This window comes from Streptomyces sp. NPDC031100 (genome assembly GCF_055570785.1).
Map to the genome: position 1 here is coordinate 111,298 of NZ_JBVIGN010000009.1, position 112,064 is coordinate 223,361.

The 112,064-nt window shown below is 69.6% G+C and carries 105 protein-coding genes, 1 tRNA gene and 6 pseudogenes (2 of these 112 only partly in view); 45 read left to right on the plus strand and 67 right to left on the minus strand.

Annotation, left to right across the window (positions count from 1 at the left end; genetic code table 11):
* The 7 genes from topA to bldG all read right to left on the minus strand — a co-directional run.
* Positions 1 to 218, minus strand: the 5' portion of a protein-coding gene (gene topA / locus ACZ5DS_RS25115) for a type I DNA topoisomerase (RefSeq protein ID WP_468242413.1). It extends 2,620 nt beyond the left edge of the window; 218 of the gene's 2,838 nt are visible here — the first part of the coding sequence; it begins with the start codon at positions 216 to 218; the stop codon falls past the left edge of the window.
* 257 nt (positions 219 to 475) lie between these two features.
* A complete protein-coding gene (locus tag ACZ5DS_RS25120; protein ID WP_468242416.1) occupies positions 476 to 673 on the minus strand; it encodes a hypothetical protein in 198 nt (65 codons plus the stop codon).
* Positions 674 to 1,174: 501 nt separating this feature from the next.
* A complete protein-coding gene (locus ACZ5DS_RS25125; protein WP_468242419.1) occupies positions 1,175 to 2,704 on the minus strand; it encodes a DUF7059 domain-containing protein in 1,530 nt (509 codons plus the stop codon).
* 116 nt (positions 2,705 to 2,820) lie between these two features.
* The gene (locus ACZ5DS_RS25130) at positions 2,821 to 3,444 is read right to left on the minus strand and encodes a small secreted protein (RefSeq protein WP_468242421.1); all 624 of its coding nucleotides are present in this window, start codon (positions 3,442 to 3,444) and stop codon (positions 2,821 to 2,823) included.
* A 231-nt stretch (positions 3,445 to 3,675) separates the two neighbouring features.
* On the minus strand, positions 3,676 to 6,081 hold the full coding sequence (locus ACZ5DS_RS25135) for a sodium-translocating pyrophosphatase (protein ID WP_468242424.1): 2,406 nt from the start codon (positions 6,079 to 6,081) through the stop codon (positions 3,676 to 3,678).
* 296 nt (positions 6,082 to 6,377) lie between these two features.
* Positions 6,378 to 6,815 carry an ATP-binding protein gene (locus tag ACZ5DS_RS25140; RefSeq protein WP_468242426.1) on the minus strand — a complete coding sequence of 146 codons (438 nt, stop codon included), beginning with the start codon at positions 6,813 to 6,815 and terminating at the stop codon, positions 6,378 to 6,380.
* Between the two features lie 157 nt (positions 6,816 to 6,972).
* On the minus strand, positions 6,973 to 7,314 hold the full coding sequence (gene bldG, locus ACZ5DS_RS25145; protein WP_010986038.1) for an anti-sigma factor antagonist BldG: 342 nt from the start codon (positions 7,312 to 7,314) through the stop codon (positions 6,973 to 6,975).
* Positions 7,315 to 7,396: 82 nt separating this feature from the next.
* On the opposite strand from bldG, the gene ACZ5DS_RS25150 reads away from it, so the two are divergent.
* Entirely contained in the window at positions 7,397 to 9,865 is a 2,469-nt protein-coding gene (locus ACZ5DS_RS25150) for a DEAD/DEAH box helicase (RefSeq protein WP_468242430.1), read from the plus strand.
* Positions 9,866 to 9,939: 74 nt separating this feature from the next.
* Here ACZ5DS_RS25150 and ACZ5DS_RS25155 read toward each other — a convergent pair whose 3' ends face one another.
* The 7 genes from ACZ5DS_RS25155 to ssd all read right to left on the minus strand — a co-directional run bounded on the left by ACZ5DS_RS25155 (position 9,940) and on the right by ssd (position 14,924).
* Complete coding sequence (locus tag ACZ5DS_RS25155) at positions 9,940 to 10,317, minus strand: Rv3654c family TadE-like protein (protein ID WP_468242432.1); 378 nt, start codon at positions 10,315 to 10,317, stop codon at positions 9,940 to 9,942.
* On the minus strand, positions 10,314 to 10,676 hold the full coding sequence (locus tag ACZ5DS_RS25160) for a TadE family type IV pilus minor pilin (protein WP_468242435.1): 363 nt from the start codon (positions 10,674 to 10,676) through the stop codon (positions 10,314 to 10,316). Before ACZ5DS_RS25160 ends, ACZ5DS_RS25155 begins: the two co-directional genes overlap by 4 nt.
* Before the next feature lie 22 nt (positions 10,677 to 10,698).
* A complete protein-coding gene (locus ACZ5DS_RS25165; protein ID WP_468242985.1) occupies positions 10,699 to 10,899 on the minus strand; it encodes a DUF4244 domain-containing protein in 201 nt (66 codons plus the stop codon).
* A gap of 81 nt (positions 10,900 to 10,980) precedes the next feature.
* On the minus strand, positions 10,981 to 11,766 hold the full coding sequence (locus tag ACZ5DS_RS25170; protein WP_468242437.1) for a type II secretion system F family protein: 786 nt from the start codon (positions 11,764 to 11,766) through the stop codon (positions 10,981 to 10,983).
* A complete protein-coding gene (locus ACZ5DS_RS25175) occupies positions 11,763 to 12,608 on the minus strand; it encodes a type II secretion system F family protein (protein WP_468242987.1) in 846 nt (281 codons plus the stop codon). Before ACZ5DS_RS25175 ends, ACZ5DS_RS25170 begins: the two co-directional genes overlap by 4 nt.
* 7 nt (positions 12,609 to 12,615) lie before the next feature.
* A complete protein-coding gene (locus ACZ5DS_RS25180; RefSeq protein WP_468242439.1) occupies positions 12,616 to 13,821 on the minus strand; it encodes a TadA family conjugal transfer-associated ATPase in 1,206 nt (401 codons plus the stop codon).
* A complete protein-coding gene (gene ssd / locus ACZ5DS_RS25185; protein ID WP_468242443.1) occupies positions 13,818 to 14,924 on the minus strand; it encodes a septum site-determining protein Ssd in 1,107 nt (368 codons plus the stop codon). Before ssd ends, ACZ5DS_RS25180 begins: the two co-directional genes overlap by 4 nt.
* Positions 14,925 to 15,508: 584 nt before the next feature.
* Here ssd and ACZ5DS_RS25190 point away from each other — a divergent pair.
* Complete coding sequence (locus ACZ5DS_RS25190; protein ID WP_468242445.1) at positions 15,509 to 16,342, plus strand: HAD family hydrolase; 834 nt, start codon at positions 15,509 to 15,511, stop codon at positions 16,340 to 16,342.
* Positions 16,343 to 16,671: 329 nt separating this feature from the next.
* On the opposite strand, the gene ACZ5DS_RS25195 is transcribed toward ACZ5DS_RS25190, so the two are convergent.
* Entirely contained in the window at positions 16,672 to 17,496 is an 825-nt protein-coding gene (locus ACZ5DS_RS25195) for a Fic family protein (protein ID WP_468242448.1), read from the minus strand.
* Positions 17,497 to 17,642: 146 nt separating this feature from the next.
* On the opposite strand from ACZ5DS_RS25195, the gene ACZ5DS_RS25200 reads away from it, so the two are divergent.
* Entirely contained in the window at positions 17,643 to 18,623 is a 981-nt protein-coding gene (locus ACZ5DS_RS25200; RefSeq protein WP_468242450.1) for an ATP-binding protein, read from the plus strand.
* A gap of 3 nt (positions 18,624 to 18,626) precedes the next feature.
* Here ACZ5DS_RS25200 and ACZ5DS_RS25205 read toward each other — a convergent pair whose 3' ends face one another.
* On the minus strand, positions 18,627 to 19,892 hold the full coding sequence (locus ACZ5DS_RS25205) for a polysaccharide deacetylase family protein (RefSeq protein WP_468242990.1): 1,266 nt from the start codon (positions 19,890 to 19,892) through the stop codon (positions 18,627 to 18,629).
* A 343-nt stretch (positions 19,893 to 20,235) separates the two neighbouring features.
* Between ACZ5DS_RS25205 and ACZ5DS_RS25210 the strand changes: the two genes are divergently transcribed.
* From ACZ5DS_RS25210 to ACZ5DS_RS25235, 6 genes are all read left to right on the plus strand, one after another.
* Positions 20,236 to 22,545 carry a SulP family inorganic anion transporter gene (locus tag ACZ5DS_RS25210; RefSeq protein WP_468242453.1) on the plus strand — a complete coding sequence of 770 codons (2,310 nt, stop codon included), beginning with the start codon at positions 20,236 to 20,238 and terminating at the stop codon, positions 22,543 to 22,545.
* A 117-nt stretch (positions 22,546 to 22,662) separates the two neighbouring features.
* Positions 22,663 to 24,618: an acetate--CoA ligase gene (acs, locus tag ACZ5DS_RS25215; RefSeq protein ID WP_468242455.1), complete on the plus strand. Its 1,956-nt coding sequence runs from the start codon at positions 22,663 to 22,665 to the stop codon at positions 24,616 to 24,618.
* 198 nt (positions 24,619 to 24,816) lie between these two features.
* Positions 24,817 to 26,259 (plus strand): Na+/H+ antiporter NhaA, encoded by a 1,443-nt coding sequence (gene nhaA / locus ACZ5DS_RS25220; RefSeq protein ID WP_468242993.1) that lies wholly within the window; start codon positions 24,817 to 24,819, stop codon positions 26,257 to 26,259.
* A gap of 67 nt (positions 26,260 to 26,326) precedes the next feature.
* On the plus strand, positions 26,327 to 26,815 hold the full coding sequence (locus ACZ5DS_RS25225; protein ID WP_468242457.1) for a phage holin family protein: 489 nt from the start codon (positions 26,327 to 26,329) through the stop codon (positions 26,813 to 26,815).
* Positions 26,812 to 27,747 (plus strand): alpha/beta fold hydrolase, encoded by a 936-nt coding sequence (locus tag ACZ5DS_RS25230; RefSeq protein ID WP_468242459.1) that lies wholly within the window; start codon positions 26,812 to 26,814, stop codon positions 27,745 to 27,747. The genes ACZ5DS_RS25225 and ACZ5DS_RS25230 overlap by 4 nt, the downstream gene beginning before the upstream one ends.
* A 176-nt stretch (positions 27,748 to 27,923) precedes the next feature.
* Positions 27,924 to 28,103: a hypothetical protein gene (locus tag ACZ5DS_RS25235; RefSeq protein WP_468242462.1), complete on the plus strand. Its 180-nt coding sequence runs from the start codon at positions 27,924 to 27,926 to the stop codon at positions 28,101 to 28,103.
* 27 nt (positions 28,104 to 28,130) lie between these two features.
* Here ACZ5DS_RS25235 and ACZ5DS_RS25240 read toward each other — a convergent pair whose 3' ends face one another.
* From ACZ5DS_RS25240 to nth, 3 genes are all read right to left on the minus strand, one after another.
* Positions 28,131 to 29,330, minus strand: coding sequence for a MarP family serine protease (locus ACZ5DS_RS25240; protein WP_468242464.1), 1,200 nt, complete (start codon positions 29,328 to 29,330; stop codon positions 28,131 to 28,133).
* A gap of 117 nt (positions 29,331 to 29,447) precedes the next feature.
* The gene (locus ACZ5DS_RS25245; protein WP_468242466.1) at positions 29,448 to 30,143 is read right to left on the minus strand and encodes an NUDIX hydrolase; all 696 of its coding nucleotides are present in this window, start codon (positions 30,141 to 30,143) and stop codon (positions 29,448 to 29,450) included.
* A 52-nt stretch (positions 30,144 to 30,195) separates the two neighbouring features.
* Positions 30,196 to 31,047: an endonuclease III gene (nth, locus tag ACZ5DS_RS25250; RefSeq protein WP_468242468.1), complete on the minus strand. Its 852-nt coding sequence runs from the start codon at positions 31,045 to 31,047 to the stop codon at positions 30,196 to 30,198.
* A 275-nt stretch (positions 31,048 to 31,322) separates the two neighbouring features.
* Here nth and ACZ5DS_RS25255 point away from each other — a divergent pair, with 275 nt between their 5' ends.
* Both ACZ5DS_RS25255 and ACZ5DS_RS25260 read left to right on the plus strand, forming a co-directional pair.
* Entirely contained in the window at positions 31,323 to 31,997 is a 675-nt protein-coding gene (locus ACZ5DS_RS25255) for a Crp/Fnr family transcriptional regulator (RefSeq protein WP_018547939.1), read from the plus strand.
* 115 nt (positions 31,998 to 32,112) lie between these two features.
* Entirely contained in the window at positions 32,113 to 32,934 is an 822-nt protein-coding gene (locus ACZ5DS_RS25260; protein WP_468242470.1) for a nucleotidyltransferase domain-containing protein, read from the plus strand.
* Between the two features lie 15 nt (positions 32,935 to 32,949).
* Here ACZ5DS_RS25260 and ACZ5DS_RS25265 read toward each other — a convergent pair whose 3' ends face one another.
* From ACZ5DS_RS25265 to ACZ5DS_RS25280, 4 genes are all read right to left on the minus strand, one after another.
* Positions 32,950 to 33,780 (minus strand): MBL fold metallo-hydrolase, encoded by an 831-nt coding sequence (locus tag ACZ5DS_RS25265; RefSeq protein WP_468242472.1) that lies wholly within the window; start codon positions 33,778 to 33,780, stop codon positions 32,950 to 32,952.
* The gene (locus ACZ5DS_RS25270) at positions 33,777 to 34,658 is read right to left on the minus strand and encodes an NUDIX hydrolase (protein ID WP_468242474.1); all 882 of its coding nucleotides are present in this window, start codon (positions 34,656 to 34,658) and stop codon (positions 33,777 to 33,779) included. The genes ACZ5DS_RS25265 and ACZ5DS_RS25270 overlap by 4 nt, the downstream gene beginning before the upstream one ends.
* A 67-nt stretch (positions 34,659 to 34,725) precedes the next feature.
* A complete protein-coding gene (locus ACZ5DS_RS25275) occupies positions 34,726 to 35,190 on the minus strand; it encodes a RidA family protein (protein WP_468242477.1) in 465 nt (154 codons plus the stop codon).
* A complete protein-coding gene (locus tag ACZ5DS_RS25280; protein ID WP_009189813.1) occupies positions 35,187 to 35,345 on the minus strand; it encodes a DUF4177 domain-containing protein in 159 nt (52 codons plus the stop codon). Before ACZ5DS_RS25280 ends, ACZ5DS_RS25275 begins: the two co-directional genes overlap by 4 nt.
* 106 nt (positions 35,346 to 35,451) lie before the next feature.
* Here ACZ5DS_RS25280 and bagA point away from each other — a divergent pair, with 106 nt between their 5' ends.
* Both bagA and bagB read left to right on the plus strand, forming a co-directional pair.
* Positions 35,452 to 36,429, plus strand: coding sequence for an ATPase BagA (gene bagA / locus ACZ5DS_RS25285; RefSeq protein ID WP_468242480.1), 978 nt, complete (start codon positions 35,452 to 35,454; stop codon positions 36,427 to 36,429).
* On the plus strand, positions 36,426 to 37,904 hold the full coding sequence (gene bagB / locus ACZ5DS_RS25290; protein ID WP_468242482.1) for an ATPase BagB: 1,479 nt from the start codon (positions 36,426 to 36,428) through the stop codon (positions 37,902 to 37,904). Before bagA ends, bagB begins: the two co-directional genes overlap by 4 nt.
* 198 nt (positions 37,905 to 38,102) lie before the next feature.
* On the opposite strand, the gene wblA is transcribed toward bagB, so the two are convergent.
* Entirely contained in the window at positions 38,103 to 38,441 is a 339-nt protein-coding gene (wblA, locus tag ACZ5DS_RS25295; protein ID WP_468242995.1) for a transcriptional regulator WblA, read from the minus strand.
* Between the two features lie 554 nt (positions 38,442 to 38,995).
* Between wblA and ACZ5DS_RS25300 the strand changes: the two genes are divergently transcribed.
* Positions 38,996 to 41,323: a transglycosylase domain-containing protein gene (locus tag ACZ5DS_RS25300; protein WP_468242485.1), complete on the plus strand. Its 2,328-nt coding sequence runs from the start codon at positions 38,996 to 38,998 to the stop codon at positions 41,321 to 41,323.
* A 202-nt stretch (positions 41,324 to 41,525) separates the two neighbouring features.
* Here ACZ5DS_RS25300 and ACZ5DS_RS25305 read toward each other — a convergent pair whose 3' ends face one another.
* Positions 41,526 to 41,993 (minus strand): GatB/YqeY domain-containing protein, encoded by a 468-nt coding sequence (locus ACZ5DS_RS25305; RefSeq protein WP_468242488.1) that lies wholly within the window; start codon positions 41,991 to 41,993, stop codon positions 41,526 to 41,528.
* 95 nt (positions 41,994 to 42,088) lie between these two features.
* Here ACZ5DS_RS25305 and ACZ5DS_RS25310 point away from each other — a divergent pair, with 95 nt between their 5' ends.
* The 3 genes from ACZ5DS_RS25310 to ACZ5DS_RS25320 all read left to right on the plus strand — a co-directional run bounded on the left by ACZ5DS_RS25310 (position 42,089) and on the right by ACZ5DS_RS25320 (position 44,072).
* Positions 42,089 to 43,015 carry a metallophosphoesterase gene (locus ACZ5DS_RS25310; RefSeq protein ID WP_468242490.1) on the plus strand — a complete coding sequence of 309 codons (927 nt, stop codon included), beginning with the start codon at positions 42,089 to 42,091 and terminating at the stop codon, positions 43,013 to 43,015.
* A 158-nt stretch (positions 43,016 to 43,173) separates the two neighbouring features.
* Entirely contained in the window at positions 43,174 to 43,932 is a 759-nt protein-coding gene (locus ACZ5DS_RS25315) for a Pr6Pr family membrane protein (RefSeq protein WP_468242493.1), read from the plus strand.
* Between the two features lie 66 nt (positions 43,933 to 43,998).
* Positions 43,999 to 44,072 (plus strand) — tRNA-Pro (locus ACZ5DS_RS25320).
* A 107-nt stretch (positions 44,073 to 44,179) separates the two neighbouring features.
* Here ACZ5DS_RS25320 and ACZ5DS_RS25325 read toward each other — a convergent pair.
* The 12 genes from ACZ5DS_RS25325 to ACZ5DS_RS25380 form a co-directional block, all read right to left on the minus strand.
* Positions 44,180 to 45,349 carry a site-specific integrase gene (locus ACZ5DS_RS25325; RefSeq protein WP_468242495.1) on the minus strand — a complete coding sequence of 390 codons (1,170 nt, stop codon included), beginning with the start codon at positions 45,347 to 45,349 and terminating at the stop codon, positions 44,180 to 44,182.
* Positions 45,349 to 45,537 carry a helix-turn-helix domain-containing protein gene (locus tag ACZ5DS_RS25330; RefSeq protein WP_468242498.1) on the minus strand — a complete coding sequence of 63 codons (189 nt, stop codon included), beginning with the start codon at positions 45,535 to 45,537 and terminating at the stop codon, positions 45,349 to 45,351. The genes ACZ5DS_RS25325 and ACZ5DS_RS25330 overlap by 1 nt, the downstream gene beginning before the upstream one ends.
* Entirely contained in the window at positions 45,534 to 46,913 is a 1,380-nt protein-coding gene (repSA, locus tag ACZ5DS_RS25335) for a replication initiator protein RepSA (protein WP_468242500.1), read from the minus strand. The genes ACZ5DS_RS25330 and repSA overlap by 4 nt, the downstream gene beginning before the upstream one ends.
* Positions 46,906 to 47,091, minus strand: a complete 186-nt coding sequence (locus ACZ5DS_RS25340) for a hypothetical protein (protein ID WP_468242502.1) — start codon at positions 47,089 to 47,091, stop codon at positions 46,906 to 46,908. The genes repSA and ACZ5DS_RS25340 overlap by 8 nt, the downstream gene beginning before the upstream one ends.
* An 85-nt stretch (positions 47,092 to 47,176) precedes the next feature.
* Complete coding sequence (locus ACZ5DS_RS25345; protein WP_468242505.1) at positions 47,177 to 47,494, minus strand: SpdD-like protein; 318 nt, start codon at positions 47,492 to 47,494, stop codon at positions 47,177 to 47,179.
* Between the two features lie 23 nt (positions 47,495 to 47,517).
* Positions 47,518 to 47,673, minus strand: coding sequence for a hypothetical protein (locus tag ACZ5DS_RS25350; protein ID WP_468242507.1), 156 nt, complete (start codon positions 47,671 to 47,673; stop codon positions 47,518 to 47,520).
* An 11-nt stretch (positions 47,674 to 47,684) separates the two neighbouring features.
* Positions 47,685 to 47,876: a mobile element transfer protein gene (locus ACZ5DS_RS25355; RefSeq protein WP_468242509.1), complete on the minus strand. Its 192-nt coding sequence runs from the start codon at positions 47,874 to 47,876 to the stop codon at positions 47,685 to 47,687.
* Positions 47,877 to 47,896: 20 nt separating this feature from the next.
* Positions 47,897 to 48,556, minus strand: a complete 660-nt coding sequence (locus ACZ5DS_RS25360) for a DUF2637 domain-containing protein (protein ID WP_468242511.1) — start codon at positions 48,554 to 48,556, stop codon at positions 47,897 to 47,899.
* Complete coding sequence (locus tag ACZ5DS_RS25365) at positions 48,556 to 48,720, minus strand: hypothetical protein (RefSeq protein ID WP_468242514.1); 165 nt, start codon at positions 48,718 to 48,720, stop codon at positions 48,556 to 48,558. The genes ACZ5DS_RS25360 and ACZ5DS_RS25365 overlap by 1 nt, the downstream gene beginning before the upstream one ends.
* 82 nt (positions 48,721 to 48,802) lie before the next feature.
* Positions 48,803 to 50,158, minus strand: coding sequence for an FtsK/SpoIIIE domain-containing protein (locus ACZ5DS_RS25370; RefSeq protein WP_468242516.1), 1,356 nt, complete (start codon positions 50,156 to 50,158; stop codon positions 48,803 to 48,805).
* A gap of 2 nt (positions 50,159 to 50,160) precedes the next feature.
* Positions 50,161 to 50,517, minus strand: a complete 357-nt coding sequence (locus tag ACZ5DS_RS25375; RefSeq protein WP_468242519.1) for an SCO3933 family regulatory protein — start codon at positions 50,515 to 50,517, stop codon at positions 50,161 to 50,163.
* A 139-nt stretch (positions 50,518 to 50,656) separates the two neighbouring features.
* Positions 50,657 to 51,436, minus strand: coding sequence for a GntR family transcriptional regulator (locus tag ACZ5DS_RS25380; RefSeq protein ID WP_468242521.1), 780 nt, complete (start codon positions 51,434 to 51,436; stop codon positions 50,657 to 50,659).
* 18 nt (positions 51,437 to 51,454) lie between these two features.
* Between ACZ5DS_RS25380 and ACZ5DS_RS25385 the strand changes: the two genes are divergently transcribed.
* The 5 genes and pseudogenes from ACZ5DS_RS25385 to ACZ5DS_RS25405 all read left to right on the plus strand — a co-directional run.
* Positions 51,455 to 51,922: an NUDIX hydrolase gene (locus ACZ5DS_RS25385; protein ID WP_468242523.1), complete on the plus strand. Its 468-nt coding sequence runs from the start codon at positions 51,455 to 51,457 to the stop codon at positions 51,920 to 51,922.
* 427 nt (positions 51,923 to 52,349) lie between these two features.
* Complete coding sequence (locus tag ACZ5DS_RS25390) at positions 52,350 to 53,204, plus strand: DUF4365 domain-containing protein (protein ID WP_468242525.1); 855 nt, start codon at positions 52,350 to 52,352, stop codon at positions 53,202 to 53,204.
* A gap of 144 nt (positions 53,205 to 53,348) precedes the next feature.
* Complete coding sequence (locus tag ACZ5DS_RS25395; protein ID WP_468242528.1) at positions 53,349 to 54,224, plus strand: HNH endonuclease; 876 nt, start codon at positions 53,349 to 53,351, stop codon at positions 54,222 to 54,224.
* Positions 54,225 to 54,531: 307 nt separating this feature from the next.
* Positions 54,532 to 55,278, plus strand: coding sequence for a hypothetical protein (locus tag ACZ5DS_RS25400; protein ID WP_468242531.1), 747 nt, complete (start codon positions 54,532 to 54,534; stop codon positions 55,276 to 55,278).
* 22 nt (positions 55,279 to 55,300) lie between these two features.
* Positions 55,301 to 55,433: pseudogene (locus ACZ5DS_RS25405) on the plus strand (UTRA domain-containing protein); the annotation flags it as partial.
* Here ACZ5DS_RS25405 and ACZ5DS_RS25410 read toward each other — a convergent pair.
* The 4 genes from ACZ5DS_RS25410 to ACZ5DS_RS25425 form a co-directional block, all read right to left on the minus strand.
* Positions 55,399 to 55,992 carry a haloacid dehalogenase-like hydrolase gene (locus tag ACZ5DS_RS25410; protein WP_468242533.1) on the minus strand — a complete coding sequence of 198 codons (594 nt, stop codon included), beginning with the start codon at positions 55,990 to 55,992 and terminating at the stop codon, positions 55,399 to 55,401. The pseudogene ACZ5DS_RS25405 and the gene ACZ5DS_RS25410 sit on opposite strands and share 35 nt — an antisense overlap.
* Before the next feature lie 977 nt (positions 55,993 to 56,969).
* Positions 56,970 to 57,272 carry a hypothetical protein gene (locus tag ACZ5DS_RS25415; RefSeq protein ID WP_468242535.1) on the minus strand — a complete coding sequence of 101 codons (303 nt, stop codon included), beginning with the start codon at positions 57,270 to 57,272 and terminating at the stop codon, positions 56,970 to 56,972.
* The gene (locus ACZ5DS_RS25420; protein ID WP_468242537.1) at positions 57,269 to 58,012 is read right to left on the minus strand and encodes a GntR family transcriptional regulator; all 744 of its coding nucleotides are present in this window, start codon (positions 58,010 to 58,012) and stop codon (positions 57,269 to 57,271) included. Before ACZ5DS_RS25420 ends, ACZ5DS_RS25415 begins: the two co-directional genes overlap by 4 nt.
* 161 nt (positions 58,013 to 58,173) lie before the next feature.
* Complete coding sequence (locus ACZ5DS_RS25425; protein ID WP_468242998.1) at positions 58,174 to 58,452, minus strand: hypothetical protein; 279 nt, start codon at positions 58,450 to 58,452, stop codon at positions 58,174 to 58,176.
* A gap of 78 nt (positions 58,453 to 58,530) precedes the next feature.
* On the opposite strand from ACZ5DS_RS25425, the gene ACZ5DS_RS25430 reads away from it, so the two are divergent.
* Positions 58,531 to 59,286 carry a GntR family transcriptional regulator gene (locus ACZ5DS_RS25430; RefSeq protein WP_468242539.1) on the plus strand — a complete coding sequence of 252 codons (756 nt, stop codon included), beginning with the start codon at positions 58,531 to 58,533 and terminating at the stop codon, positions 59,284 to 59,286.
* Between the two features lie 1,031 nt (positions 59,287 to 60,317).
* Complete coding sequence (locus ACZ5DS_RS25435; RefSeq protein WP_468243022.1) at positions 60,318 to 61,334, plus strand: hypothetical protein; 1,017 nt, start codon at positions 60,318 to 60,320, stop codon at positions 61,332 to 61,334.
* Here the strand turns inward: ACZ5DS_RS25435 and ACZ5DS_RS25440 are convergent.
* A pseudogene (locus ACZ5DS_RS25440) lies at positions 61,310 to 61,513 on the minus strand (hypothetical protein); the annotation flags it as partial. The gene ACZ5DS_RS25435 and the pseudogene ACZ5DS_RS25440 overlap by 25 nt on opposite strands.
* A gap of 1,032 nt (positions 61,514 to 62,545) precedes the next feature.
* Here ACZ5DS_RS25440 and ACZ5DS_RS25445 point away from each other — a divergent pair.
* The 3 genes from ACZ5DS_RS25445 (at position 62,546) to ACZ5DS_RS25455 (ending at position 65,877) form a co-directional block, all read left to right on the plus strand.
* Entirely contained in the window at positions 62,546 to 62,764 is a 219-nt protein-coding gene (locus tag ACZ5DS_RS25445; RefSeq protein WP_468242541.1) for a hypothetical protein, read from the plus strand.
* An 814-nt stretch (positions 62,765 to 63,578) separates the two neighbouring features.
* Entirely contained in the window at positions 63,579 to 64,952 is a 1,374-nt protein-coding gene (locus ACZ5DS_RS25450) for an SNIPE associated domain-containing protein (RefSeq protein ID WP_468242543.1), read from the plus strand.
* Positions 64,953 to 64,983: 31 nt separating this feature from the next.
* Positions 64,984 to 65,877 (plus strand): phosphorothioated DNA-binding restriction endonuclease, encoded by an 894-nt coding sequence (locus ACZ5DS_RS25455; RefSeq protein ID WP_468242545.1) that lies wholly within the window; start codon positions 64,984 to 64,986, stop codon positions 65,875 to 65,877.
* A 110-nt stretch (positions 65,878 to 65,987) separates the two neighbouring features.
* Here ACZ5DS_RS25455 and ACZ5DS_RS25460 read toward each other — a convergent pair.
* Together ACZ5DS_RS25460 and ACZ5DS_RS25465 are read right to left on the minus strand one after the other, a co-directional pair.
* Positions 65,988 to 66,095, minus strand: a pseudogene (locus ACZ5DS_RS25460) (IS5/IS1182 family transposase); the annotation flags it as partial.
* Entirely contained in the window at positions 66,086 to 66,721 is a 636-nt protein-coding gene (locus tag ACZ5DS_RS25465; protein WP_468242547.1) for an SDR family NAD(P)-dependent oxidoreductase, read from the minus strand. The gene ACZ5DS_RS25465 and the pseudogene ACZ5DS_RS25460, both read right to left, overlap by 10 nt.
* A 192-nt stretch (positions 66,722 to 66,913) precedes the next feature.
* Between ACZ5DS_RS25465 and ACZ5DS_RS25470 the strand changes: the two genes are divergently transcribed.
* From ACZ5DS_RS25470 to ACZ5DS_RS25485, 4 genes are all read left to right on the plus strand, one after another.
* Positions 66,914 to 68,098, plus strand: coding sequence for an amidase domain-containing protein (locus ACZ5DS_RS25470; RefSeq protein ID WP_468242549.1), 1,185 nt, complete (start codon positions 66,914 to 66,916; stop codon positions 68,096 to 68,098).
* Between the two features lie 37 nt (positions 68,099 to 68,135).
* A complete protein-coding gene (locus ACZ5DS_RS25475) occupies positions 68,136 to 68,585 on the plus strand; it encodes a hypothetical protein (protein ID WP_468242552.1) in 450 nt (149 codons plus the stop codon).
* Between the two features lie 22 nt (positions 68,586 to 68,607).
* Positions 68,608 to 69,111, plus strand: a complete 504-nt coding sequence (locus ACZ5DS_RS25480; protein WP_468242554.1) for a hypothetical protein — start codon at positions 68,608 to 68,610, stop codon at positions 69,109 to 69,111.
* Positions 69,112 to 69,647: 536 nt separating this feature from the next.
* Complete coding sequence (locus tag ACZ5DS_RS25485; RefSeq protein WP_468242556.1) at positions 69,648 to 71,729, plus strand: hypothetical protein; 2,082 nt, start codon at positions 69,648 to 69,650, stop codon at positions 71,727 to 71,729.
* A gap of 577 nt (positions 71,730 to 72,306) precedes the next feature.
* Here the strand turns inward: ACZ5DS_RS25485 and ACZ5DS_RS25490 are convergent.
* The 4 genes and pseudogenes from ACZ5DS_RS25490 to ACZ5DS_RS25505 all read right to left on the minus strand — a co-directional run.
* Positions 72,307 to 72,705 (minus strand): hypothetical protein, encoded by a 399-nt coding sequence (locus ACZ5DS_RS25490; RefSeq protein ID WP_468242559.1) that lies wholly within the window; start codon positions 72,703 to 72,705, stop codon positions 72,307 to 72,309.
* Entirely contained in the window at positions 72,705 to 74,336 is a 1,632-nt protein-coding gene (locus ACZ5DS_RS25495) for a hypothetical protein (RefSeq protein ID WP_468242562.1), read from the minus strand. Before ACZ5DS_RS25495 ends, ACZ5DS_RS25490 begins: the two co-directional genes overlap by 1 nt.
* A 503-nt stretch (positions 74,337 to 74,839) precedes the next feature.
* Complete coding sequence (locus ACZ5DS_RS25500) at positions 74,840 to 74,971, minus strand: hypothetical protein (RefSeq protein ID WP_468242565.1); 132 nt, start codon at positions 74,969 to 74,971, stop codon at positions 74,840 to 74,842.
* Positions 74,972 to 75,305: 334 nt separating this feature from the next.
* Positions 75,306 to 75,597, minus strand: a pseudogene (locus tag ACZ5DS_RS25505) (tyrosine-type recombinase/integrase); the annotation flags it as partial.
* Positions 75,598 to 75,631: 34 nt separating this feature from the next.
* On the opposite strand from ACZ5DS_RS25505, the pseudogene ACZ5DS_RS25510 reads away from it, so the two are divergent.
* Positions 75,632 to 75,807 (plus strand): annotated as a pseudogene (locus tag ACZ5DS_RS25510) (IS110 family transposase); the annotation flags it as partial.
* A 250-nt stretch (positions 75,808 to 76,057) separates the two neighbouring features.
* Here ACZ5DS_RS25510 and ACZ5DS_RS25515 read toward each other — a convergent pair.
* Positions 76,058 to 76,606, minus strand: a complete 549-nt coding sequence (locus ACZ5DS_RS25515; RefSeq protein ID WP_468242567.1) for a TetR/AcrR family transcriptional regulator — start codon at positions 76,604 to 76,606, stop codon at positions 76,058 to 76,060.
* Between the two features lie 103 nt (positions 76,607 to 76,709).
* Between ACZ5DS_RS25515 and ACZ5DS_RS25520 the strand changes: the two genes are divergently transcribed.
* Together ACZ5DS_RS25520 and ACZ5DS_RS25525 are read left to right on the plus strand one after the other, a co-directional pair.
* Complete coding sequence (locus ACZ5DS_RS25520; RefSeq protein WP_468242570.1) at positions 76,710 to 77,222, plus strand: carboxymuconolactone decarboxylase family protein; 513 nt, start codon at positions 76,710 to 76,712, stop codon at positions 77,220 to 77,222.
* Positions 77,219 to 77,419, plus strand: coding sequence for a hypothetical protein (locus ACZ5DS_RS25525; protein WP_468242572.1), 201 nt, complete (start codon positions 77,219 to 77,221; stop codon positions 77,417 to 77,419). The genes ACZ5DS_RS25520 and ACZ5DS_RS25525 overlap by 4 nt, the downstream gene beginning before the upstream one ends.
* Before the next feature lie 157 nt (positions 77,420 to 77,576).
* Here ACZ5DS_RS25525 and ACZ5DS_RS25530 read toward each other — a convergent pair.
* The 3 genes and pseudogenes from ACZ5DS_RS25530 to ACZ5DS_RS25540 all read right to left on the minus strand — a co-directional run.
* Positions 77,577 to 78,253, minus strand: a pseudogene (locus tag ACZ5DS_RS25530) (winged helix-turn-helix domain-containing protein); the annotation flags it as partial.
* 78 nt (positions 78,254 to 78,331) lie between these two features.
* A complete protein-coding gene (gene aroB / locus ACZ5DS_RS25535) occupies positions 78,332 to 79,432 on the minus strand; it encodes a 3-dehydroquinate synthase (RefSeq protein ID WP_468242575.1) in 1,101 nt (366 codons plus the stop codon).
* A 54-nt stretch (positions 79,433 to 79,486) separates the two neighbouring features.
* On the minus strand, positions 79,487 to 80,953 hold the full coding sequence (locus ACZ5DS_RS25540; RefSeq protein WP_468242578.1) for an MFS transporter: 1,467 nt from the start codon (positions 80,951 to 80,953) through the stop codon (positions 79,487 to 79,489).
* Between the two features lie 103 nt (positions 80,954 to 81,056).
* On the opposite strand from ACZ5DS_RS25540, the gene ACZ5DS_RS25545 reads away from it, so the two are divergent.
* Positions 81,057 to 82,019: a helix-turn-helix transcriptional regulator gene (locus ACZ5DS_RS25545; protein WP_468242580.1), complete on the plus strand. Its 963-nt coding sequence runs from the start codon at positions 81,057 to 81,059 to the stop codon at positions 82,017 to 82,019.
* 18 nt (positions 82,020 to 82,037) lie between these two features.
* On the opposite strand, the gene pabB is transcribed toward ACZ5DS_RS25545, so the two are convergent.
* Entirely contained in the window at positions 82,038 to 84,134 is a 2,097-nt protein-coding gene (gene pabB, locus ACZ5DS_RS25550) for an aminodeoxychorismate synthase component I (protein WP_468242583.1), read from the minus strand.
* A gap of 60 nt (positions 84,135 to 84,194) precedes the next feature.
* Entirely contained in the window at positions 84,195 to 84,959 is a 765-nt protein-coding gene (locus tag ACZ5DS_RS25555) for a 50S ribosomal protein L11 methyltransferase (protein ID WP_468242585.1), read from the minus strand.
* A gap of 231 nt (positions 84,960 to 85,190) precedes the next feature.
* On the opposite strand from ACZ5DS_RS25555, the gene ACZ5DS_RS25560 reads away from it, so the two are divergent.
* Positions 85,191 to 87,122 carry a helix-turn-helix domain-containing protein gene (locus tag ACZ5DS_RS25560; RefSeq protein ID WP_468242588.1) on the plus strand — a complete coding sequence of 644 codons (1,932 nt, stop codon included), beginning with the start codon at positions 85,191 to 85,193 and terminating at the stop codon, positions 87,120 to 87,122.
* Between the two features lie 455 nt (positions 87,123 to 87,577).
* Here ACZ5DS_RS25560 and ACZ5DS_RS25565 read toward each other — a convergent pair whose 3' ends face one another.
* The 7 genes from ACZ5DS_RS25565 to ACZ5DS_RS25595 all read right to left on the minus strand — a co-directional run bounded on the left by ACZ5DS_RS25565 (position 87,578) and on the right by ACZ5DS_RS25595 (position 93,090).
* A complete protein-coding gene (locus ACZ5DS_RS25565) occupies positions 87,578 to 88,744 on the minus strand; it encodes an IS701 family transposase (protein ID WP_468242590.1) in 1,167 nt (388 codons plus the stop codon).
* A gap of 256 nt (positions 88,745 to 89,000) precedes the next feature.
* Positions 89,001 to 89,345, minus strand: a complete 345-nt coding sequence (locus ACZ5DS_RS25570; RefSeq protein WP_468242593.1) for a nuclear transport factor 2 family protein — start codon at positions 89,343 to 89,345, stop codon at positions 89,001 to 89,003.
* Positions 89,342 to 90,601: a flavin-dependent oxidoreductase gene (locus ACZ5DS_RS25575; RefSeq protein WP_468243000.1), complete on the minus strand. Its 1,260-nt coding sequence runs from the start codon at positions 90,599 to 90,601 to the stop codon at positions 89,342 to 89,344. The genes ACZ5DS_RS25570 and ACZ5DS_RS25575 overlap by 4 nt, the downstream gene beginning before the upstream one ends.
* A 38-nt stretch (positions 90,602 to 90,639) precedes the next feature.
* Complete coding sequence (gene phzG / locus ACZ5DS_RS25580; RefSeq protein WP_468242596.1) at positions 90,640 to 91,317, minus strand: phenazine biosynthesis FMN-dependent oxidase PhzG; 678 nt, start codon at positions 91,315 to 91,317, stop codon at positions 90,640 to 90,642.
* Positions 91,318 to 91,332: 15 nt separating this feature from the next.
* Positions 91,333 to 92,166: a PhzF family phenazine biosynthesis protein gene (locus tag ACZ5DS_RS25585; RefSeq protein ID WP_468242598.1), complete on the minus strand. Its 834-nt coding sequence runs from the start codon at positions 92,164 to 92,166 to the stop codon at positions 91,333 to 91,335.
* A gap of 65 nt (positions 92,167 to 92,231) precedes the next feature.
* Positions 92,232 to 92,567 (minus strand): hypothetical protein, encoded by a 336-nt coding sequence (locus ACZ5DS_RS25590; protein WP_468242601.1) that lies wholly within the window; start codon positions 92,565 to 92,567, stop codon positions 92,232 to 92,234.
* A 34-nt stretch (positions 92,568 to 92,601) separates the two neighbouring features.
* Positions 92,602 to 93,090 (minus strand): PhzA/PhzB family protein, encoded by a 489-nt coding sequence (locus tag ACZ5DS_RS25595; RefSeq protein WP_468242603.1) that lies wholly within the window; start codon positions 93,088 to 93,090, stop codon positions 92,602 to 92,604.
* A gap of 256 nt (positions 93,091 to 93,346) precedes the next feature.
* Here ACZ5DS_RS25595 and ACZ5DS_RS25600 point away from each other — a divergent pair, with 256 nt between their 5' ends.
* The 9 genes from ACZ5DS_RS25600 (at position 93,347) to ACZ5DS_RS25640 (ending at position 106,769) form a co-directional block, all read left to right on the plus strand.
* Positions 93,347 to 94,519 carry a 3-deoxy-7-phosphoheptulonate synthase gene (locus tag ACZ5DS_RS25600; RefSeq protein ID WP_468242606.1) on the plus strand — a complete coding sequence of 391 codons (1,173 nt, stop codon included), beginning with the start codon at positions 93,347 to 93,349 and terminating at the stop codon, positions 94,517 to 94,519.
* A 41-nt stretch (positions 94,520 to 94,560) separates the two neighbouring features.
* Complete coding sequence (locus ACZ5DS_RS25605) at positions 94,561 to 95,220, plus strand: isochorismatase family protein (RefSeq protein ID WP_468242608.1); 660 nt, start codon at positions 94,561 to 94,563, stop codon at positions 95,218 to 95,220.
* Complete coding sequence (locus ACZ5DS_RS25610; RefSeq protein ID WP_468242610.1) at positions 95,217 to 97,142, plus strand: anthranilate synthase family protein; 1,926 nt, start codon at positions 95,217 to 95,219, stop codon at positions 97,140 to 97,142. Before ACZ5DS_RS25605 ends, ACZ5DS_RS25610 begins: the two co-directional genes overlap by 4 nt.
* On the plus strand, positions 97,121 to 97,630 hold the full coding sequence (locus tag ACZ5DS_RS25615) for a shikimate kinase (RefSeq protein WP_468242613.1): 510 nt from the start codon (positions 97,121 to 97,123) through the stop codon (positions 97,628 to 97,630). The genes ACZ5DS_RS25610 and ACZ5DS_RS25615 overlap by 22 nt, the downstream gene beginning before the upstream one ends.
* Before the next feature lie 79 nt (positions 97,631 to 97,709).
* A complete protein-coding gene (gene tkt / locus ACZ5DS_RS25620; protein WP_468242615.1) occupies positions 97,710 to 99,815 on the plus strand; it encodes a transketolase in 2,106 nt (701 codons plus the stop codon).
* 11 nt (positions 99,816 to 99,826) lie between these two features.
* On the plus strand, positions 99,827 to 101,074 hold the full coding sequence (gene aroA, locus ACZ5DS_RS25625; RefSeq protein ID WP_468242618.1) for a 3-phosphoshikimate 1-carboxyvinyltransferase: 1,248 nt from the start codon (positions 99,827 to 99,829) through the stop codon (positions 101,072 to 101,074).
* Positions 101,014 to 102,312: an FAD-dependent oxidoreductase gene (locus ACZ5DS_RS25630; RefSeq protein WP_468243002.1), complete on the plus strand. Its 1,299-nt coding sequence runs from the start codon at positions 101,014 to 101,016 to the stop codon at positions 102,310 to 102,312. The genes aroA and ACZ5DS_RS25630 overlap by 61 nt, the downstream gene beginning before the upstream one ends.
* Positions 102,309 to 103,493 (plus strand): chorismate synthase, encoded by a 1,185-nt coding sequence (gene aroC / locus ACZ5DS_RS25635; protein WP_468242620.1) that lies wholly within the window; start codon positions 102,309 to 102,311, stop codon positions 103,491 to 103,493. The genes ACZ5DS_RS25630 and aroC overlap by 4 nt, the downstream gene beginning before the upstream one ends.
* An 87-nt stretch (positions 103,494 to 103,580) precedes the next feature.
* Positions 103,581 to 106,769, plus strand: a complete 3,189-nt coding sequence (locus ACZ5DS_RS25640) for an ATP-binding protein (protein ID WP_468242623.1) — start codon at positions 103,581 to 103,583, stop codon at positions 106,767 to 106,769.
* Here the strand turns inward: ACZ5DS_RS25640 and ACZ5DS_RS25645 are convergent.
* The 6 genes from ACZ5DS_RS25645 to ACZ5DS_RS25670 all read right to left on the minus strand — a co-directional run.
* Positions 106,747 to 107,541, minus strand: coding sequence for an ABC transporter permease (locus tag ACZ5DS_RS25645; RefSeq protein ID WP_468242625.1), 795 nt, complete (start codon positions 107,539 to 107,541; stop codon positions 106,747 to 106,749). The genes ACZ5DS_RS25640 and ACZ5DS_RS25645 overlap by 23 nt on opposite strands.
* On the minus strand, positions 107,538 to 108,509 hold the full coding sequence (locus ACZ5DS_RS25650; protein ID WP_468242628.1) for an ATP-binding cassette domain-containing protein: 972 nt from the start codon (positions 108,507 to 108,509) through the stop codon (positions 107,538 to 107,540). The genes ACZ5DS_RS25645 and ACZ5DS_RS25650 overlap by 4 nt, the downstream gene beginning before the upstream one ends.
* A gap of 124 nt (positions 108,510 to 108,633) precedes the next feature.
* The gene (locus ACZ5DS_RS25655; protein WP_468242630.1) at positions 108,634 to 109,173 is read right to left on the minus strand and encodes a Pycsar system effector family protein; all 540 of its coding nucleotides are present in this window, start codon (positions 109,171 to 109,173) and stop codon (positions 108,634 to 108,636) included.
* Between the two features lie 87 nt (positions 109,174 to 109,260).
* Entirely contained in the window at positions 109,261 to 110,694 is a 1,434-nt protein-coding gene (locus ACZ5DS_RS25660) for a DUF4407 domain-containing protein (protein ID WP_468242633.1), read from the minus strand.
* Between the two features lie 4 nt (positions 110,695 to 110,698).
* Complete coding sequence (locus ACZ5DS_RS25665; RefSeq protein WP_468242635.1) at positions 110,699 to 111,772, minus strand: hypothetical protein; 1,074 nt, start codon at positions 111,770 to 111,772, stop codon at positions 110,699 to 110,701.
* Positions 111,769 to 112,064, minus strand: the 3' portion of a protein-coding gene (locus ACZ5DS_RS25670) for a hypothetical protein (protein ID WP_468242637.1). The gene runs 1,984 nt beyond the window's last position; the window shows 296 of its 2,280 coding nt (coding positions 1,985-2,280); the start codon falls outside the window, past its right edge — the gene reads right to left on this strand; its stop codon occupies positions 111,769 to 111,771. Before ACZ5DS_RS25670 ends, ACZ5DS_RS25665 begins: the two co-directional genes overlap by 4 nt.

The following is a 112,064-nucleotide window of genomic DNA, read 5'->3' on the forward strand; positions in this document are numbered from 1 at the left end:
TCGAAGTCGTGTTCGACGTCCACACCGAGGCGGCGGACCTCGCCGGTGTACTTCTCGGGCACCTCCGCGGCGCCGTTGGGAAGGTCACGGATGTGCCCGACGCTCGCTTCGACTACGTAGCCGGGGCCGAGGTAGCCCTTGATCGTCTTCGCCTTGGCAGGCGACTCGACGATGACGAGTCGGCGGCCGCCCTGTGCGGTCTCGCTGGTCGGGGACAACTTCGCTCTTCTCTCCGGTCGACGCTGGGGCCTCCCCAGGCCTTGGTCCCGGGGTCGCGGCGTGCTTCTGGCTCGTGTGACGCTGCGGAGTGTGACGGTACATCCCGCCCCGTTGTCAAACGGGAAAAGCCCACAACGGCCACTCGAACGGTAACCCGACTACCGGCATTCCTGCCGCCCGGAGTGTTCCGCGACTCTTCGGCCCCTGTCCGGAGCGTGATGCTCCAGTTACTCGTACGACCGTACGCCCGCCGACGTCAGAGGCGGGTGAGGCAGTAGGCGCCGAGGCCCAGCGCGATGACGCCGGCGGCGCCGGCAAGGGTGGCCGATGCGACCTGGCTCACACCCTGGGCGACCGGCTCGTGGCGGCGCAGCCGGGTGCCGGCCCACACCAGCAGGGCGCCTCCGAACAGGGCGAACACCACTCCCGCGAAGATCGCCGGCCCGCTCTCCATGATCCCGCCCGCCCCTCTGTGGCGTCTGCCCGTACCCAGCGCGGGGAGGGTGGCACGCGCGGGAGACGGGCGGGCGACATCGGGGTGAACGGAAGGTCGACACACCATCGAACGCAGCCTCGAACATGGCTCGACGCGGCCCGGCGCCCGTAATTTTCCGGCCGTTTTACCCGCACCGGCGCGTCTCGCCCGCGCCGCCGGATTTCCGGGGCTCGTGCAGACCCGCCGTGCCGCCGCCTTTCCGATCACAGATGCGGCCCGCCGTGCCGCCGTCTCTCCGCTCACAGGTGCGGCCCACCGTGCCGCCGCCCGTCCGACGCGGGTGCGGCCCGCCGTCCCGCCGACTCTCCGACACGGGTGCGGCCCCGGCATGCCGCCGTCCTTCCGACGCAGGGCGCGGCCCGCCCACGCCAGCGGCGCACGGCAACGATCCGGACGCGGGTACGGCGGCCCCGGGCAGCCGGGCTACGGCACCCGGCGGCCCGGCCGTCGTACCCCGCCTCACACCACCGGTTCCAGGAAGCCCTGCTCCACCAGCAGCCGGATCTGCGCGGGCGTGCGGTCGCGCAGCACCACCGGGTCCTCGCCGACGAGTTGGGCGATGGCATCCAGGATGCGGCCGGCGCTCAGCGTGCCGTCGCACACGCCCGCGAAACCCGCACCGACCGTGTCCACCTTCGTCGCACGGCGCATACCGCGGTGCTGACGCAGCACCACATGCTCCGGGTCCTCGGCGCCGGGCAGCCCGACCTGCTCCTGAACCACCTCGGCGGCGAGCTTGAAGTGGCCTTCGAGCAGAGCCGCGTCGTCGTACTCCCGCAGGAAGTCGAGGCGCTCGAAGTGCGCCCGGATCGCCTCGCCGAGCGGCTGTTCGACCGGGTGCGGCCACTCCTCCACGGTGACCGAGGGCTCGGCGGCCCCGGTCCTGCGCAGGGTGATCCAACCGAAGCCGACGGCCCTGACCTTGCGCGCCTCGAACTCGTCGAGCCAGGCGTCGTACCGCGCCTGGTACTCCGCCGGATCGCCGCGGTGGTCGCCGGAGTCCCTGAGCCACAACTCGGCGTACTGCGTGATGTCCTGCACCTCGCGCTGCACGATCCAGGCATCGCACCCGCGCGGCACCCATGACCTGAGCCTGTCCTGCCAGTCCTCCCCTGCGACGTGCTGCCAGTTGGCGAGGAACTGCGCGAACCCGCCCTCGTTCAGGCGGTCGCCCGCTCCTTGAACGAGCGAGCGGCACAGATCGTCCCCGCCCATGCCACCGTCGCGGTACGTCAGCCGGGCGCCCGGCGAGATCACGAAGGGCGGGTTGGACACGATCAGATCGAACGTCTCGTCGTCCCGGACCGGCTCGAACAGCGAGCCCTCGCGGAGGTCGGCGGCCCGCACGCCGGAGAGCGCGAGCGTGAGCGCGGTGATGTGCAGCGCGCGCGGGTTGAGGTCGGTGGCAACCACGCGCGTGGCGTGCTGGGAGGCGTGCAGCGCCTGGATGCCGGAGCCGGTGCCGAGGTCGAGCGCCGAGGCGACGGGCGTACGGACGGTGATGCCGGCAAGGGTCGTGGAGGCGCCGCCGACGCCCAGCACCACCGCCTCGTCGCGCCGGCCGATGCCTCCCGCGCCACCGACCGCGCAGCCCAGGTCGGACACGATGAACCAGTCCTCGCCGCCGGGACCGCCGTAGGGCCGTACGTCCACGGTCGCGGCCACCTCGTCGCCACCCACGCGCGCGAGCCACCCGGCTTCGAGGGCCTCCTCGACGGGCAGAACGGCCGCCACGCGCGCGTGGGGCACCGGTTGCTGGAGCAGGAAGAGCCGTACGAGCGTCTCCAGCGGCGCGTCGCCGCGCGTGGCCCGGAGGGCGGGCACGGTCTCGCTGCGGGCCAGCGCCGCGTAGGCGGGGGCGCCGAGCAGGTCGAGCAGCCCGTCGGCGGTGAAGGAAGCCGCGAGCAGGGCGTCGCGCAGGCGTGCGGCGACGTCGGGCCGGTCGGTGGCGGGCAGGGGGGCGAGGCCGGTGTCAGTCACGCCCCCCATTGTGGCCCGCGGAGGCTGCCGGAGGCTGCCTGATACGGCCCGCGGAGGCTGCTTCATGCAGCCACAAGGGGCTGAATGGGCCGCCTCGGCACGGGCCGGCCGGCGGCCTCACGGCGTCAGCTGTTCGTCGCCGAGGCCGAGGCCGCCGCCGACGCGGCCACCTGGCAGCTGGGCTGCTTGGCGATCGCCGCCTTGACGTCGCCCTGCTCCAGCCGCTTCAGCGCCTCGGTGCCGCTGTTGCTCTGCTGGCCGATCTCCTTCGTCTGCGTGGCGACATCGTGCAGACCGCCGGCGAACTTGCCCTGGTCCTTGGTGTCGAGCGCGTCGACCTTCTTCTTCAGGTCGGCGTACGCCGTGGAGAGGCCGGCGAGGTTCTTGGCGGCGTCCTGCTGCCGCTTGGCGCCGTCGTCGACCCCGGGGGGCGCCCCGGCGCTGCTGAGAGCGGCGGCGATCGCCTTGTACCCGTCGGCCATGTCCTGGAAGGCCTGCGAGTACGTTGCCTTGGCGGTCTTGGGCGGGAGGTTGCTGTCCGTGGCGATCTTGGCGATCGACGCGTTCGCCGCCCGGATCTTCGTGTCCTGCGCGGGCACCGCGTCGCACACGGTCTTGGCCCAGGCAACCAGCTTGGGGTCGGGTCCGCTGTCCTTCTTGCTGCTGCATCCCGTCAGCGCCACTACCAGTACCGCACCGCCGGACAGTGCGGCCGCGAGCTTCTTGTTCACCGGATCGGTCCCTTCCATGGCTCTCGGCCCCCGGAATCTACACGGCGGACCGACGCCCCCCCATGACGGACGCCTCATAAGTCAGCTTTTGTGACGTTTTGCCCCATGGGAGAGAAGGCTCACGACGTGGGCGAGCCCACACAGGGAAGGCCCAGGCGAGCCCGTGCAGGGAAGACATACGGAAGCGGGCGGGCGGCACGTCAGCACGCGCCTCCCGCCCGCCCGTTGTGCAGGCCCTCGTAAGACGGCCTACGAAACCACCGCCGGATCGGCCGAGTTGGAGACCCGCCCGGCACTCTCGTCGTCACCGACCGCGATGCCGCGTCGCTTGGAGATGTACACGGACACGACGATCACCACGAGCGCGAGGATCGCGATCCCGATGCGCACGCCGATGTTCTTGTCCGCGCCGTAAGAAAACTTGATCACTGCGGGCGCGATGAGCAGCGAGACCAGGTTCATGACCTTCAGCAGTGGGTTGATCGCCGGCCCCGCGGTGTCCTTGAAGGGGTCGCCGACCGTGTCACCGATGACCGTGGCCGCGTGGGCCTCGCTGCCCTTGCCGCCGTGATGGCCGTCCTCCACCAGCTTCTTGGCGTTGTCCCAGGCACCGCCGGAGTTGGCGAGGAACACCGCCATCAGCGTGCCCGCGCCGATCGCGCCCGCGAGGTACGAACCGAGCGCGCCGACGCCGAGGGTGAACCCGATGAAGATCGGCGCCATGACGGCCAGCAGACCGGGCGTGGCCAGCTCCCGCAGGGCGTCCCTGGTGCAGATGTCGACGACCTTGCCGTACTCGGGCTTCTCCGTGAAGTCCATGATCCCGGGCTTCTCGCGGAACTGCCGCCGCACCTCGAAGACCACCGAACCGGCCGAGCGCGACACGGCGTTGATGGCGAGTCCGGAGAAGAGGAAGACGACCGCGGCGCCCGCGATGAGGCCGACCAGGTTGTTGGGCTGCGAGATGTCCAGCGACAGGCTCATCGGTGAGCCGGGCCCGGTGAGCTTCGCCCCGACGTCCCGCACGTTGGTGGTGATCGCGTCCCGGTACGACCCGAAGAGCGCCGAGGCCGCGAGGACGGCGGTGGCGATGGCGATGCCCTTGGTGATGGCCTTGGTGGTGTTGCCGACCGCGTCCAGGTTGGTGAGCACCTGCGCGCCCGCGCCCTCGACGTCGCCGGACATCTCGGCGATGCCCTGGGCGTTGTCGGAGACCGGCCCGAAGGTGTCCATGGCGACGATCACGCCGACCGTGGTGAGCAGACCGGTGCCGGCCAGCGCGACCGCGAACAGCGCCAGCATGATCGACGTACCGCCGAGCAGGAACGCGCCGTACACGCCGAGACCGATGAGCAGGGCGGTGTAGACGGCCGATTCAAGGCCCAGCGAGATGCCGGACAGGACGACCGTGGCCGGGCCCGTGAGGGAGGTCTTGCCGACGTCCCGGACCGGGCGGCGGTTGGTCTCGGTGAAGTAGCCGGTCAGCTGCTGGATCACGGCGGCGAGCAGGATGCCGATGGCCACCGCGACCAGCGCGAGGAGCCGCGGATCGCCGTCCTTGCCCCGGATCGCCGCGTCGGTGACGCCGTCGAGGTCGGAGTACTTCCCGGGCAGGTAGACGAAGACCGCGATCGCGACCAGTGCGAGGGAGATCACCGCGGAGATGAAGAAGCCGCGGTTGATCGCCGTCATGCCGCTGCGGTCGGCGCGTCGCGGGGCGACCGCGAAGATGCCGATCATGGCGGTGAGCACACCGATGCCGGGCACCAGCAGCGGGAAGGCGAGCCCGGAGTCGCCGAAGGCGGCCTTGCCGAGGATCAGCGCGGCCACCAGAGTGACGGCGTACGACTCGAACAGGTCGGCCGCCATGCCGGCGCAGTCGCCGACGTTGTCGCCCACGTTGTCGGCGATGGTCGCGGCATTGCGCGGGTCGTCCTCCGGAATGCCCTGTTCGACCTTGCCGACCAGGTCGGCGCCGACGTCGGCGGCCTTGGTGAAGATGCCGCCGCCCACACGCATGAACATGGCGATCAGGGCGGCGCCGAGGCCGAAGCCCTCGAGCACCTTCGGCGCGTCGGCCGCGTACACCAGCACCACACAAGAGGCGCCCAGCAGGCCGAGCCCGACCGTGAACATGCCGACGACGCCGCCCGTGCGAAATGCGATCTTCATCGCGGTGTGTGAAACGGTGGTGAGATCCTTTGCCGGTTCGCCCGGGCCGGGGGTGGCTTCCCGTGCCGCCGCCGCGACCCGCACGTTGCTGCGCACGGCAAGCCACATGCCGATATAACCGGTGGCCGCCGAGAACACCGCTCCGATCAGGAAGAACACCGATCGTCCGGCCCGCTGATTCCAGTCGTCCGCGGGTAGCAGCATGAGCAGGAAGAAGACGACGACGGCGAATACGCCGAGCGTGCGCAGCTGCCGGGCGAGATACGCCTTGGCTCCCTCCTGGACCGCCTCGGCGATCCGCTTCATGCTGTCGGTGCCCTCGCCCGCTGCCAGCACCTGACGCACCAGGACGCCCGCGACCACGAGCGCGGCCAGGGCGACGGCCGCGATCACCGCCACGATGATCCGGTTGTCGTCGGTCAGGACTGCGGCTGCGAAGGTTGTGGGTTGGCCCAACTGATGAGGGGTAGAAAGCCCCGCCATTCGTCCTCCTTGACGCTTGGGCTGAGCTCAAGATGTGGACGGATTGTAGGTACCCGACGGTGATCTAAACAGGGCACGGTAAACGGATTTGGCCTCGTTGTGCTCTTCAGCAAATGATCGAGGTCACGCCAGGGAACCCGAAAAGGGTAATGCCCCAAAGGCATTGACGGCCACATTGACGCTTGATCGAATTATCAGCCTATCGATCGTGAATTCCTTCACGAATTCGGGGACGGCCGGAAACAGCAGGAAGGGCCCTGCTCAGCAGGGCCCTTCGATGCGCTGTGCGCGGGGGTTCAGGCGAGTGCCGCGGCCGGCGGGGCGGTGGGCCAGCTCATGCGGATCAGCCCGCCGCTCTCGCCCGTGGTGACCTCCACGTCGTCCACGAGGCCGCTGATGACCGCGAGGCCCATCTCGTCCTCCTCGGCCTCCACGTCCGCGTCCGCGGCGGCACCGCCGGCCACCCGCTCGGCGGGGGTGGCGTGCGGGGCCTCGTCGCCGACCTCGATGGAGAACTGTTTCTCCTCCTCGATCAGCGCCACCTTCACGGGTGCCGTGATGGCGTTGCTCTGGTGCAGTCCGACAGCACGCGAGCAGGCCTCGCCCACGGCGAGCCGGACCTCGTCCAGGACGGCCTCGTCCACTCCGGCCCTGCGCGCCACCGCTGCCGCCACCAGCCGGGCGGTCCGGACGTGCTCGGGCAGCGCGCTGAAGCGGAGTTCGACGGTGGCCATGCATCCCCCTCGCGACTACGGGCGTGCGGTTCGGGGGCGGCGGGCGCCGAGAGCCCGCACCCCTGATGAACTTCTGGGCCCCGGACGAACCCGCCCGGGGCTGAGCCGACCGGTGTCCGGACCGATGGGCGGTCCGGACCCGGCGACCGGCCCGGGGTCAGTCGGTGGCCGCCACCGCTTCCTCGACCGAGGTGTGGATCGGGAACACCTTGGTGAGGCCGGTGATGCGGAAGATCTTCAGAATGCGCTCCTGGTTGCAGACCAGGCGCAGCGAGCCCTCGTGGGCACGCACCCGCTTCAGGCCTCCGACCAGCACGCCGAGCCCGGTGGAGTCGAGGAAGTCCACGCCCTCCATGTCGACGACGAGGTGGAAATTCCCGTCGTTCACCAGCTCGACCAGCTGCTCGCGCAGCTTGGGCGCGGTGTATACATCGATTTCGCCACCGACCTCGACGACCGTACGATCGCCGACGGTACGGGTCGACAGGGACAGGTCCACGGATCCTCCAGCACCTTGCTATCGAGCGGTCGCCCCTCGGGACACCTCGGCTTGCGGCCCCCAAGACGCATCGCCAGCCGCGATGGCATTCAATCACTTACCGGCAGGCGTGCACGACGCCTTGGCCCCATTGTCCGTCACGCCGGTGACAGACTCAGTGCCGATGGCCAAGAATCACCGATCCGATCGACCCCTGGCGGGCCCGGCGTCCCGCCCGTCTCCGGGCACCGTCCTGGACCGGCTCGCCTCGGGACCGAGCCGCTCCGCGCGCATCACTCATACGGAGCACTTGCCCCCGCGCGAGGGTCGGCATGCCGTCTGGCCTGACCGGATTCGCCCGGAGGTGATCGCGGCCGTGCAGGGGGCCGGCATCGAGCACCCCTGGGCCCACCAGGCGCTGGCCGCCGAGCACGCCCTGGACGGCGACTCGGTGGTCGTCGCCACCGGCACCGCCTCGGGCAAGTCCCTCGCCTACCTCGTGCCGGTCCTGTCGACCCTCCTGGACGGCTCCGAGGCTCCCAACGGCCGTGGCGCCACCGCCCTCTACCTCGCCCCCACCAAGGCCCTCGCCGCGGACCAGTGCCGTTCGGTGAAGGAACTTTCACAACCTCTCGGCTCGGCGGTACGCCCGGCCGTCTACGACGGCGACACCCCGTTCGAGGAACGCGAGTGGATCCGCCAGTACGCGAACTACGTCCTCACCAACCCCGACATGCTGCACCGCGGCATACTGCCCTCACACGCCCGCTGGTCCTCCTTCCTGAAGACGCTCAAGTACGTCGTCATCGACGAGTGCCACACCTACCGGGGTGTCTTCGGCTCGCACGTCGCCCAGGTGCTGCGCCGGCTGCGCCGCCTGTGCGCCCGCTACGGCGCCTCCCCCGTGTTCCTGCTGGCCTCCGCGACCGCCGCCGAGCCCGCCGTCGCCGCCCGTCGGCTGACCGGCCTGCCGGTGGTCGAGGTCGCCGACGACGCCTCCCCGCGCGGAGAACTCGTCTTCGCCCTCTGGGAGCCCCCGCTCACCGAGCTGCACGGCGAGAAGGGTGCACCCGTACGGCGTACCGCCACCGCCGAGACCGCCGACCTGCTGACCGACCTCACCGTGCAGGGCGTCCGCTCGGTCGCCTTCGTCCGCTCCCGGCGCGGCGCCGAGCTGATCTCGGTGATCGCCCAGGAGCGGCTGGCCGAGGTAGACCGCTCCCTGGTCCGGCGTGTCGCGGCCTACCGCGGCGGCTACCTGCCCGAGGAACGCCGGGCCCTGGAGCGCGCCCTGCACTCCGGCGAACTTCTCGGCCTCGCCGCCACGACGGCCCTGGAGCTGGGCGTGGACGTCTCCGGCCTGGACGCGGTGGTGATCGCCGGGTATCCGGGCACACGCGCCTCCCTGTGGCAGCAGGCGGGCCGCGCCGGCCGCTCCGGGCAGGGCGCACTCGCGGTGCTGGTGGCCCGCGACGACCCACTGGACACCTTCCTCGTCCACCACCCCGAAGCCCTGTTCGACCAACCGGTCGAGTCCACCGTCCTCGACCCCGACAACCCCTACGTCCTCGCCCCGCATCTGTGCGCCGCCGCCGCCGAGATCCCGCTGACCGAGGAGGACCTGGACCTCTTCGGCCCCGCCTGCGCGGAGCTGCTGCCGCAGCTGGAGGCCGCGAAGCTGCTGCGCCGCCGGACGAAGGCGTGGCACTGGACGCGCCGGGAGCGGGCCGCCGACCTGACCGACATCCGCGGCGCCGGCGGACGGCCGGTGCAGGTCGTCGAAGAGGGCACGGGCCGCCTGCTCGGTACGGTCGACGCGGGCGCCGCGCACTCCACGGTCCACGAGGGCGCGGTGCACCTGCACCAGGGCCGCACCTACCTGGTGCGCTCCCTCGACCTGGAGGACTCGGTCGCCCTGGTCGAGCAGGCCGACCCCCCGTACTCGACGGTCGCCCGCGACACCACGTCCATCTCCGTCCTGGAGACGGACATCGAGGTGCCCTGGGGCACGGGCCGCCTCTGCTACGGCTCCGTCGAGGTCACCAACCAAGTGGTCTCCTTCCTGCGCAGACGACTCATCACGGGCGAAGTGCTGGGCGAGACGAAACTCGACCTCCCTCCTCGAACGCTGCGCACGCGCGCGGTGTGGTGGACGGTCACCGAGGACCAGCTGGACGAGGCACGGATCACCCCGGAGATCCTCGGCGGCTCCCTGCACGCCGCCGAGCACGCCTCGATCGGCATGCTGCCCCTCTTCGCCACCTGCGACCGCTGGGACATCGGCGGCGTGTCGGTCCCGCTCCACCCCGACACGCTCCTGCCCACGGTCTTCGTCTACGACGGCCACCCCGGCGGAGCGGGCTTCGCCGAGCGCGCCTTCCACACCGCACGCGCCTGGCTGGCCGCCACCCGGGAGGCCATCGCCTCCTGCGAGTGCGAGTCCGGCTGTCCTTCCTGCATCCAGTCCCCCAAGTGCGGCAACGGCAACGATCCGTTGCACAAGAGGGGGGCGGTACGGCTCCTCACGGTGCTGTTGCGGGAGGCGCCGCAGCAGGAGCCGGACCAGGGCTGAGCTGTGCGGCAACCGGGGCAGGGTCCCGGGCGGAGAGGGCCTGCCCAACCCGTGGCACATCCCGGTACAGGGGCCTAGCCCGGAAGGGCGGACGGCACCGGTCCCGCCGGCCCCGCTCTGGCCCTGACCTCCGCCGCGAACGGCCCCCGCCCCGCGGCCGCCGTCACATCCGAGGTCTCGCCCACGATCACGCACCGCACCAGCCGAGCCCCCTGGGCGGCCGCCACCCGCTCCGCCCGGGCGCAGGCCTGCGCACCGCCCTCGGCCCAGTGGTCCGCCGCCGCGAGCGCCGCCAGATCGGCGCCCCCGGCCGCCCGGTGCCGGACGACGACGGCCTGCCCCAGGGCGAGCACGGCACCGAAGACGACACAGAGCACGGCGATCGCCCCGAGGCTCCAGATGGTGGCCGACCCGCGGTCCGAGCCCCGAAAGTCCCGCCGACGGCACTTCACGGCCCCACCTCCCCAGTCCCCGCAGCCGTACCCGGGCCCGCCCCGACTGCGTCCTCCGCAGCCGCCACGGCCTCCTCCCGCACCTCGAACGGCAACCCGGTCAGCACCGGCGGCTCGGCCACCACCGTCACCCGGACCTGGTCACCCTCCCGGCCGACCGTCACCCGCGCCCCGCGCGGGGCCGCCTCCCGGGTCACCTCCACCACCGCGTCGGCCGGGTCCTGCCGGGCGGCGGCCCGGGCGCCCGTGCGGGCGGCGTCCACGCACTGGATCTGCGCCGCCACGACGAGCAGTCCCCAGACCAGCGCCATGGTGAACGCCACCAGCACGGACAGCACCACGGCCGACTCCGCGGTCACGAACCCATGGTCCGCCCCTCGCTCACATCCGCGCACTGAGGGCTCGCTTCACGATGGCCTGCAGCTCCGCCTTGACCTGGCCGCTGGTGACAACCTCGTAGAGCAGCAACGCGAACCCGACCGCCGCGACGATCCCCATCGCGTATTCCGAGGTCACCATTCCCGCGTCCCCGCGGCACCGCTCCCGCAGGCGCACCCACAGCTTCGCGGCCTTGTCCCGCATCTTGATGTTCCGCACCTCAAACTCCGTTCGTTCCAGCTCTGTTGGCCGATGTCCGCTTCAGTTGCGCCCTGCGTCGCCCCGTCAGTCCCCACCCCCTCCCACCACGCCGCTCGCCAGTCCGATCACCACGGGCAGCACGCCGATCGCGATGAACGCGGGCAGGAAGCACAGCCCCACCGGCGCGGAGACCAGCACGGCCGCCCGGCGCGCCCGGGACGTGGCGTTGCGTGCCCACTCCGCGCGCGCGTCCGAGGCGAGACGGGCGACGGGCCCCGCCGCGGGCAACCCCGACGCGTCGGCCCGCTCCAGCAGCCGGGCCAGGGCCCCGGCGCCGGGCAGTGCGGCCAACCCTCGCCAGGCGTCCGCCGGTTCACCGCCGAGCCGCACCTCGGCCGCGCCCCGTGCCAGCGCGTCCCCGACGGGTCCGCCGAGGGCCTCCCCGACCGCCTGCGCCGCGATCACCGGCCCGGCGCCAGCCGCGATGCAGGCCGCCAGCAGATCGGCGGCGAGCGGGAATTGGCGGACGGCCAGTCCCCTGTCGATCTCCTGGGACAGGCGGGCCTGTGCCTGTCGGCGCCGCCATCGCCACAGCCCCGCGGCGACACCGAGCCCGACGACCGCGCCGGCCACCCCGCCGACCAGCACCCACACACCGCAGACCGCTCCGGCCAGGGGCCCCCACCGCCGTACCGCGCCCGCGAGGTCGAAGGACGGCGCGGAGCCGGTCGTCTCCAGGGCCAGCAGTTCGGCCACCCGGCGTCGCGCCCGGCGCCGCCGCCGGACCAGGTCCAGACGCCAGACCGTCCAGCCGAGGGCCGGCACGACGGCCACGGACATCCCCAACCTGTGGACGACGTCCCCGCTCATACCGCCTCAGCTCCCCGTACGATCCGGGCGACCCACCACATCCCGGCTGCCTCGAACACCGCTCCGGCCACCAGGCAGCCCAGCCCCGCTCCGCTGTGCAGCAGCACTCGCAGCGGGTCGGCGCCCATGGCCGAGCCGAGCAGCAGCCCGAGAGCGGGCAGTGCGGCGAGCAGCAGTGCCGTCGCCCGGGCGCCCGCCAACTGGGCGCGCAGATCGGCACGCTGGTCCCGTTCGGCCCGCAGGGCCGCGTCCAGGCGGTCGAGGCCTGCGGCCAGCCCGGCGCCCTGGTCCACGGCCACGCGCCAGCAGGCGGCGAGCCCCAGCAACCCCTCGGCGCCCGACTGCCGGGCCGCGACGGCCAGCGCGCCCGGCACGTCCCCGCCGAACCGCGCGGCCGCGACCACCGCCGGCTGTGCGTCCCCCAGCCCGCCGGAGTCCTGCGCGGCCCGCAGCAGCGCCTCACCGGGCTGCCGTCCCGCTCGCACCTCCCCGGCGAGCGCCCCGCACAGGACGATCACCGCGTCCGCGCGCCTCTCCCGGGCCCGCCCGGCCTGCCGGGCCAGCCGCATCCGGCGCAGCACCGGCACCCCGGCCGCCCCCGCGACGGCCGGAATCACCGAGGCACCCAGCAGGGCGAGCAGCAGCCCGGCCGCGAGGGACCACCATTCGGCACCCAACCGGCCGCGCAGCCGCCGCAGTTCGTCGACGGCCTGCTCCCAGGAGGGCGGCCCGGTCGTCACCACTCCGCCGCCGGCCAGCAGCAGACGCGCGCGCCGCATCCCGTAGTGCCGTCCGCCCAGCAGCCAGGCCGCGGCTCCGGCACAGGCCACCGCCGCACCCATGGACGTCTCAGTGCTCACTTCCGTCGCTCCTCTCGCTCTCGAACTCACCGCGCAGCAGCTCCCGCAGCCGCTCCCAGCCGCGCTCCCGGGCAAAGACCCGCGCGCCCCACCGCAGTGCCGGCACCGTCCGCACCAGCCCCGAGGTATCCCGCTCCAGCACGTGCACCTCGGCGATCCGGCGCCGCCCGGACCGGTCCCGTACGAGGTGGAGGACCACCGACAGCGCGGCCGCCAACTGGCTGTGCAGCGCGGCCCGGTCGAGCCCGGCCGCCGTGCCGAGCGCTTCCAGACGGGCCGGTACGTCGGCGGCCGTGTTGGCGTGCACGGTGCCGCAGCCGCCCTCGTGGCCGGTGTTGAGCGCGGCCAGCAGATGCACCACCTCGGGGCCGCGCACCTCGCCCACGACCAGCCGGTCGGGCCGCATCCGCAGCGCCTGCCGGACGAGGTCCTCCAGGGTGACCAGGCCGGCGCCCTCCTGGTTCGCGGGCCGCGTCTCCAGCCGTACGACGTGGGGGTGTTCCGGTCTCAGCTCTGCCGAGTCCTCGGCGAGCACGATCCGCTCGCCGGGCCCGACGAGGCCGAGCAGGGCGCTCAGCAGGGTCGTCTTGCCGCTGCCGGTGCCGCCGCTGACGAGGAAGGAGAGCCGGGCCGCCAGCAGCGCCCGCAGGATCCGGTCCCCGCCCGGCGGCACGGTGCCCGCGTCGACCAGTTCCTCCAGGGTGAACGCCCGGGGTCGTACCACCCGCAGGGACAGACAGGTGCAGCCGACGGCCACCGGGGGCAGCACGGCGTGCAGCCGGGTCCCGTCGGGCAGCCGCGCGTCCGCCCAGGGCCGCGCGTCGTCCAGCCGGCGTCCGGCCACGGCGGCCAGCCGCTGTGCGAGGCGTCGTACGGCTGCCGCGTCGGGGAAGGTCACCCGGGTCGGTTCCAGGCCGCCGCCGCGGTCCACCCACACCCGGTCCGGGGCGGACACGAGGACGTCGGTGATGCTCGGGTCGGCGAGCAGCGGCTCCAGGGGGCCGGCGCCGACGAGTTCGGACCGCAACTGCTCGGCCGCGCCGAGGACTTCGGCATCACCCAGCACCCGGCCCTGTTCGCGCAGTGCCTGGGCCACGCGCGCGGGTGTGGGTTCGGCGCCGCTCTCGGCCAGTCGGCGGCGGACTCCGTCGAGCAGGGCCGCGCCGTCGGCCCGGTCCAGTCCGGGGAGCGTCATCGCGCGCCTCCCGCCTCGACCAGGGCCTGCTCCCAGAACGTGGTGCAGAAGCGGGCCAGGGGGCCGCGTCCCGTCGCGCCGGGCGGTTTCGTGCTCCCCTGCGGGCGCAGCAGCGCCGGCTCGACGGGCACCGCTCCGGCCAGAGGGAGGCCGAGCAGCCGGGCCACCTCGCGGTCGTCGAGGCCGGGCGCGTACGGCCCCCGGACCGCCACGCGCAGGTCCCGTACGACCATGCCGACCGCCGAGGCCACCCGGCCTGCTGCCGCGACCGCGCGCAGTTCGGCCGGGACGACCAGGAGTGCCAGGTCGAGCTGGGCGAGGGCTTCGGCAACCCCGTCGTCCAGGCGGCGCGGGAGATCGACCACGACCGTGCCGCCGCGCCGCCTGGCGGCGGCGAGCACCGCGCGCACGGCCTGGGGCGGGATCGCGACGCAGTCGCCGCGGTCCCAGCTGAGCACCCGCAGCGAGTGCAGCTCGGGAAGCGACTCCTCCAGGGCGCCGCCGCCGACCCTGCCGCGCGAGGCGGCGAAGGCGGGCCAGCGCAGCCCCTCGGCGCTCTCGCCGCCGAGGAGTACGTCGAGTCCGCCGCCCAGCGGATCGGCGTCCACGAGGAGGGTGCGCAGGCCCTCGCGCGCGGAGGTGACAGCGAGCGCGCAGGCCAACGTGGACGAGCCGGCCCCGCCCCGGCCGCCGATCACCCCCACGGTGAGGGCGGGCCGGCCCACGCCCTCGGCGACGTCCGCGATCCGGTCGACCAGCCACTGCTCGCCGTCGGGCAGCATCAGGACGTGGTCGGCGCCGATCTGGACGGCTCTTTTCCACACCCCGGAGTCGTCCTGGTCGCGGCCGACCAGCACCACTCCGCGCCGTCGCGCGGCCCCGCGCACCCGGCGGGCGGCGTCGTCGCCGACCAGGACGAGCGGGGCCGCTTCCCAGCCACCTCCGTGCTCCGGCAGGCCGTGATGGACCTCCGGTGTGGCGCCCGCGGCCGCGCACAGGCGCAGCAGATCGTCGAGGAGTTCGGCGTCCTCGGTGACGATGAGCGGCCGTCCCGGCCGGCCTCCGGTGGCGGGCGGCGGGTCATGGGTGACGGTTCCGGTCACGTGTGGTCCCCCTTCGCTGTGTGTTCCGCGCAGCCTCGGCGGCCACGCGATTCCCAAAGGTGTGAAGAACCGGCAAAGCGGCCTCCATATGAACGGCCGATAGGAACCGGCCATACACGCCCCGGCAATGGGAACCGGCCATGAACTCGCCGCGGTCGGAGCGCGCAGGAATCACGGTGCAGCGAACCGGGAAATCGTGTGGATCTTGGTCGAAAACCGTGGACAACTCAGCGGTTGTGAATATCGCTGTCACCCATACCGGTGACGTCTGTACCTGCCCCTGTGCGACTTCCACAGAGCAGTCCAGCGATTACCGCGAGTAACCAATCATGCACATGCCGAAGGTGCGGGCCAGAGCCGCCCAAGTTCGGCCCCGCGGCCGGCGAAGAAGGAAGAAAACCCACCCGGACATGCGACGACCCCCGCCGGGGGGGAGAGCGGGGGTCGTCCCCACGGCCGACTCGGGGGGGGAGGAGTCGGACCGGGTTAGCACGGTCGCGAACGATCCGTGACTTCCATGGTGTACCCGAGAGCCCTCTCAGGCAAACCCACGCGCCCCACCTTACGCCGAATGGTGGGCGCCTATGCTCAGGGGCGTGGAAAACCACTCCTTGCCCCGCGCAGCAGCCTTCTTTGATCTGGACAAGACGGTCATTGCGAAGTCGAGCACGCTCACCTTCAGCAAGTCCTTCTACCAGGGCGGTCTGATCAACCGCAGGGCCGCACTGCGTACCGCATATGCCCAGTTCGTCTTACTGGTCGGCGGCCTGGACCACGATCAGATGGAGCGCATGCGCGAGTACATGGCCGCGCTCTGCCGCGGCTGGAACGTCCAGCAGGTGAAGGAGATCGTCGCCGAGACCCTGCACGACCTGATCGACCCGATCATCTACGACGAGGCCGCCTCCCTGATCGAGGAGCACCAGACGGCCGGCCGTGACGTCGTGATCGTGTCCACCTCGGGCGCCGAGGTGGTCGAGCCGATCGGCGAGATGCTCGGCGCCGACCGGGTGGTGGCCACGCGCATGGTCGTCGGCGAGGACGGCTGCTTCACCGGGGAGGTGGAGTACTACGCCTACGGTCCGACGAAGGCCGAGGCGATCCGGGAGCTGGCCGCGTCCGAGGGATACGACCTCGAGCGCTGCTACGCCTACAGCGACTCGGCGACCGACCTTCCCATGCTCCAGACGGTCGGGCACCCGCACGCCGTGAATCCGGACCGTGCTCTGCGCCGCGAGGCCCTCGCGCGCGGGTGGCCGATCCTGGCCTTCCGCCGTCCGGTCCGGCTCAAGCAGCGGCTGCCCGCGTTCTCCGTACCGCCGCGCCCGGCCCTCGTCGCGGCGGCGGCCATAGGGGCGGCGGCGGCCACGGCCGGCCTCGTCTGGTACGCCAGCCGGCGCCGCGGCCTTGCCTCCTGACCGATCCGCCCATGTTTGAACCTGCAAGTAAAGAAGTGCAGGCCAGGGTTCCGCTTGCTCTGGGCTTGCAGTACAAAGGATTCAAGGCCCGCGAGACCAAAGGACATCCGAGAGGATCCCCTACCACTACGCAGTTGGCCCCACGGACCATGCATGAACACTGGGCACCCACGCGACGTCGACCCGTCGATTACGGGCCAGCCGCACCAGGTGACGGGCAAAGATCCCGACCTGATGGGCGACATATCGAGGACGCTTGGTAACCCGGTGAACATGCCAGCGGCGGTACGAGGACTCGTACCGCCGCAACCCGTGTCCGGGGAGTTTGCTCAGGCCGCCCCGCGCTGCAGCGCCTCGCACACCGCGGTGGACTCGCGCACGCCCAGCTCGACCGCCCGGCCGCAGTGGGCGATCCAGGCCGCCACGCCCTCGGGGGTGCCGGAGAGGTACCCGTCCAGGGCGGCGAGGTAGGCGGCGCGGCCCAGTTCGGCGTGACCCACCTCGGCCGGGCAGATCGCCTTCGGGTCGAGACCGCTGCCGATCAGGACGATCCGCTGGGTCGCGCGCGCGACCAGGCCGTTGTGCGAGGTGAACGGCCGCAGCGCGAGCAGCTCGCCGTGCACGACGGCGGCCGTCACCAGCGCGGGCGCGGAGGTCCCGGCGATGATCAGGTCCGCCAGCCCCTCCAGCCGGCCGGACATCTCCCGGGCGTCCGGCAGGGGCAGCTCGATCAGCGGCTCGTCGACCGCCTCGCCCTCCTGACGCGGCCGGCCGACCTGCTCGCCCTGGTCCGCGGCGGCCACCAGATGCAGCCGGGCCAGCACCCTGAGGGGCGACTGCCGCCAGATGGACAGCAGCTGACCCGCCTCGGCCGTCAGCCGCAGCGCCGCACCCATGACGCGCGCCTCGGCGTCTGCGCTGAAGTCGGTGCGCCGCCGTACCTCCTCCAGGGCCCAGTCGGCGCCGGACAGCGCCGCGGAGCCGCGGGCGCCGCGCAGCGCGGCCTCGGAGGTGATCTCGTTGCTGCGGCGCCGCATGACCCGGTGCCCGTAGACCCGGTCCACGGCCTTGCGCACGGACTCCACGGACTCGGCCACGCCGGGCAGCGAGCCCAGGGCCGCGAGCGGATCGGCGGTCGCACCTTTCGTACTCATGAGTACGACACTACGCGCCCACCCGTCACCCGACCGCCGCCCCCCAACGAGCTTCGCGCCACTTGTGACCGCCCGACCCCACGAAGGAGTGGTCTTCCGCCCTCCAACTGACACATACAGCTATCACATGACTACCCTTGGTGAACATGAAAATTGCTTTCGTCGGGAAGGGCGGCAGCGGCAAGACCACGCTCTCCTCCCTCTTCATCCGTCACCTCGTGGCCGCCGGCGCGCCGGTGGTCGCCATCGACGCGGACATCAACCAGCACCTCGGCCCCGCGCTCGGCCTCGAGGAGGCGGAGGCGGCCGCACTGCCCGCCCTGGGCGAACGGCTCTCGCTGATCAAGGACCACCTCCGCGGCTCCAATCCGCGCATCGCCTCCGCCGCGACGATGATCAAGACGACCCCGCCCGGCGAGGGCTCGCGGCTGGTCCGGGTGCGGGAGCCCAACCCGGTGTACGACGCCTGTGCGCGCCCGGTGGAACTCGACGGCGGCGCCGCCCGTTTGATGGTCACCGGCCCCTTCACGGACGCCGACCTGGGGGTCGCCTGCTACCACTCCAAGACGGGAGCGGTGGAGCTGTTCCTGAACCACCTCGTCGACGGCCCCGACGAGTACGTCGTGGTCGACATGACGGCGGGTTCGGACTCCTTCGCCTCCGGCATGTTCACCCGTTTCGACATGACGTTCCTCGTCGCCGAGCCGACCCGGAAGGGAGTCTCCGTCTACCGCCAGTACAAGGAGTACGCCCGCGACTTCGGCGTCGCCCTGAAGGTCGTCGGCAACAAGGTCCAGGCGCAGGACGACATCGACTTCCTCCGCGCGGAGGTCGGGGACGACCTGCTCGTGACGGTCGGGCACTCGGACTGGGTACGCGCCATGGAGAAGGGCCGCCCGCCCCGGTTCGACCTCCTGGAGGAGGCCAACTCCCGCGCCCTGCGCACCCTCCGGGCCACCGTCGACGCCACGTACGAGCTGCGCGACTGGGAGCGCTACACGCGCCACATGGTGCACTTCCACCTGAAGAACGCCGAGGCGTGGGGCAACGTGCGCACCGGGGTCGACCTGGCGGCGCAGGTCGACCCCGGGTTCGTGCTCGGCGAGAGCGTGGCGACTCCCGTCTGACGTCTACTGCTTGACGGCCGGCGCCCCGGGGACTCCCTTCGGCGCCGGAGCCCGGTGACCGGAGAGGAAGGACGCCCAGCCCTGCCGGGGCGCCTCGCCCACCTCCAGGGTGCGCAGCTTCGCCAGCACCTGCGGATCCTGGGCGTCCAGCCAGTCGACGAGCTGGCGGAAGGAGACACAGCGCACTTCGGGCTTGTTGCACACCTCCTTCACCACCTCGTCGACGGCACGCATGTAGGTGCCGCCGTTCCAGGACTCGAAGTGGTTGCCGATGATCAGGGGTGCGCGGTTGCCGTCGTAGGCCCGGTAGAACCCCTTGATCAGGCCGTCACGCATCTGGTCGCCCCAGTAGTCGTACTTGTCGGGGTCGCCCTGGGTCTGCGTGCCGGACTGGTTGACCATGAAGTTGTAGTCCATGGTCAGCTGCTCGTAGCTGTGCCCAGGGAAGGGGACCAGCTGCATCGAGACGTCCCACAGACCCTCCCTCTTCTTGGGCCAGACCTGGTCGTTGACGCCGCTCGAGTCGTACCGGAACCCCAGCTGGCGGGCCGCCTTCATGAAGTTCTTCTGCCCCTCCAGGCAGGGGGTTCGGGCGCCGATCAGCTCCCTGTCGTAGTCGAAGGGCAGCGGGGCGGCGTTCTTCGAGCCGGTGTTGGTCTTCCAGGTCTTCACGAACTGCTTGGCCTGGGCGATCTCACTCTTCCACTCGTTGACCGACCATTCGCCGACCCCGCCGTCGGGGCCGCAGAAGTGGCCGTTGAAGTGGGTGCCGATCTCGTTGCCCTCCAGCCAGGCCAGTCGCACCTGCTTGAGGGTGTCGGCGATGCCCTGCTCGTCGTTGAAGCCGATCTCCGAGCTGCCGGGCGAGTGTTGGGGTGGGTGGTAGAGGTCGCGCTTCTCCTCCGGCAGCATGTACACGCCGCTGAGGAAGTACGTCATCGTCGCATGGTTCTCCTTGGAGACCTTGCGGAAGTGGGAGAACAGCTTCTGGCTGTCCTCGCCCGCGCCGTCCCAGGAGAACACCACGAACTGCGGGGGCTTTTCACCGGGCTTGAGCCGCTCGGGGCTGGGCAGGTGCGGCTGCGCACCGGTGAACGCGGTGGATCCGTCGCCGATCAGGCGGAGCATGCTGTTGGGCGCCGGCACCCCCTTCTGCGGGCCGGACGTTGCTTGCTTCGAGCCGTTGGAGCCGTTCGCACAGCCGGCGAGCGACGCGGCACAGGCCGCGGCGACCACGGCGCCGAAGGCGATCCTCGGGGTGGCGGCGATCCTTGGGGAGGCGGCCATCCGCCCACCTTCTTCCTTCTCTCGGACACACGCCGGTAAGGGCGTTTTCTGGTGGTGTGCCGGTTATGTGCCGCCAAGGTCGCATAGGGCCGAGTGGGGAATTAATACGACAAGCCGATGAAATGCTCGCTTCACTCGCTGGAGTGAATGGGTGCGCCATTTGCCCGGTAAAGCTATATATGACCTTTACTCTGCATTACGGTTCATTTACTCAACGTTGATTTCATCCCGCCGCTGCACGCCGTGACCCCATGGCCGCGACCGAGGCCCCGCCCCGACGGGAACCACCCGGTCCGCGGCCGCGCCGCCCGGAGGAGACGGGACCATGTCATCCTGCGCACCCCCTCGCCCCCAGCACCCCCACCCGCCGCACAGCCCCCCACCGGCCCGAAACCGCCGCTTGCGCCTCGCGGGTGCCGATCTGTCCGCGTCCGTCGCGGTCTTCCTGATCGCCCTGCCGCTGTCCCTCGGCATCGCTCTCGCCACCGGCGCACCGATCCAGGCAGGCCTGGTCGCGGCCGCCGTCGGTGGACTCGTCGCCGGACGGCTCGGCGGCTGCCCGCTGCTGGTCAGCGGCCCCGCGGCCGGGCTCACGGTGGTCACCGCCGACCTGATCCACCGCTACGGCTGGCAGGTCACCTGCGGCATCACCATCCTCGCCGGACTCGCCCAACTGGGCCTCGGCTGCCTGCGCGTGGCCCGCGGCGCGCTCGCCATCAGCCCCGCCGTGGTGCACGGCATGCTCGCCGGCATCGGCGTCACCATCGCCGTCGCCCAGCTGCACATCGTCCTCGGCGGCAGCCCGGACAGTTCCGTCCTCACCAATCTGCGCGAGCTGCCCGCCCAGTTGGCCGCCCTGCATCCGGCCGCGGTGTCGATGAGCGCCCTGACCCTGACCCTGCTGTTCGCCTGGCCGCGCATCCCCGGCCGCACGGGCCGCCTGCTGCGCCGGGTCCCGGCCGCCCTGGTGGCCGTCGCCGGGGCCACCGCCACCGCCGGGCTGACCGGGCTCACCATGCCCCGGGTCGACCTGCCGTCCTGGTCCGGGCACGCCCTTCCCGAGCCGCCCGACGGTCCGGTGCCGGGCATCGCCGCCGCCGTCCTCACCATCACCCTGGTCGGCAGCGTCGAGTCACTGCTGTCCGCCGTGGCCGTCGACAAGCTGGCCGCCGTCCGCGGCGGACCGCACGTCGCCCGCTCGGACCTGGACCGGGAACTGCGCGGTCAGGGCGTCGCCAACATCGTGTCCGGAACGCTCGGCGGCCTGCCCGTCACCGGGGTCGCCGTACGCAGCGCGGCGAATGTGAATTCCGGTGCCGTGAGCCGGAACTCCACGATGCTGCACGGCGTTTTCGTAGTAGTCGCCGCACTGCTGATGGTCCCGCTCCTGGAGCAGATCCCGCTCGCCTCGCTCGCCGCCCTGGTGATGGCCGTCGGCATCCAGATGGTGTCCCTGCACCACATCCGTACGGTGACCCGCCACCGTGAAGTGCTGGTGTACGCCGCCACCGCGCTCGGCGTGGTGTTCCTCGGCGTCCTGGAGGGCGTGGCCCTCGGGGTCGCCGTGGCGGTCGCCCTCGCCCTGCACCGCCTCGCCCGCACCCGTATCACGCACGAAGAGAAGGAAGGAGTCCATCACGTACAGGTACGAGGACAGCTGACGTTCCTCGCGGTGCCCCGGCTCAGCAGAGCCCTGCATCTCGTACCCCAAGGCGTCCACGCCGTCGTGGAGTTGAACGGCTCGTTCATGGACCACGCGGCGTACGAGTCACTGCAGGACTGGCAGAGCGCCCACACCGCGCGGGGCGGCTCCGCCGAGCTGACGGGCCGGCGCACCGGCGTCCGGACCACCGGCCCGGCTCCGTCCGCCGTGTGCCGGTGCCGGCCCTGGACCCCCTGGCGCAACCACCGGGCCTGCTTCGCAGGGGCTCCCTCGGCCCCCGCCGCCCCGGCAGCCCATGAACTGGCCCGTGGTGTCAGCTCGTTCCAGCGCAACACCGCCCCGCTGGTGCGGGCGGAGCTGGCGCGGCTCGCGCGGGAGGGGCAGCGGCCCTCGCAGCTCTTCCTCACCTGCGCCGACTCCCGGCTCGTCACGTCGATGATCACCTCCAGTGGTCCCGGCGACCTGTTCGTCGTCCGCAACGTGGGCAACCTGGTGCCGCCGCCGGGCGAGGAGCACGGCGACGACTCGGTGGCGGCCGCCATCGAGTACGCGGTGGAGGTGCTCGGGGTGCGGTCCATCACGGTGTGCGGGCACTCCGGGTGCGGGGCGATGCAGGCCCTGCTGACCGCCGCACCCGGGGGCGCGGTGACCCCGCTGAGGCGGTGGCTCAGGCACGGGCTGCCGAGCCTGGCGCGGATGGCCGACGGCCGTCGCACCGGGCCCCGGCTGGCCGGGCGGGCGCCCGCCGACGCGGTGGAACAGCTGTGCCTGACCAACGTGGTGCAGCAGTTGGAGCACCTGCGGTCGCACGACGCGGTCGCGCGCGCCCTGGCGGCCGGTGCGCTGGAGCTGCACGGGATGTACTTCCACGTGGGCGAGGCGCAGGCGTATCTGCTCGGCCGAACCGGGAAGGTGTTCGAGGACGTGAGAGACGACGGGAGCGCGGTGGAGGAGCTGCGCAGTCCGGTGTGACCGACCACCCCTCAGACAGGTCTAAACCAATTTTACCGTCGACTCTTGTCATCGGCCCCCCGTGTCTGATGAGCTGTGGCCTGGGACACAACGGACACCCTGGGAAAGGGAGATGTCGTGAGCAACGAAAGCCTGGCCAACCTCTTGAAGGAGGAGCGACGCTTCGCGCCGCCGGCTGACCTGGCCGCGCACGCCAACGTCACGGCAGAGGCGTACGAGCAGGCCAAGGCTGACAGGCTCGGCTTCTGGGCCGAGCAGGCCCGCCGGCTGACCTGGGCCAAGGAACCGTCGGAGACGCTGGACTGGTCGAACCCGCCGTTCGCGAAGTGGTTCAAGGACGGCGAGCTGAACGTCGCGTACAACTGCGTGGACCGGCATGTCGAGACCGGGCACGGGGACCGGGTCGCCATCCACTTCGAGGGTGAGCCCGGCGACAGCCGCGCGATCACCTATGCGGAGCTGAAGGACGAGGTCTCCAAGGCCGCCAACGCCCTGCTGGAACTGGGAGTCCGGAAGGGCGACCGGGTCGCGATCTACATGCCGATGATCCCGGAGACGGCGATCGCCATGCTGGCCTGTGCCCGCATCGGTGCCGCGCACTCGGTGGTCTTCGGCGGCTTCTCGGCGGACGCCCTCGCCACCCGCATCCTGGACGCCGACGCCAAGGTCGTCATCACCTCCGACGGCGGCTACCGGCGCGGCAAGCCGTCCGCGCTGAAGCCGGCCGTGGACGACGCGATCGAGCGCGTGGACAACGTCGAGCACGTGCTCGTCGTCCGCCGTACCGGCCAGGAGGTGGCCTGGACCGACGGGCGGGACGTCTGGTGGCACGAGCTGGTGGAGCGGCAGTCCGCCGAGCACACCCCGGAGGCGTTCGAGGCGGAGCACCCGCTGTTCATCCTCTACACCTCCGGCACGACCGGGAAGCCGAAGGGCATCCTGCACACCTCCGGCGGCTACCTCACGCAGGCGGCGTACACGCACCACGCGGTGTTCGACCTCAAGCCGGAGACGGACGTCTTCTGGTGCACGGCGGACGTCGGCTGGGTCACCGGGCACTCGTACATCGTGTACGGGCCGCTGGCCAACGGCGCGACGCAGGTCATGTACGAGGGCACCCCGGACACCCCGCACCAGGGCCGCTTCTGGGAGATCGTGGAGAAGTACCGGGTCACGATCCTCTACACGGCGCCGACGGCGATCCGTACGTTCATGAAGTGGGGCGACGACATCCCCGCGCAGTTCGACCTGTCGTCCCTGCGGGTCCTCGGCTCCGTGGGCGAGCCGATCAACCCCGAGGCGTGGGTCTGGTACCGCAAGCACATCGGTGCCGACAGGACGCCGGTCGTGGACACCTGGTGGCAGACGGAGACCGGCGCGATGATGATCTCGCCGCTGCCCGGTGTCACCGAGACCAAGCCCGGTTCGGCGCAGCGTCCGCTGCCCGGCATCTCCGCGACCGTCGTCGACGACGAGGCGAACGAGGTGCCCAACGGCGGCGGCGGATACCTGGTCCTCACCGAGCCGTGGCCGTCGATGCTGCGCACCATCTGGGGCGACGACCAGCGGTTCATCGACACCTACTGGTCGCGCTTCGAGGGCAAGTACTTCGCCGGTGACGGCGCGAAGAAGGACGACGACGGGGACATCTGGCTGCTGGGCCGGGTGGACGACGTCATGCTGGTGTCCGGGCACAACATCTCCACCACCGAGGTGGAGTCGGCGCTCGTCTCGCACCCGTCGGTCGCCGAGGCGGCCGTCGTCGGTGCCGCCGACGAGACCACCGGCCAGGCCATCGTCGCCTTCGTCATCCTGCGCGGTACGGCGTCCGAGGACGACAAGCTGATCGGCGAGCTGCGCGACCACGTCGGCGCCACGCTCGGCCCGATCGCCAAGCCGAAGCGGATCCTGCCGGTGGGGGAGCTGCCGAAGACCCGCTCCGGCAAGATCATGCGCCGGCTCCTGCGGGACGTCGCGGAGAACCGCCAGCTCGGTGACGTCACCACGCTGACCGACTCCACGGTCATGGACCTCATCCAGGCCAAGCTCCCGGCGGCGCCGAGCGAGGACTAGGCGCGGCAGACCCGAAGGGGCGCCCGGCGTGCACACGCCGGGCGCCCCTTTTATGCACAGCGTGAACCTCACCGGATGCACCCCCCGGCAATCTTAGGTAAACTAAGCAAAACTCCAACGCGAGAAGATCCTCAAGGTGTGCCGGGAAGTCTGGTCGGCGAGAGTTCCGCCCTGCCCACCGACCCGGAGGTCCCCGCCGTGGCCGCGCCCCGTACGACGAACACCACCCGCAAGGTCCTCGGACGCCTGTCCCTGCCCGAGCGGGCCTTCGTCGCGGACGCGCTGCGCACCGAGACGGTCGGCGGTGTCCTGCTCCTCGTCGCGGCGGTCACGGCACTGATCTGGGCGAACATCCCCGCCCTGCACGCAAGCTACGAGTCCGTCAGCCACTTCCACTTCGGCCCGACCGCCCTCGGCCTGAACCTGTCCGTGGCCCACTGGGCCGCCGACGGCCTCCTCGCCGTCTTCTTCTTCGTCGCCGGCATCGAGCTCAAGCGCGAACTGGTCGCCGGGGACCTGCGCGACCCCAGGGCGGCGGCGCTGCCCGTGGTGGCCGCGCTGTGCGGCATGGCCGTACCCGCGCTCGTCTACACCCTCACCAGCCTCACCGGGCACGGCTCCACCCAGGGCTGGGCGGTGCCCACCGCCACGGACATCGCCTTCGCGCTCGCGGTCCTCGCCGTCATCGGCACCTCACTGCCCAGCGCCCTGCGCGCCTTCCTGCTCACCCTCGCGGTGGTCGACGACCTCTTCGCGATCCTGATCATCGCGGTCTTCTTCACCGACCGGATCGACTTCGCCGCGCTCGGCGGGGCCGTCGCCGGCCTGGTGATCTTCTGGCTGCTGCTGCGCAAGGGCGTGCGCGGCTGGTACGTGTACGTGCCGCTGGCGGTCGTCGTCTGGGCGCTGATGTACAACAGCGGCGTGCACGCCACCATCGCGGGCGTGGCGATGGGGCTGATGCTGCGCTGCACCACCCGTGAGGGTGAGGAGCACTCGCCGGGCGAGCACATCGAGCACCTGGTGCGGCCGCTGTCGGCCGGACTCGCCGTACCGCTGTTCGCGCTGTTCAGCGCCGGGGTGTCGGTCTCCGGCGGGGCGCTCGGGGATGTGTTCACCAAGCCGGAGACGCTCGGGGTGGTGCTCGGGCTGGTCGTCGGCAAGACGCTCGGCATCTTCGGCGCCACCTGGCTGACGGCCCGCTTCACCCACGCGGAGCTCAGCGAGGACCTGCAATGGGCCGACATCTTCGCGGTGGCCTCCCTCTCCGGGATAGGCTTCACCGTCTCGCTGCTCATCGGCGAGCTGGCCTTCGAGGGCGACGCCACGCTGACCGACGAGGTGAAGGCCTCCGTCCTCGCCGGATCGCTGATCGCGGCGGTGTGCGCCACGGTGCTGCTGAAGATACGCAACGCCCGGTACCGCAGGCTGTGCGCGGACGAGGAGCGCGACGACGACCTGGACGGCATCCCGGACGTCTACGAGCAGGACGACCCGGCCTACCACCTGCGGATGGCGCGCATCTTCGAGCGCAAGGCCGCCGAGCACCGGCGCATCGCCGCCGAGAAGGCCGCCGCGGCGCGCCACGGGCTTCAGGAAGTGCCGGGCGGGGCAGGCGAGGAGCGCGGCCGTCCGGCATGATCTGACGAGACGGTACAAATCAAGACGGCCTTCAAGACGGCAGATGAGACTTCAGAGGGAGTACGCGATGAGCGCACCCGACGGCAGCCCGGTCGGCGCCGAACGCAGCATCGGCCAGCTGTTCGCCTCGGCGACGACCGAAATGTCGGCGCTGGTGCACGACGAGATCGCGCTGGCCAAGGCCCAGCTCAAGCAGGACGTCAGGCGCGGCGCGGTCAGCGGCGGCGCGTTCTCGCTGGCCGCCGCGGTGCTGCTGTTCTCCCTGCCGATGCTCAACTTCGCGCTGGCGTACGGCATTCGGACCTGGAGCGGCTGGAACCTCGCCATCTGCTTCGTACTGTCCTTCGCGGCGAACGTCCTGGTCGCCGTTCTGCTCGCGCTCATCGGCGTGGTGTTCGCGAAGAAGGCCAAGAAGAGCCAGGGCCCGCAGAAGGTCGCGGCGTCGGTGAAGGAGACGGCGGGCGTCCTGCAGAACGCCAAGCCCCACCCGCGCCCCGAGCTGCCGCAGGACCGGGTGCCCGAGGCCATCGAGGCCGTGGCACGCTCGTCGTCATGACGGAGCCCGCAGCGGCATCGGCCGTAAGGATCGACCTTCCCCACGGGGCGAAGGTGACGCACCGGGACGTCGCCGCCAACGGCGCGCGCTTCCACATCGCCGAAGTCGGCGACGGCCCCCTTGTGCTGCTGCTGCACGGCTTCCCGCAGTTCTGGTGGACGTGGCGGCACCAACTGGTCGCGCTCGCCGACGCGGGATACCGGGCGGTGGCCATGGACCTGCGGGGCGTCGGCGGCAGCGACCGCACCCCGCGCGGGTACGACCCCGCCAACCTCGCGCTGGACGTCACCGGCGTGATCCGCTCGCTCGGCGAGCCGGACGCCGCGCTGGTCGGCCACGACCTGGGCGGCTATCTGGCGTGGACGGCGGCGGCGATGCGGCCCAAGCTCGTACGACGGCTCGCGGTCGTCTCGATGCCGCACCCCCGGCGCTGGCGCTCCGCGATGCTCCGGGACGCCCGGCAGACGGCCGCCAGCTCCTACATCTGGGGCTTCCAGCGGCCGTGGATCCCCGAACGCCAGCTGACCGCCGACGACGGCGCGCTGGTGGGCCGGCTGATCCGGGAGTGGTCCGGGCCGCGGCTGCCCGAGGACGCGGACATCGAGACGTACCGGCGGGCCATGTGCATCCCGTCCACCGCGCACTGTTCGATCGAGCCGTACCGCTGGCTGGTGCGGTCGCTGGCCCGCCCGGACGGCATCCAGTTCAACCGCAGGATGAAGCGGCCGGTGCGGGTGCCGACGCTGCATCTGCACGGCTCACTGGACCCGGTGACCCGGACGCGCAGCGCGGCCGGTTCGGGCGAGTACGTCGAAGCCCCGTACCGCTGGCGCCTGTTCGACGGACTCGGGCACTTTCCGCATGAAGAGGATCCGACGGCGTTCTCGGCCGAACTCGTCAACTGGCTGAAGGATCCCGAACCCGACCGGTGAAGCGTCGTCAGCCGAGGACCCCGACCTCGATCGGTGAGGGGATCAGTGCGTGGAGTACGCGGTTCCGGGCCGGTTGCTGAACACTTGTCCCTCGAACGGCCACATGCCTGCCGCATAGGCCAATTGGGGGGCGCGGACGCGGTTATCGACCTTGGGGCAGGGGCACACGTCGGGGTATGGGCTGGACGCACGACTACAGTGACGCACCCCGCAACCGCCGCTCGGCCGCCGGGCCTGGCTCCTCGCAGCGCGGCACCCCGCAACTCGCGGAAGCGGACGTCAGGGTGGGGATTCCCCGCATCCTGCGCCGCCGGGCCCGCTGGGTCTCCGTGCGCCTGCGTCACCCGCGCGGCTGAGCCCCGCGGGACGCCTCCCCAGCGCTCCTACAGCGCGCAGCTGTCGGTGCCCACCTCTTCGTTCGCCTGACGACCCTGGGCGATGTCCTGCTGGATCTCGTCCGCCGTGAGCGCGTAGCCGGTGTCGGCGTCGTCCAGGGACTTGGCGAACACCACGCCGTACACCCTGCCGTCGGGTGTGAGGAGCGGGCCGCCGGAGTTGCCCTGACGGACGGTCGCGTACAGGGAGTAGACGTCGCGGCTGACCGTGCCGCGGTGGTAGATGTCCGGACCGTTGGCCGTGATGCGCCCGCGCACGCGTGCGGCACGGATGTCGTACGAGCCGTTCTCCGGGAAGCCCGCGACGATCGCGCCGTCTCCGCCGGCCGCGTCCCGGGTGGTGAACCTGAGGGCGGACGCCTTCAGGTCCGGTACGTCGAGGACGGCGATGTCGCGCTTCCAGTCGTACAGGACGACCTTCGCGCCGTACTTGCGGCCCTCCCCGCCGATCTGCACGCTCGGCGCGTCGACCCCGCCGACCACGTGCGCGTTGGTCATGACGCGACGGTCGGCGAAGACGAAGCCGGTGCCCTCCAGGACCTTGCCGCAGCTCTGGGCGGTGCCGGTGACCTTGACGATGGACCGCTGGGCACGGGTGGCGACCGGGCTGTTCGCCAGGGCCGGGTCGGGCGGCGAGACGTCCTTGATGGGCTCGTTGGAGAAGGGGCTGAAGACCTGCGGGAAGCCGTTCTGCGCGAGGACCGAGGTGAAGTCCTTGAACCAGGTGTCGGCCGCGGCGGGCAGCGCCTCCGACACGCCCAGCAGCACCTTGGAGTTGCGCACCTCCTTGCCCAGCGTCGGCAGCGTCGTCTGGGCGAGCGCGGAGCCGATCAGCCAGGCGACGAGCAGCATCGCCACGACGTTGACCAGGGCGCCGCCGGTGGCGTCCAGGGCGCGGGCCGGGGACCAGGTGATGTGGCGGCGCAGCTTGTTGCCGAGGTGGGTGGTCAGGGCCTGCCCGATGGAGGCACAGACGATGACGACGACCACGGCGACCACGGCGGCGGTGGTGCCGACCTCCGCGTTGTCGGTCACGGCGTCCCAGATGACGGGCAGCGTGTACACGGCGACGAGACCGCCGCCGAGGAACCCGATCACCGACAGGATGCCGACGACGAAGCCCTGGCGGTAGCCCACGACCGCGAACCACACAGCCGCGACCAGCAACAGGATGTCCAGCACGTTCACCGCTTCAGGCCTCGCCTATTCACTCCGGTCCCACCAGGTCGGCCCGGGGTTCGGCCCGCCGCGCAGTGGCAATGGGGCACAGCATCCCCCGAAGAACACAGTTCAGGCGACACCCTGTCATGACTGCCAGTCGAGCGGGACCTGCTTCTCCCTGTCCCAGGGGCGCTCCCAGCCCGCGAAGTGCAGCAGGCGGTCGATCACTCCGGCCGTGAAACCCCAGACCAGGGCCGATTCGACCAGAAATGCCGGACCTCGGTGACCGCTGGGGTGGACGGTGATCGCGCGATGGGCGGGGTCCGTGAGATCCGCCACGGGGACGGTGAAGACGCGGGCGGTCTCGTTCGGGTCCACCACGCCGACCGGGCTGGGCTCGCGCCACCAGCCGAGCACGGGTGTGACCACGAAGCCGCTGACCGGGATGTAGAGGGCGGGCAGGACGCCGAAGAGCTGGACGCCGGCGGGGTCGAGGCCGGTCTCCTCCTCGGCCTCGCGCAGGGCGGCTCTGAGCGGGCCGTCGGTCTTCGGGTCGCCGTCCTCCGGGTCGAGGGCGCCGCCGGGGAAGGACGGCTGGCCGGCGTGGGAGCGCAGGGAGCCGGCCCGCTCCATGAGCAGCAGCTCCGGGCCGCGCTCGCCCTCGCCGAACAGGATGAGCACGGCCGACTGCCGTCCCGAGCCGTTCTCCGGCGGCAGGAAGCGGCTGAGCTGGAGCGGCTCGACCGTCTCCACGGCCCGCACCACCGGGTCCAGCCAGCCCGGCAGGCCCTCCTTGCGCAGCGTCACCGGACCCTTGTGCGTGTCATGCGTGTACGTCATGCCCACCCCCGTCCTGCTGTGTCCAACGCCCGAGGGCACCGAGATCGTTCCGTCATCCGGCCCCCAGCGGCGGCGCGGGCTTGCCGCCGGCGTCGAGGTAGGCCTGCGGGGGCTTGAGGCGCTGGCCCGGGAAGCCGCCCTTCTCGTACTTCAGCAGCTTCTTCGCCTTCTCCGGGTCGGTCTCGCCCTCGCCGTAGGCCGGGCAGAGCGGGGCGATGGGGCAGGCACCGCAGGCGGGCTTGCGGGCGTGGCAGATGCGGCGGCCGTGCCAGATCACGTGGTGGGACAGGTCCGTCCAGTCCTTCTTCGGGAACAGCTCGCCGACGGCGGCCTCGATCTTGTCGGGGTCGGTCTCGTCGGTCCACTGCCAGCGCCGCACCAGCCGCTGGAAGTGCGTGTCCACGGTGATGCCGGGCCGGCCGAAGGCGTTGCCGAGGACGACGAAGGCGGTCTTGCGGCCCACGCCGGGCAGCTTGACCAGGTCCTCCAGCTTTCCGGGCACCTCGCCGCCGAAGTCCTCGACGAGGGCCTTGGAGAGCCCTATGACCGACCTGGTCTTGGCCCGGAAGAAGCCGCAGGGGCGCAGGATCTCCTCGACCTCCTCCGGGTTGGCGGCGGCCAGGTCCTCGGGGGTGGGGTACTTCGCGAAGAGCGCCGGGGTGGTCTGGTTGACGCGCAGGTCGGTGGTCTGGGCCGAGAGCACCGTGGCGACCAGCAGCTGGAAGGGGTTCTCGAAGTCCAGCTCGGGGTGGGCGTACGGGTAGACCTCGGCGAGTTCGCGGTTGATCCGGCGGGCGCGGCGGACCAAGGCGGTACGGGACTCGTTGGCAGTCGACTTCTTGGGAGGTACCTTTTGTCCTGATTTCACGCTTTTATTACTACCGCTTGGAGCTTGTTCGCCCACAGCAGAATCGCGACGTACAACCACCCGCCCAGCCCCCTTGGCCTGTGCTCTACCGGCGATTTGGACACCCGGCCAGCCTAGAGCCCGGCACCGACATCCGCCCCGGACCCCGAGGATCAGCCCCCGATTGGACCCCTGCCGCTTACCTCGGGACACCTGTGCGGCATCCTTGTGACAGATCACACTGTTTGCACCGTCCGGCAAAATGGGGAGCACGGTCCCCTGGTACCAAGGGGGAGCAAGATCCCCTGAGCAGGTCGACAAGGAGAGAACTCGTGGACGACGTTCTGCGGCGCAACCCGCTCTTCGCGGCTCTCGACGACGAGCAGTCCGCGGAACTGCGCGCCTCCATGAGTGAGGTGACCCTCGCACGTGGCGACTCCCTGTTCCACGAGGGCGACCCGGGCGACCGGCTCTACGTCGTCACCGAGGGCAAGGTCAAGCTCCACCGCACCTCACCCGACGGCCGCGAGAACATGCTGGCCGTGGTCGGCCCCGGCGAGCTGATCGGCGAGCTGTCGCTGTTCGACCCGGGTCCGCGCACGGCGACCGCCACCGCGCTGACCGAGGTCAAGCTGCTGGGCCTGGGCCACGGCGACCTCCAGCCCTGGCTGAACGCGCGCCCCGAGGTGGCCACGGCGCTGCTGCGCGCCGTCGCCCGCCGGCTGCGCAAGACCAACGACGCCATGTCCGACCTGGTCTTCTCCGACGTACCCGGCCGCGTGGCGCGCGCCCTGCTGGACCTCTCGCGCCGCTTCGGCGTGCAGTCCGAAGAGGGCATCCACGTCGTGCACGACCTCACGCAGGAGGAGCTGGCCCAGCTGGTCGGCGCCTCGCGCGAGACCGTGAACAAGGCGCTGGCGGACTTCGCCCAGCGCGGGTGGCTCCGTCTGGAGGCGCGGGCCGTGATCCTGCTGGACGTCGAGAGGCTGGCCAAGCGCTCGCGCTGAGGTGGGGACTGGCTGAGGTCCCTGGGAACCGGCTGAGGCCCCTGGGGACTGAAAGGGCCCTGTTGCCCACCGGAAAATACCTGCTCCGACGCGCCCGGCCAGGCACAGTGAACGCATGGCCGAACCTCCAGTCCCGCACGGTCTCGACCCCCAGGGCTACATCGAGCGCGAAGGCTCCCTCGCGCGCGTGCCGCACGCGTTCCGTCCGGTGGTGGCCGCCGCGCGCGACCAGCTGCTGGACGTCTTCGGGACGCGGCTGCACAGCGCCTACCTCTACGGGTCGATTCCGCGCGGCACCGCGCGCGTGGGGCGCAGCGACCTGGACCTGCTGGTCGCGCTGCGCGAGGAGGCGACCGACGCCGACCGGGAGGCCGTCCGTGCCCTCGGCGAGGCGCTCGACAAGGAGTACCCGCAGATCGAAGGCGTGAGCGCCCTGCTGTACAGCCGGGCGCGGCTGCTGAGCGACCTGGAGAGGTACGACCTGGGCTGGTTCGTGGCCTGCCTGTGCACCCCGCTGCTCGGGGACGACCTCGCCGAGTACCTGCCCCGCTACCGCCCCGACTCGCTGCTCGCCCGCGAGACCAACGGCGACCTCGCGCTCCTCCTCCCGCGCTGGCGCGAGCGGATCGCCGCCGCCGGGGACACGGAGGAGGCCCTGCGGCCCCTGGTGCGCTTCATGTCCCGGCACCTGGTGCGCACCGGCTTCACCCTCGTCATGCCCCGCTGGCAGGGCTGGACCAGCGATCTGCGGGAGATGGCCGAGGTGTTCGGCGCGTACTACCCCGAGCGGGCCGCACAGCTGCGCAGGGCGGCGGAGTACGGCTACGAGCCCGTCGGCGACCCGGACGTCCTGCGGTCGTACGTGGACGACCTCGGCCCCTGGCTCGCCGAGGAGTACGCGCGCGTGCACGGCGTCAAGGCTCCCCGGCCGGACTAGCCCGGACTAGCCCGACTAGATGAGCCCGTGCTCGCTGAGGTAGTCCAGCTGGGCCCGCACCGACAGCTCGGCGGCCGGCCACAGGGAGCGGTCCACGTCGGCGTACACATGGGCGACGACCTCGGTGGGCGTGCGGTAGCCGTCCTCGACGGCCGTCTCGACCTGGGCGAGGCGATGGGCGCGGTGGGCGAGATAGAACTCGACCGCGCCCTGGGCGTCCTCCAGGACCGGCCCGTGGCCCGGCAGGACCGTGTGCACGCCGTCGTCCACGGTCAGCGACCGCAGCCGGCGCAGGGAGTCCAGGTAGTCCCCCAGGCGGCCGTCGGGGTGCGCCACGACGGTCGTACCGCGCCCGAGGATGGTGTCGCCCGTCAGCACGGCCCGGTCGGCCGGGAGATGGAAGCACAGGGAGTCCGCGGTGTGCCCGGGGGTCGGTACGACCCTCAGCTCCAGGCCGCCGACGGCGATCACGTCCCCGGCGGCCAGGCCCTCGTCACCGAGCCGCAGCGCCGGGTCAAGGGCACGCACGCGCGTGCCGGTCAGCTCGGCGAAGCGTGCAGCGCCCTCGGCGTGGTCCGGGTGGCCGTGGGTGAGCAGCGTGAGGGCGACCCGCTTGCCGGCCTGCTCGGCCGTGTCGACGACAGCGCGGAGGTGGACGTCGTCCAGGGGCCCCGGGTCGATCACCACGGCCAGGTCGGAGTCGGGCTCGGCGACGATCCAGGTGTTGGTGCCGTCCAGGGTCATCGCGGAGGCGTTGGGCGCCAGCACGTTGACGGCCCGTTCCGTGGCGGGACCCGACAGAACGCCGCCCCGGGGCTGGCCGGGCAGGGCTGCTGCGTCGGTCATGCGGGTCCTCCACCGGCGCTCGGAGCGGTCGGGACGTGCTTGGTGAACTCGTCGTGTCCCGGCCAGGACAGCACGATCTCCCCGTCCTCCAGGCGGGCGCGCGCCAGCACGGGGGTCATGTCCCGCGCGGGTGCGGCGGTGAGCGCCTCGGCGGCGGTGGCGTACGGGAGCAGCTGGCGCAGGGTGGCGATGGTGGGCGGCATCATCAGCAGCTCGCCCTTGTCGTACCCGGCGGCGGCCTCCTCGGGGCGGGTCCACACCGTGCGGTCGGCCTCGGTGGAGGCGTTGCGGGTGCGCTGGCCCTCGGGCAGGGCGGCGACGAAGAACCAGGTGTCGTAGCGCCGGGCCTCGAACTCCGGGGTGATCCAGCGGGTCCAGGCACCCAGCAGATCGGAGCGCAGCACCAGGCCGCGGCGGTCGAGGAACTCGGCGAAGGACAGCTCGCGCGCGACCAGGGCGGCGCGGTCCGCCTCCCAGTCGTCGCCGGTGGTGTCGCCGACGACCGAGTCGGGGTCGGGCCCGGCGAGCAGGACGCCGGCCTCCTCGTACGTCTCCCGGACGGCGGCGCAGACGATCGCCTGGGCGCCGGCCTCGTCGACGCCGAGCCGCTCGGCCCACCACGCGCGCGTGGGGCCCGCCCAGCGGACCCGGCGGTCGTCGTCGCGCGGGTCGACACCGCCGCCGGGATAGGCGTACGCGCCTCCGGCGAAGGCCATGGAGGCGCGTCTGCGCAGCATGTGGACGACCGGGCCGGCCGCGGTGTCCTTCAGGAGCAGCACCGTGGCCGCGCGTCTGGGGGACACCGGTATGAGGGTGCCGTCCGCGAGCGCGCGGATGCGGTCCGGCCACTCCGGGGGGTACCACTGACCGTTCGCCATGGCCGGAGGCTATCCCGTATAGGGCGAATGTTCGAGAGGTGCCCGAGGTCGGAGGGGCTGGGGGAACTCAGGGAACCAGCTCGACCTGGATCTCGACCTCCACCGGCGCGTCCAGCGGGAGCACCGCGACGCCGACCGCGCTGCGGGCGTGCACGCCCTTGTCGCCGAGGACCTCGCCGAGCAGTTCGCTGGCGCCGTTGACGACACCGGGCTGCCCGGTGAAGTCGGCGGCCGAGGCGACGAAGCCGACGACCTTCACCACGCGCGCGATGCGGTCCAGGTCGCCGGTGACGGACTTCACGGCGGCCAGCGCGTTCAGCGCGCAGGTGCGGGCCAGGTCCTTGGCCTCCTCCGGAGTGACCTCGGCGCCCACCTTGCCGGTGACCGGCAGCTTGCCCCCGACCATCGGCAGCTGGCCGGCGGTGTACACGTACACGCCGGACTGCACGGCCGGCTGGTACGCGGCCAGCGGCGGTACGACCTCCGGCAGGGTCAGGCCCAGTTCGGCCAGCTTGGCCTCGACCGCGCTCATGCCTGCTTCTCCCGCTTCAGGTAGGCCACGAGCTGTTCGGGGTTGGGCCCGGGCACGACCTGGACGAGCTCCCAGCCGTCCTCGCCCCAGGTGTCCAGAATCTGCTTCGTGGCATGGACGAGCAGCGGCACGGTTGCGTATTCCCACTTGGTCATGGGCCGACTGTAGCCGCTGTGACCCACGGGACCGGCGGACGGCCGGGGGCAGCGTTATCCACAGCCTCCCGCGTGGCCGTCGCCCGGACTGGTTAGTCTCGAAGGCGTGAGCAGGCTCCAGGTCGTCAGCGGCAAGGGCGGGACCGGAAAGACGACGGTCGCCGCCGCACTCGCGCTGGCCCTCGCGACCGAGGGGAAGCGGACGCTTCTCGTGGAGGTCGAGGGCCGGCAGGGCATCGCACAGCTCTTCGAGACGGAGGCGCTGCCCTACGAGGAGCGGAAGATCGCGGTCGCTCCGGGCGGCGGGGAGGTGTACGCCCTCGCCATCGATCCCGAACTGGCCCTTCTGGACTACCTCCAGATGTTCTACAAGCTCGGCGGCGCGGGCCGGGCACTGAGGAAGCTCGGTGCGATCGACTTCGCCACCACCGTCGCACCCGGACTCCGCGACGTCCTGCTGACGGGCAAGGCGTGTGAGGCGGTGCGCCGCAAGGACAAGAGCGGGCAGTTCGCCTACGACTACGTCGTCATGGACGCCCCGCCGACCGGCCGCATCACCCGCTTCCTGAACGTCAACGACGAGGTCGCCGGGCTCGCGAAGATCGGCCCGATACACAATCAGGCGCAGGCGGTGATGCGGGTGCTGAAGTCGCCGGAGACGGCGGTGCACCTGGTGACGCTGCTGGAGGAGATGCCCGTCCAGGAGACCGCCGACGGCATCGCCGAACTCCACGCGGCCCGGCTGCCGGTGGGCAGGGTCGTGGTGAACATGGTCCGGCCCCAGGTGCTGGACGCCGTCGATCTGGAACTCGTACGGACCGTGCCGCGTTCTTCGGTTGCACAGGCACTGTCCGCCGCAGGGCTGGGCGGGGCCCGGCGGGGTGGGAACGCCGAGCGGCTGGTGGACCCGCTGCTGGAGCAGGCCGCGGAGTACGCCGAGCGGTACGCGCTGGAGGAGGAGCAGCGCGCGGTCCTCGGCGAGCTGGGCCTGCCGCTGCACGAACTGCCGCTGCTCGCCGAGGGCATGGACCTCGCGGGCCTGTACGAACTCGCCACCGAGCTGCGGGAACAGGGGTTGTCATGAGTCCGGACCCGGCCAAGGCACAGGTCGCCGATCCCCAGCGGGAATCCGCCCGCTCTCACCTCTCCCCCGCGCGCGTGCTCGACATCGACCCGCTGCTGGACGATCCGAAGACCCGGATCGTGGTGTGCTGCGGCGCGGGCGGGGTCGGCAAGACGACGACCGCGGCCGCGCTCGGCCTCAGGGCCGCCGAGCGCGGCCGAAAGGTGGTCGTGCTCACCATCGACCCGGCCAGGCGGCTCGCCCAGTCGATGGGCATCGACTCCCTCGACAACGTGCCCCGGCGGGTCAAGGGAACCGAGGACCAAGGAGGGGCATCGCGCAGCGATTCGGCCGAGGGCGGTGGCGGGCGACGGGCGGGCGGCGAACTGCACGCCATGATGCTCGACATGAAGCGCACGTTCGACGAGGTCGTCGAGGCGCACGCGGACCCCGAGCGGGCGGCCGCGATCCTGGCGAACCCCTTCTACCAGTCGCTCTCGGCGGGCTTCGCGGGCACGCAGGAGTACATGGCGATGGAGAAGCTGGGCCAGCTGCGGGCCAGGGACGAGTGGGACCTGATCGTGGTGGACACCCCGCCGTCCCGTTCCGCGCTGGACTTCCTGGACGCACCCAAGCGGCTCGGCTCCTTCCTGGACGGCCGCCTGATCCGCCTGCTGACCGCTCCGGCGAAGCTCGGCGGCCGCGCGGGGATGGCCTTCCTCAACGTCGGCATGTCGATGATGACCGGCACGCTGGGCAAGCTGCTGGGCGGCCAACTGCTGAAGGACGTCCAGACGTTCGTGGCCGCGATGGACACCACGTTCGGTGGTTTCCGTACGCGCGCGGACGCCACGTACAAGCTGCTCCAGGCGCCCGGTACGGCGTTCCTGGTGGTGGCGGCCCCGGAGCGGGACGCGCTGCGCGAGGCCGCGTACTTCGTGGAGCGGCTGGCCGCCGAGGACATGCCGCTGGTGGGTCTGGTGCTCAACCGGGTCCACGGCAGCGGTGCCGGCCGGCTGTCGGCCGAGCGCGCGCTCGCGGCCGCGGAGACCCTTGACCTCGCCGGGGATCCCGCGGCGGAAAATCTTGAGGACGCCCGCATTGTCGATCAGGGGGGCGGGAAAGCTGGACTTCGTAACTCTCCCGACACGTACGGCAGTTCAGAATCTCCCGCTTCCGCAACACCGGCTCCGGACGACGACTCCCCCGCCGCAGACGACGGCTCCCCCGCCGCGGACAACGGCTCACCGGACGACGACTCCCGGAGCGCGGACCCGGAACGGTCCGTCGACCAGCTGGCCGCAGGCCTGTTGAGGTTGCACGCCGAGCGCATGCAGCTGCTCTCGCGCGAGCAGCGCACGCGTGACCGCTTCACCGCCCGCCACCCCGAGGTGGCGGTGGTCGAGGTATCCGCACTGCCCGGTGATGTGCATGACCTCACGGGCCTGCGCGACATCGGGGACCGGCTGGCGGCGGGGCGAACGGAGCTGCCGTAGCACGCGCTCCGGCCGGCGCAGCCGTCGTGGCCCCGGCGGTACCCGGGCGCACGGCTGGCTGAGCTGTGACCCGTGGCTTCGCCGAAGGGTTGCCGCTCCTGCACGCCCAGGCGTTGCCTCGAGGGCACGCCCGACCGGTGCTTCCCATCGTGCATGGCCGGTCGGAGTGGCCCTGGCGCCGGGCCGGGGGCGATGCCCTCAGCTCACCGCCGCGTAGTGCTCGTACACCTCGTCGCTGTCGAGAGGCACGATGCCCACACCGCGCTCGTACTCCAAGCGCGCGGTCTCCAGCAGCCTGCGCCAGGAGCTCACGGTGGGCCGCCTGCGCAGCAGTGCGCGGCGCTCGCGCTCCGTCATGCCTCCCCACACACCGAACTCCACGCGGTTGTCCAGCGCATCGGCCAGGCATTCGGTGCGTACCGGGCATCCGGTGCACACCGCCTTGGCCCTGTTCTGCGCTGCTCCCTGAACGAACAGTTCATCCGGATCGGTAGTGCGGCAGGCAGCCTGCGCACTCCAGTCGGTTACCCAGCCCATACCGGCGCCGTCCTCTCCCGAATCGAGGCTCCCCCACGGCGGCAGCGGCATATTCACCGCCGCCAGTTGAGGACGTTACGGAAGGTGGGGACAGCGCAACACCCCCTTCGGGCCCAATCTTGAATGGCCCGAACGGACTATGGGTAAGCGGCAGATCACCCGCGGGAGTGAGCTGACGACATGCGTGATCATCCCGGCAAACCGGGACAGCTGTGGTGCGCCACAACGGGCGCCGGGTGACACACGAGGCGGATTCGGACACGCCCCCAACAAAAAAGCGGGGTACTTCCGGAACGATTCGGGGTCGCCGGACGTATTGATACGTGGCCGCACTGCTGTGACAGTTGAGAGCAGCTTAGGCCAAGGCCTGCGCGCGTGTCCGGCAAATGAGAAGGTAGGCACCCTGCTTTGCCGCGCGTGCTGCGACGGCACTCCTCCGGCCTGCCCTGATGCACCCGGCGCCGGATATCCGGGACATCACGATCCGGCACCCGACCCTCCCGAAGAGCGGTCGCTCCATCGGAACGCTCATCAGTACGGATTAGGCTGCCCCCATGCCAAAGAAGCGCTCGGGCGGTGGTCTGTCGACGACGCAGCAGGCCGCCAAGTTCCTCGGTGTCAGTGTGCTCGCGGGAGCCGTGATGGCCGGTATCGCGCTGCCCGCTGCCGGCGCGCTCGGACTTGCGGCCAAGGGTTCGGTCAAGGGCTTCGACGAGATCCCGGCCAACCTCAAGAGCCCCCAGCTCAGCCAGCGCACGACCATACTGGACAACAAGGGCAACCAGATCGCGACCGTCTACTCCCGCGACCGTACGGTGGTGGACCTCAAGGACATCTCGCCGTACATGCAGAAGGCGATCGTCGCGATCGAGGACTCCCGCTTCTACAAGCACGGCGCGATCGACCTCAAGGGCGTCCTGCGCGCCCTGAACAAGAACGCGCAGGAAGGCGGGGTCGCCCAGGGCGCCTCCACGCTCACCCAGCAGCTGGTGAAGAACTACTTCATCGAGGAGGCCGGCGACGACCCGACGAAGGTCGCCGAGGCCACCCAGCAGACCCTCGGCCGCAAGGTCCGCGAGCTGAAGTACGCGATCCAGATCGAGGAGAAGCTCGGCAAGAAGAAGATCCTCGAGAACTACCTGAACATCACGTTCTTCGGCGAGCAGGCCTACGGCGTCGAGGCCGCGGCCCAGCGCTACTTCTCCAAGCACGCCAAGGACCTGAACCTGCAGGAGTCGGCGCTGCTGGCCGGCATCGTCCAGTCCCCGAGCCGCTACGACCCGGTGAACGACGAGGCCGAGGCCACCAAGCGCCGCAACACCGTGCTGCAGCGCATGGCGGAAGTCGGTGACGTCTCCCAGCAGGAGGCGGACAGGGCCAAGGAGGCCCCGCTCGGGCTGCGCACCAGCCGGCCGAAGAACGGCTGCATCACGGCGATCGACGGCGCCGGCTTCTTCTGTGACTACGTGCGCGAGGTGTTCCTCAACAACCCGGTCTTCGGCAAGACCAAGGAGGACCGGGCCAAGCTCTGGAACCGGGGCGGCCTGACCGTCCGCACGACGCTCGACCCGCAGGCGCAGCAATCGGTGCAGGCGTCGATAAAGGAACATGTCTACAAGAGCGACGCCGTGGCGACCGCCGCCACCATCGTCGAACCCGGAACCGGCAAGATCCTCGCCATGGGCCAGTCCCGTCCGTACGGCTTCGGCAAGGACGAGACGCAGATCAACCTGTCCGTGAACCGGGACATGGGCGGCGGCGCGGGCTACCAGCCCGGTTCGACGTTCAAGCCGATCGTCGCGGCGGCCGCCGTCGAGGGCGGCAAGCCGGCCACGCAGGAGTACTCGTCGCCGTACGAGATGGCCTACCCGAGCCCCATCGCGGCCTGTGACGGCAAGACCTGGCGCAATGACCCGGCCAAGCCGGCCAAGCTGAAGAACGAGAACGAGGCGGAGCGCGGCCCGTACGCCATGAAGGAGGCGACCGCCAAGTCGGTCAACACCTACTACGTGCAGCTGATCAGCGACATCGGCATCTGCCCGGTCACCACGATGGCCAAGAAGATGGGCGTCGAACGCTCGGACGGCCGCAAGATCGACCAGGCTCCGTCCATCGCGCTCGGCACCCAGGAGATGTCCCCGCTGACGATGGCGAACGCGTACGCGACCTTCGCTTCGCGCGGTATGTACTGCACGCCGGTCGCCATCGAGTCGATCACCCAGAAGGTCGGCAGCGACAAGAAGGCCCTCGAGGTGCCGAAGTCGACCTGCTCGCGGGCGATGTCGGAGACGACCGCCGACACGATCAGCACCCTGCTGAAGGGCGTGGTCGAGGACGGTACGGGCCAGGAGGCCGGTCTCGGCAGCCGGCCGAGTGCGGGCAAGACCGGTACGACGGACTTCCGCTACGCGGCCTGGTTCGTCGGCTACACGCCGAACATGGCGGGCGCGGTCTGGGTCGGCGACCCGCAGCACAAGCGACAGATGGTCGACATCACCATCGGCGGCGTCCCGCACGCCAAGGTCTACGGCGGTGAGGTCCCCGGACCGATCTGGCGCGACATGATGACCGGCGCCCTGGAGGGCAAGCCGGCTCCCGACTTCAACCTGATCGACATCCCCGACCCCGAGGACCGGGGTGATGACCCGGGAAAAGGCAACCGGGGGGACAACGGGGGGAAGAACGGGGACAACACGGGCGGCGTGATCGGGGGGCTGATCGGCGGTCTCACTGACGGCGGCACGACCGGAGGCGTGCCCGGCGGCACCACGGGCGACAGCACCGGCGGCACCTTCCCCACGCCGACGTTCTCCCTGCCCGGCAACTTCATCCAGGGCCAGAGCAACGGCGGGAACAACGGGAACGGGAACGGGGGCCCCTGAGCCAGACCCCGCCGGGCCGGCCCCGGCGGGGTCCTCCCGGCTCCCGGCTCCCGGCTCCCGGCTCCCGGCATAACGGCGGGGCCGCACCCTGATGAGAGGGTGCGGCCCCGCTGTCGTAGCTGTAACGGAAATCTCTCCGGGGCTCAGCCCTGGATCTGAGGCTCAGCCCTGAATTTCTGGCTCTGGCCCTGATTCTCTGGCTCTAGCCCTGAAGGAGCTTCTTCACCGCGGCGGCGACGCGGCCGCCCTCGGCCTGGCCGGCCACCTTCGGGTTCACGATCTTCATCACGGCGCCCATGGCCCGCGGCCCCTCGGCACCGGCCGCCTTGGCCTCCGCGACGGCCTGGGCGACGATCGCGTTCAGCTCGTCGTCGGACAGCTGCTTGGGCAGGTACGCGGCAAGGACCTCGCCCTCCGCCTTCTCCCGCTCGGCCTGCTCGGGACGACCACCCTGCGCGAAGGCGTCGGCCGCCTCACGGCGCTTCTTCGCCTCGCGGGTGATCACCGTCTGCACCTCGTCGTCGGAGAGCTCCCGCTTCTCCTTGCCCGCGACCTCCTCCTTGGTGATCGCGGTGAGCGTCAGCCGGAGCGTCGAGGAGCGGAGCTCGTCACGCTCCCTGATCGCGGCGTTGAGGTCGTCCTGCAGCTTCGACTTGAGCGTGGTGGTCATGGGGTCGATTGTCGCAGGTGTGCCGCCGTGAACGCCCCCTGATTTAGGGGGCCGGCCGGTCTCGGCGTGCAGCCGGGGTCTGACACGATGGTCGTATGCGCGCGCAATACGGAGTACCCCTGGGAATCATGGCGGCAGGCGCCGCCGGACTGGCGTACGCGGCGGGCTTCGAGGCCCGCTCCTTCCGACTCCGACGGGTGACGGTCCCGGTCCTCCCGCCGGGCATGCGCCCGCTGCGCGTGCTCCAGGTCTCCGACATCCACATGGTCGGCGGACAGCGCAAGAAGCAGCGCTGGCTGCAGTCGCTGGCGGGCCTGCGCCCGGACTTCGTGATCAATACGGGCGACAACCTGTCCGACCAGGAAGGCGTCCCGGAGGTGCTGGACGCCCTGGGTCCGCTGATGGAGTTCCCGGGCGCGTACGTCTTCGGCTCCAACGACTACTACGGCCCCAGATTCCGCAACCCCGCCCGCTACTTGCTGGAGAAGGCCGTCGGCCGCCACGGCCTGAACGGCAACCCGCCGGTGGTCGGCGCGATCCACAACCCCTGGGAGGACCTCAGGGACGGCTTCGACGCGGCGGGCTGGCTGAACCTGACGAACACGCGGGGCGTCCTCAAGATCGAAGGCATCTCGATCGAGCTGACCGGCCTGGACGACCCCCACATCAAGCGCGACCGCTACGCCCGGGTGGCCGGCGGCCCCTCCGGCACGCACGACTTCTCGATGGGCGTCGTCCACGCCCCGTACCTGCGCGTCCTCGACGCCTTCACGGCGGACGACTACCCCCTGATCCTGGCCGGCCACACCCACGGCGGCCAGCTGTGCATCCCCTTCTACGGCGCCCTGGTCACCAACTGCGACCTGGACACGGACCGCGTGAAGGGCCTCTCCACACACACGTCGGAGGGCCGTACGTCCTACCTCCACGTCTCGGCAGGCTGCGGCACGAACCGCTACACCCCCGTCCGCTTCGCCTGCCCTCCGGAGGCGACGCTGCTGACGTTGGTGGGGCGGGAGTAAGGGAGGGGAGGGTAGGGGAGGGGAAGCGGACGGGGGCGCGGGCCGCGCATTAACCCCCACCCGAGGTCCCTCGTACTGACCCACCCGAGGTCCCCGCATTAGCCCGCCCGGACTACCCCGAATAGCCCCCTTCATCCCCCGTACCTAGCGTGAGGGGTATGACCGCCCCGATACCCAGGGACATCCCGGACCTGCCCGCGATCCCGGGCCCACCCAGGCTGCTGCCCGCACCGGTCCCGGCCACGGCGGTGGTGGCCCCGGCCCGCCGCCCCCTGACGGCGCTGTTCCGCCTCCTGACGGCCGTCGCGGCGGCGGCCGGCGTCGGCCTGGAACTCCTCCTGGGCACCCCCGCCCGGACCCTGAGCTACTTCAGCATCCAGACCAACATCCTGCTGATCGTGGTCATGCTCCTGTCGGCCAAGAGGGCCTGGCGGGCCCGCCGCCCCCTGCCCTCGTCCGTGACAGGCGCCACACTTTTCTACGCCGTGATCACCGCGCTGTCGTACCACCTGCTCCTGGCCTACACGGCGCCCCCGTTCTCCATGACGGATGCGACCGCGCCCCCCGCACGCTGGCACGCCCAGTGGGCGGCCCTGCAGCTCCTCCACACGGTGGTCCCCCTGGCTGCCGTCCTGGACTGGCTCCTCCTCACCCCCGGCGCCCGCTGGCACCTGCGCCAGGCGGCGAGCTGGCTCCTCTACCCCCTGGCCTACCTGGTCTTCTACCTCACCCGAGCGGCCTTCCTCCCCCCATCCACCCCAGCCCGCTACCTCTACCCCTTCCTGGACGCCGAGGCCCACGGCTACCGCAGCACTCTGGCGAACGCCCTCCTCACAGGCCTCGCGATGTACGCCCTGGCGGTCCTCCTGATCACCCTGGACCACACCCGCCCGGCCCCGGTCCGCCACCGCGTCTAAACCGGATTTCGTCTCCGGCCACCAGTGGGCTAAAGTAAACGACGTCGCCGCGACAAGCAGCGACATCGGGGTGTAGCGCAGCTTGGCAGCGCGCTTCGTTCGGGACGAAGAGGTCGTGGGTTCAAATCCCGCCACCCCGACAGCTGAGAAGCAGTTCAGAGGGCCCTCACCAGTTTGGTGAGGGCCCTCTGGCGTTGCTGCGTGTCTAACTGCGTGACTATCGGTTCCGGAGTGGATTCCTGCGTGCCTACGCCCGCCGCGGATCGCCGCCGAAGATGCCGTCCATGACCACAGCACCGGTCTGGATCACGGGCCGGATCTGCTTCCGGTAGACCTCCTCGGTCACGGCGGTCCCGGAATGCCCGACCAGCCGGGAGATCTCCTCCAGCGGGACGCCCCGGTCGGAGAGCAGGGACACGAAGCTGTGCCGCAGCTCCCTCGGGGTCCACTCGTGGGCGTTGATCCCGTCGACGTCCTTGAGTGCCTGGCGGAAGGCGCGGCGGACGTTGGCCGCGTCGAGGGGCTTGCCCACGGCCGAGGAGAAGACGAGACCGTGTTCCTCCCACTCCTCGTCGGCGGCGAGCCGATCCCACCCCTGATCTTCGAATTGCTGCCAGAGGGCTTCCACGCAGCGCGCCGGCAGAGCGAGCGTGCGCCGGGACTTCCTGGTCTTGGTGTCCCCGCTCCGCCGGACCGACCGCCAAACAGCGATGTGCGGAGGCTGCGGCGGATCGACGTCCGGTCGGCCTTTCAGGAAGACGTGGTCCCAGGTGAGGGCCCGAAGTTCCTCGGTACGGGCACCGGTCAGCAGGGCGACGACGATGTAGGCGTACATGGAGGTCCCCTCGGCCCCCTTGAGCACGGCCTCTGCCTGGCCGAAGGTGAGCGCCTTGGAGGGCCGCCCCGCCTGGCCCTGGGGTACCGAGCACAGCTCGACGACATTGCGCTTCACCTTGTCCCGCGCCATGGCGCGCTTGACCGCACGGTTCAGGCACGAATGGATCGATTGGAGGGTGCGCGTGCTGAGCGTCTTCGCCTTGGCGGCCAGCCAGCGGTCAACATCGTCCGCACTCAGCTCGCGGAGCTTCCGGGCTCCCAGGGCCGGGATGACGTGGGTGTTGCTCAGGATCGTGTTCTTCTCGACGGTCCCCGGGTCGCAGTCTGCAAGGCCATAGGTGAGCCAATCGGTCACGGCGTCCTTGACCGTGTAGTTGGTCGGTGCGATCGCAAGGCCGTCTTCGTGGTCCCGCAGTACCTCCTTGAGCTTGTTCTTCGCCTCGGTCTTGGTCTTGCCACTCCCCCGCTTGACGATCCGCTTGCCGCTCGGGTCGAAGCCAAGGTTCGCCGTGGCGATCCACCGCTGTCTCTTCTCGTCCCAGTGCAGGCCGCCGTCGCCACGGCTACGACGCTTGGTCATCAGGCGGCCTCCGCCAGCTGGCTCTGGATGAAGTCGCGCACCGAGTCGGCAGGGATCCGGCGAGCGCCATCGATCTTGAGTGAGGCAAGCCGGTGAGTGCGGATCAGGTCGTAGACCTTGGAGCGCCCTACCTTGAGCCGCCTCATGACGTCCGAAACGGTCAGCAGCTCAAGAGTGGTGGTGCTCATGCTGCGGCTCCTTCCTGGGCGAGTTGGTCGTGTAGGGCTTCGCGGGCGGTCTCGCGGTTGAGCTGGAGGTCACGGGCGATGGTGGCGGCAAGGGCCGACTCGCCGGGGGTGTGGCCGTGGCCGGCGTACTGCCAGTCGGCCAGGACCAGGACGGAGTCTGGCTCGGTGTCGTCCAGGCCGAGGACCTCGCGTTCCTGGGCGGCGCGGTAGGCGGCGCGTTCCTGGCGGAGAGCGCCGAGGGTGGTGGAGTAGCTGCGGGACTTCGAGCTGAAGTGGCCGCGGAAGCCGAGCATGTGAGCCCAGGCCCAGAGGCGTCGGTCCGGGTAGAGCGGGTCGAGTTCCTTGCAAGCCTTGATGAGGCGGCGGGTGTGGTCGGGGACTTGGTGGCGGTCGAGTTCGGAGAGTTCGCCGATGCGGCGGTCGAGGGTGCCGGTGTTCTCGGCTGCCTTGGTGGCGTACTTGGCGACGTAGGAGGCAACGGCCTGTTCGGTGATGTCGGAGGCGTCGCCAAAGGCCCTGACCGGTCGCACGTCGAGTTGGGTGCCCCAGCGGAAGGTGCGGGCGGGCTGGTCGCCAGCGGCCGGCACCGAGATGGACGTGTAGGAGTGCGCGGCGGCGGACCGGATGGCATCGGTGAGCAGGTCGACGGTTGCCCAGGCGGGCGCCAGGGTGTCCGGTCCATCGGGGCCGTCGAGGCGGATGACTGCGTGGAAGTGGAGTGCGCCGCGTTTCTGGAACTCGGCGACCTTGCCGTACGAGACGCGGAGGTGTTCGGGGAGTTCGCGGCGGGTGAGTCCGGCGCGGGTGGCGATCTCGCGGCGCAGGCGGGTGGTGAAGCGCTGCCACAGCTGGCCTGCGTGGTTGTTGAAGAGGACGGCGCCCGCGTATTCGTAGGTGGCCGGGTCGAGGGCAGTGCCGAGGGCGGGATCGTCGGCCGGGTGGCGGGTGCCGCAGCGGCAGGTGCCTCTGTCGGGGCGGTTGTGGACCGGGCCGAAGGACGGGGCGGTGAGGGTGGCGAAGACGCGGGGGTGGTCGCGGACGCTGGCGGGGATGTCGCGGCGGTCGTCTCCGGCGAGGCCTGCGCGGATGAGGTGGTAGGTGTCGCCCGCGTACGTCCAGGCGCAGGCGGGGCAGCGGGAGGCGCGGCGGTTGCCGCACGCGACGCGGAGGCGTCCGCCGGGCTCGTTCTCGGTGGAGTAGTGGTGCAGGGTCTCGCCGGTGGTCTTGTCCTTGTGGAGGGTCCAGCCGGTCAGGTGGATGGGGTCGGCGCAGCCGCCGGTGCGGCGGATCTGGTCTTCCCAGCGGGTGTAGTCGGGGGCCGAAGCCACCCTCATTAGGTCGCCGAGGGTGGTCGGGTCGAGCAGCGTGTCAGGCACGGGCGCCCTCCCGGGTGCGGCGGGTGCGGGCTATGCCGGTGCCGTTGCAGGCCGGGCAGTGCGCGGTGATGGTGCGCAGGTACCCGCGTCGGTCGCGGCCGCCGAGGGTGATGGCAACGGAGACGAAGCCGTCGCAGTTGCCACAGATGCGGCGCGGGGGTTTGGTGCGCTGCGTCATGCTGGGGGTTCCTTCCGGTTGCGAGTTCGGACAGGGACGGCGCCCGGGCGGCGGATGCTTGGCCGTGTCAGGCCCCGGGGGCCGGTCATCGGCGTTTGGAGTCGGTATTCACGAGGGAGCGGATCACCAGGGCGCAGATGGCGACGGACGCGCCGGTGATGGCGACGGCCAGGAGCATCGAGACGAGGACGGCACCGACGACCAGGACCACGGCCGTGCCGCCGCCGACCAGGGCGATGACAGCGCCCGGGGTGAGCTGGATCGTCGGCCGGGACGAGGCCGGAACCACCGGGGCGGGCTCTGGGGGCGTGCTGCTCGGAGTGGCGTCGGTCGGCCGGACGACCACCAGCGGAGCGGCGACGTGGGTCGGTGTCGGGTTGGTGGGGATCTTCGGGCGGAGCATCGGTGACCTCCTTCCTCTACGGGCTACTTGACGAAGGTGTTGATGGCGGGCGCGAGCACGCTGTCGGCGAGGAGGAAGCCGCCGAGCAGAAGGACCGCGACGAGCCAGGTGGGCGGGCGGATGAGCTTGACGCCGAGGTAGCCGACGACTGCGAGGGCGAGCCAGAGCGGGACCTGCATGGCGGTGTCTCCTAGCGGACGCGGCAGCGGTGGGTGCGGGCGGCAAGCTGTGCGGCGGACTGGCTGGAGTAGTCGGCGGACCAGCCACAGCCGTCGGAGGTGCACACAGCGGCGTGCTTGGTCTGGCCGTTGCGGCCGCGGTGGGTACCGATCTGCACCGGGCCGATACTCATCACGGAGTGGAAGTGGTCGCGGGCGGGCATGGCCGTGGGTTCCTTCCTGGTCAGGCGAGCTGGGCGGCGATCGCGTCGGCGAGGTGGGACGGGACTCCGAGGCGGGCACGCAGGGTGTCGGTGTCGATCGCAGAGCCGGTGCGGGTCCGGTACTCGTCGGCCACCTTGCGGGCGTGGTCCACGAGGACGGCGGGAACCGCAGTTACGGGCTCGGCGGTCGGAAGGGCCGGGATTTCCTCGACCGGGCGTACGGCGGGTTCGGGCTCGGGCTCGGGTTCCGGTGCCGTGACCGGCTCTGAGGCGGGTTCGGGTTCCGACGCGGGTGCCGGCGGTTCCGGCGTCTCCTGGCTTGCGGTGTGGGCGAGGAGGGTGCCGCCGAGGAAGGCGAGGGCTGGCCATCCGGCGATGCCTAGGCGGAGCAGAGCTGGCGGGTCGGCCAAGTCGAGGAACCCGGCGGTTGCGACGTTGGCGCCGAGCGAGGCGAACAGGGCGATGAGGAACCAGCACCAGGCCAGCCGGGACGGGCCGTCCGTGCGGAGGCGGCGCCAGGCAGCGACCAGGAGCAGGTCGACACTGACCGGGTAGGCCCAGGCCTTCCAGCCGTTCTGTCCGGCAGCGGCGGCCAGGTCGTGGAGGTGGGCGAAGGACAGGGCTCCGGCGATGACGGCCTGGACCAGGACCGCATCGACGCGCAGACCGTTGCGGGCCATCAGGACTCCTCGCCCTGAGTGCCGGGAGGCTCGGGGAGCGAGACGGCCAGGGAAGGGCTGATGGCTTCCACGAAGTCGAGGTCAGCGCCATCCGTGTCGGCATAGAGGGCGAGTTGGCCCAGCAGGAGCACGGTGCGGGCGAAGTCCTCGCAGTCGGGGCACATTGCGGTTTCTCCCTTCATCAGACATGGCAGGGTTTGGGACCTGGCGCGAAGGCGGTCACGCCGACCGAGAGAGCGGGGATGCTCAGGCCGTGGCAGAAGCCGTCTTGGGCAGCGGCTCTGAGGCAGTGGGCGCACCGGACAGGGCGGGCCGGAAGGGGGCCAGTTCGGGCAGGTCCGGGGTGCGGTTGGCGTGCCGGTTGCAGATGTTGACCGCCTGGCGAAGGGAGGTGTGCGGGGCGCGGATGCGGTGCCAGCCCCCGGTCGAGTCTCCGGCGATGGCGACGCCGCGCATATCGGCGGGGATCTGGATGGCGGCCAGGACGGCGTCCGGGGAGATGTCGCCGAACGCCATGTTGGCGGAGGTCTCGTCATTGACGCGGTGTGCAGTGCGGCCGGTCAGCTGGGCGCGGAGCATGGTGATGCCCTTGCCGAGTTCGGAGCCGAAGCGCTGCCCGCAGATCTCCAGGTAGATGCCGGCGGCTCGGCCGAGCTGGGCGAGGCGGACCAGGGCGGTGATGATGCGGTCCCGCCGCCTCTCCTCGTCCTTGCTGGCGAACAGGGCGAGTTCGGCGACCTCATCGACCAGGACCACGATCGGGGTGGGCCGAATGTCGTCAGGCAGGTCCCAGATGTCGGCGGCGATCTCGGCGTCCGGGACGTTGACGGTGATGCGCTGCTCGGTGCGGATGAGCTGGTAAACGTCCTGCATGCGGGCCACGAGGGCATCGAGCAGTTCTGCGGCGGTGTCGGGATTATCGGCGAGCGCGGAGAACCGGCGGGCGAGGGGGAACAGCTCGACCCCTTGCTTGCAGTCGATGCCGACCAGGGCGACATCCGCCGGGGCGAGCCCGGCGACCAGGTTGCGCTGGTAGACGGACTTGCCGGACTCGGTGGCGCCGAGGGTGAGGGCGTGGGGTATCGCCCGGTAGTCGCGGTAGTGGACCGCGCCGTCCTCGCGCAAGGCAACCGCGACCTGCATCGGACGGGCGTCGAGCTTGGCGGGCATCTGCACCCGCTTGAGGACGTCGTAGCCGGTCATCCGGACTTCTACGACGCCGGAGCGGAGTTCCCGGCAGGTGACGCCGTGCATCGAGAAGGAGTGCCGCATCCGGTCGGAGGCGGCGGCGATGTCAAAGGCGTCTTGGCCGGGCCGGAGCTTGAGCCGCAGGACCAGGCCGGTCCGGGTGGGCCGCAACCGCAGGATGCGCGGCGTCCGGGATTCCGGCACGGGCCGGTTGGTCATCCGGGCTAACGCCAGTCGCCAGCGGGAGGGCGGAACGGTCAGTCCGCAGGCGTCCATGACGGAGCCGTAGCGGACCAGGACCCGCAGGGCGGCGAAGGGGACCCCGAAGGTCAGCCAGTACCAGGTGGGGCGTCGCCACCGCAGGAGACCCGCAGCGGCGACGACCAGCACGACAGCGAGCGTGAAGGCGGTCATGGTCAGGCCGCCTGGGGCTTCGCGGCAGCGGCGGCGAGCGAGGTGACCGCAACGGCGCGGAACGCGATGCCGTGTCGCTTCTGACCGTTGAAGTCGTTCTCCCACGGCCGGGCGATCAGACCGGTGAGGGCGACCGGCGTGCCCATGGCCAGCTCACCGGAGATCCCGGGCTCAGGGACGGCGATGGACAGGATCTCGACCTCGTCGTTCGCCGCGAACATCACGTCGACGGTCATCATCTTGGCGCCGGTCTCGGTGTCGGTGGCGATCTCGCCGGTACGGCGGTCCTTGACCTTGGGATGCGGGGTCTTGGCGACCATCACGGTCGCGGCGGAGGTGTCGACGGGAATCTGACGCACAGCGGATCACTCCTCTATAGAGGCTAGACTCCGTCACTCATGTACATGAGTGACATGAAGAAGAGTGCATCACTCCTATACATGAGTCAACCCGCCGCGAAGAAGAACTTGCGACGGGCTGCGGGAAGTTGAGCGTGCGTCAGTCGGCGGCGGGGATCCGATACTCGAAAACGAACTGGTCAGCGGCCATGAGGGTGTCGCAGACCTCGACGACACGCCCTTCGGTCGTACGGGCCTCGCGGATCAGATGGACCACCGGAGCACCGGCGCTCAGCGCCAGCTCAGAGGCCTCCGCCTTCGAGGCCGGCCGCGCTTGCAGGGTCTCGACGAACTCGGCGAACTCGTGCCCGTGGTCTTCGAGTCGAGCGTAGATGCCACCCCCGCCCGGGTTCTCGGCGAACAGCTCCGGGATGTCTTTCACAACGTCCCACGGGAGGTACGACGTCGCCGTCTCGACCGGGGTGCCGTTGCGGAAGTAGAGGCGACGGCGGGCAAGCACCTGGGTGCCCGCGGAGACGCCCAATCGCTGCGCGGCATCCTCGGGGACTTCCATGGGCCCGATGTAGAGGACGCTTACCTTGGCCGTGGCGCCAGACTGCGCGGACTCTGCGAGATACGCGGCCTTCCCGCCCCTGCGATGCGAGCGCCGGAAGCGATCCGAGGACCGATGCCGCACGGGCGGGCGATCCTTCACGATCGAGCCCTTGCCGTGCCGAGTCTCCACGAGCCCGCTGGCACGTACCTCAACCATGGCCTTGCGGATCGTGCCGCCCGAGACGCCGTAGCGCTCGACCAACTCGGACTCACTCGGCACCATCTCACCAGGCTTGAGGACACCCGCCCGGATCTGCTGCACGATCTCCTCGGCGATCTGAACGTACCGAGGTACGGACCTCTCACCTCCTACTGCTGTTCCCATGGTCCTTCTCTTCCTCCTATGCTCCTGTACATGAGTAACAGCGCTCGGGAAGGCCAGTCAACGCCACTGCACTCCGTGTCCGTGGCCGGGGTAGTGGTGCGCGAGGACGGCCGGCTCCTGGCGATCCGCCGCGCCGACAACGGCACTTGGGAACTGCCCGGCGGTGTACTCGAACTCGAGGAGACCCCGGAGGCCGGCGTCGCCCGCGAGGTCTTGGAGGAGACCGGCATCCACGTCGAGGTGGACGAACTCACCGGGGTCTACAAGAACACGACGCGAGGCATCGTGGCCCTGGTCTTCCGCTGCAAGCCCTCTGGCGGGACCGAGCGCACATCCAGCGAGTCGACAGCCGTCGACTGGCTCACGCCCGAAGAGGTCGCAGAGCGCATGTCCGAAGTCTTCGCAATCCGGCTCTTGGATGCTTTGGACGGCAACGGCCCCCATGTGCGGAGTCACGACGGACGACGGCTCATCCCAGCGGGATAAGACTTTCCCTACTTCATCAAGGCCCGCGCACGGCGCGGGCGCGCGCCGCCTCAGCGGCGCGGCCTGCCTCCTGTCTGCGCCCCGGCTGGCCGCGCCTGGCGGCGCGCTGCGTGCATGCGGGCGAGGTAGGAGAAAACCCGCTGTGGCCGGGGCGGTCGGCTCCGCGACTTTAGCCAGCCACTTTGGCGCGAGCCTCGAAGATCATGGCCCCAACGTCGTGCTTTAGCGGGCAGGTCCACAGACTGCCCGACGCGCCGGAAGCTTACGGGGCCATGATCACTCGCGCCAAAGCAGCTCCAGGCCAAAGTCGCTCCACCGACCTAGTCTCAGAAGAGCCCCGCGTCCAGGGGAATTTCAGCGATCCTTCACATGACTCGCAGCACGTGTGCTGTGATCTTGCGCGAGATCATGTGCCCCAGGAGGATGCGTGCCCAGAAGGCCTGTTCAACACCGAGTGGCTGCGATGGCCGTTAACGCGGTGGAGCAGATTTGGATTTCTCTAGGTCATGCGACTGACAAAGTCATGGAAGACTACGGAGAAGATCTCCTGATCCAAACTTGCCTTGATGACCGAATGGATCCGTCGAGACTTTGGATCCAGGTGAAGGGCACGGAAGATGACTGCTCAGACCCACGGAAAGCCTTGCCCACCATCAGAGTGAAAGCTGAGCAGATTCTACGCTGGGCACGCAGTGCAGACTTGGTTGTCGTAGTCCTTTGGGATACCAAGAACAACATCGGCTTCTACAGCGTCCCCGCTGGCCACTTCGATCATGTGAATCTCAGCGAATCGAGAAACGGCGAAATTTCCCTAAGGCTCACCCGAGACAGGCCTTTCAACGAAAGAACTGCAGCACACCTAACTTGGTCTGCAAGAATCAGGCACGCAAACAGGTCCCTTCAGTGCGCTTTGGCGAACCTGCGGGACGCTGAACGCGCGGACAGTCAGCAAAACATGGTGTTTTTCGAGAGCATCATCAAGACATTGCTGATTGACTTCTCGACAGACGTGAAAATTAGCAATCCCGACGAAACTTTGAGTGATCAATTCAAAGAACTCGTTAAAGCTGGCGTTCGGCAATCAGAATCCACGACGCTCGAACACACTGCGATGAAGGCCACTATTGACGCAGTACTCAATTCTGTGCACCAGAATTGTGAAGGAAACGGACTTCCTCCTACACTCGCACAGCACCTCGCAAACCCGCTATGCGAGGCAATTTTTGGCAAGGCTTTGAAAGAGCTGGGCGAATCGACCAGTACATCCCGAAGCGAAGACTGATTGATCAGGCTTAAGGCTGCGAAGCATGCTGAGATCACGCAGGTTACCGGATGCCGGCCCGGCGACCCGCCAGCCCCGCTTCGCTCCGAGCTGGCTATCCAGACCCGTACATGGGAACTTGACGATGCGAAAAAGGAGATGCGGATGAGCCCAAGCCAGACCCAGTGGTTCGACCACAACTACTACAGCACCTATCGGATCGCCAGCAAGGTAGAAAGGCTGGCACTATCCCCGGACTACCATTACCTTGAAGCACTGATGCTGGATGACAGCATCCTAGGCTTCCTTCCTCATTGGCAGAAAGATAGCGCCCTCCATAAATTCATCCGCTACATTGCGGACGAAACCCTGGAAGCAGACAACGCCGGGGATCACATTGTTTTCTTCGGCCCGGATCCCATGAAACCCAAGCGAACTATACCTATCGAAGCAGCTCTTGTCTTCTATGGGCTGCAAGACAAAATTTCGTTTGAGATTCCAGACATCCCGCCGGTAGCTCACGCTGAAGGCAAAATAACGCGCTACGAGACCGCAGTAGAGGTGTACGACGCCTGCTACGACCACTTCCTCGACTTGCGCCTTGGGCAAGCGTACGAAGATTTCCTGACCAAGATTTCCAGCGAGGTCTTCTACGTGATGTTTACGAACCGAGTCGCCCTTCAGGCACTCCACGAGTATTTGTCTCAATACGTGCTGGAGGTGGGGCACGGCATCGATGAGTCGCAGGATTCTGACTACATGAAATACTTGAAAGGCCCCGGAGTACTCAAGCGCACGAAAATACCGAAGTGGGTGCAGCGAGCCATCTATTTCCGCGATCGCGGTATGTGCACAAAGTGCAGGCGCGATCTCACTGGGCTGGTGAACAGGTTCAGTTCCGAAAACTTCGACCACATGGTCCCCCTCGCCCGTGGAGGACTAAACGACGTGACGAACCTTCAGTTGCTCTGCTCAGACTGCAACAATGAGAAATCGGACAAATTCCAGCTCACGAGCAGTCGATACCAGAATTGGTACTAGAGTTTCAGTCTCACTTGTGACGCTAAGCCGTCAGCAACACCAGCTAGTCGCGCGACAGATAGGGGCACCCATTATGGGCGGGGAAACCTCCAAGTATTTGGTCGAGTACTCTTTTGTAAGCAATTGCACACAGGCATCCATTCTGTCGCCAGCCTACCTCGACGGTGTAACGAAAAGGAATCCCTCCCTGAGTAATTCGCACGTATACGCCATCTGCACCCGTCCTCGCATTACAGTGCCAAGCGGGGGAGTAATCATCAGTGAAGACGCAATGAAAGTGACCTTTCTATCGCAATTTAAGCACGCAGTGAACGAGATCACTTTCGAGAGGCCCAACTCGTTCGGCGTCGCGGGATTGCACGCTTCCAGCGAATGGCCCCACACCGAGGTAACGTTCCTGGATGGCGAAGGTCACGTGCGTCTGCACGCCACTGCCGCCAACCTACTTACCTCGTTGGCCAGCGACTACGCCATCGGGGAGATCGACGAAGTCCATAAAGACTTTTTGGATCTAGATGTCGCCTATATCGGTCGCGCATACGGCGCAAATGGAAATCGCAACGCGATCAGCAGACTAGCGAATCACGAAACCTTGCAGCGAATCCAGGGAGAAATGGCCATGAAGCGCCCAGACCTGGACGTCTGGCTAGTCCCGCTATCATTCCAAGGTTTCTCAATCATAGGCGAATTCGGCACCTGGGTCGGAATGGCAACGGATGTTGAGGAGCTCGCGCATGCAGAGGAAGTCGAGCAATGCCCGATTCCTGAATCACAACGCATTGCGCTCACAGAGGGGGCTTTGATCAAATACTTCGATCCTGAGTACAACAAGAACTTGAAAGGCACATTCCCCAGCCGCAACCACAAAGACTATGCAGCGGTGTATTCAAGAGAACTGATCGGTGCGGGTTTTGACCTGGAAACCACACCAGTGGGTACACGGATCGGAAGCGCCAAGAGCCCTCACAGTTGGGCTCATGCGGCGGTATTTTCTCTTCGCACTGACAGTGAGAAACGGTCCATACTCGATCGCACATCACCCATGCAAGGATGACACTCCCAGAACTCAGCCCGCCATTCTACGGACGTACTACAGGGATCAGGGGCGGCCCGGTCGAGACGGCGGACACCATCGTGCCCGCCATGCTCTGCCAGAGCGTGTATGAGGTCCCGGTCAACCTTGCCCAACGTCAGCGCAACGGCCTCTGACATCTACGGCTGACATCAACGACAATGGACGACGGCACACAGCGGCGCCCCTACCCGACCGCCGACCCCATCGGGACGGACAGGAAAGGGGGGAGTAGATCGAACTCCTAAGGCGGTGGTCCTGCACCAGGAGGCCGACGGCAATTACGACAATGCCCGCGGACGGGTGCGCGTTGACGACGTGAAGGTGGCTGGCGACTTTCATCATCAGCACGTCGGTCGCCGAGGCGCTGTAGGCGTAGCAGCGCTCCAGGTCGTACCCTTCTGACGCGCCCACCTCCTTGATCGCCTCGGCCTTCGTGGGGCCGTACGCGTAGTACTCCACCTCTCCGGTGAAGCAGCCGTCATTCGCCCACGACCATGCGGGTGGCCACGACCCGGTCGGCGGCACGATCACGACGTCCCGGCCGGCCATGTGGTGCCTCTCGATCAGGGACACGGCCTCGTCGTAGATGATCGGGTCGATCAGGTCGTGCAGGGTCTCGGCGACGATCTCCCTCACCTGCTGGACGTTCCAGCCGCGGCACAGCGCGGATAGATACTCGCGCATGCGCTCCATCTGATCATGGTCCAGGCCACCGACCAGGAAGACGAACTGGGCCTATGCGGTGCGTAGTGCGGCTCTCCGGTTGATCAGACCTCCCTGGTAGAAGGACTTGCTGAAGGTGAGCATGCTCGACTTCGCAATGACCGTCTTGTCCAGGTCAAAGAAGGCTGCTGCGCGGGGCAAGGACCGGTTTTCCAGGGGCTTGAGCATAGGCACCCACCATTCGGCGTAAGCTCGGGCACCTTTGTTTGCTCCACGCGGATTTCAGGTATTCCATGGAGGTCTCACCCGTACGGCCGAGTGGGTCGTCGCTGTACACGCGACGGCCCCCTGCTGTCACAGGAGGCCGTCTGGTTGGTGAAGCCGACACCCCGCGAGAGGAGCCGTCTCCATGAACCATGCTAGGACGCCTAGCGATGCGAGCCCACCCGAGATCCGCTTAACGCGCCGAACGCGGCGCTACCGTAAGCCGCTTGTTGCTGCCGTTGTGGTCTGTGCCGCGGTGCTCTGTGCGCTGGTGTTGTTGGGCGTTGTGACCGCGGAGCGTGCTTCGGCGGTGGCTGTGGTCACAGGTGCAGGCGTTGCGTCAGTCAGGGCAATCCTGGCCCAGCGACAGCGAGATGATCCTGTCGACGGCGGCTAAAACATGAGATTCCGTTGGTCTTCCTTCACCTCAACAGGCATTTGTTTGGCGAGGGTTAAACGAGGCCTACGGTCAGCCTCCGACATTCTTCGGCCGCCCCATGGCCGCCACAAAGGCTTCCACGACTACTACCTCAAGATGCTGCGGCGCCGAGCAGACACTAGGGGCACGTTCCGGGAGATGGCCCCCACCCGGCAATCGAACTCCTACTGAGGTTGAATTCGTGGTGTCGTAGAGGCTGGCATGAAGCGACGGGGAGAGGAGCCCGGGTTGGTGACCGAGCTGCTCTCCCCATAAAGATGACTGGAAGGCTGCCGTCCGGCAGGCGCCGTTTGCGGCCGGCGCTTCAGAAGCAGTGGGGTTCGTTCATCGCCAAGAGAGCGCCGCGGCTTGTTGCAACGCGGAGCACGTCCCGGAGGGCTCCCGTCAGTTCCTTCGCCAGAAGTCGCAGGTCCTCCGGACCTACCTCCTGGCCGTCGAGGGCGTCGGAGACCTGCTCCAGCAGTTCGGCCGCCGTTCCGAGCTGCACCGCTTCAACATTGTCTGCCAGGCGGGACATGTAACCGTCCTGATCGTCGGTGCTCAGGTAACAGGGTTTGCCCTCCGGCCCCGACCACGGGAGAAGGCGTAGTCCGTTCCGTGCCGTCATCCTTGCGCCCGCCTCTCATCGATCACGTGGTGGGTGGTGAAGACCGCATCGGCCCGGTCCCCCAGGAACACCAGGAGCGCGGCCTCGACGACCCGCCCGGTGGAATCGGTCGCGACGCGTGTGATCCCGAGGACTGGCGCAGCGGAGCCGATCCGCAGAGCCGACGCTTCGTCCGGTGTCGGCGGACGGGCGCACACCGTCTCCCGGACAGTGCCCGGCGGCGGACTGAGGACGGCGAATCTCGTGACCGCGTCCTGGTACGAGGAGGCGTCGTAGTCGAGCACTCCAGCCGGCGCCAGGTCACGCGGCATGTAGATGCGGGCCAGTCCGTGTGGTGACTCTCCCTCTTGGCTGATGCAGGAGAACTCGGCGAGAGGGCTGCCCGTGGGCACCTCCAGTAAGGCCGTCAGATGTCCGTGCGCCTGAACAGTGGCGGTGCGTACTGTGACGCGCTGGGCCGCTTCAGCAGCGGTCCACGGGTCCAGCGTTCCCCATCCGCCGACGTACATGATCTTGCGGAGTGGGCGACGCACGAAGTTCCCCTTGCCGTGGATCTTTTCGACGAGGCCTTCCCTCTGCAGCACCGCAAGGGCACTCCGCAGGGTTACCGTGCTGACCTTGTATCGGTCGGCGAGGCCAGCCTCGGACGGAAGGCGTTCGCCGGGCTTGATACGGCCGGCCGTGATCTGGTGTCGGAGGTCTTCGGCGATGTCGTGATGGCGAGGAGGCACGCCAGTCACCCCCTTCTCGGCATTCGCACGACGACGAGCCGGGTACGCGCGTGTATGGTCAGCGACTTACTCGACTCGAACAGTGGGCGGCGGCGCCTGCCCTTAGGGAAGTGCCGCGCTCTGGTGAGGGAGAAGGCACGGCGGATACGGTTGAGCATGCTGCTCAGCTCCTATCGCTGATGGCTCGGTCCCCCGACATCGCCCGTCGTGGGGACCGCTTTGTGTACGACCGCCCAGAGAGTGCGGCCGTTCAGGCTGGTGGCGAGGAGCCCGAACCGATCGGCCTCCGCCACCACATCCAGGACCTCCCGCCATGACTCGACGGGAAGAGATTCCGGCACCTCCGCTTCGACCGACGTGTAGCGCTCGTGCTCCTCCACGCGTGTGGGGAGCCCGACGGCGGACAGCCGGTCGGCGATGGCTGCCGCGCTAACTCCCGAAGCGGGCACAGGGCAGCCTCCGTCACCGGTGATCACTTTCAGTGAAGCTAGTTAACTAGATTAGAGCTAGTGGACTAGATTTTCCATATGCCTGAGCAGCCGCCCTATCTCCGCATCGCCGACGAACTCCGGCGGCGGATCGCGGAGCACGTATGGGAGCCGGGGGACCGTCTGCCCTCCCGCGCCCAGATCGGCCAGGAGTGCGGCGTGGGCGAGAACGTGGTCCGCCGGGCGCAGGAACTACTGATCTCCCAGGGTGTGTTGGAGGGCCGTGCCGGATCGGGCACCTACGTCGCCGAGCCCCGGCAACGGGTGCGGGTAGTCCGGTCATCCGCGCGTGAGCAGCCCGAGGGATCACCGTTCCGGGCGGACATGAAGGCCGTGGGCAGGCAAGGGGATTGGGAGAGCCGGACCGACGCCAAGGTGCCGGCCCCTGCGGACATCGCGGCACGGTTGGGCATCGCCGAGGGCGACCTGTGCGTCAGGACGACGTACGAGTTCCTGGCCGACGGCCGGCCGGTGCAGCTGTCGACGAGCTGGGAGCCGTACGACCTCACAGCCGGCACTCTCGTCGTCCTCCCCGAAGGAGGGCCACACGCCGGAGCAGGCGTCGTGAACCGCATGGCCACCATCGGAATCACCGTCAGCCACGCCGTGGAGCAGCCGGAGCCCCGACAGGCCACCTCCGAAGAGGCGTCGCTCCTCGGCATCCAGAAGGCCGCGCTCGTCACGCACATCCGGCGGACGTACTACAGCGACCAGGGACGGCCCGTGGAGACGGCGGACATCGTGATTCCTGCCGCCCACTGCGAGATCGTCTATGAGATCCCGATCAACCATTAGCCACCGGTTCTAAGGCGGCTTCTGACATCCACGGCTGACATCAGCAAAGCCGGATGGCGACATACACCGACGTGGCCGCACGGCCGTCGGAGCGGGGGCTACGGCACCACGGGCGGGCGTGGATCAGCGGTGACACACGAGCGTCCCCGGGCCGTCCTGGTGCCGTGGGAGGGCGCTCAGCGATGACCAACGTCGATAGGTGCCGACAGCTCGGCGGCAGGTCAGGGCGTTGATCGATTAGGTGGCCGCAGGTCACGGCCACAAAGGGTCAGTGGCTGAGCTGTACCACCGTTTCCTCGACGAGGGCGTGGTCAAACACTGCCACTCCCCGCCAGCACTCGCGCCGACGGGGCTGCAGGTCCCGCCCCCGGTGGCACATCGCTTGAACCAGAAGCCGAGCACTGCGAAACGCACCATACTGAGCACGGCAGGGGGAGGGGGCTTCAGCGATGTTGAGACGGTGGGCACAGCGGCGTTACGACAAAGCTCAGGCGGAGTACTGGCAGAGCATTGACCCCATGCTTGAGCCTGGAGAACGGAAGATTGCCAGCGCGCCTGCGCGGAACCTGTGGGACGGCCCGCAGGACGGCGTCCTCTTCCTTACGGACCGAACGCTCTACTGGGGCGCATGGCTGGGTGATGGAAGACAGACCAGGCCCATGTTCGCGCAGGATCTTCGAGACTGTCCGAGTGCACGCATAGGCGAGCAGGGCACGTTGGACGTAGCCGTGAGTGGCGAGCACGTGGGGTCATTCGCCTCGTTCGCGCCAGCCCCTGGCGCTCAGTGGAGCTTCAGCGAGTTCTGCAAGAGCTTCGGCCAAGCCATGGCGAACAGCAGAGAGTTGCCACGCCGCGGAGACACCCTCTAGAGATCCTTGACGGTGTGGGTTACGTCGAGGCATGAAGCCCCGCGCCAGTGCGAGTGTGGCGCGAGTGGCGGGCTTGATTCCCAAGGGGCAGCATGGATGAGGGGGTGACGTCAGTCCCTCAGCGGGAGAGACTGGCAGTCGATAAGGTGTCAACATCCACGAATGGCAAGTTTAGCCATGCAACACGCGCGTCTGGGTGCTGGCATATTCATGATTATTGCCGGCGTAGCCTTAGCTCGAGGTCTTTCCTCCGCCCCCATCGGCGGTGTGCTGCTGATTACGGTTGGCCTATTCCTCGTTGCTCGTGCCGCGAGCCTCGTCTCTTCAACTGTCGCGCTGGATTGGTTTACACCATCAACGCTCTTCTTCGCCATGGTGTACCTGGCGTGGTGTGCTGTTGCCATTGAGCCTGACTCGCGGACGCCTGAGGAGCCCAGAACGCCGATCGTGAATTTCGTGGTGGATCCGCACGAAAGGCCAATGGGGACTCTTGAGGTGAAAATTGTTGTCTGGCGCCCTGGAGTGTACCCCAAACAAGATGACCGCGACTGCTCGCTACTGCGCTTCACGGGGTCCGCTGTTGAGGCAAGGCGACGGTGGAAAATTCAAGTTAGCGCAACATCAGACTACAAGGTATGGCCTGGTGCGAAGCCCACTGATCTGCGTGAGACGGTGACCCAAAAGGGGAAATCTGAAACTAATGGATATATGGAGTTTTGGCAGCCACGGCAACTTTCACACAAAACTCCCTACCAAGTCACCATTTGCTGGCCGGCGTCAAAGCATCTATTTGTCAGTGAACATGGAAGTGAAGCCGTTATTTCACTCCCGCAGATCTATATCTTGAAAGCCGAATCCGGTAACCAGCTCCGGGGAACTGAAGTGCAGGTTGAGGAGGTGTTGCATCAATGCAAAAAGTGCGACAAGGACTGGGGGGTCGATTCCGGTCAGATCCCGGCTTCAGGGCCCCCTGAGATCTGGGATTGGAAAATCATTCTCCCGAAAGAAGGGGCGATCTACACCCGTTCAGTTAGGTTGCGGGTTCACAGCATCGATAAGGCTAAAGAGGAGCATAATCGAGAATTTATAAGTGGTGTGCTTTTTGGTGTAGCTGCCGCTGCAGGCGTGGCCGCAGTGCAAGAATCTCTCAACCGGCTTACGAAGAGGGCTCGGCCGTAGGCCACCGCCGCCTGCAACGCCCGCCGCCAGCGGTTCGCCAACATTCGGGGCGCCCTGAACCGCCGGACCACCTCCCGGCCACCTGCCTCGGCCTCGATCAGGTCAGCGGCAGCGAGCCGGACTTGCTCACGCCGAGCCCGTTCCTCGGCCGTCAACCCACCGCCATCGGGATACCTCATACCCCCGGCATAGCGCGACCAGCGACAGCCGTCACGACTCGGCGTAACCCGCACCGTTAAGGATCTCTAGCAAGGTCCGTGCCGCATTCGGCTGCGATGCGGTGAGTGTCTAACTGCGTGACAACGCCGACGGACGGCGGCGGACAAGCGCGGACGTCTGCGGACCGTCAGCGCAGGTAAGCGGCACACCAGCCCAAGGCCAAGCAACCGCCCAAGTTACTTCGGGACGAAGAGGTCGTGGGTTCAAATCCCGCCACCCCGACAGAGAAACAACAGGTCAGGCCCGGTGCTGAGAGATCAGCACCGGGCCTGATTTGTTGTGCGGACCCGTCTTGGGAGCCATTTGGGAGCCGACTTCGGGGAGCGGCTCCCCAGTGGTCCCAGCGAGAGGTCTTCCGCCTCCGGGTGCGCCGTGGGCTCCGCAAGAGTCACCCCACGGCTTGTGCCGAGGAGACAACGGACGGTACGACGATCGACATGCACCGATGGTCCCCGTTAAATGACCGGCAGCTCACACTCCTCACCCGCATCGGGGACGGAGCTGACCCCGTCACGTCGGACAGCCCGAGTTCGCTCTCACCGCCCGCGCGCTCAAGGAGCGGCGCCTGATCACCATGCCCAAGCAGGATGGGAAGTGGCGGGCGGAGATCACTGACGCGGGGCGCTTCTGCCTGGAGCACGGCCATCACCCGGACCGGCCGGCACCAGCTCCGCGCGAGCAGCGGCCAACAGGTTCCGACCAACGGACACGACCGGCTCCTCCGCCACAGAGGCAAGACACAGCCCCGTCCATGACGAAGCCGGCGCCGCGTGCCGCCAAGCCCCCACAGCCGTCGCCGGCGGAAGTCGGAGCGGCTTTGATCGCGGAGGTACAGCAGGCTGGGCGGTTCCTCCGGATCCCAAACCCGAACGATGAGGAGCGAGCCCGCTACCGCAGAGCCTTCGACGCAGCCCGGCAGTGTGCCCCCGCGGGCTATCGCCTGAAGTACAGCGGGCGGGCGAAAGGAGACTTCTTTTCTCGGCCTGCTCCGGGTGACCGGCGAGGACGAGACCGAGTGGAACGGGATCCGGCTGGCGCGCAGCCGTGTGATCACCGATGTCAAGGACGTGATCGCCGCAGTCACCGCGGACTACAGCGCCTTCGAGATCTCGGAGAAGGTCCTCCCCCAGGTGCTCTTGCTGCTCCGGCTCCTCGCTGAGCAAGCCCTCGCACGCCACGGCGAGATCGCGGTGTCGAAGAAGCGCAGGTAGCCGAGGCCGCTGCTCACCGTCCATGGCAGGACGAACGAGGTCAGCTTCCGTGAACGGCAGAAGCCGGTCCGGTACGTCCCCAAGCAGCCGGGCCGTCGCACGTACGACTGGCAGCGTGTCACCCCAGCCCAGAAGTTCGAGCCGTCCGGCGAACTGGAGCTGCTGGTCAGCCAGCAATCTGGCTACAGTCCTGCGAAGCATCGCGCCAGATGGCTTCGCCACGGCAGCGACGGCAAGGAGACACAGCAGCACGTCCGGCCATCCACGCTGTCCCTCGTAGCGTTTCTCACCGGACGACGCTCCCTCCACGTACGAGACTCAGTGGCTCGTCGATGAGTTCACCGGTCGGGGACTTCGTCGCGTTCCACCTGGAACTCGTGTCGCTCCTCCAGAGAGGCACTCACGCATAGTCACAGCATGGTCACGAGGTGGAATATGCGGCTGATCCGGTGGCTGATCAGCAAGAAAATGTCACTCTACGTTTGCCGGAATTATCCGGCGCCCTGTGCGCTGGGGAGCCACAGGGGCGAGGGGGTGGGGAATGACTACTTACCGTTTCAATCCGCCGCCGGGTTGGCCTGTGCCACCCGCGGGATGGATGCCGCCGCCGGACTGGCGGCCCGACCCTTCGTGGCCCCCGATGCCGGCGGGATGGCAGCTATGGGTTCCTGAGGCCGAGTCCACCACCGACGCCCTCGCTGTCGGCCCTGCCACGGGAGCCTCTGCGGTGCCGGCCACGGCCGCTGCCGGGAGCACGACCGCGGTGCCGACGCCTCGAAAGGGAGGGCTGTTCGGGCGTCGGCGTTCGGATGCTGTGTCCGAGGCCGAAGAGCTGCGGGCGTGGATCGCAAGGACACAAGGGCTGGATGCCGCGCGGGTCGCGGGCCTCGTACGACAGGTCGAGGCGGAGGCCGCCGCGCTGCGTGAGAAGGCGTCCGCCGAAGCCGCCGAGGAGGCCGAGGGGATCCTCAAGGACGCCCGTGAGACGGCGAAGGAGATTCTCGGCGACGCGCGCCGGACGGCAAAGGAGACCGAGCGGGTCCGCAAGGAGGCCGACCGGCACCGCAAGGACGTCTTCGACGCCGAGCGACGGCTTGCCGAACTGCAGGGCCGGATCGTCAACGCCGACGAGACCGCCATGCTGCAGGAGGCAGGGATCTATGCCTACCGGCATGCGCTGCACGACGCGATCGCCTACCGCAGCAGGCTCGACACGCTGCAGAACGAGATCAAGGCGCTCGCCCGTGCGGGCCGCGCCGTCCAGGCGGCCACGGACTGGACGGTCAACGGCTCCAAACGCGAGGGCCAGAAGATGGTCCGCGACTTCTCCAAGCTCATGCTGCGCGCCTACAACGCCGAAGCCGACTACGCCGTGCGGTCCATGCGGCCGCACCGGCTGAGCTCCCTCGTCGACCGGCTCTACAAGAGCCGCGAAACGATCGCCCGGCTCGGTGCCACCATGCACATCCGGATCACCGACGAGTACCACAACGCGCGCGTACGGGAGTTGGAACTCACCGCCGACTTCCTGCAGAAGAAGGAAGAGGAGAAGGAGGCCCAGCGCGAGGTACGCGCCCGGGAGCGTGAGGAGGCGGCGGTCCAGCGGGAACTCGACCGGCAGCGCGAGAAGCTGAACAAGGAACTCGGCCACTATCAGTCAGCACTTGACCGCCTGCGCGAGCGCGGTGACGAGGCGGGTGTGGCGGAGATGGAGGCCAAACTGGCCGAGGTCGAGAACGCTCTGCAGGACGTCGAGTCCCGCGCGGCGAACGTCCGCGCCGGCTATGTGTACGTCATCTCGAACATCGGCGCCTTCGGCGATCGTATGGTGAAGATCGGAATGACGCGTCGGCTCGAACCTCTGGAGCGGGTCTACGAGTTGAGTGGCGCGGCTGTGCCCTTCCGTTTCGATGTGCACGCGCTGATCTTCAGTAAGGACGCGGTCGGCCTGGAGACGGAACTCCACCGCCAGTTCGCCTCGCAGCGGGTCAACCAGATCAACAGTCGAAAGGAGTTCTTCTACGCCACCCCGGCGGAGGTGCGCGACGCGCTGCAACGGTTCGCCGGACAGCATCTGATCGAGTTCACCGAGGAACCCCAGGCGCTGGAATGGCGGGCCGGCAGGCGCATGGGTGAAGCCGGTGCGCCTGCCGCAGGCGCAGGAGGAGTTGCCGCCCGGACAGCATGAGGTGCGACGAAGCATCACTACGATCACTGTCATGGATTGGCTGGAGCGTGCCGCGAACCTGAGGCAGTGGAGTCGGGACGGTGTGCGGGCGCCGCACAAGCCGTTGCTGCTGCTGTACGCGCTGGGCCGTTTTCAGGCGGATGCCGCGGACGAGTTGCCGTACAGCGCGGTGGAGTCGGATCTGAAGCAACTGCTGGTGGAGTACGGTCCGCCGCGCGGGACCACGCCCGCCTATCCCTTCCACCATCTGGTCAGCGACGGGGTGTGGGAAGTGCGGACCGAGCACGGTGTCGGCAGCCCAGGCACCGGGGTGCGGGAACTACGGGCCAGCCGGGCCACTGGGCGGCTGGCCCCGGACCTTCAGGTGGCGCTCCGGCGGGAACCGTCGCTGTTGGGCCGCATGGCAAGGGTGCTGCTGGATCTGCACTTCCCAGCGTCGCTGCACCAGGACCTGTGCGACGCGGTGGGCCTGGAACTGGAACTGGCGGAGACCGACGCTCTGGCAGCGCCCGAGAGGCGGCAGCGAGACCGCCGGATGCGGGAGATGGTGCTGACCGCGTACGAGTACCAGTGCGCCTTCTGCGGCTACGACGGCATGATCGGTACGGCGCCCGTCGGGTTGGAGGCAGCGCACGTGCGCTGGTGGGCGTTCGACGGCCCGGACGACGTCGACAACGGACTGTGCCTGTGCTCGCTGCACCACAAACTCTTCGACAAGGGCGTCCTCGGCATAGGCGACGGCCACCGCATCCTGGTCTCGCAGCAATTCATCGGCCGCAGCCACGCTGCCCGCGAGCATGTCACCGCACTCGCGGGCCGTCCGCTCATAGGCCCTCAACCCGGCATCCCGCTCATCGCGGCAGCCCACCGCTCCTGGCACAGCAGCCAGGTCTTCCACGGCAGCCCACGCCCGACCGCCGCCTGACCCGGTGTTCAGCGCGGGATATCAAGGGGCGGGGTGTACCTAAGAGTTGTCCCGCAATGATCAGCGGTGAGTCTGGGATGCGGTCGCGTGCAGTACGGGCCGCTGCTCCATCCGGCGAGGGCGTGGTTGTGTAGACGGGCGATGCCGAGCATGGCGTGATAGACACCGTCGCCTTTCAGGCGGCAGTCGCGGAGGACCTTCCAGCCCTTCATCCGGGCACGGCGGACATCGCGTAGGCGTTGCGGCCGGCGAGCGAGCCGATGTTGACGCTGTCGGCGACCTGACGCGGCTCCTCGGCGGCGGCTTTGACCAGGTGAGGGATGGCCGCGTGGGCGGTGTACATCAGGCCCATGAAATTGATGTCGATCATGCGCTTCCAGTCGTTCAGGTCTGTACCAGGAGCGGGCCCGAGCAGCATGAGGCCAGCGTTGTTGACCAGGGTGTCCAGGCGGCCCAGGCCCTCGACGATCCGGTCGACCGCTTCCGCAGCGACCTGGGGGGTGGTGATGTCGGCGGGCGCGACCAGGGCCTTGCCGCCGGCGTCGGAGATTTCCTCGGCGAGGTCGGTGAGCCGGTCCTCGCTCCGGCCGACCAGGGCCACGGAGACGCCCTCGCGGGCAAGCTCCCGCGCGGTGGCGTGGCCGATACCGCTGGAGGCCCCCGTGACGAGGGCGACGGTTCCTTCAAGACGACGAGTTGATGTTCCACCGCCGCCTGGCGCACGGCTACGAAACCCTCCCCCCGCTCCCAAACCATGATCTACTTCGCCATGACCGACCTCATGACCCGCCGCCCCACCGGCGAAGCCACCATCTCCTGGCGCGACCCGGCGCCGTTGGATCAAACGCTAAATTCGGGATGAAAAATCGGGAAAAACGATCTTTAAATCACTCGGTGGTGGGCTCAATGCGATCCATTGATAAGGAATCGGTCATTCCTCCAGCGTGAAAAGGCCGTGTGGGAACGGGGTGCTTGGGATTCGATCTCCCTCTAGGCAGGCTGACGTCGACCAGTCAGCTCAAGATCAGGAGGTCTCATGCGTCACACGCAGCGCAGACTCGCCTTAGCCGCTGCCGGCGCCGCAGCAATACTGGCGCTTACCGATATACCGGCGACCGCCCTCACTGGTGCCGGAGCGTCCTCGGCGGAGGCCACGTCGTCGTCGTTGACCGAGATCGCTGAGGGCTACCTTCAGCAGCGCGCCGACATGCTCACGACTCGCCCGCCTTCACTCCGTTCTGTTGCCACGCATATCAGGGCAACCCGCTCCATGGCTGCCCAGACGCAGAACGATCTTGCCGCGCTGGCCGCAAAGGGTGAACGGTACGAGAAGGTCGACGGCGGGTACACCAAGGCGCAGGTTGATGTCAGCGTCAGCGGTTCCAGCGTCAGCGGTCGGCAGGCCACACTCCGCCTGACAGAACACACCCGCCTGTACCTTCCGTTCACCCAGCAGGAGATCGACGACGGCGCTCCGGCGTATGAGGAGCTATCGCTTCCTCATACGGTGAAGTTCACGGAAGCCGATGACGGCACATGGCTCCTGTCGTCGGACCAGGCCGAGACCGATGGCGGACCCACGCCGACTACGCAGGTCTCCGACATCGATGTGGAGCCGGAGACCACGGACGGTGGGGGAATCGCGGACGAGGACGAGGGCGCGAAGGACGCCAGGTCCAGCGTCACCCCACCTGCCACGACCGAGACCGGCTCCGGGCTGGTGAAGCCTGCTGCGACGGCTTCGTACAGCTACAGCAAGATGGTCGCCTACGCAAACAAGTACTGGGACAACCACAACCCCGCTTTCCGCACCTACAGTGGCAACGACTGCACGAACTTCCTATCGCAGATCATGCTTGCCGGCGGATGGAAGCCCGCGGGTGGCTCCCTGATCCAGCGCACCAGCAACAAGTACTGGTTCTACGGCCCCGTCTCCGCGTGGACGTCGTACACCTGGGGTGGAGCCGAGAATTGGTACTGGTTCGCTGTCAAGCACGCGAAGCGGACGAAGCCGCTTCGTAACGTGTACGACATGGTCGTCTCGGACGTTCTCCAGGCTGACTGGAACCACAACAACGTCATCGACCACTCAATGTTCGTCACCTCGAAATTCAACGGCGTGCCACACCTGACGTACCACACTGGCGACACCCACGACAAAAGCGTGGCGAAGATTGTCTCCGACTCTCCGCACGCCTGGTATTACGCCCACCGCACCTGACAGGCTGCTGCCCCCTCACAGGAGAAGGAGCCCTGCCGTGATCCGTCACCGAATCGCTGTCGCCGCGCTCGCGTTACTGGCACTGTCCGGCTGCTCGTCAGACAAGGACGAGGCCAAGCCACCGGCTGCCTCGCCCCCTGACGGCGCACGCGAGGCCGTCGGCGATTACATCTCCGCTCTCAACACCCGAAGTGCCGCTGATCTCATCCGGATCGGCGGGGTGAAGGACGAGCCCTGGTCGCGGCGGGAAGCCGCGAAGATCCTCGCCGCCAAGGGCGGACGAGGATGGAAGATCAGCAGCCTCGACATCGGCCATAACTACGGTCCCAATACCGGTACGGCCCACCTGATGGCGGTCGACACGACGGGAAAGCTGATGCAGGACACCTTCACGGTCATGCGGGAGCACGGGGTATGGCAGGTAGTGGTCTTCAACGGGCAGCCCGTACCGCCCGGGAAACCGACGGCTGCACCTACTTCTTCGTGACCGTTACGGGCAGGGGCCAACCGTGCTCGATGAGCCGGTGTCCGGCACCAGCAAGAGGGAAGTCTGCGTAGGCGGGCCCGACATGAATCGTAACGAGGAAGCATGCGCTGGTCGGCGCGTCATCAGACTGCTGCGGGTCGCCCAGCTCGGCGCGGCGCTCGGCGTCCACCTGGTCATCGCCGGACAGCGGGCCGGCTCCGACATCGGTCTCGCGTGCCCGCTCCGCGTGCCCAGCTCGGCGGACGCGTCGCTCACTGTGCGCATGACGAGGCGTCAGCCGAGATCAACGTTGGGCGACAGCAACCCGGACGCCGTGATCAACGCACTGCGCATCACCGAGGACGAACGGGGCGCTGCTGTGGTCGCCCTGGGTGGCCGGTGGATGCGCGCCCGTTCCCGCCTCGTCGGCACCCAGGGCCCCGGCGTTTGCCCGGCTCGCCTGAGCTTGGGTCGGTTGATGGCGACGGCGAGCACAAATTCGCTCAAGCAACGCACCCAACGGCCCCTCACGGGACACGAAGACTGACCCCTCCTGGGAGAATTCTGGGAGATGATCTTCTCCCAGAGACCACGCGAGCCCACGCCATACCAGTCCAGACCAAGCCGTTGACCTGCATGTTTAGCGAGATGCGCAGGTGTCGATCTTGACCGAACCTCATTCGGGACGAAGAGGTCGTGGGTTCAAATCCCGCCAACCCAACAGTGAAGTACCAGGTCAGGGGCCTGATCCGCATCGCGGGTCGGGCCCCTGAGTGGATCCGGGGGCACTTCGGGAGCCGTTTGGGAGCCGAGTTCGGAAGCTGGCTCCCTTGACCTTGTTCGGCCTGATGTCTCGGCTCACGGCTGGAGCGATGTCATGCGTTGGGGCATAGGGGCAGGCCGGAGACCGGATGAACGGGTGCGGCAATCACGCGCGAGCCATCTGCTGTCGCGACCTGACAAAGCGGCCACGAGGCTCAGGAGGCGAAGCAGCCACTGCTTTCTCCCAGGTGAGCGATGAGCAGTGGGCCTGAAGCTCGACCATGACCGTAGGATCCGTGCGTCCGCTGGAGAGGAGCTTTGATGGGGAACAGCGGGGGTGCTGCTGCGCACTCCGGGATCGACTTCCAGCAGCGCATCGCGGCGCTCGCTATGAGCCACATTCTGTGTGAACTCACGGATTTCGGGCTACTGGGGTTCGGCGATGGCGTCCAGGTGGACGAGTTGCGCTTCGAGACAGGCGACGAAATTGACGATCTGGTGCTGGTCGGCCCAACGACGCGGCACTTCGTCCAGGCCAAGAACACGATCAACGTGTCTGCGGACCCAGCGTCGGAGTTCGGGTCCGTCCTGACGCAGTTCGTCGGCCAGTACGTGTCGGACAACCGCCCTGGTGACGTGTACGTCCTGGCAACCTCGCTCGAGGCTTCGTCGCGCATACGCAAGGAGCTGCGCAAACTGACCGAGGCCGCGCGGCTCAACGAGTCCGACGGTGCAGGGGTCCCGCTCACCGCCGCAGAAAAGGATGTCCTGGAGAAGACCCAGGGCATCATTCGATCCCACCATGAAGCCCTGACGGGGCGCGCGATCACCCAGGAGGGACTCCAGCGGATCCTGGCCAGGATCCGGATCTGTTCCCTGGACATCAGAGAAGGTGGTTCTCTGGAGACCGCTGCTCTCATCATGCTGAGCAGCAAGGCAGTGGTACCTCCCCGGCTGCTGTGGGGCAGCTTGATCGCTCTGGCGGTCTCCCTGGCCAGGGATCGGCTCTCCATCAACACCGCAGGATTGAAGGACCGCATGGGGAAGTTCGTGAGCGAACATCCCGAAGACGAGAAAGCAGGTGCCCCGGAGCTGTTCACGAGGGAGCTCCTCGCCGGACTCTCGTACGGGCGGGAGGTCGTGCTGGCGAAGTCACCGCTCGAGGAGCACGACTTTCTCATCGCGGATTTCAAGCGGTTCGACGACGCCGGGGCCAAGCGTCTGAAGTTCTCCGAAGGACAGGTCGAACTGGCCCAGGGACAGCGGTGGGAGCTCGTCGGTCGCTGGGCCACCTGGGCAGGGCTTGAGCGCTACCTACAGACGCATGCCGAGGAGTACGCGGACAGGCAAGTCGTGATGATGCCCGCCAATCTCGTGGAGGACCCCAGCACCGCGCAGGCGGTACTCGCCCACGGAGCACACTGCGCCAACCTCGCCGCGCGCATCGAAAACGCCTTCCTGTGCAGGCACTGCGGCGACCCAATCTCCGAAGATGGCGCGCCCCTCATCGAAGTGGACGAGGAAGGCTTGTCGGAAGACATCGGCCTGGTTCACGAGGCATGCCGAACGCCCACGGACCGCGTACTCGGGGCGATCGACGCCGCCCTGTTCCGGGAGAACCAGCGGCTGCGCAACTTTGACTACAAGGGGTGGCTATCCGCGGCCCAAGGGGGACAGTGGCTGTTCGGCGGGTTGATGGAGTCGCAGATGAAGCTCGCTCCCGTCGCCTGGAAGTCCGAATTTGACGACTTCTCGCAGGGTGGATGGTGCGTCAGGGTGTCGCTGGAAGACGGAAGCGCAAACTACCTAACAGACCGTGGTCGGGTGACCCGGTTCTCCGCCGATAAGGCGACGCACGTGGCAGAGCACACGAACGACTCCATCGCCCAAGCCCAGGAGGCTGGAGACCCCCTCTCGTACTCGGCGAGCGGCTCCGGCTTCGGCCCCTACTCGCTGATCCTCGGCCAAGGGGGAGATCCAATACCGTGCACGCTGGCGGAGGCAGTCCGCTACACGCGGGCCATCGGTGACGCATACTCCGCATGCGAGCGGTATTACGCCCCCGTCGCCTATCTCGTGGACGCGGAGACCGGAGATCCCATCGTGGTGGATGGCGTCATTTCGTTGCTCACCAATCCACTGGAGCTGGACTCGTACATCCGAAACTGGGAGCGGTGCGGCATCGAGCTGCCGGAGTTCACCGTGTCTGCGCTCCTCAGCGACGAGCAGTTTGACCGCTTCGTTCGCCTGGCGATGACGCGTGGCACCGGCGTCGTCATCAACCCGAGACTGGCGCTTGACGGGACTCTGGTGAGTGGATTCTGGCTGAAGAACTTCGAGCAGCTCACGCGCTCGGCCGCGCGAGGAGCACAGGAAGGGCAAAAGAGAGAGGGCGACGAGTAGGGGTCGACCTTGTATCAGCCCCGGAGCCCATGGCTGAAGAGCAATCAGTCGGCACACTGTGCTCCGGCGCCCCAAGGCCCCTTCCGGCCTCCTCTGTCAGTGCCGACCGCTAACGTCGATGGCGACAGCATCCACAGGATGCAACTCGATTACGCGCGGGGTCTGACCGCGCCGACGGCAATGCGGGAAGTCAAACAAGAACTACAGAGCGCCTTCTCCGCGAGTCGTACGAGCACGGGAGCCCACGCGATCGCGGCGGCCCGTACGACGGCCTCACGGTTACCCGCCGGGGCCTGGGCCACAGCGGTCCGATCTCGGTCCAGGCGCTCAAGCTGAGCCGCTGCCTCGTCCCCTTGACCGCTGCGTCGGATCAGACGGCCAATAGCCTCTCGGACCCTCTGGTACCCCTCCTGGGTCGCCTGGGTGAGGAAGGCCGCGGCCATGGTGGTCGCTGCGAACGTCACTTCGTCCACTTCGTATTCCCCCAACTGGTCGCAGCACTGTATCCACGCGCGCCGCAGGCGGCGGCCGGAACGGCTCATCCCGCATCCCAGGCCAGCTCAAGGGGCAAGCCGACTCAACTCAGCAGCCCGCCAATGGCGTTGGCGAGAGCTTCGCCTCCTTGCTGGACTGCGGTGCCCACAACAAGCGCGGGCAACGCCTGCGCGATCCCGCGCAGTGTGCCGACCTGCGGCGCATCGGGGGTCGCGAGCGAGGTGTCGACGGTGTCCGCCATCGCGCGCAGGACCGTCGCGTTCTGCAAGTCCGCCGCGTTGCGGTCGATATCCGCGCGGAACGCGGCGAGGAGGCCGCGCACAGCATCGATGTCGACCGCGCCCCGAACCGAGGCAGACTGATGGATGTTGGAGATGTTCTGTCCCACCACGTTCTGCAACGGTGCGTTGTTGTTACCCCCGATGCTGATGCCCGAGCCATGGCCCGGGTCCGGCTCGGGGCGACGCCGTCCCACAACCATTACTTGCCTCCCTGATTCTTGTTGTCCTGGCCGACGCCACTGATGCCACTGCCGACGACGTTCTGGATGGGAGCGTTGTTGTCCCCATAGACGAGGATGTTGTTGGTCACGGTGGCGACCTGCCGTTCGTACGCAGTCAAGTCAATCCCCTGCTCGTCGAGATACTCGGCGACGGTCCGGAAGACACAGGACTGCATCAGAACGACGTGACGCTTGGCGTCGTCGCTCTGGTGCATGTCGGTGACTTCCTCGGTGGAGTACCGGTCGCGCAGGCTTACCGGATCTCCTTCCTCCGCACGGCCCTCGGCCTTCTCACCGAGGCGGGCGACCAGCCGCCACACGGCCAGGGGGCCCATGGCCGTGTCCAGGAGCGACTGCGCAGCAAGCCACCTGAGCAGACGCGCTCCGCGTGTCCGGGCCGGTGCGGCGGTCACCTGCAGCTCGTTGTAAAGCGGTGTCATCACGTGTGGACGAATGGTCAGCCGAAGCTCTCCGGCCTCCAGTGCGGCATGCACGAACACGCTCACCACGATCTGTCCGTCCCAGCTGATGCACTGGGCCCGCAGGTACAGCCGGTCCGGCACACCGGAAGGGGACCTGCGTACCAGACCGCTCAGGTCGGGCAGCTCCACCTTCGTCTCGCGGGTGCGCTGCAGCCATCGGGCCGCCGGCAGGCCGAGTACGCGCTCCATCGAGAACCCAGGGAGTGGATCTGTGATCTCCCGAGCGCCGCGGCCCAGTTCATTCAGGGCAGTGCCCACGCGTCGGAGAAGTTCCGCCTCCCCGAACGGCCTGACCGACTCCTCGGCATCCTTGGGCTTCAGGGGGATGCTGATGCGGGCAGGTCCCCAGACATCACGCCCGGCACCGACGAACTGCTCCGAGGCGTCGTAGGGCAACGCCAGCTGCGATTGATCCTTACTGATGTCCGACATCCTGCGTTTGGCCTTCGCAGCGGCCCACGGCAGGTCATCGGACGACACGCCCTCCCGCGCCAGGACACTCAGCGCAGACCGTGCGACAAGCCGATCGGCCGCATACGCCAGTGCGACGACAGCCGCCAGCCCGAAGGGAAGTAGGGCCAGTTCGAGTCGCAACTCGAACACGTCGCCGCCAACGGGTCCGTACGGCAGGAGTGCGAGCAGCCACGGCATGAGCAGCACGGCATACGCCAGGCGCCGCGAAGGCGCCCACCGCGTCGGGCCGACCCTGCGGATGGCACGGAAGGCAGCCCACCGTAGGAACAATGCGACGATGACGGCTGCAGCCCAGATCGCGAAAGGCCACGGCACCGCGTAGGCGACCAGCCCACACAGGACCAGGATGCATGCGCGCCGTGCCCAACGGCGGCGCCGCGCACGAAGGCTGTGCGCCGTCACCGGAACAAGGTCGAAGCCATACGACGGCACAGGCAGCGGCGGACCGTGCAGCACGTGGTCGACGACCCACTGCGCAGTCGGTTCGCCCAGGGGCGGACAGTCGTCGCTGCCCTCCAGATAGATCGGCCTCCTGGTACTGCGTCGAGGCTTCTTCGCCTTCCCCGCTTTGCCCCGAATCCTGCGCCACCACGCCTTGACGGCCTTCACCCGATCAGGACGCGCATAGACCGCCTGACACAGCAACCGCGTCACTTCGGACGATGTGGGGTCTACCTCCGCGGGGCGGTTGGCCCCCGAGGCAACAGGGCTCGTTTGGACCGGGACAGCAGGCCACTCGGCCTCCTCCGCCCGCACCCTCCCCCGAGCACGCGCGCCCCACCCAACCGCCATCCCGCTCCCCCGTTCATCGACAGGCGGGCATCTTCACGGTGGACAGCAAGAACCGCCAGACCGCAAACGCGACAATGCGCGCAACCTCGCTGGATAGCTAAGGATTGGCCGAAACTGCTTCCGGTTTGCGTGGCATGGAGGCCGGGCTCCTCGTGCCACAGAAGTCTTCAGCGGGCTGTGCCACCGAAGGTTGATCATTGCCAGTTTGAACCCGACAGGTTCATGCTGGCGAAGGCTTCGGGAACGACTCCGATCGAAGGGCGACGACTCCATCGGTTCGCCCGACGGCACTTCATAAGCGCGCCGTCGGGCGAGTTCAGCTGCGGGTGACGGCCACAAGAGTCCGGTGATGGTGGCCATGAGCATCATTGCCGCAAGTGCCGCGGTGACCGGGCAGAGGAGGCGGGGTAATGGTGGAGCAGGGCCAGGACGCCGATGCCGACGAGCAAGGTGACGACGACAAGCAGCAGTGCCAAAAGGAGGGTGGTCAGGGTCATGTCCGGCCCCACCTTCGAACGGCACCCTCGGCGGCTCGGGCGGTGTACAGGTGCGGCGATCTGGACACTCCAGACATAGGGGCATCGGCGCCATACTGGGCTCTGGGAGCCACCTGGGAGCCGACCTGCTCCCCACGCCCCTTCGACACCAACCGACACCGCCCTACCCCAACGCCCTGACCAGGCAAAACACCAAACCAGCCGGTGTGGATCACGACCGAACCTCATTTGGGACGAAGAGGTCGTGGGTTCAAATCCCGCCACCCCGACAGTGCGGTACCAGGTGAGGCAGCTCCCCAATTTGGGAGGTACCTCACCTGTTTCGTCTGCGTGACTACGGCTGCCGCGGGTCTTCGCCGAAGATGCCGTCCATAACCACAGCGCCGGTCCGGACCACGGGCCGGATCTGCTTCCGGTAGACCTCCTCGGTCACGGCCGTACCGAAGTGCCCGACGGGCCGGGAGATCTCCTCCAGGGGGACGCCACGGTTGGACAGCAGGGACACGAAGCTGTGCCGCAGCTCCCTCGGGGTCCACTCGTCGGCGTTGATCCCGCGTCGATACCTTGAGCGCCTCGCGGACGGCACGGCGGACGTCGGCCGCGTCGAGCGGTTTGCCCACGGCCGAGCCGCCAGGACACGGCCGTGCGAATCGCCGCGGACCTCGCCCAACAGATCCTCGCACCGGCAACCTGCACCGACCCCAGCGCTACAGCCGCCTGCGCCGAGTCTTCTACCTCTCGGCCCAGACCAGCATCATCCGTGAAGGCCCAACCGCACCTACTGCCTCGAGAAACGAGCCCAGAGCCACAAGCACAACCCCGCCGTCATCGACCTCGTTGAAGTCGCAGAAAAACCGCCCGATCACGTGTCCCGGGACGACCTCAGTTCGGGGCCGCTTCGCGAGCGGTGCCGGCAGCCCGCCCAGTCCCACGGCGATCCGCTGCTCAGGATTCAGACGAGGACTGAGCGCCACAGACCCGCCTCGCCCTGGACAGAGTCATTGCTGACCTCGGCTCGTCAGGGTGACATTCGTCTGCACGCCACGGGCCTGGCTCGCGGCACCGTGGGACACCCCCCAGGCAAGGTCACGCTGCGTTGCAGAGGATGGCTGCCGCGACCGCGCGTGCCTCCGCTGCAGGAGCCGGCGTGCGTTCCCGCAGCGCAGTGACGATCGCGCCGTCCATCAGCAGAACGAACCGTCGCGCGAGTGCCTCGGCATCCTCGTGCCCGCTCTTGGCAAGCAGGCCCGCAACGTACGCGGTGACGCGCTCCTTGTGCTCGGCAGCAACCCGGTACGCCGCGCTGCCGGTGTCGGCGGTCTCGGCCATGGTGTTGATGAAGGCGCAGCCGCGGAAGTCGGCGTTGGCAAAACGCTCGGCCAGCGCATGGAAGACGTCCAGGGGCTCTCCGCCGAAGGCGTCCACGCGTTCGGCCAGCCAGGCGCGCCAGGCCTGGTCACGTCGTTGCAGGACGGCCACAACCAGGTCGTCCTTGCTGGCGAAATGCCTGTAGAAGGAGGCCCGGCCGACTCCGGACACAGCCAGGATGCGCTCGACACCGACGGCGCGGATGCCCTCGGCGTAGAAGAGATCCTCGGCGGCGTCGAGGAGGCGTTCGCGTGCGTGGGTGGCCATGCGACCAGGCTATCCCGATCTTGACGATTATGGAACCGATCAGTACCGTCTCGCCACAGGAAGACGGAACCGATCAGTACCATCTGGAGGACTCGTGCCACGCATGCCGCAGCTCACCGACGACCCCTCGGGGCTTCTCGACCAGACCCGCCGCCAGCTCGGCCGACTGCCCAACCTGTATGCGGCGCTGGCCAACGGCCCGGCGGCACTCGCCGGGTACCTGGCCTTGCGCGATCACCTCGGCCGCGGCGTTCTGCCCAACCGGCTGCGCGAGCAGCTTGCGCTCCTGGCCGCACAGGAGAACCACTGCACGTACTGCGTGAGCGCCCACACGCTGCGGGGCCGGAAGCTGGGACTGAGCGACGAGGAACTGGTCCGCACCCGCGAGGCTGCCGACGACACCGACCCGCACGCCGACGCGGTGCTCCGGATCGCCCGCGAGGTCATGCGCACCGGGGGCCGCGTCGAGGACGCGGCGCTGGCCGACGCCCGCCGAGCCGGGGTGACCGATGCCGAGCTGGCCGAGATCGTCGCCCACATCGCACTCAACACGCTGTCCAACTACTTCAACCACCTTGCCCAGCCGGACCTCGACTTCCCGGAGGTGTCCGCGTGATCCGCGAGTGGCGCAAGGGCTCGATCGAGCTCGTGTCCGGCTACACCATCACCGACGCCGAGGGCCGTTCCGTCGGCCGCGCCGAGGGCGTCGACTTCGCGCTCGAGGGCGGCTTCGTCAACGTCCGACTCCCTGGCGCCCCCCATACCCAGTTGGTCTCAGCTCCGGCCGTCCGTCTGATCACCTGCGAGTCCTGACCTGACCTCCAGGCTCTGATGCGGGCTGTTGCCCGGCCGGCCAGGTCGCCGGTGTCAGCCATGCGCTCAAGGGCGCCATGGCCTCACCCCGGCATGCGCGGGACCGGCCGGGATCGCATGGTCCTGGGCCGGGTCGATCACTGATTTCGGCTGGTTGAGGTTGTGTTGGGGTAGAGAGGTGCAGGGCGGTTCCGGCTATGAAGGCGTTGAAGGTGTCAGGCCGGTACTGAAGCCGCTTGAGGCCGGTTGCGCACGGGGAATTCGAGTCGGTCGAGGGCGACAACGGCAAGGTCGGCCACGCTGCGCTTGAGCTGCCCCGCCTGGGCGCGATCGGGGCCTTGATCAGCTGGTGGACGCCGTGCAGGAGCTGGACGAACTCGCGCTCGCCCATGCGGCGGCGCTCTCCCTCGTCCCCTATGTGGACGCGGATGCGGTGGCACGGACGGGTGCGCCGCCCGGGCGGAAGGCGATCAGCCCGGCTACCGAGTGCCGTCCGGAGCGGAGGCCGGAGCGCCGGCCGCTGACCGTCTCCACCGGCCTGCTGTCCCGCCTGCCCCAGGTGCGTCCTTTGGGCGGCCGGCGAGTGAATCCCGCCTCGTCCTCGAAGCAGATCCATCCTCCGCAAGCCGCCCGGGCTCTTTTTGCCTCCGTCCAGGTCGCCTCCTTCCACACGGTGACGGCCTGCTCGTTGCGCTCGGCCACCCGCCGCGCGGGCAACTGCGCGGTGAAGCCGAGCCGGCGCATCAGCCGGGTGGCCCCCAAGACGCTGTAGGACACATGGAACTTATTGCCGATCAGCGTCGCCACCTGCGCGGCCGTCCACACCTGGTCCTGGGAAGAAAGGCACACGCTGGGCGCAGAGCGTGTGCCTGCACTGCCGTTCCCGCAGGTCAACGCCCCAACCGGCCCAGGTTATGCGGACACCTTTCCGTACGCGGCCAGGAGCACGGCCGGGGCGGGGCCCTCGAGGACGGTCGGCTTGGCCGGCCCGTCAAGGATGATGAAGCGCAGCAGGTCGCCGCGGGACTTCTTGTCCACCTTCATCGTCTCCAGGAGCTTGGGCCACTGGTCGCCGCGGTAGGTCAGCGGCAGGCCGACGGACTCCAGCAGGGTGCGGTGCCGGTCGGCGGTCGCGTCGTCCAGCCGCCCGGCGAGCCGGCCCAGCTCGGCGGCGAAGACCATTCCGACGGAGACGGCCGCGCCGTGCCGCCACCGGTAGCGCTCGTTCTTCTCGATCGCGTGCGCGAGGGTGTGCCCGTAGTTGAGGATCTCCCGCAGGCCCGACTCCTTGAGGTCGGAGGAGACCACATCGGCCTTGACCCGGATGGACCGCTCGATCAGCTCGGCGGTGTGCGGGCCGGCGGGTGTGCGGGCCGCGGCCGGGTCCGCCTCGATCAGGTCGAGGATGACCGGGTCCGCGATGAAGCCCGCCTTGATGATCTCGGCGAGCCCGCTGACGTACTCGTTCACGGGCAGCGACTCCAGGACGGCGAGGTCGCACAGCACGCCCGCAGGCGGGTGGAAGGCGCCGACCAGGTTCTTGCCCTCGGCCGTGTTGATGCCGGTCTTGCCGCCGACCGCCGCGTCCACCATGGCCAGCACGGTCGTCGGCAGCGCGATCCAGCGCACGCCGCGCAGCCACGTCGCGGCGACGAACCCGGCGAGGTCCGTGGTGGCGCCGCCGCCGACGCCGACGATCACGTCAGTGCGTGTGAAACCGCTCTGCCCGAGCGCCTTCCAGCAGTACGCGGCGACCTCGGCGGTCTTGGGCTCCTCCCCGTTGGGCAGCTGGATCGCGATGGCCTCGTAGCCCTGTGCGGCCAGGTCCGCGCGCAGCGCCTCGCCCGTGGCGGCCAGCGCCTCCGGGTGCAGCACGGCCACCCGCTTGGCCCGCCGGCCGATCAACCCCGGTATTTCACTGAACAGTTGGCGGCCGATCAGCACCTCGTACGGATCGGTGCCGGGTGACCCCCCGACCTGGATGCGTGCTGTCACAAGACCGGCGACTGCCATGGGGGCCTCGTTCTCTGGTAGTTGGCGGGCAGAGGGTGGGGGATGCGGGACCGGTCAGGCCTGGCGCCTGCGCGGCAGCTTCAGCGCCGCCAGCGCGCTGACCAGGGCCCCGACCGTGACGAGCATCGCGGTCACGAAGATGGCGTGCGCGGACGAGTCGGCCGTTGTGCCGTCGGCCGCGCTCAGGTACACGCTGCCGTAGGTCGCCACGCCGAGCACCTGGGCGACCTGGGCCGAGGTGGTCATCACGCCGCTGGCGTCCGCCGCATCGGCGGGCTTGACCTGGGCCAGCGCCACGGTCAGCAGCGGGCTGGTGATGTAACCCATGCCGATGCCGACCACCAGCTGCAGAGCCGGGAGCGCGATGCCCCCGTGCCCGCCCGAGCGCATGTCGAAGCCGATGCCGAGGTATCCGACGGCGGCGACCACGCACGCGGTGGCGATCATCGGCCGGTGGAGGCGTTCGGGCACCTTCTGCCAGGTGAGGCTGCCGGTGGCGACGCCGATCGCGAGCGGTGCGAAGGTCAGGCCGGTACGGGTCGCGGACTCGCCGAGCCCCGACTGCATGTGCTGCGAGAAGGCGAACAGGAAGCCGGCGTACCCCGCCATCGCGAAGAAGTTCGCGGACGCCCCGGACACCAGACCGGGCGTCTTCAGCACCCGGCCCGGTATCAGCGGCGCTCCGCCGCGGCGCGCGACCGCGCGCTCGACGAGGGTGAACACGATGAACATGGGAACCGAGGCGACGAGGGAGATCTTCATCCACAGCGGCCAGTTCTGCTCGTGGCCCATCACCAGCGGCACGACCAGCAGCAGGAGCGCGGCGGACAGCGTGATCAGGCCGGGGATGTCCAGGCCCTTGGGCTTCGGGGGCCTGCCCTGCGGCAGCAGCCGCAGCCCGGCGATCACCAGTACCACACCCACCGGCACGTTGATCAGAAACACCGGACGCCAGCCGGTGCCGAAGAGATCCGCGCTGACGAGGAAGCCGCCGGCGACCTGGCCGACCACGACACCGAGCCCGATGACCGCCGCGTACAGACTCAGCGCCCGGCCCCGGGCGGCCCCTTCGAACCTCAGCTGAATCATGCTGTAGATCTGCGGCATCATCATCGCCGCGCCGACGCCCTGCACCACGCGGGCGCCGATCAGCATCGCCGAGTTGGGCGCGAGACCGCAGGCGAGCGAGGCCGCGGTGAAGGTGACCAGCCCGAACAGGAACATGGCACGGAAGCCGTTGCGGGCGCCGAGGCGGGCACCGGTGACCAGCAGTGTGGCGTAGGCGATCGTGTAGCTGGAGACGATCAGCTGCAGCGCCGAGCCGGTGGTGCCGAGGTCGGTGCGGATGGTCGGCGTGGCGACGTTGACGATGGTCGAGTCGAGCAGGGCCATGAAGACCGCGCCCAGCATGACGATCAGCATGCGGTTGTTCTGGCGATTCTGTACGGCGGGGTCCGGGGCCGGCGGTGCGGTGACTCCGGGTTGGGCCGTGACGGCCCGGCTCTGTGTCGACTCACTCATGACGGCGATGATCCTTTGAGGTGCATTCGGGTACCAGATATCCAGCTATCCCGGTACTGGGGGTATCTGGCTACGCCGCGAAGCCGTCCTGCACACTGGGGTGGTGACGCCCACCCACCCCGCCTCCGCGCACGGCCCCACCAGCGGTTCTGCGAGCGGTTCCGCAGGCAGCGAGGCCAAGCGGCGCGCCGAACTGGGCGCGTTCCTCAGGCTCCGCCGGGAGCGCATCAACCCGGAGGACGTCGGCCTCAGTCGTGGTACCCGCCGGCGGACGCCCGGGCTGCGCCGCGAGGAGGTCGCGCAGCTCTCCGGCATCGGCGTCGCCTGGTACACCTGGCTCGAGCAGGGCCGGCGGATCAACCCCAGCGTCCAGGTGCTCGACGCGATCGCGCGGACGCTGCGGCTCGACCGGACCGAGCGCGACCATCTCTACCGGCTGGCGGACGTCCCCAGCGTGCCGCTCGACACGTCGGCGACAGCGCCCCAGCCGCCGGAGCACCAGACCATCCTGGATGCTCTGACCCCGCTTCCGGCGAGCATCGTGACCGCACGGTACGACGTACTCGCCTTCAACGATGCGTATGCGGCCCTCGATCCGGGGCTGGCGCTGCTGCCGCGGCCGGACCGCAATGTGCTCCGGCACCTGTTCACCGTCGACGAGCATCTGCAGCCGCTCGTCGAATGGGAGCGCGAGATCTCCTTCATGGTCGCCCAGCTGCGGGCCGAGTCCGGCCGCCGCCTGGGCGACCCGCACTGGACCGAGTTCATCCGGCAGCTCTCCGAGGAGAGTTCGCTCTTCGCCGAGATGTGGGCCAGGCACGAGGTCGCCTCGTCGGTCACCCGGCGCAAGTCCTTCTGGACCGTCGACGGCGACCAGCTCAGCGTGATCGCGACCGGCTGCGCGATGGCCTCCGCCCCCGACACCAAGATGTGGATCTACACGCCCGACGACGAGGAGACGGAGCGGCTGCTCGGCGAACTCGTCGGCCGTTACCGGACGATGGGCCCCGCCGAGTTGCTGAAGCAGGGCACCCGGACCGGCCGCGGCCGACGGTCCGCTCACTGACACCGACGGGACCCTGGTTCAGCTCCGTGCCGACGTCTCGCGCCGGCCCGGGAATTCGGCACCGGTAAGCATCAGCAGCGGGGCCGACTTGACCGCCGTCTCCTCGAACTCCTCCTCCGCGTCCGACAGGGCGACGATCGCCCCGCCGACCCCGTAGCGGACGCGCCCCGGGGTGAGCACCGCCGTACGGATGGCGACACTCAGGTCCGCCGCGCCGGACAGCGAGAAGTGGCCGATGGCGCCGGAGTAGACCCCGCGCGGTCCGGCCTCGAGGCGGTCGATGATCTGCATGGTGCGAATCTTCGGAGCGCCCGTCATCGAGCCGGCGGGGAACGCGGCCCGCACACAGTCCACCGCGCTGCGATCCGGGCGCAGTCGCGCCCGTACCGTACTCACCAGCTGGTGCACGGTCGCGTACGACTCGACGCCGAAGAGGTCCCTGACCTCGACCGAACCGGGCTCGGCGTGCCGCCCGAGGTCGTTGCGGACCAGGTCCACGATCATCAGGTTCTCCGCCCGGTCCTTCTCATCGGACCGCAGGTCAGCCACGATCGCCGCGTCCGCCTGCGGCGTCGCGCCACGCGGCCGGGTTCCCTTGATCGGCTTGGACTCGGCGGTGCCGTCCGCACCCACCCGCAGGAACCGCTCGGGCGAGGTGCTGAGCACCGACAGCTGTCCGAAGCGCAGCAGGGCCGCGTACGGGGCGGGGCTGAAGCGGCGCAGCGCGCGGTACGCCTCGAAGGGTTCGAGGTCCAGCTCCGCCTCGGCCAGATTCGTCAGGCAGACCTCGTACGTCTCACCCGCGGCGATCTCCTCCTGGCAGGAATCGATCAGCCGCAGATATGCGTCGCGGTCGTGCCGCAGCCGGATCCCGGCGAGCGAGTCGGGCGCGACCGGGTCCGCGGCGGGCCGGCCCGCGATCGACTCCAGCGCCTGCCCGGCGGTACGCAGCCAGGTCCGGGCCGCCGCCTCGTCGCCGTCCTCGGCCAGCGCCAACAGATAGGTGGTGCCCATGGCGTGGTCGAGGACCACCGCTCGATCGGCGAACACCATGACGGCGTCGGCGTCCTCCGCCTGATGGGCGGCGTCGGCGCCGCACTGGGCCTTCAGCTCGTAACCGAGGTAGCCGACCCAGCCCAGGGTGAAGTCGAAGGGGACATCGGGGAGTTCGGTGCGGATGGACCGCAGGTCGCGGTCGAGCCAGTCGAGGAATCCGCCCGTGATGATGTCCGAGCCGGTGGCCGAGTGCACGGTGACGGTGTGGCTCCGCACATCGGCCTTGGCCACCCGCGCGAGCGGGCCCGCCGCGTCGCCCATGACGGAGAAGCGGCCCGCGCCGGCGTCGGGCCTGCTGCTGTCCAGCCAGAAGGCGTTCTCGCTGTCGCCGAAGAGCCGGTGGAAGGCGGCCTCGTCGGCCCAGTCGGTGGGCAGGCGCTCCATCAGCACACGCAGGTGGCGTGACTCGCCCGCGGGCGCCTTCGTACGGACGGCGCTGGGTGACTTCGTCCGCCCCGCCGGACCCGTGCCCCGTGCGGCGTGCCACTCCCGGGTCAACTCAGTGAAATTGGCGAGGAGTTCATGACCGTACTGGGTGAGTATCGACTCGGGGTGGAACTGCAGCCCCCAGATCGGCCGGTGCCGGTGCCTCAGCCCCATGAGCACACCGTCCGCCGTCCACGCGACGGCGTCCAGTTCCTCCGGCAGGTCCGTCACGGTCAGCGAGTGGTAGCGCACCACCTCGAAGGGCGAGGGGATGCCCCGGAACAGATCGGTGCCGTTGTGCAGCACCGGCGAGGTGCGGCCGTGCCGTGGCTCCGGGGCCCGGGCGACGGTGCCGCCGTGCAGCAGCGCCACGCCCTGGTGGCCGAGACAGACACCCAGCAACGGAATGTCCGCGCTTTCGACGATGTCCTTGCAGATTCCGAAGTCGGCCTGCCGGGACGGGTTTCCGGGCCCGGGGGACAGCACGACATTGTCGAATTCGGCGAGCCGGGACGGGTCCCATGCGGGGTCGTCGTTACGGATCACCACGGGCTCGGCCCCGCTCACCTCGGCGAGGTAGTGGTGAAGATTGAAGGTGAAAGAGTCGTAGTTGTCGATCAGAAGAGTTCGCACGGTTCTTTCGCAACTCAGTGTGTTTTCACGGACTTTCGTGGATCGCGGAACCCGCCGGGGTCAACCGGCCGACTCGGGCGACTGAGCCGCGCCCCGTCCCGTCGGCGCCGCGACGGTGATCTCGTAGAGAATGTGCTCGACCGTCTCCTCGCCCTCACGGATCGCTCGGGTGCGCAGCACCCGCAGTTCCCGGCCGCACTCATCGGCGATCGCGTGCAGCGCGGCGATGTCTCCGCGGTCGCTGAAGTGCAGCAGGATCGTCCCTCCGTCGGCCAGGTACGAGGGGGCGTCGGCGAGGAAGCGGCGGTGGGCGCGGTAGCCGGGGTCCACATAGGCGCGCTCGTGCACGGTCTCGTAGCGGTAGGCGGGCGGGGCCAGTACGAAGTTCGAGTGCCAGTAGATGGTGTGGAACCGCTCGCCGTCCGCGTCACCGCCCGCCAGCCCGTCGAACAGGTCGCTGTGCACGGCATTCAGCCGGTCCGCGACCTGATGACGCACCGCGTTCATTGTGGTGTTCCGCACGGCCTCTTCGCTGATGTCGACAGCCGTCACCCGGTCGCAGCCCGCCAGCGCGGCGGACACGGCGATGATGCCGGTGCCGCACCCGATCTCCAGGAACGAGCCGTGCCAGGGCGTCCGGGCCGCCCCGGTGAGGCCGAGCAGTTCCATGGCCACACCGGTCGACGGCGAGAATGGCGGCGCGAACACGCCGTCCAGCAGATCCCACTCGCGGCCCGCCATGGCGAAAGCCCTCGGCCGGTCCCTGTGCAGAAGTGACGCCCTGCTCCGCTCGAGCGACCGCACGTACTGGTCGACTTCGGTCATCCCGCCCCCTTTTCACACCGATGGGCGCCGCTCATCACGACGCCCTCCTGAAATCGTTTCCAAGCCGGCCGGGACCGGGAAGGTGGCCGGACAACACCGCACCGCCCTCCAGGTGATGCCGAGGCCACACCGAAAACGCCATGCCGCAGGTCAGCAGCTTGATCCACTTTACGGGTAAACGTAAGTTCGACGAAGGTCGGCAAGCAGCTCGAGACCACGGGGGAAAGCATCATGGTGAAGAACGAAGCGTTGGTCGACGCCCCGGCGCTGGCGGTTCTGGAACTGCTCGCGCAGGAGTCGCCTCCGGGCCACTTCCAAGAGCTCCTGCACCGCGGCCGGCGGCAGGGCCTGCCCGAGGAGCAGCTCGCCGAGCTGGAGCGGGCGACGCAGCTCGCACTGGACATCCACTCCTCGGCGAACCAGCGCCGACAACGCGAGGCGGTCATGGCCGCCCTGGTGGACACGGTCCACGACATGACCACTCCCTACGACCCCGACGGCCTGCTGAAGGTCATCACCAGCCGGGCCCGCAGGCTCATCGGCTTCGACATGGCCTACATCAGCCTGCGCAAGCCCGACGGCGGCTCGTACATCCACAGCTCGGACGGTGACACCACGGCACTCAACGTCGGGCTCGTGGTGGAGGAGAGTCACGGCCTCGGCGAGATGGCGCAGGACAAGGGCGCTCCCTTCTGGACCTCGGACTACCTCAACGACGATCGGATCCCGCACTTGGAGGAGGTCGACGAGGTCGTCCGCGCAGAGGGTCTGCACGCCATCATGGCGGTGCCGATCTTCCAGGGCAGCGTGCCCATCGGTGCGCTGTACGGCGCGGACCGCGTGGTGCGCCACTTCACGCCCAACGAGATCAGTGTGATGCGCTCCCTGGCGGACTTCGCGTCGGTCGCTCTGGAGCGGGCCAAGCTGCTCGACCGTACGCAGACGGAGATCGCCGAGCTGGAGGCGGCGGGCCTCAAGGCGCGCGGCACCATCGCGCGGATGGCGTATCTGAACGACGTCCGGTCCAGGCTGATTGCTCAGGTGCTGGACGGCAGTGATCTGCACGACATCACGACGACGGCGGCCGAGGCACTGGGCGCCACGCTCACGGTGGTCGACGCGCACGGGCGGATCCTGGCGTCCACCGCGGAGATCTCCGACTTCGATGAGGCGCTGACGGGCAGGGCCGCACTGGAGACGCATGCCGCCCGCGGCCCCATCGCCCTGTCGGAGAACCTGTGGGCAACCCCCCTCAGCGCCGGGGTCGAGGATCTCGGTGTCGTCCTGCTCACGGTCGCGCAGCCGCCCGGCCCGGAGGCCCAGCGGTTCTTCCGCTTCGTCGCGCAGGCCGTCGCGCTGCTGTTGGTGGTACAGCGCAGTACGGCGGTGGCGGCGGGGCCGGTCCGTGACGAGTTCTTGGAGGACCTGCTCGCCGCATCGGCCCGGGCGCCGCATCAGCTCGCCACCAGAGCACGTCAGTTGGGGCTGGATCCGGACGGGTCGTACGTGGTCGTCCTGGCCCGGCCGGAGGGCGGTGAGCACGGCAAGGCCGTCGTCTGGGCCTCCTCGTACGCCTACCGGCAATCCGGGCTCAAGACCGTGAACTCGGGTTCCATCGTGCTGCTGCTGCCGGGCTCGGACGCCTCGGCCGCCGCGCGGGCCGTGTCCGGCGAACTGTCGCCGCTGCTGGGCCGGCCCGTCACGGTCGGCGCCTCGGGCCCCGCGGACGGGCTCGCCTCGGTCTCCAAGGTGTACCAGGAGGCACTGCGCTGCCTCGACGCCATGATTGCCCTGGACGGTGCGGGCAGCGCAGCTTCGATGAACGATCTCGGCTTCCTCGGGCTGCTGCTCTCCGACGACCACGACGTCGACGGATTCGTCTCCTCGGTCATCGGCCCGGTGCTGGACCACGACGCGGAGCGGGCGGCCGGACTCGTCCCGACCATCGAGGCCTACTTCACCTCCGGCAACAGCCCGACCCGCGCTGCCGCGGATCTCCACGTCCATCCCAACACGGTCGCCCGCCGCCTCGAACGGATCACCGAACTCCTCGGACCCGGCTGGCAGAAACCCGGGCGCTCGATCGACGTCCAGCTCGCACTGCGGCTGTTGCGCGCCCGGGACGTCCTGCGGCGGCAGCGCGAGTCCGCATCGGGGGCTTAGAGCCTGTGTCATATCCCCGGTCGGATCAGCGCGCGGCGTCTGGTGCGTGCGATCGCAAGGCGCCGGAGCGCCCTCGATGGGGGTGCCCCCGCGCGAGCGAAGCCGAGCGTGGGGGAGGAGCCACGTGGGTGGTTCGGCAACGCGGCGAGCGTGCGTGCCAGGCGTCGCGCGCCCGGCCGGGGATATGACACAGGCTCTTAGGGCCTGTCCGGCGGATCAGGCCGGCTCCAGGCAACGGTGCCTCATCGGCGCAGGTGAGCGGGGTCTGGTGCGTCCAGCTGCAAGGCGGAGGAGGGCGGCGACGCGATGGGGGTCCCCCGCGGTGGGGGTCCCTCCCGCTCGGGCGAAGCCGAGAGTGGGGGAGCAGCCGAGCGTGGGGGAGTCGGCAACCGACGGCAACGCGGCAGATGGGCGTGCCAGACCCCGCGTCTCCGGCATGATCCGCCGGACGGGCCCTAGGCCGAGGCCTCATGGAAGTAGCGCTCGGCTCCGCGGCGGCCCGCCGTCAGCACCTCGACGGCGTGCGCCGCGGATGCCAGGGTGATGTGGCAGTGCCAGCCCCGCAGGGACCGCCCCTCGAAGTCGCGCAGTCCGGCCCGGTCCCCGAAGCCCGACAGGTCCTGTGCCACCCGGTCGGCCAGTTTCGTCAGCCGCAGCAGCACGGACGCGGGCGCCTTGGCCATGTTGGTGGCCCACAGCTGGGTGGGGGGACGCCGGGGGTGGTCCCACTCCCCGAGGAGTACGAGCCCTCGCTCGACGTTCTGCTCGCTGCTCGGCAGGCCCACGCGCACCTTGACGGCCGGCACATGGCGTACGCCGGAGGGCGCCGTCGGATCGGCCTGGCCGGCGGGCCTGCGCAGTCCCTTGGCGGAGTCGAGGATCCGCTGGGCCTGGAGGGCGCCCTGGCCGAATCCGGGCATGGCCGCTTCCCGGACCGTGAACCGCGCGGCGCCCGGGATGCGGACGAGCACGGGCACGCCGGCTTCGTCGAAGCGGCGGATCACGGCCTCGGGGTCCCCGGCGGGCGTGTCGAGCACGACGGGACGCCGGGACGCGTCATGGAGGCGGGCGAAGTCCAGGGCCGCGGAGGTGGCGCACTCCTCCTGCGTCTCCCCCAGGAGCAGCCGCCAGGTCACCGGTGAACTGGCCTGCTCGGAGGCGGCCCACACGCCGAACGCCTGCTGCCCGTGGAAGGTCTGGTCCCGGTGGAGGTCGAAGCCCCGGCCCACGCCCACGGAGTGCCGGCCGGACTTCGGTATGGACATCTGCCGTACCACCCAGGCCTGCGGCCCGATCAGCCGGCCGAGCCAGTCGGCGAGCGCCTCGCGCATCGGCATCCAGTCCCAGGTGGAGTTGCAGATGAAGTGGTGCAGGCTCTGCTCCAGCGTCGGGTCGCCGAGGCAGGCCGCGACATTCCTGATCGACCTGCGCCCCTGCGCGGCCAGCAGGCCCCGCAGATACTGCTCGCCCTTGCGCCGCTGATCCCTTCGCGGGAGGGAGGCGAACAGAGCCGCGCTCAGATCCTGCAGCACGAGTTCGCGTTCGGACCTGAACTCCACCGCCGCCCGCTGCAACGGGATGGCGCGAGGACCCCGCACATCCCGGACGTTCTGTACAGACATGATCCTGTCAGCGGGAACGCTCACAGAAACCCCCTTCATGCACTGCTCTGACAGCTCTCTTGAGCCGCCTTCGAAAGCCTGGCCGCAGGGAGGTGTCATGGGCGAGGTACAGGGGCCACTCCGTTGCGCCGCCGGGTGGTTGTCGCGTCACAAGGGGGGACGTGCAGGCACCAGCGGACGGGGCACCGGCGCCGGGGGCGGCCCGCCACCGTGATGGTCGGACCACACCCAGCCGGGGGGGCTGGCCGATGATCGGTCAGCCGGTGATCGGGCGCGGGTCGAAGGCCACCCGCTGCCGGGCGATCTTGCCGTCCACCACATGGCTCCAGGTGGCCACCTGGACCGGCGCGGCGACGGTGGTGTGCATCTCGAACCAGGTCAGCACGTCGGGGCCGTCGCTGAAGACCTTCTTGACGACGATGTCGGTGTTGATCTCCGAGGCCACCTCGATCTTCGCCCGGAACTCGTCGGCGCTGGTCGCGCTGCCGTACGGGCCGATGAAGTCCACGTCCTCGGCAAGCACCGAGCGCAGGGTGTCGAAGTCCTTGACCTTCCACGCCGCGTAGTACGTGGAGGTCACGTCCACGGGATTGACTGTCATGCCGGTGTTCCCTTCCTGATCGGCGGGTGCAGCGAGGCACGCGCGTTGAGATCGGCCACGTCGTCACGGGTGGCGTTCCGGTACGTGTTGGCGATCTTGGCGTAAATATCGTTGGAGACAGCGGTGTTGGGGCCGCCGGAACCGTTCTTGGGCTTCGACCGGTCCATCTTCCGGTTGGCGAGCACGATGGCGCTGGTGGCCGCCCGGCGTTTGTCCTCGTACGTGCGCAGAGCGGCGACCGGGTCGCTCGTGGTCGCGAGCTCGTACGCGAGGACGCGCGCGTCGACTACGGCCTGCGAGGCGCCGTTCGCACCGACGGGATACATCGGGTGTGCGGCGTCGCCCAGCAGCGTCACCCGGCCGTCGCCCCAGCCCGGCAGCGGGTCGCGGTCGACCATGGGGTACTCCAGGATGTCACCGGCGCCGGTCAGCATCCCGGGCACATCGAGCCAGTCGATGTCCCAGTCGGCGAAGTGGGGCAGTACGTCCTCGACACGGCCCGCCCGGTTCCAGCCCGCGGAGCGGTCGAGCGGCTGGGGCTCGGCGACCGAGACCATGCAGACCCAGTTGGTCAGCGAACGGCCCCGGTCCGCCGCTCCCGGACTGATCGGGTAGGCGATCAGCCGGCTGCCGCGGCCGGCATCGGCGTGGATCATGGTGCGGCCGGTGAGGAACGCGTCGGTCTCCGTGACACCGCGCCACATCATGGTTCCCGACCAGTGCAACGGGCCTTCGCCCCTGTGGAGTCGGGCACGTACCGCCGAGTGCAGGCCGTCCGCGCCGACGAGCAGGTCCCCGGTGATCTCCGCTTCGGCGCCGGTCTCCCGGTCCCGCACCCGGGCCCGTATCCCCTCCTCGCTCTGGCGTACGTCCTCGAAGGTCGTCCCGGTCCGCACGGCGTCGGGGCCGAGCCGCTCGCGCACCGCGGCAAGCAGCAGCATCTGGAGCTCGCCGCGATGGACCGAGTACTGCGGCCAGTTGTAGCCCCGGGCGGTCCCGCGGTCTTCGCGGTGCTGGAGGTTGCCCGACTGGTCGACCCAGACCATCTCGGCGGTGGGGACGCCGATGGCGGCGAGGTCGTCGCCGAGTCCGAGCTCCGTCAGCTCCCGGACGGCGTGCGGCTGCAGATTGATGCCGACGCCGAGGGGGCGGATCCGGCGGGTCTGCTCCAGCACGGTCGCGCGGATGCCCGCCTCGTGCAGGCTGAGAGCGGTGGTGAGTCCGCCGATCCCGCCCCCGATGACGACCACGTCCATGTCGCCGGACAGGTTCTCGGCCATGTGCTCAGCCCCCCTCACGGCTGCAGCCGGATCGTGCTCCAGCTCTGGTCGTCGAGCCGGTCGTAGCGGAGCCTGCGGTGCAGCCGGTCGGAACTGGCCGCCCAGAACTCCACGACGGAGGGCACCAGCAGATAGCCGACGAATTGCTCGGGGCGCGGCAGCGGCGTACCGATCGCTTCCAGCCGGGCGGCCTCGGCGCGCAGCGCCGCCACGTCGTCCAGCGGCTCGCTCTGACGGGCGGCCGTCGACATCGCGTGCATGGGGACGGGACGCCCGAACCAGAGGGCGTCGGACTCGGCATCGCCGAGCTGCTCCACCGTGCCGGAGATACTGATCTGCTGGGCGGTCTCGCGCCAGTACAGCAGTCCGGAGGCCCAGCCGGTCTCGGCTATTTCGCGGCCCTTCTGGCTGCTGGTGTGGCTCATGAACACCAGGCCGCGGTCGGTCACGCTGGTGATCGCGATGATGCGGGTGGAGGCGCGGCCGTGGGCGTCGGCGGTGGCGAGCGAGAGGGCCCGCGGCTCGCGCACACCGCGCTCTACCGCCCTGTCGAGCCAGGTCCGCAGCAGCCCGATCGGCTCGGGCGCCAGCGTGTCAGGCGCGTCGTATTCGGGGAAGTCGAGGTCGGTCTCCCCGCTGAGGGACTCGAACTTGCTGCTGTTGCCGGTGGTGGTCGTGGTGGTCGTGCTCACTGCAGTGGAGCCTCTCTAGACGTAGATGACGCCGCGGGCGACGACGGTTCCGTGGCCGCCGACGTGCACTGTGCGGACGTGATCGCCCTCGCCCTCGGCGTTCGCGCGCATCAGCGAGGGGCGGCCCATCTCGACCCCCTGGAGGATCTCCAGGTCCTGCCCGTACCGGGCAAGCCCGTGCCGGGCGAGATGGATCGCGAGGGGGCCCGCCGCCGACCCGGTCGCCGCGTCCTCGACCACGCCGTACGCCGGCGAGAACATCCGGGTGCGCCAGTGGGTGCCCGATCCGGCGAAGCAGTTGGCGGCCATGTCCGGGAAAGCGGACAGGGCGCGGTGGTCCGGGTGCAGGGCGGAGAGGGCCTCGATGCTCTCCAGGCCGACGAACACATGGCGCGGGCCGTTGCGGTAGGCCTCGACCGGGGTGACGGCCGCATCGACGCCGAGCGCCGCGAGCAGCTCGGCGCTGTGCTCGTACGGCTCCCAGGTGGGCACCGGCTGTTGCATCCGTACGGCGGTGGTGTCGTCTCCGTGGTCGAGCTCGAAGGGGATGACGCCCCTGGCGGTCTCCAGCCGCAGGCGGTCCTCCTTCATGGTCCGCCCGAGCGCGACCGCCGTGCCCAGCATCGGATGCCCGGCGAACGGCAGCTCGTTGACCGGCGTGTAGATCCGGATGCGCGCGTCGCCGCCCTGCTCGGCCGGGAGCACGAAGGTGCACTCGGAGAGGTTCATCTCGCGGGCGATCTGCTGCATCCGCTCACCCGTGAGGTCGGCGGTGTCGAAGAAGACGGCCACTGGATTGCCCTCGAGCGGCTTGCTGGCGAAGGCGTCCACAACCATGTAGTCGTGCATGGGTTCTCGGTTCTCCTGGAGAGGTCGTGCGGCGGAACGTTGCTGCGGATCTCCGCTGCGCGTCGCTACGGCGCGAGTGCCGGGCCGAGACCGCCGAGGGCCGGAAGGGAGTGAATGCCCTCGACGGTGGCTTCGATGTCGAACCGCGTCCGGTGGGTGGGCGGATACCCGATCAGCTCCGCCGCGCGATTGGGCGGCAGCGGCCGGTCGGCGGGGCGGTCGGTCTCCCACAACATGACCGCGCCCCAACGGTTGTTGTCCCGATCGGCCATCCAGAACTTCAGACGCAGCCCGGGCACGTCCGCCCAGGGGTCCACGCCGCCGTCCCGCAGATGCTCACGCAGCGATTCGATGGTCTGCGGCGAGTCGCCCAGATCCCACCAGGCGATGTCGACCTTCATATGCCGTGTTTTTTCCTGTGAGTTGTCCGGCAGATCAGGTGGGAATGCCCTCGCGCTTCACCGCGGGTACGGGAATTCCCAGCGCGCGCAGCTGCTGATTGGGGTTCATGAACTCCCGCTCCTGCTTGATCTTCCCGTTCTCGAACTCGAAGGAATGGATGAAGTGGTTCTTGTAGTAGCCCTCGGGATAGCCGGGGAAGAGAATCTTCCCCTCGCCGTCGCACTCCACCCAGAAGCGGTTCGGGTCCTGCGTCTCGTAGATCTCGATGTTGGTCCAGACCCAGTCCGGGAAGCACTTCAGCGACCACACCGCGTGCTCCCCGAGCGTGTCCCGGCCGCGGATGACGATCGGCTCACCGGTGTCCGTGGTCCACAGACCGCCGCTGCCGTCCTCGGTGAACAGCAGATGGCGCTTGAGGCGGTCCTCACCACGCGTGTTCATGTACTGCTCGACGATCGCCCGGTTGTTCCGCCGGAGCTCCACATCGTCCTGGAACGCCTGCGGGCGCGCAGCCTCGGACATCACTGACCTCCACACATCTGGGGGACTGATCCGCAGTGCCGCTCGGGAGCGGCACTGCTGGACTCTCGGCCAGCCGTGCGCCTTGCGCAACGCCGGAAGGGGGACTCCGTCAAGTCGGGACAAGAATCCACCGGCATTTGACGGAGTCCGCCCGTGCGGCTTCTTGTCCCTTCCCGGGGTCCGTAAGAGTCGGTGCGCAGCCGCTGCCTGTCCGTACTCGGACGGGGCGGCATCACTTCACCCTGGGAGGTATCAGGTGAACAATGTCCACGAATTCCTCCGCTCGTTGCCCGCGGTTCAGCAGCCGTCCTGGGAGGATCACGCGGAACTCGCACGAGTAAGGGAAGAACTCGCTTCTGCGCCCCCGCTTGTCGACGCCGCCGACACCGACGCGCTGCGCGCGCGTCTCGCCGAGGCGGCCGCCGGCCGGGTCCAGATCATCCAGTCCGGCGACTGTGCCGAGGACTGGGCCGAGTGCCATCAGGGCGATGTCGCCCGCAAGGCGGGGCTGCTGGAGGTGCTGGCGGGCATCATGAAGATGACCTCGCACAAGCCCGTCCTGAGGGTCGGCCGGATGGCAGGCCAGTACGGCAAGCCGCGCTCCAGTCCCACCGAGACGGTCGGCGGCGTGGAACTCCCGGTCTACCGGGGCCATATGGTCAATGCTCCCGAGCCCGACCCCGAGCTGCGCAGGCCCGACCCCACCCGGATGCTGACCGGGTATCAGTCCTCCCGCAGCGTCCTTCAGTTCCTCGGCTGGGGCGACGAGGGCCGGCGCACCCGGCCCGAGACCCCGGTGTGGACCAGCCACGAGGCGCTGCTGCTCGACTACGAACTGCCGATGCTGCGCACCCAGCCGGACGGCCGGCTGCTGCTCACCTCCACCCACTGGCCGTGGATCGGCGAGCGGACCCGCCAGGTGAACGGCGCGCACGTGGCGCTGCTCGCCGCCGTGGCCAACCCGGTGGCCTGCAAGGTCGGTCCGGGCATGACGGTCGACGCGGTGCTCGCGCTCTGCGAGAAGCTCGACCCGGAGCGTACGCCCGGACGCCTCACCCTGATCGCCCGGATGGGGGCGGACACCGTGGGCGAGCGGCTCCCTGCACTGGTGACCGCGGTGCGCGCCGCCGGACACCCGGTGATCTGGCTGACCGACCCGATGCACGGCAACACCGTCACCGGCCCCGAGGGGCTCAAGACACGGCTGGTGAGGACGGTTGTACGGGAGGTCGTGGAGTTCCACCGTGCGGTCACCGCGGCGGGCGGCGTCGCCGGCGGCATCCATCTGGAGACCACACCCGACGACGTCACCGAGTGCGTCACCGACCACGACCGGATGCATGAGGTCGGAGACAAGTACACGAGCTTCTGCGACCCGCGCCTGAACCCGCGGCAGGCCATATCGGTGGCCTCGGCCTGGCTCGGCTGACCGCTCCCTCACCTCACCCGCCTTACAGCGAAAGGACAGCCATGGGGGGAATTCCGCCCATCGACCCGTATCCGATGCCGTCCGAGGGCGATCTTCCCGCCAACACCGCGGACTGGACGGTCGACCCCGCCCGGGCGGTGCTGCTCGTCCACGACATGCAGCGCTACTTCCTGCGGCCGTTCCCGGCGGACCGCTCCCCCGGCGGCGAGCTGGTGCGCAACGCCGCGCTGCTGCGCGAGCAGTGCGCCGAGCTCGGCATCCCGGTGGCGTACACCGCGCAGCCCGGCGGCATGACCGACCGGGAGCGCGGCCTTCTCAAGGACTTCTGGGGCCCGGGTATGAAGGTGTCCCCCGAGGACCGCACGGTGGTCGACGAGCTCGCCCCCGCCCCGGCCGACTGGATGTTCACCAAGTGGCGCTACAGCGCCTTCTTCAAGTCGGACCTGCTGGAGCGGATGCGCTTCCACGGCCGCGACCAGCTGATCGTCTGCGGTGTGTACGCCCATGTCGGGGTGCTGATGTCGGCGGTCGAGGCCTTCACCAACGACATCCAGCCGTTCCTGGTCGCCGACGCCGTCGCCGACTTCTCGGAGCAGTACCACCGGCTTGCCCTCGACTACGCGGCGGAGCGCTGCGCGGTGGTCACCACCACCAAGTCGGTGCTCACCGAGCTCACCGCGGCCGACGGAACCGGCCGATGACCCCGAAGGGAGACCCCGTGGCGCAGGACCTGCTGGACCGGGTACTCGCATCGCCTTCATCGGCGTACGCACTGCTGTACCGCCCCGAGACGACCGGCCAGGACGTGCTCGACGTCCTGATCGGCGAGGTCTCCGCCGTGGACACGCTCGCCGGGATGGCTCTCCCCGACGTCCCGGTCGATGCCCCCGCCGACGGCACCGGCGCCCGCCACGAAGTCCTCGCCGTCATCCCGTACCGCCAGATCTCCGAGCGTGGCTTCGTCAGCGCCGACGACGGCGAACCGCTGATCACCATGTCCGTCGCCGAGCAGGGCACGCTGCCGCTCGCGGAGGCGCTGCGACGGCTGCCGGACGAGCAGATCACCCTGTCCGGCGGCCACTTCGACGTGGACGACGACCGTTACGCCGCCATCGTGCGGGACGTCATCGACCGTGAGATCGGCAATGGCGAGGGCGCGAACTTCGTCATCAAACGCTCGTTCGTCGCGGACATCACCGACTACACGCCGCGCAGCGCCCTGTCGTTCTTCCGCCGGCTGCTGGAGCGGGAGTCGGGCGCGTACTGGACCTTCCTCGTCCACACCGGCGAGCGCACCTTCGTCGGCGCCAGCCCCGAGCGGCATGTCAGCCTGCACGGCGGCACCGCCGTGATGAACCCGATCAGCGGCACCTACCGGTACCCGGCCGCCGGCCCCGACCTGCCCGGTGTGATGGCCTTCCTGGCCGACCGCAAGGAGGCCGACGAGCTCTACATGGTCGTGGACGAAGAGCTCAAGATGATGGCCCGGATCTGCGAGCGCGGCGGGCGGGTCGTCGGCCCGTACCTCAAGGAGATGGCGCGTCTCGCGCACACCGAGTACTTCATCGAGGGGCAGACGTCCCACGATGTACGGGACATCCTGCGCGAGACGATGTTCGCGCCCACCGTCACGGGCAGCCCGCTGGAGAGCGCCTGCAAGGTGATCAACCGATACGAGCCGGAGGGGCGCGGCTACTACAGCGGCGTCATGGCCCTCATCGGCCGGGACGAGAGCGGCGGCCGCACCATGGACTCCGCCATCCTCATCCGCACCACCGACATCAGCGCCGACGGCCAGGTGCGCATCGGCGTCGGCGCGACCCTGGTCCGCCACTCCGACCCGATGAGCGAGGTCGCCGAGACCCGGGCGAAGGCGGCCGGGCTGCTGGCTGCGCTCGGGGCGGGCGGATCCGGCCGGTTCGCCGGACACGCCCAGGTCCGCGAGGCGCTGGAGCGGCGCAACGACAGCATCGCCGGCTTCTGGCTGCGGGAGACCGGGGAGCGGTCCTACCCGGTGGCCGAGCTCATCGGGCGCAGCATCCTGATCGTCGATGCCGAGGACACCTTCACCTCGATGATCGGCCAGCAACTTTCGGCCATGGGGCTGGAGGTGACGGTACGACGGTTCGACGAGGCGTACGACTTCGACCGCTACGACCTGGTCGTCATGGGCCCGGGCCCCGGCGACCCGCGTGACATCGGCGACGCCAAGATCGCCCATCTGCGGGCGGCGGTCTCCCAACTCCTCGACGAGCAACGCCCGTTCATCGCCGTCTGCCTCAGCCACCAGGTCCTCTCGACCCTGCTCGGCCTCGAACTGGCCCGCCGGAACGTGCCCAACCAGGGTGTGGCGAAGGAGATCGACCTGTTCGGCGAGCGCCGGCGGGTCGGCTTCTACAACACCTTCGCCGCCCGCAGCGACGAGGACAAGTCCACGCACCCGGAGCTCGGTGTCATCGAGGTCAGCCGGGACACGGAGACGGGCGAGGTGCACGGGCTGCGCGGCCGCGGCTTCGCATCGATACAGTTCCACGCCGAGTCGGTGCTCACCGAGGACGGTGTACGGATCCTCGGCGACCTGCTGACCGGGGTGGTGCGCTCGTGCGAGCGGCAGCTGTCCTGATCGGAGTGCCCGGCTCGGGCAAGACCACCGTCGGCATGCTGCTCGCCGAACGCCTGGGGGTGGGCTTCCGGGACACCGACCACGACATCGCGGAGTCCTGCCAAATGCCCGTGCCGGACCTCGTACTGCGCCACGGAGAGGCGCACTTCCGGAAGCTGGAGCGGGAGGCGGTACGCGCCGCGCTCGACGAGCACGACGGGGTGCTCGCCCTCGGCGGGGGAGCCGTCATGGACCCCACGACCCAGCGGCTCCTGGCCGGCCACCGGGTCGTCCATCTCCAGGTGGCACTGGCGACGGCGCTGACCAGGATCGGCAGCGCCGACGGCAGGCCGCTGCTGGCCGGGGACCCGGAGAGCAGGCTCGGGGAGGTGTTCCGGGTGCGCGGCCCCGTCTACCGGCGGCTCGCCCGGCTGACCGTGACCGCCGACGCGGACTCGGCGGACGGGACCGCGGAACGCCTCGCCGGTGCACTCGGGGCGCTGGCGTGACCCGGGTGCGGGCCGCCCCCCTGACCGCCCCCCTGTCTTTCGCCCGGAATCTCTCGTCCGAAGGAGCACTGACCATCCGGTGAACACCCAGTCGAGCACCAGCACCCCTCCCTTCGAGTGGACCGAACTCGACCGGCGGTCCGTGAACGTGGCACGCGCCCTCGCGGTCGACGCGGTGGAGCGGGCCGGCCACGGCCACCCCGGCACGGCCATGAGCCTGGCCCCGGCGGCGTATCTGCTCTTCCAGCATCTGCTGCGGCACGACCCGGCGGACCCCCGCTGGGCCGGACGCGACCGCTTCGTGCTGTCCTGCGGCCACTCGAGCCTGACCCTCTACACCCAGCTCTACCTCTCCGGTTACGGCCTCGAACTCGACGACCTCAAGGCACTGCGCACCGAAGGCTCGCTCACCCCGGCCCACCCCGAATACGGGCACACCCCGGGTGTGGAGACCACCACCGGACCGCTCGGACAGGGGCTCGGCAACGCCGTCGGCATGGCGATGGGGGCGCGCCGCGAGCGCGGGCTCTTCGACCCCGACGCGGCCCCCGGCGCCTCCGTCTTCGACCACACCGTCTGGGTGTTCGCGTCCGACGGCGACCTGGAGGAGGGCATCAGCCACGAGGTCAGCTCGCTCGCCGGGCACCAGCAGCTGGGCAATCTCGTCGTGCTCTACGACGACAACCGGATCTCCATCGAGGACGACACCGCCATCGCAGTCTCCGAGGACGTCCTCGCCCGGTACGCGGCGTACGGCTGGCACGTCCAGCGGGTGGACTGGACCGAGACCGGCGAGTACCAGGAGGACGTGCCGGCGCTGTACGCCGCGCTGACCGCCGCGCGCGAGGAGACCGGCCGCCCGTCGATCGTGGCGCTGCGCACCGTCATCGGCTGGCCCTCCCCCACCAAGCAGAACACCGGCAAGATCCACGGCTCGGCGCTGGGCGCCGCCGAGGCAGCGGCCGCCAAGGCGGCGATGGGGCTCGACCCGGCTGCCTCCTTCCAGGTGCCCGACGAGGTGCTGGCGCATGCCCGCCGTGTCGCCGAGCGCGGCCGGGCGGCCCGCCAGGAGTGGGACAAGCGGTACGAGGACTGGCGCACCGAACTGCCCGAGCGGGCCGCGCTGTTCGATCGGATCGACGCACGGCAGCTGCCCGACGGCTGGGCGGACGCGGTGCCCGACTACCTGGTGGGCAGCGAGATGGCCACCCGCAAGGCGTCGGGCGAGGTGCTGTCCGCGCTGGCCGGCGTACTGCCCGAACTGTGGGGCGGCTCCGCGGACCTCGCAGAGAGCAACAACACCACGATGAAGGGCGAACCGTCCTTCATCCCCGAGGAGTCCGCCACCGACGCGTTCCCCGGCCACCGCTACGGCCGCACGCTCCACTTCGGCATCCGCGAGCACGGCATGGGTGCTGTTCTCAACGGCATCGCCCTGCACGGCGGCACCCGCCCCTACGGCGGCACCTTCCTGGTCTTCTCCGACTACATGCGGCCCGCCGTGAGACTGGCCGCGATGATGAAGCTGCCCGTCACGTTCGTCTGGACGCACGACTCGATCGGGCTGGGCGAGGACGGACCGACCCACCAGCCGGTGGAGCACCTGTGGTCGCTGCGCGGCATCCCCGGCCTCGACGTGGTCCGCCCCGCCGACGCCCACGAGACCGCCGCCGCCTGGCGGGCGATCCTGGAACGCACCGACCGGCCCGCCGGACTCTGCCTGACCCGGCAGAACGTCCCGGTCCTCCCCGACCCGGGCCCCGACGCGGTCGCCCGCGGCGGCTATGTGCTCGCCGAGGCCGCGGGCGGCGCCCCGGAGGCGATCGTGCTGGCCACCGGCAGCGAGGTCCACATCGCGCTGGAGGCCCGCCGCATTCTGGAGCAGGACGGGACACCGACCCGGGTCGTCTCGCTGCCGTGCCTGGAGTGGTTCGCCGAGCAGAGCCGCCAGTACCGCGACAGCGTGCTGCCGCCGCAGGTCCGCGCCAGGGTCTCGGTGGAGGCGGGCTCGACCCTCGGCTGGCACGCCCTGATCGGTGACGCCGGAGAGGCCGTCGGCATCGACCGGTTCGGCGCGTCCGCCCCCTTCCGCGCGCTGTACGAGCAACACGGCCTCACCGCGCAGCGGGTGGCGGCGGCCGTGCGCGCCAGCGTGGCCAGGGCCGTCCGCGGGCAGTCCCGGTGAGCGCCGCGAATATGACCACGGACGCCCCGCTCACCGCCCGTATCCCGGGCTCCAAGAGCATCACCAACCGGGCCCTGCTGCTGGCCGCGGCCGCGGACGGCACCAGCCGCCTCCGGTCCCCCCTGATCAGCGACGACACCCTGGCCTTCCGGGCCGCGCTGACCGCTCTGGGGGTACGGGTGGAAGCGGCCCCGCACGACGAGTTCTGGGATGTCACCGGAGCGGGGCGAGGCCCGGTGGGCGGCGGCCGCGTGTGGTGCGCCGACGCCGGGACCGCGGCCCGCTTCCTGCCGCCGTTCACCGCAACCGGCAAAGGCACGTATGTCTTCGACGGCTCCGGGCAGCTGCGGGCCCGCCCGCTGCGTCCGCTGGCCGATGCGCTGGAACAGCTCGGGGCGACGGTACGCGCCGAGGGGGATGCAGGGCTCCCCCTGCGGGTGGACGCCGACGGGCTGCGGGGCGGCAGGCTCCAGGTGGACGGCGGGCTGAGCAGCCAGTTCCTGAGCGGTCTGCTGATGGCGGCGCCGCTGCTGCGCACCCCGCTGACGGTGACCGTACGGGACCTGGTCAGCCGGCCGTACATCGACATGACCATCGCGCTGATGCGCCGTTTCGGCGCCCAGGTGACCGAAGAGGCCCCGGGCGTCATCGGGATCGGAACCGGCGGCTACACCGTCGCCGACCTGGTGATCGAACCGGACGCCTCCACAGCCTCGTACTTCTTCGCGGCAGCCGCCGTCACCGGGCGCACGGTCACCGTGCCGGGCCTCGGCCGCGACAGCCTCCAGGGAGACCTCGCCTTCGTCGAGGTGCTGCGCACCGCCGGCGCCCGGGTGGAGATCGGCGAGGACGCGGTGACGGTCACCGGCACCGGGCGGCTGCGGGGCGGCTTCGACGTCGACATGGGTGCGATCTCGGACACCTTCATGACGCTGGCCGCGATCGCCCCGCTCGCCGATGCGCCCATCACCGTCCGCGGCATCGGACACGCCCGGCTCAAGGAGTCGGACCGGATCGCCGCGGTCGCCGGAAACCTCGCCTCCTGCGGGGTGGAGACCGAGACCGGCCGAGACTGGATGACCGTGTATCCGGGCACGATCAGGCCCGCGCAGATCGCCTGCCACCGGGACCACCGCATCGCCATGGCCTTCTCCGTACTCGGCCTGCGTGTCCCGGGACTCGGCTTCGACGACCCCGCCTGCGTGGGCAAGACCTTCCCCGGGTTCCACACCGAACTGCACCGGCTGTTCCCGGAATAGAGGAAGAGAAGAAGGAAGGGAAGGAGGGCGAGATGGCAGCAACGATGCGGGTCCTTGTCGTCGGTGCGGGTGTCGGCGGGCTGGCGGCGGCGCTGGCGATCGCGGCCCAAGGCCACCAGGTGACCGTGCTGGAGCGCCGGGACGACTTCACGGAGCCGGGCGTGGGCACCCAGCTGTCACCGAACGCGTTCCACGCGCTCGACCGGCTCGGGGTGGGCCGGGCGGTGCGCGAACGATCCTTCTTCATGGACGAGTTGCGGTTCATGGACGCCACGACCGGTGAGCGGATCGCCGGGATGCCACTGACCGGTGCCTACCGGGAACGGTTCGGCAACCCCTATGCGGTGCTGCACCGCGGCCACCTCCACCAGGCGCTGCTCGACGCCTGCCGCACGGCCGACACCATCGAGCTGCTGGCCGGCCAGTCGGTCGCCTGGTACGAGCAGACCACCGCCGAGGTGACCGCGGTCACCGACACCGGGCGGCGGTTCACCGGGGCCGCACTGATCGGCGCCGACGGCATCCGGTCCGCCGTCCGCCGTCAGCTCGTCGGTGACGGCGAGCCCCGGGTCTCCGGCCATACCATCTACCACTCGGTCGTCCCCCTGGCGGACATCCCGGAGCAGCTGTGCCCGAACAGCGCGACGGTCTGGGCGGGGCCCGGCTGGCACGTCGTCCACTTCGTGCACCTGGCTGACGGCGCCGCGTTCCTGAACGTGGCCGGCACCCGGGACCACGGCACACCCGAGGCCGTCGTCGGACTGCCGCTGGAGAAGGCGCACGTGCTGAGCGGATTCCCGGAGTTGACCGACTCCGGGCGTCGCATCCTGGAGCTCGGCGAGGAGTGGAAGACCTGGATGCTGTGCGACCGGGACCCGGTCGCCGGATGGACCGACGGCCGGGTGGCCCTGCTGGGCAACGCCGCGCATCCGATGCTGCCGTACGCGGTCCAGGGCCTGTCCATGACGTTCGAGGACGCCGCCGCACTCGGTGAACTGCTCGACTGCAACGCGCGGGACGTGGCGCAGCGGCTGGAGACGTACAACGCCCGGCGCCGCGACCGTACGGCGAAGACCCAGCTCGTGGCACGCGAGTTGGGCACCCGGCTCTACCACCCGGCGGGAGCGGCGGCCACGGCCCGCAACGAGATGCTCTCTTCGCTCACTGTGGACGAGCTCTACGACAAGGTGTCCTGGCTGCACGGGGCCCGCGACTTCACTGAAGGAGAAGGACGTTGAGCAGGTTGCGCTGGCTGACCGCGGGGGAGTCGCACGGCCCCGCACTGGTGGCGACGCTGGAGGGTCTGCCCGCCGGGGTGCCGATCACCACCGAGATGGCGGCGGACGCGCTCGCCAGGCGCCGGCTCGGCTACGGCCGCGGCGCGCGGATGAAGTTCGAGCGCGACGAGGTCACCTTCCTCGGCGGTGTGCGCCACGGTCTTACCCTGGGCTCCCCGGTCGCGATCATGGTAGGCAACACCGAGTGGCCCAAGTGGGAGAAGGTCATGGCGGCCGATCCGGTCGACCCGGCCGAACTCGCCGAACTGGCCCGCAACGCCCCGCTGACCCGACCGCGCCCCGGCCACGCCGACCTCGCCGGGATGCAGAAGTACGGCTTCGACGAGGCGCGGCCGATCCTGGAGCGCGCCTCCGCCCGCGAGACCGCGGCCCGGGTCGCGCTCGGCACCGTCGCCCGCTCCTACGTGAAGGAGACGGCCGGCATCGAGATCGTCTCCCACGTGGTGGAGCTGGCCGCGGCCAAGGCTCCGCACGGGGTGTACCCGAAGCCGTCGGACGTCGAGAAGCTCGACGCCGACCCGGTGCGCTGCCTGGACACGGCCGCGAGCAAGGCGATGGTCGCCGAGATCGACCAGGCCCACAAGGACGGCGACACCCTCGGCGGCGTGGTCGAGGTGCTCGCCTACGGGGTGCCCGTCGGTCTGGGCTCGCACGTGCACTGGGACCGGCGGCTGGACGCCCGGCTGGCGGCCGCACTCATGGGCATCCAGGCGATCAAGGGCGTCGAGGTCGGCGACGGCTTCGAGCTGGCCCGTGTGCCCGGGTCCGAGGCGCACGACGAGATCGTCGCCACCGACGAGGGCATCCGCCGTACCTCCGGCCGCTCCGGCGGCACCGAGGGTGGCCTGACGACCGGCGAGCTGCTGAGGGTGCGGGCCGCGATGAAGCCCATCGCTACGGTGCCGCGGGCGCTGGCGACGGTCGACGTCAGCACGGGTGAGCCGACGCAGGCCCACCACCAGCGCTCGGACGTGTGCGCGGTACCGGCCGCCGGCATCGTCGCCGAGTCGATGGTCGCGCTCGTCCTGGCCGATGCCGTCGCGGAGAAGTTCGGCGGTGACAGCGTGGCCGAGACCCGCCGCAACGTGCGGAGCTTCCTCGACAACCTCCACATCGGCTGATACGGCGCCTGCGCGGCGCCGGGCTGCACCGGCTGGTCATCGCATCGGCGAGGGTGCGTCCGGCGTTCCGCTGGCTAATCTTCAGGTGTGACCACCGAGTTGACCCTGCTGTCCCGAGTCGCCTGTCGCGGGAAGGAGATCACCGCGCCACGGCTGCGCGGGCTGTTGGCGCTGCTCGCGGAGGATCTGCGGACCGGGTGCAGCACGGGCCGGCTGGTCGAGGGGCTGTGGGCGGAGGAGCTGCCCGAGCGGCCCGGCAAGGCGGTGCAGATCCTGGTGTCGCGGCTTCGGGCGCAGGTGGGTGCCGAGGTGATCGTGAGCACGGCGACCGGGTACCGGCTGGCGCTGGACGAGGCCCGGGTCGACAGCTCCGCGCTGCTGCTGCACGAGGCGGCGAGCGCAGAGTGTGCGCGGGCGGGGGATCACGCGGGTTCGCTGGCTCGGGCTGAGGCCGGGCTGGGGTTGTGGGACGGGAACGTGGGGGGCGGGGCCGGGGAGGAGTTGCACGATCCCGTGGTGGCGCTGCGTGCCGGGCGGGTTCGGGCGTTTCGTTCGCTGGTTCGGGGCCGGGCGCTCGCGCTTGCCCGGGTGGGGCGGCGTGAGGAGGCTCTGGGTCCCCTGGCCGAACTGGCCGAGGAGTTGCCTCGGGACGAGGAGGTGCTGGCCGAGCTGCTGCGTTGCGAGGCCGTCGGGGTGGGGCGGGCCGCGGCGCTGAGCCGGTACGACGCTTATCGGCGGCGGCTGCGCGATGAGCTCGGGACCGAGCCGGGCAGCGGACTGCGGGCCGTGTACCAGGAGTTGCTGGGTGCGGACCGGCCGCCGGTCCGGCACGGGGTGCCGCACGAGCCGAATCCGCTGCTGGGGCGGGATGCCGATCTCGCCGCCGTGGCCGGGCTGTTGCGGGAGGCCCGGGTGGTCACCGTCGTCGGTCCCGGTGGGCTGGGGAAGACTCGGCTCTCCCATGCCGTGAGCCGGGCCGCCGAGCAGCCCGTGGTGCACTTCGTCCCCCTGGCCGGTGTCACCGCCGACGACGACGTGGCCGGGGAGGTCGCGTCGGCGGTCGGGGCCGGAGAGGGGCGGCAGTTCGCCGGGGGTGCGGATGTGGTGGGCGGCATCGTCGGCGCGCTGGGTGCCGGGCCCGTGCTGTTGGTGCTGGACAACTGCGAGCATGTGATCGCGGGTGCGGCCGCTGTTGTCCAGGCGCTGGTGTCGCGGGCCGGCACACTGCGGGTGCTGGCCACCAGCCGGGCCCCGTTGGGGCTGACCTCGGAGTCCGTGTACCACCTGCCGGAGCTGTCCCAGGCGACCTCGGTGGACCTCTTCGTACAGCGGGCGCGGGCCGCCCGGCCCGGCGTGGAGCTGCCCGAGGACGCGGTCGCCGAGATCTGCCGGCACCTGGACGGGCTGCCGCTCGCCGTGGAGCTGGCCGCGGCCCGGGTCCGGGTGCTGTCCGTGGCCGACATCTCCCGACGGCTGCGGGACCGGTTCTCGCTGCTGCGCGGGGGTGCCCGTGACGCACCCGAGCGGCATCGCACCCTGCGGGCCGTGGTCGAGTGGAGCTGGAATCTGCTGGAGGCCGAGGGCCGGGCGGCTCTGCGCACCCTGTCCGTGTTTCCCGGCGGCTTCACCGAGGACGCGGCCGAGTACGTGCTCGGAGACACCGGCGACGCGCTGACGCTGCTGGAGCAGCTGGCCGGCCAGTCGCTGATCAGGGTGGGCGACGGCCCGTCCGGGGTGCGCTTCCACATGCTGGAGACGCTGCGGGAGTTCGGCGCCGCCCAGCGTGCCGAGGCCGGCGAGGAGGAGGCGGTCACCGACCGGTTCCTCGCCTGGGCACGGGACTTCGGCCGCGCCCACCACGACGTGCTGTTCGGCAGCGATCCGGTGCCCGCCTGGCTGCGCGCCCGGGCCGAGCAGGACAACCTCGTCCTGGCGCTGCGCCACGCCCTCGCCCGCGCCGACGGGCCGGCCACGGCCGCCCTCACCGCCGTACTGGCCTCCCTGTGGACCACCGGCTCCCACTACAACCGGCTCGCCACCCTCGCCGCCGAGACCGGCGGACCGCTGTCCCGGTTCCGCCCCGGGCCCGAGAACCCCGAGGACGTGGAGGCGGCCCGCAGCGCGGCCGCCGTGTCCGCGGCGAGCCTTTTCATGGCCCACGGCCCGCACGCCGTACGGCAGTTGGTCACGCTGCGCCGGCTGCCGCCCGCGCCGCCGGACACCGTGCTGCGGGCGCTGGCGATCGTGCTGTGCGCCGTACCGGACATGCACCCGCCGGGGTACGAGCGGCTGGGGGAACTGTCCGAGTCCGACGCGCCGCTGCTGGCGGGCGTCGCCTCCGGCGTGGCGAGCTATGTGTGGGAGTCGCAGCACGACACGGACCGCGCGCTGGCGTACGCCCGCCGGATGCTCGACGCGCTGGAGCCGCTCGGCAACCCGGCCATGCTGCTGCTCGGGCACGGGCGGATGAGCGAGCTGTGCCTGCAGACCGGGCGGGGCGCTCAGGCGTACGACCATCTGCGCGCCGCGCTGGACGCGCTCGGTGAGTTCAGCCGGCTCGGCGAATGGTCGGACTGGATCGGGGTGCACTGGGGCCTGGTGCTCGCCTGTCTGCAGCGTGGGGACGTCGACGAGGCCGAGCACTGGCTCAGGCTCGCGGGACTGGACCGGCCGGCGGAGTCCGCCTTCACCGAAGATCTGCCGGCCCGGGCGGAGATCGCGCTGGCCCGGGGGCTGACCGAGGTCGGACTCGGGCTGTGGCGTCAGGGTGTCGCGGGGATGCGGGAGTACAGCCTGTCGTATCCCGACGACCCGTTCCTGGACGCGTGGTCGCTGCAGGTGCGGTCGGCCGCGCTGGCGGCGCACGCGCAGGCCGGCCGGCTCGAGCCGGTGGCGGGCCTCGCACAGGAGCTGCGGGAGCGGCTGCTCGGGATGCTGTCCGGGGCCCCGGCGGGCAGCGCGTCCGGGAACGGCGCTCCGGTGGAACTTCCGGTGTACGGCACGGTGTTGCTGGCACTCGGGTTCGTCGGGCTGGCCCGGGGCGACTCGGGGGCCGTACAGCTGCTGGCGCTCGCGGAGCGGATGCCGGCGGTGCGCGAGTTCCCCACCCTGTCGCTGGCCCGGTCCCGGGAGGCGGCCGAGAACGCCGACGGGGCGGCGTACGCCGACGCGAGGTCGAGGTACGCCGCCCTGGGGCGGGAGGAGGTGCGGGCGGCGGCGCTGCGCGAGCTGACCGCCGGTGATCCGCACGGGGTCAACGCCGGGGCGCGCGGTTGAACTGCGCCTTGGACCACAGGTAACCCAGCAGCGTCAGCCCCAGGCACCAGCCGACGGCGAGCACCGCGTTCTTCGTGCCGATCTCGCTGCCGAGCAGCAGCCCGCGCAGGGTCTCGATGGCGGGCGAGAAGGGCTGGTACTCGGCGAACCAGCGGAACCCGCCCGGCATGGCGTCCGCCGGCACGAACGCGGTGGACAGCAGCGGCAGCAGCGTCAGCGGCATCCCGAGGTTGCTGGCCCCCTCGGCGTTGGGGCTCACCAGGCCGATGCCGACCGCGATCCAGGTCAGCGCGAGACTGACCAGAGCCATCAACCCGGCGGCCGCGAGCCACTCCACCGGCGTCGCGTCGGGCCGGAAGCCGATGGCCAGTGCGATGCCCAGGATCAGCACCAGAGCCAGCATCGTCTGGATCACGGTGCCGATCACGTGGCCGATCAGCACGGAGGCGCGGGAGATCGCCATGGTGCGGAAGCGGGCGATGATGCCCTCGGTCATGTCGGTGGCCACGGACACCGCGGTGCCGAGCGAGGTCATGCCCACGGTCATGAGCAGGATGCCGGGGACGATGTAGGCGATGTATTCGGCACGGTCCGCGTGACCGCCGGTGATGCCGGCGCTCATCGCGTTGCCGAAGACGTAGACGAACAGCAGCAGGAGCATGACCGGGGTGAGCAGGAGGTTCAGGGTGAGGGAGGGGTAGCGGCGGGCGTGCAGGAGGGTGCGCCGCAGCATGGTGAGGTTGTCGCGGAAGGCGTGGGTGGCAGTGCTCATCGGGCGGTCTCCTTGCCGGTCGACGGGGCGGGTACGGGGCTTGCGGTCAGGGCGAAGAACACGTCGTCCAGGTCCGGGGTGTGCACGGACAGTTCGTCGGCCTCGATACCGGCCGCGTCGAGCCAGTCGAGGATGGCGCGCAGCTCGCGCTGGGTTCCGTCGCTGGGGATCTGCAGGGCGAGCGCGTCGTCGTCCCGCGTGGCCTCGCGCAGTGCGGTGGCCGCCCGCTCGTACGCCACCGGGTCGGAGAAACGCACCCGTACGTGGCCGCCGGGGACGAGCCTCTTCAGCTCCTCGGCACTGCCCTGGGCGACGAGCCTGCCGCCGTTGAGCACCGCGATCCGGTCGGCGAGTTGGTCGGCCTCCTCCAGGTACTGGGTGGTGAGGAAGACGGTGGTGCCGCCGGAGACCAGCTCGCGGATGATCTGCCACATGGTGTGGCGGGAGCGCGGGTCGAGGCCGGTGGTCGGCTCGTCGAGGAAGATGATCCGCGGGTTGCCGACCAGGGTCATGGCGATGTCGAGGCGGCGCTTCATGCCGCCGGAGTAGGTGGAGGCGGGCTTCTTCGCGGCCTCGACGAGGTCGAAGCGCTCCAGCAGCTCGGCGGTGACCTGCCGTCCCTCGCGCCGGGAGAGGTGGTGCAGGTCGGCCATGAGGAGCATGTTCTCCTCGCCGGTGATCAGGCCGTCCACGGCGGAGAACTGGCCGGTGACACCGATGGCGGCCCGTACCGCCTGGGCCTGCGTGGCCAGATCGTGCCCGGCGATCCGCGCCTGTCCGCCGTCGGCGGGGATCAGGGTGGACAGGATGTTGACCACCGTCGTCTTGCCCGCGCCGTTCGGCCCGAGCAGGGAGAAGATCGTGCCCGCGGGCACCTGGATGTCGATGCCGTCGAGGACGGTCTTGTCCCCGTAGGACTTGCGCAGCCCGGTGGCTGCGATCGCGGGTTCGTGTTTCGTCGTCGTCATGCCGCAGAGCTTGCGGCCGAGGCGGTTCAGGGCGGCTTCAACGCGGTTTCAGCCGCTCGCAGTGAGCTTCAGGGTGCTGAAACACGCAGGTCAGGTGCGCTACCGACGCTCTGACAGGGTGCCCCTAGGCCGACGCTCCCGTCACTATGCCCAGCAGCGTGAGCACGAAGAAGGCCGTGCCCCAGGCCAGTGCGTGCCGTATGCAGCGGTATTTGGTCCAGGCGATCCGGGACAGGGTCGCCAGTTGGCTCAGGTCCCGGGACACGGGGTCGGTGCGGCGGACCGTCCACTCCAGGTGTGCGACCGACATCGCCAGCCGCGCGTCGCCGAAGTAGTGGGTGCGGGAGTGGTGGGGGCTTCCGAGCCGAGGAGCCACGGCCAGGCCCAGCAGGACGAGTGCCGGTACGCAGGCGGCGCACCCCACCCAGAGGAAGAGCTGCGGAACGACCGGGTAGGAGCGCGGAGTGATGATGCCGCTGCCGATCGCGCCGAGCAGGGCGGTCAGGGCCGCGCCCAGGGACGCCAGCATGAGGCCGGCCTTGTTGTCGGCCCTTACGAGTTCCTCGCGAACCTCGGACAGCAGGACCCTGGCGAGTTCCGCGCCGCGGCCGGTTGCGGTGTCGGTGTCCGGGTCCGTGTCGGCGTCGCCTCCGGGTGTGGTCATGCCTTCCCCTCCGTTGCGTCGGTGTCAGGCGGCCGCCCCGGGGTGCGGGGCGGCCGTGGTGCTGTGTTCCTGGTGCAGGCGGGTGCGTCAGACCGTCGACGAGCGGCGGATCTCCTCCTCCAGCGCGTTCACCGCCTGCCGGACCCGGATGTTCATGGCGGCCGTGTGTTCCCGGAACGCCGCCTCCGACTCGGCGCGGTGGCGCCGGACCTCCTGTTCGATGGCGTCCTGGGCGATCTCGAGGTTCGCCATGGCCCGGCGTTCGGCGAGCCGCACCTCCTCGCTGTGAATCTTGACCGCGCTGTTGCTCTCGCTGGTGAGCATCCGGTCGTACGCGGTCTCGCCGCTCAGGTACTTCACCAGCACGGGGAGCACGTCGAGGAGCACGAACAGCAGGCGGACCAGCCAGATGCCGACGAACAGCACCGGGTTCCCACTCGCGAGTTCGTCAAGCGCCCGGATCCGCTCCAGGACACCGACCTCCTTCTGCTGGGCGCGTTCCTCGTCCAGCCGCCGCTCGATGCCGTCGGCCCGGGCCTTGAGGAAGGCCCCGCGTGACGGGGTCAGCTCGGCCTCGATCTTCGAGATGCGGCTGTTCATGCCGGCGAGTCGCTTCTCGTTCTCACTGGTGCGGTGGGTGATCCGGTAGTCCCGCGCCTTGTCACGCAGGCGCAGGCACTCCGACGTCCGCTGGTACAGGCCGGTGGCGGCCATGCGGATCAGCCGGCGGCACTCGTCCCGTACCTCGGAGTCGATGGCCTCCAGCCGGGTGGTGTCCCGGTCCACCCGCTTCTGCAGGGCGGCGGCATCCGAGCGCAAGGCGGCCAGTTCCTCGGCCCGTTCGCCGGGCGTCGCGCGGAAGGAGAGGACGTACGTCCTGTCGCAGCCCTTCGCGGTGGCGGTCCGCGTCGCGGACGGTACGGGGTTGCAGCGGACCAGGTTCGTGCGCAACTGGTCGATGATGTCCGCGCGTTCGTCCGCGACGTGTTCCTCGATGGCCGTCTGGAAGATGCGCAGCACCAGCGGCTCGGCGATCACCGCGCCGAGCAGCAGGGCGATCAACAGGCGCGTGAGGAGCGGCCCGACCCGTCGCCGCGCGTTCGGCTGGGGTGTGACCAGCCAGCGGTCGAGGTTGAGGACGAACAGCATCCAGATGACCGTCGGGACCAGGGCCGCGACGGAGACCCTGCCGAGCGCCTCGGTCGCGAAGTTCCACATGGAGAACGCCGCGATGACGGAGGTGCCGAGCACCACCCCGCCGAGGGCCGTGTACTTGCTCCGCTCGTACCTGACCCGGGCCAGCAGCTCCTCGTCGACGCCGGTCAGGACACGCAGACGTCGTGCGGCGTCGGCGTCGAAGGGGCGGCGGGTGGCGCGGGCAGGGGCCCGGTGACCGGTGGTGCGGGCGGCGGGCCCGGCCGTGGTGCGGGCGGTGGCCCGGCCGTTCGCCGTACGAGTGGCGGCCCCCTCGCCGGTGCCCTGGCCGTCCGCCGTGCCGGAGGCCGTCACAGGGTTCGTCATGAAGTCAGTCAAGGAGATCGTCCTCGTCCTTGACGAAGCCCCCCTGCGGGTCGCGCGAACCGTCCCGGCCCGCCGCCGTGCGGCCGGGGCGTGCCTGTCCCGACTCGACCATGCGGGCGGTGTCCGCAGCGGCTCCGATGCCGTGCGCGGCCTGGCCGCCGGTCTCCCGCAGCACCTGTTCCAGGACCTGGTGGTAGTCGACGTAGTCGCTGCCGCCCATCTGCCGCAGCAGCGTCAGCAGCATGTCGCGGCGCATCTGCGCGTCCGCCGTCTCCAGCCCCTGCGCATGGGCCCGCTCGGCCGTCTCGGCCTTGTGGCGGCGGGCCGACTCCTCCTCGGTGATCCGATGGATGCGGGCCGCCGCCTCGGTGACGTCGATCTCCTTCCGGGCGATGCCGAAGGCGTCCACGTGGTCGGAGCCCTGGGAGAGCAGTTCCGCGATCCGGAGTGCGTCCTGGGTCTCGAAGTCGCGCTGTCCCCGCTGGAGTTCCCGGGAGCGCCGCTCGTCGCGCAGCTTCTGCTCCCAGTCGCGCAGGTCGTCCGACGCGTGCACCTCGGCGTTGACGAACTCGACGCTCATGCCCGCGACTCGCGGCGGCACGATCGCGCTGTAGGCGGTCATACGGTGGCCGGCCTCGGTACGCACCGCGTTGATCTCCTCCACGCGGTGCCCGGCGCTCACCCTCGTCAGGTCGCTGTCGCCCATCAGGTAGGCGCGCAGGGGGACGGTGACGTCGATGATGCCCTGCCGGGCGATGACGGTCGGGTCGGTCACCTGGCAGGTGAAGGACGCCCGCATCGTGAAGTTGTCCGCCTCGCTCACCGACGGCAGCGGGCGCTCCACATCGACCAGGCGCGCCCGGGTGTCGACCAGGCTGACCGAGGAGGCGTCGAGCACGTCGGGGTGGGACGGGTCGAACACCATCCCCTCGGGGAACGTGCGGTAGTTCCCGCCGACCCTGAAGACGTAGACCGCACCGGGCGGCAGTGGCGGCACGTCCTCGCGGCGGCGGCGCCGAGACCACCAGGTGCCCTGGACCGTGGCCAGGATGTGCTCGGCTATGACCGGGTAGTTCACTTGCTTCGGCCTCCTTGGGCGGAAGGGAAGGGAGCGGTGGGCATGAGGGACGCGGTGGAGCGCCGGGAGTCCGCCGGCGTCCGGCCGCGCAGCGATCCGAGGAGCACCTGCGCCAGCCGGCCGGCACCGGGGATCGCGTAGTCGGGATGCTTCAGGGCAATGGACAGGTGGTGGCACAGTGCTGCCCACTGCCGCGGGCTCATGGCGTTGCGCATGGCTTCGCCGAGTTCGCGTACGGAGCCGGTGACGGACGGGTCGTCCCGCAGTTGCACGAGCGTCCGGCACAGCGCGC

Excerpts from the sequence above, each read along its gene's own strand:
- ACZ5DS_RS25120 (WP_468242416.1), bottom strand. The coding sequence starts at position 673 with ATGGAGAGCGGGCCGGCGATCTTCGCGGGAGTGGTGTTCGCCCTGTTC.
- ACZ5DS_RS25125 (WP_468242419.1), bottom strand. The coding sequence starts at position 2,704 with ATGGGGGGCGTGACTGACACCGGCCTCGCCCCCCTGCCCGCCACCGAC.
- ACZ5DS_RS25130 (WP_468242421.1), bottom strand. The coding sequence starts at position 3,444 with ATGGAAGGGACCGATCCGGTGAACAAGAAGCTCGCGGCCGCACTGTCC.
- ACZ5DS_RS25135 (WP_468242424.1), bottom strand. The coding sequence starts at position 6,081 with ATGGCGGGGCTTTCTACCCCTCATCAGTTGGGCCAACCCACAACCTTC.
- ACZ5DS_RS25140 (WP_468242426.1), bottom strand. The coding sequence starts at position 6,815 with ATGGCCACCGTCGAACTCCGCTTCAGCGCGCTGCCCGAGCACGTCCGG.
- ACZ5DS_RS25150 (WP_468242430.1), top strand. The coding sequence starts at position 7,397 with ATGGCATTCAATCACTTACCGGCAGGCGTGCACGACGCCTTGGCCCCA.
- ACZ5DS_RS25165 (WP_468242985.1), bottom strand. The coding sequence starts at position 10,899 with ATGCGGGACAAGGCCGCGAAGCTGTGGGTGCGCCTGCGGGAGCGGTGC.
- ACZ5DS_RS25170 (WP_468242437.1), bottom strand. The coding sequence starts at position 11,766 with ATGAGCGGGGACGTCGTCCACAGGTTGGGGATGTCCGTGGCCGTCGTG.
- ACZ5DS_RS25175 (WP_468242987.1), bottom strand. The coding sequence starts at position 12,608 with ATGGGTGCGGCGGTGGCCTGTGCCGGAGCCGCGGCCTGGCTGCTGGGC.
- ACZ5DS_RS25180 (WP_468242439.1), bottom strand. The coding sequence starts at position 13,821 with ATGACGCTCCCCGGACTGGACCGGGCCGACGGCGCGGCCCTGCTCGAC.
- ACZ5DS_RS25190 (WP_468242445.1), top strand. The coding sequence starts at position 15,509 with ATGCTCAGGGGCGTGGAAAACCACTCCTTGCCCCGCGCAGCAGCCTTC.
- ACZ5DS_RS25195 (WP_468242448.1), bottom strand. The coding sequence starts at position 17,496 with ATGAGTACGAAAGGTGCGACCGCCGATCCGCTCGCGGCCCTGGGCTCG.
- ACZ5DS_RS25200 (WP_468242450.1), top strand. The coding sequence starts at position 17,643 with ATGAAAATTGCTTTCGTCGGGAAGGGCGGCAGCGGCAAGACCACGCTC.
- ACZ5DS_RS25210 (WP_468242453.1), top strand. The coding sequence starts at position 20,236 with ATGTCATCCTGCGCACCCCCTCGCCCCCAGCACCCCCACCCGCCGCAC.
- ACZ5DS_RS25225 (WP_468242457.1), top strand. The coding sequence starts at position 26,327 with ATGAGCGCACCCGACGGCAGCCCGGTCGGCGCCGAACGCAGCATCGGC.
- ACZ5DS_RS25230 (WP_468242459.1), top strand. The coding sequence starts at position 26,812 with ATGACGGAGCCCGCAGCGGCATCGGCCGTAAGGATCGACCTTCCCCAC.
- ACZ5DS_RS25235 (WP_468242462.1), top strand. The coding sequence starts at position 27,924 with ATGGGCTGGACGCACGACTACAGTGACGCACCCCGCAACCGCCGCTCG.
- ACZ5DS_RS25245 (WP_468242466.1), bottom strand. The coding sequence starts at position 30,143 with ATGACGTACACGCATGACACGCACAAGGGTCCGGTGACGCTGCGCAAG.
- ACZ5DS_RS25260 (WP_468242470.1), top strand. The coding sequence starts at position 32,113 with ATGGCCGAACCTCCAGTCCCGCACGGTCTCGACCCCCAGGGCTACATC.
- ACZ5DS_RS25265 (WP_468242472.1), bottom strand. The coding sequence starts at position 33,780 with ATGACCGACGCAGCAGCCCTGCCCGGCCAGCCCCGGGGCGGCGTTCTG.
- ACZ5DS_RS25270 (WP_468242474.1), bottom strand. The coding sequence starts at position 34,658 with ATGGCGAACGGTCAGTGGTACCCCCCGGAGTGGCCGGACCGCATCCGC.
- ACZ5DS_RS25275 (WP_468242477.1), bottom strand. The coding sequence starts at position 35,190 with ATGAGCGCGGTCGAGGCCAAGCTGGCCGAACTGGGCCTGACCCTGCCG.
- ACZ5DS_RS25280 (WP_009189813.1), bottom strand. The coding sequence starts at position 35,345 with ATGACCAAGTGGGAATACGCAACCGTGCCGCTGCTCGTCCATGCCACG.
- bagB (WP_468242482.1), top strand. The coding sequence starts at position 36,426 with ATGAGTCCGGACCCGGCCAAGGCACAGGTCGCCGATCCCCAGCGGGAA.
- wblA (WP_468242995.1), bottom strand. The coding sequence starts at position 38,441 with ATGGGCTGGGTAACCGACTGGAGTGCGCAGGCTGCCTGCCGCACTACC.
- ACZ5DS_RS25300 (WP_468242485.1), top strand. The coding sequence starts at position 38,996 with ATGCCAAAGAAGCGCTCGGGCGGTGGTCTGTCGACGACGCAGCAGGCC.
- ACZ5DS_RS25305 (WP_468242488.1), bottom strand. The coding sequence starts at position 41,993 with ATGACCACCACGCTCAAGTCGAAGCTGCAGGACGACCTCAACGCCGCG.
- ACZ5DS_RS25310 (WP_468242490.1), top strand. The coding sequence starts at position 42,089 with ATGCGCGCGCAATACGGAGTACCCCTGGGAATCATGGCGGCAGGCGCC.
- ACZ5DS_RS25315 (WP_468242493.1), top strand. The coding sequence starts at position 43,174 with ATGACCGCCCCGATACCCAGGGACATCCCGGACCTGCCCGCGATCCCG.
- ACZ5DS_RS25325 (WP_468242495.1), bottom strand. The coding sequence starts at position 45,349 with ATGACCAAGCGTCGTAGCCGTGGCGACGGCGGCCTGCACTGGGACGAG.
- ACZ5DS_RS25330 (WP_468242498.1), bottom strand. The coding sequence starts at position 45,537 with ATGAGCACCACCACTCTTGAGCTGCTGACCGTTTCGGACGTCATGAGG.
- ACZ5DS_RS25340 (WP_468242502.1), bottom strand. The coding sequence starts at position 47,091 with ATGACGCAGCGCACCAAACCCCCGCGCCGCATCTGTGGCAACTGCGAC.
- ACZ5DS_RS25345 (WP_468242505.1), bottom strand. The coding sequence starts at position 47,494 with ATGCTCCGCCCGAAGATCCCCACCAACCCGACACCGACCCACGTCGCC.
- ACZ5DS_RS25350 (WP_468242507.1), bottom strand. The coding sequence starts at position 47,673 with ATGCAGGTCCCGCTCTGGCTCGCCCTCGCAGTCGTCGGCTACCTCGGC.
- ACZ5DS_RS25355 (WP_468242509.1), bottom strand. The coding sequence starts at position 47,876 with ATGCCCGCCCGCGACCACTTCCACTCCGTGATGAGTATCGGCCCGGTG.
- ACZ5DS_RS25360 (WP_468242511.1), bottom strand. The coding sequence starts at position 48,556 with ATGGCCCGCAACGGTCTGCGCGTCGATGCGGTCCTGGTCCAGGCCGTC.
- ACZ5DS_RS25365 (WP_468242514.1), bottom strand. The coding sequence starts at position 48,720 with ATGTGCCCCGACTGCGAGGACTTCGCCCGCACCGTGCTCCTGCTGGGC.
- ACZ5DS_RS25370 (WP_468242516.1), bottom strand. The coding sequence starts at position 50,158 with ATGACCGCCTTCACGCTCGCTGTCGTGCTGGTCGTCGCCGCTGCGGGT.
- ACZ5DS_RS25380 (WP_468242521.1), bottom strand. The coding sequence starts at position 51,436 with ATGGGAACAGCAGTAGGAGGTGAGAGGTCCGTACCTCGGTACGTTCAG.
- ACZ5DS_RS25385 (WP_468242523.1), top strand. The coding sequence starts at position 51,455 with ATGCTCCTGTACATGAGTAACAGCGCTCGGGAAGGCCAGTCAACGCCA.
- ACZ5DS_RS25395 (WP_468242528.1), top strand. The coding sequence starts at position 53,349 with ATGAGCCCAAGCCAGACCCAGTGGTTCGACCACAACTACTACAGCACC.
- ACZ5DS_RS25410 (WP_468242533.1), bottom strand. The coding sequence starts at position 55,992 with ATGGAGCGCATGCGCGAGTATCTATCCGCGCTGTGCCGCGGCTGGAAC.
- ACZ5DS_RS25415 (WP_468242535.1), bottom strand. The coding sequence starts at position 57,272 with ATGACGGCACGGAACGGACTACGCCTTCTCCCGTGGTCGGGGCCGGAG.
- ACZ5DS_RS25430 (WP_468242539.1), top strand. The coding sequence starts at position 58,531 with ATGCCTGAGCAGCCGCCCTATCTCCGCATCGCCGACGAACTCCGGCGG.
- ACZ5DS_RS25435 (WP_468243022.1), top strand. The coding sequence starts at position 60,318 with ATGGCAAGTTTAGCCATGCAACACGCGCGTCTGGGTGCTGGCATATTC.
- ACZ5DS_RS25455 (WP_468242545.1), top strand. The coding sequence starts at position 64,984 with ATGGATTGGCTGGAGCGTGCCGCGAACCTGAGGCAGTGGAGTCGGGAC.
- ACZ5DS_RS25470 (WP_468242549.1), top strand. The coding sequence starts at position 66,914 with ATGCGTCACACGCAGCGCAGACTCGCCTTAGCCGCTGCCGGCGCCGCA.
- ACZ5DS_RS25485 (WP_468242556.1), top strand. The coding sequence starts at position 69,648 with ATGGGGAACAGCGGGGGTGCTGCTGCGCACTCCGGGATCGACTTCCAG.
- ACZ5DS_RS25490 (WP_468242559.1), bottom strand. The coding sequence starts at position 72,705 with ATGGTTGTGGGACGGCGTCGCCCCGAGCCGGACCCGGGCCATGGCTCG.
- ACZ5DS_RS25500 (WP_468242565.1), bottom strand. The coding sequence starts at position 74,971 with ATGACCCTGACCACCCTCCTTTTGGCACTGCTGCTTGTCGTCGTCACC.
- ACZ5DS_RS25515 (WP_468242567.1), bottom strand. The coding sequence starts at position 76,606 with ATGGCCACCCACGCACGCGAACGCCTCCTCGACGCCGCCGAGGATCTC.
- ACZ5DS_RS25520 (WP_468242570.1), top strand. The coding sequence starts at position 76,710 with ATGCCGCAGCTCACCGACGACCCCTCGGGGCTTCTCGACCAGACCCGC.
- aroB (WP_468242575.1), bottom strand. The coding sequence starts at position 79,432 with ATGGCAGTCGCCGGTCTTGTGACAGCACGCATCCAGGTCGGGGGGTCA.
- ACZ5DS_RS25540 (WP_468242578.1), bottom strand. The coding sequence starts at position 80,953 with ATGAGTGAGTCGACACAGAGCCGGGCCGTCACGGCCCAACCCGGAGTC.
- ACZ5DS_RS25555 (WP_468242585.1), bottom strand. The coding sequence starts at position 84,959 with ATGACCGAAGTCGACCAGTACGTGCGGTCGCTCGAGCGGAGCAGGGCG.
- ACZ5DS_RS25560 (WP_468242588.1), top strand. The coding sequence starts at position 85,191 with ATGGTGAAGAACGAAGCGTTGGTCGACGCCCCGGCGCTGGCGGTTCTG.
- ACZ5DS_RS25565 (WP_468242590.1), bottom strand. The coding sequence starts at position 88,744 with ATGTCTGTACAGAACGTCCGGGATGTGCGGGGTCCTCGCGCCATCCCG.
- ACZ5DS_RS25570 (WP_468242593.1), bottom strand. The coding sequence starts at position 89,345 with ATGACAGTCAATCCCGTGGACGTGACCTCCACGTACTACGCGGCGTGG.
- ACZ5DS_RS25575 (WP_468243000.1), bottom strand. The coding sequence starts at position 90,601 with ATGGACGTGGTCGTCATCGGGGGCGGGATCGGCGGACTCACCACCGCT.
- ACZ5DS_RS25585 (WP_468242598.1), bottom strand. The coding sequence starts at position 92,166 with ATGCACGACTACATGGTTGTGGACGCCTTCGCCAGCAAGCCGCTCGAG.
- ACZ5DS_RS25590 (WP_468242601.1), bottom strand. The coding sequence starts at position 92,567 with ATGAAGGTCGACATCGCCTGGTGGGATCTGGGCGACTCGCCGCAGACC.
- ACZ5DS_RS25595 (WP_468242603.1), bottom strand. The coding sequence starts at position 93,090 with ATGTCCGAGGCTGCGCGCCCGCAGGCGTTCCAGGACGATGTGGAGCTC.
- ACZ5DS_RS25605 (WP_468242608.1), top strand. The coding sequence starts at position 94,561 with ATGGGGGGAATTCCGCCCATCGACCCGTATCCGATGCCGTCCGAGGGC.
- ACZ5DS_RS25610 (WP_468242610.1), top strand. The coding sequence starts at position 95,217 with ATGACCCCGAAGGGAGACCCCGTGGCGCAGGACCTGCTGGACCGGGTA.
- aroA (WP_468242618.1), top strand. The coding sequence starts at position 99,827 with ATGACCACGGACGCCCCGCTCACCGCCCGTATCCCGGGCTCCAAGAGC.
- ACZ5DS_RS25645 (WP_468242625.1), bottom strand. The coding sequence starts at position 107,541 with ATGAGCACTGCCACCCACGCCTTCCGCGACAACCTCACCATGCTGCGG.
- ACZ5DS_RS25650 (WP_468242628.1), bottom strand. The coding sequence starts at position 108,509 with ATGACGACGACGAAACACGAACCCGCGATCGCAGCCACCGGGCTGCGC.
- ACZ5DS_RS25655 (WP_468242630.1), bottom strand. The coding sequence starts at position 109,173 with ATGACCACACCCGGAGGCGACGCCGACACGGACCCGGACACCGACACC.
- ACZ5DS_RS25660 (WP_468242633.1), bottom strand. The coding sequence starts at position 110,694 with ATGACGAACCCTGTGACGGCCTCCGGCACGGCGGACGGCCAGGGCACC.